General features: G+C 65.8%; 94 protein-coding genes and 3 tRNA genes (1 of these 97 running past the window's edge). 51 read left to right on the top strand and 46 right to left on the bottom strand.

The window, feature by feature from the left end; genetic code table 11:
- The first annotated feature begins 321 nt into the window (after positions 1 to 321).
- From dnaA to GUY30_RS00065, 13 genes are all read left to right on the top strand, one after another.
- Positions 322 to 2,019 (top strand): chromosomal replication initiator protein DnaA, encoded by a 1,698-nt coding sequence (gene dnaA / locus GUY30_RS00005; protein ID WP_167193018.1) that lies wholly within the window; start codon positions 322 to 324, stop codon positions 2,017 to 2,019.
- 547 nt (positions 2,020 to 2,566) lie between these two features.
- On the top strand, positions 2,567 to 3,706 hold the full coding sequence (gene dnaN, locus GUY30_RS00010) for a DNA polymerase III subunit beta (protein ID WP_172173149.1): 1,140 nt from the start codon (positions 2,567 to 2,569) through the stop codon (positions 3,704 to 3,706).
- Complete coding sequence (recF, locus tag GUY30_RS00015; protein WP_167193019.1) at positions 3,707 to 4,843, top strand: DNA replication/repair protein RecF; 1,137 nt, start codon at positions 3,707 to 3,709, stop codon at positions 4,841 to 4,843.
- A complete protein-coding gene (locus GUY30_RS00020; RefSeq protein WP_167193021.1) occupies positions 4,840 to 5,352 on the top strand; it encodes a DciA family protein in 513 nt (170 codons plus the stop codon). Before recF ends, GUY30_RS00020 begins: the two co-directional genes overlap by 4 nt.
- A 220-nt stretch (positions 5,353 to 5,572) precedes the next feature.
- On the top strand, positions 5,573 to 7,570 hold the full coding sequence (gyrB, locus tag GUY30_RS00025; protein WP_167193023.1) for a DNA topoisomerase (ATP-hydrolyzing) subunit B: 1,998 nt from the start codon (positions 5,573 to 5,575) through the stop codon (positions 7,568 to 7,570).
- A gap of 141 nt (positions 7,571 to 7,711) precedes the next feature.
- Positions 7,712 to 10,279 carry a DNA gyrase subunit A gene (gene gyrA, locus GUY30_RS00030; protein WP_167193026.1) on the top strand — a complete coding sequence of 856 codons (2,568 nt, stop codon included), beginning with the start codon at positions 7,712 to 7,714 and terminating at the stop codon, positions 10,277 to 10,279.
- The gene (locus tag GUY30_RS17825) at positions 10,276 to 11,130 is read left to right on the top strand and encodes a DUF3566 domain-containing protein (RefSeq protein ID WP_228281532.1); all 855 of its coding nucleotides are present in this window, start codon (positions 10,276 to 10,278) and stop codon (positions 11,128 to 11,130) included. The genes gyrA and GUY30_RS17825 overlap by 4 nt, the downstream gene beginning before the upstream one ends.
- A gap of 161 nt (positions 11,131 to 11,291) precedes the next feature.
- Positions 11,292 to 11,365: transfer RNA gene (locus tag GUY30_RS00040), tRNA-Ile, on the top strand.
- Positions 11,366 to 11,536: 171 nt separating this feature from the next.
- Positions 11,537 to 11,609: transfer RNA gene (locus GUY30_RS00045), tRNA-Ala, on the top strand.
- A gap of 382 nt (positions 11,610 to 11,991) precedes the next feature.
- Complete coding sequence (locus GUY30_RS00050) at positions 11,992 to 13,440, top strand: MDR family MFS transporter (RefSeq protein ID WP_167200528.1); 1,449 nt, start codon at positions 11,992 to 11,994, stop codon at positions 13,438 to 13,440.
- Positions 13,441 to 13,562: 122 nt separating this feature from the next.
- Entirely contained in the window at positions 13,563 to 16,184 is a 2,622-nt protein-coding gene (locus tag GUY30_RS00055) for an excinuclease ABC subunit UvrA (RefSeq protein ID WP_167193028.1), read from the top strand.
- A gap of 140 nt (positions 16,185 to 16,324) precedes the next feature.
- Positions 16,325 to 17,632 carry a calcium:cation antiporter family protein gene (locus GUY30_RS00060; RefSeq protein ID WP_167193030.1) on the top strand — a complete coding sequence of 436 codons (1,308 nt, stop codon included), beginning with the start codon at positions 16,325 to 16,327 and terminating at the stop codon, positions 17,630 to 17,632.
- Positions 17,633 to 17,642: 10 nt separating this feature from the next.
- Entirely contained in the window at positions 17,643 to 18,317 is a 675-nt protein-coding gene (locus GUY30_RS00065) for a metal-dependent transcriptional regulator (protein ID WP_167193032.1), read from the top strand.
- Between the two features lie 195 nt (positions 18,318 to 18,512).
- Here the strand turns inward: GUY30_RS00065 and GUY30_RS00070 are convergent, their stop codons facing one another.
- Positions 18,513 to 19,886: an aldehyde dehydrogenase family protein gene (locus GUY30_RS00070; protein WP_167193034.1), complete on the bottom strand. Its 1,374-nt coding sequence runs from the start codon at positions 19,884 to 19,886 to the stop codon at positions 18,513 to 18,515.
- A gap of 114 nt (positions 19,887 to 20,000) precedes the next feature.
- Between GUY30_RS00070 and GUY30_RS00075 the strand changes: the two genes are divergently transcribed.
- Positions 20,001 to 20,378, top strand: coding sequence for a VOC family protein (locus GUY30_RS00075; protein WP_167193036.1), 378 nt, complete (start codon positions 20,001 to 20,003; stop codon positions 20,376 to 20,378).
- Positions 20,379 to 20,441: 63 nt separating this feature from the next.
- On the opposite strand, the gene GUY30_RS00080 is transcribed toward GUY30_RS00075, so the two are convergent.
- Complete coding sequence (locus tag GUY30_RS00080; RefSeq protein WP_167193038.1) at positions 20,442 to 21,767, bottom strand: MFS transporter; 1,326 nt, start codon at positions 21,765 to 21,767, stop codon at positions 20,442 to 20,444.
- Positions 21,768 to 21,843: 76 nt separating this feature from the next.
- Here GUY30_RS00080 and GUY30_RS00085 point away from each other — a divergent pair, with 76 nt between their 5' ends.
- A complete protein-coding gene (locus GUY30_RS00085) occupies positions 21,844 to 22,338 on the top strand; it encodes a winged helix-turn-helix transcriptional regulator (protein WP_167193040.1) in 495 nt (164 codons plus the stop codon).
- 57 nt (positions 22,339 to 22,395) lie between these two features.
- Here the strand turns inward: GUY30_RS00085 and GUY30_RS00090 are convergent, their stop codons facing one another.
- The 4 genes from GUY30_RS00090 to GUY30_RS00105 form a co-directional block, all read right to left on the bottom strand.
- Positions 22,396 to 23,685 carry an MFS transporter gene (locus GUY30_RS00090; RefSeq protein WP_167193042.1) on the bottom strand — a complete coding sequence of 430 codons (1,290 nt, stop codon included), beginning with the start codon at positions 23,683 to 23,685 and terminating at the stop codon, positions 22,396 to 22,398.
- Complete coding sequence (locus tag GUY30_RS00095) at positions 23,682 to 24,341, bottom strand: TetR/AcrR family transcriptional regulator (RefSeq protein ID WP_167193044.1); 660 nt, start codon at positions 24,339 to 24,341, stop codon at positions 23,682 to 23,684. Before GUY30_RS00095 ends, GUY30_RS00090 begins: the two co-directional genes overlap by 4 nt.
- A gap of 79 nt (positions 24,342 to 24,420) precedes the next feature.
- Entirely contained in the window at positions 24,421 to 24,939 is a 519-nt protein-coding gene (locus tag GUY30_RS00100) for a DinB family protein (protein ID WP_167193046.1), read from the bottom strand.
- Positions 24,936 to 25,406: a DUF488 domain-containing protein gene (locus GUY30_RS00105; RefSeq protein WP_167193048.1), complete on the bottom strand. Its 471-nt coding sequence runs from the start codon at positions 25,404 to 25,406 to the stop codon at positions 24,936 to 24,938. The genes GUY30_RS00100 and GUY30_RS00105 overlap by 4 nt, the downstream gene beginning before the upstream one ends.
- A gap of 472 nt (positions 25,407 to 25,878) precedes the next feature.
- Between GUY30_RS00105 and GUY30_RS00110 the strand changes: the two genes are divergently transcribed.
- On the top strand, positions 25,879 to 26,484 hold the full coding sequence (locus GUY30_RS00110; protein ID WP_228281538.1) for a hypothetical protein: 606 nt from the start codon (positions 25,879 to 25,881) through the stop codon (positions 26,482 to 26,484).
- Positions 26,485 to 26,653: 169 nt separating this feature from the next.
- On the opposite strand, the gene GUY30_RS00115 is transcribed toward GUY30_RS00110, so the two are convergent.
- Positions 26,654 to 29,998, bottom strand: a complete 3,345-nt coding sequence (locus GUY30_RS00115) for a S41 family peptidase (protein ID WP_228281539.1) — start codon at positions 29,996 to 29,998, stop codon at positions 26,654 to 26,656.
- Positions 29,999 to 30,085: 87 nt separating this feature from the next.
- Here GUY30_RS00115 and argS point away from each other — a divergent pair, with 87 nt between their 5' ends.
- A complete protein-coding gene (argS, locus tag GUY30_RS00120; RefSeq protein WP_167193052.1) occupies positions 30,086 to 31,825 on the top strand; it encodes an arginine--tRNA ligase in 1,740 nt (579 codons plus the stop codon).
- A gap of 29 nt (positions 31,826 to 31,854) precedes the next feature.
- On the top strand, positions 31,855 to 33,105 hold the full coding sequence (locus tag GUY30_RS00125; RefSeq protein WP_167193055.1) for an MFS transporter: 1,251 nt from the start codon (positions 31,855 to 31,857) through the stop codon (positions 33,103 to 33,105).
- 147 nt (positions 33,106 to 33,252) lie between these two features.
- On the opposite strand, the gene GUY30_RS00130 is transcribed toward GUY30_RS00125, so the two are convergent.
- On the bottom strand, positions 33,253 to 33,993 hold the full coding sequence (locus GUY30_RS00130; protein ID WP_167193057.1) for a hypothetical protein: 741 nt from the start codon (positions 33,991 to 33,993) through the stop codon (positions 33,253 to 33,255).
- 176 nt (positions 33,994 to 34,169) lie between these two features.
- Here GUY30_RS00130 and GUY30_RS00135 point away from each other — a divergent pair, with 176 nt between their 5' ends.
- Together GUY30_RS00135 and GUY30_RS00140 are read left to right on the top strand one after the other, a co-directional pair.
- A complete protein-coding gene (locus tag GUY30_RS00135; RefSeq protein ID WP_167193059.1) occupies positions 34,170 to 34,712 on the top strand; it encodes a peptidylprolyl isomerase in 543 nt (180 codons plus the stop codon).
- Between the two features lie 37 nt (positions 34,713 to 34,749).
- Entirely contained in the window at positions 34,750 to 35,445 is a 696-nt protein-coding gene (locus GUY30_RS00140) for a rhomboid family intramembrane serine protease (protein WP_167193062.1), read from the top strand.
- A 375-nt stretch (positions 35,446 to 35,820) separates the two neighbouring features.
- Here the strand turns inward: GUY30_RS00140 and GUY30_RS00145 are convergent, their stop codons facing one another.
- On the bottom strand, positions 35,821 to 36,570 hold the full coding sequence (locus GUY30_RS00145) for a cell division protein CrgA (RefSeq protein WP_167193064.1): 750 nt from the start codon (positions 36,568 to 36,570) through the stop codon (positions 35,821 to 35,823).
- Between the two features lie 264 nt (positions 36,571 to 36,834).
- On the opposite strand from GUY30_RS00145, the gene GUY30_RS00150 reads away from it, so the two are divergent.
- The 4 genes from GUY30_RS00150 (at position 36,835) to GUY30_RS00165 (ending at position 39,558) form a co-directional block, all read left to right on the top strand.
- The gene (locus GUY30_RS00150; RefSeq protein WP_228281541.1) at positions 36,835 to 38,073 is read left to right on the top strand and encodes a class E sortase; all 1,239 of its coding nucleotides are present in this window, start codon (positions 36,835 to 36,837) and stop codon (positions 38,071 to 38,073) included.
- A gap of 1 nt (position 38,074) precedes the next feature.
- On the top strand, positions 38,075 to 38,245 hold the full coding sequence (locus GUY30_RS00155; protein WP_167193066.1) for a hypothetical protein: 171 nt from the start codon (positions 38,075 to 38,077) through the stop codon (positions 38,243 to 38,245).
- Positions 38,242 to 38,886 (top strand): anthranilate synthase component II, encoded by a 645-nt coding sequence (locus tag GUY30_RS00160; protein WP_167193068.1) that lies wholly within the window; start codon positions 38,242 to 38,244, stop codon positions 38,884 to 38,886. The genes GUY30_RS00155 and GUY30_RS00160 overlap by 4 nt, the downstream gene beginning before the upstream one ends.
- A 156-nt stretch (positions 38,887 to 39,042) precedes the next feature.
- On the top strand, positions 39,043 to 39,558 hold the full coding sequence (locus tag GUY30_RS00165) for a GyrI-like domain-containing protein (RefSeq protein WP_228281543.1): 516 nt from the start codon (positions 39,043 to 39,045) through the stop codon (positions 39,556 to 39,558).
- A gap of 63 nt (positions 39,559 to 39,621) precedes the next feature.
- Here GUY30_RS00165 and pknB read toward each other — a convergent pair whose 3' ends face one another.
- From pknB to GUY30_RS00200, 7 genes are all read right to left on the bottom strand, one after another.
- Positions 39,622 to 41,514, bottom strand: coding sequence for a Stk1 family PASTA domain-containing Ser/Thr kinase (pknB, locus tag GUY30_RS00170; protein ID WP_167193070.1), 1,893 nt, complete (start codon positions 41,512 to 41,514; stop codon positions 39,622 to 39,624).
- A gap of 116 nt (positions 41,515 to 41,630) precedes the next feature.
- Positions 41,631 to 43,475 carry a protein kinase domain-containing protein gene (locus tag GUY30_RS00175; RefSeq protein WP_167193072.1) on the bottom strand — a complete coding sequence of 615 codons (1,845 nt, stop codon included), beginning with the start codon at positions 43,473 to 43,475 and terminating at the stop codon, positions 41,631 to 41,633.
- A complete protein-coding gene (locus GUY30_RS00180) occupies positions 43,472 to 44,941 on the bottom strand; it encodes a peptidoglycan D,D-transpeptidase FtsI family protein (protein WP_167193074.1) in 1,470 nt (489 codons plus the stop codon). The genes GUY30_RS00175 and GUY30_RS00180 overlap by 4 nt, the downstream gene beginning before the upstream one ends.
- On the bottom strand, positions 44,938 to 46,578 hold the full coding sequence (locus tag GUY30_RS00185) for an FtsW/RodA/SpoVE family cell cycle protein (protein WP_167193076.1): 1,641 nt from the start codon (positions 46,576 to 46,578) through the stop codon (positions 44,938 to 44,940). Before GUY30_RS00185 ends, GUY30_RS00180 begins: the two co-directional genes overlap by 4 nt.
- Complete coding sequence (locus GUY30_RS00190) at positions 46,578 to 47,945, bottom strand: PP2C family protein-serine/threonine phosphatase (RefSeq protein WP_228281546.1); 1,368 nt, start codon at positions 47,943 to 47,945, stop codon at positions 46,578 to 46,580. The genes GUY30_RS00185 and GUY30_RS00190 overlap by 1 nt, the downstream gene beginning before the upstream one ends.
- Before the next feature lie 53 nt (positions 47,946 to 47,998).
- Entirely contained in the window at positions 47,999 to 48,508 is a 510-nt protein-coding gene (locus GUY30_RS00195) for an FHA domain-containing protein FhaB/FipA (protein WP_167193080.1), read from the bottom strand.
- Positions 48,505 to 49,371 (bottom strand): DUF3662 and FHA domain-containing protein, encoded by an 867-nt coding sequence (locus tag GUY30_RS00200; RefSeq protein WP_167193082.1) that lies wholly within the window; start codon positions 49,369 to 49,371, stop codon positions 48,505 to 48,507. The genes GUY30_RS00195 and GUY30_RS00200 overlap by 4 nt, the downstream gene beginning before the upstream one ends.
- A gap of 431 nt (positions 49,372 to 49,802) precedes the next feature.
- Here GUY30_RS00200 and GUY30_RS00205 point away from each other — a divergent pair.
- Positions 49,803 to 49,886, top strand: a tRNA-Leu gene (locus GUY30_RS00205).
- A 433-nt stretch (positions 49,887 to 50,319) separates the two neighbouring features.
- On the opposite strand, the gene GUY30_RS00210 is transcribed toward GUY30_RS00205, so the two are convergent.
- The 9 genes from GUY30_RS00210 to GUY30_RS00250 all read right to left on the bottom strand — a co-directional run bounded on the left by GUY30_RS00210 (position 50,320) and on the right by GUY30_RS00250 (position 60,299).
- Positions 50,320 to 51,546 (bottom strand): hydroxymethylglutaryl-CoA synthase, encoded by a 1,227-nt coding sequence (locus tag GUY30_RS00210; protein WP_167193084.1) that lies wholly within the window; start codon positions 51,544 to 51,546, stop codon positions 50,320 to 50,322.
- Positions 51,543 to 52,646, bottom strand: coding sequence for a hydroxymethylglutaryl-coenzyme A reductase family protein (locus GUY30_RS00215; RefSeq protein WP_167193086.1), 1,104 nt, complete (start codon positions 52,644 to 52,646; stop codon positions 51,543 to 51,545). Before GUY30_RS00215 ends, GUY30_RS00210 begins: the two co-directional genes overlap by 4 nt.
- Positions 52,643 to 53,821 (bottom strand): type 2 isopentenyl-diphosphate Delta-isomerase, encoded by a 1,179-nt coding sequence (fni, locus tag GUY30_RS00220; protein WP_167193088.1) that lies wholly within the window; start codon positions 53,819 to 53,821, stop codon positions 52,643 to 52,645. Before fni ends, GUY30_RS00215 begins: the two co-directional genes overlap by 4 nt.
- Positions 53,811 to 54,983 (bottom strand): phosphomevalonate kinase, encoded by a 1,173-nt coding sequence (locus GUY30_RS00225; RefSeq protein ID WP_167193090.1) that lies wholly within the window; start codon positions 54,981 to 54,983, stop codon positions 53,811 to 53,813. The genes fni and GUY30_RS00225 overlap by 11 nt, the downstream gene beginning before the upstream one ends.
- Positions 54,980 to 55,996, bottom strand: coding sequence for a diphosphomevalonate decarboxylase (mvaD, locus tag GUY30_RS00230; RefSeq protein WP_167193092.1), 1,017 nt, complete (start codon positions 55,994 to 55,996; stop codon positions 54,980 to 54,982). The genes GUY30_RS00225 and mvaD overlap by 4 nt, the downstream gene beginning before the upstream one ends.
- A complete protein-coding gene (gene mvk, locus GUY30_RS00235; RefSeq protein ID WP_167193094.1) occupies positions 55,993 to 56,964 on the bottom strand; it encodes a mevalonate kinase in 972 nt (323 codons plus the stop codon). The genes mvaD and mvk overlap by 4 nt, the downstream gene beginning before the upstream one ends.
- An 84-nt stretch (positions 56,965 to 57,048) precedes the next feature.
- The gene (locus GUY30_RS00240; protein WP_228281547.1) at positions 57,049 to 58,386 is read right to left on the bottom strand and encodes an RNA polymerase sigma factor; all 1,338 of its coding nucleotides are present in this window, start codon (positions 58,384 to 58,386) and stop codon (positions 57,049 to 57,051) included.
- Positions 58,383 to 58,763, bottom strand: a complete 381-nt coding sequence (locus tag GUY30_RS00245) for a YciI family protein (RefSeq protein WP_167193096.1) — start codon at positions 58,761 to 58,763, stop codon at positions 58,383 to 58,385. Before GUY30_RS00245 ends, GUY30_RS00240 begins: the two co-directional genes overlap by 4 nt.
- A gap of 162 nt (positions 58,764 to 58,925) precedes the next feature.
- The gene (locus GUY30_RS00250; RefSeq protein WP_167193098.1) at positions 58,926 to 60,299 is read right to left on the bottom strand and encodes an FAD-binding oxidoreductase; all 1,374 of its coding nucleotides are present in this window, start codon (positions 60,297 to 60,299) and stop codon (positions 58,926 to 58,928) included.
- A 148-nt stretch (positions 60,300 to 60,447) separates the two neighbouring features.
- Here GUY30_RS00250 and GUY30_RS00255 point away from each other — a divergent pair, with 148 nt between their 5' ends.
- From GUY30_RS00255 to GUY30_RS00265, 3 genes are all read left to right on the top strand, one after another.
- Positions 60,448 to 62,229, top strand: a complete 1,782-nt coding sequence (locus GUY30_RS00255) for a bifunctional 3'-5' exonuclease/DNA polymerase (RefSeq protein ID WP_167193100.1) — start codon at positions 60,448 to 60,450, stop codon at positions 62,227 to 62,229.
- Positions 62,230 to 62,311: 82 nt separating this feature from the next.
- Positions 62,312 to 63,394 (top strand): NAD(P)-dependent alcohol dehydrogenase, encoded by a 1,083-nt coding sequence (locus tag GUY30_RS00260; RefSeq protein ID WP_167193102.1) that lies wholly within the window; start codon positions 62,312 to 62,314, stop codon positions 63,392 to 63,394.
- Between the two features lie 16 nt (positions 63,395 to 63,410).
- Entirely contained in the window at positions 63,411 to 63,878 is a 468-nt protein-coding gene (locus tag GUY30_RS00265; protein ID WP_228281548.1) for a VanZ family protein, read from the top strand.
- A 36-nt stretch (positions 63,879 to 63,914) separates the two neighbouring features.
- Here the strand turns inward: GUY30_RS00265 and GUY30_RS00270 are convergent, their stop codons facing one another.
- Positions 63,915 to 64,388, bottom strand: a complete 474-nt coding sequence (locus GUY30_RS00270) for a MarR family winged helix-turn-helix transcriptional regulator (RefSeq protein ID WP_167193104.1) — start codon at positions 64,386 to 64,388, stop codon at positions 63,915 to 63,917.
- Positions 64,389 to 64,486: 98 nt separating this feature from the next.
- On the opposite strand from GUY30_RS00270, the gene GUY30_RS00275 reads away from it, so the two are divergent.
- The gene (locus GUY30_RS00275) at positions 64,487 to 64,861 is read left to right on the top strand and encodes a VOC family protein (RefSeq protein ID WP_167193106.1); all 375 of its coding nucleotides are present in this window, start codon (positions 64,487 to 64,489) and stop codon (positions 64,859 to 64,861) included.
- Here GUY30_RS00275 and GUY30_RS00280 read toward each other — a convergent pair whose 3' ends face one another.
- The 3 genes from GUY30_RS00280 to GUY30_RS00290 form a co-directional block, all read right to left on the bottom strand.
- Positions 64,862 to 65,293: a YdeI/OmpD-associated family protein gene (locus GUY30_RS00280; protein WP_167193108.1), complete on the bottom strand. Its 432-nt coding sequence runs from the start codon at positions 65,291 to 65,293 to the stop codon at positions 64,862 to 64,864.
- Positions 65,294 to 65,338: 45 nt separating this feature from the next.
- Positions 65,339 to 65,629, bottom strand: a complete 291-nt coding sequence (locus GUY30_RS18085) for a methyltransferase family protein (protein WP_323127765.1) — start codon at positions 65,627 to 65,629, stop codon at positions 65,339 to 65,341.
- A 675-nt stretch (positions 65,630 to 66,304) separates the two neighbouring features.
- Positions 66,305 to 67,210, bottom strand: coding sequence for a PhzF family phenazine biosynthesis protein (locus GUY30_RS00290; RefSeq protein WP_167193110.1), 906 nt, complete (start codon positions 67,208 to 67,210; stop codon positions 66,305 to 66,307).
- A 178-nt stretch (positions 67,211 to 67,388) separates the two neighbouring features.
- Here GUY30_RS00290 and GUY30_RS00295 point away from each other — a divergent pair, with 178 nt between their 5' ends.
- From GUY30_RS00295 to GUY30_RS00310, 4 genes are all read left to right on the top strand, one after another.
- On the top strand, positions 67,389 to 68,495 hold the full coding sequence (locus GUY30_RS00295) for a Gfo/Idh/MocA family protein (protein ID WP_228281550.1): 1,107 nt from the start codon (positions 67,389 to 67,391) through the stop codon (positions 68,493 to 68,495).
- A gap of 145 nt (positions 68,496 to 68,640) precedes the next feature.
- On the top strand, positions 68,641 to 69,390 hold the full coding sequence (locus tag GUY30_RS00300; RefSeq protein WP_167193112.1) for a M50 family metallopeptidase: 750 nt from the start codon (positions 68,641 to 68,643) through the stop codon (positions 69,388 to 69,390).
- 113 nt (positions 69,391 to 69,503) lie between these two features.
- Positions 69,504 to 70,181, top strand: coding sequence for an HAD family hydrolase (locus GUY30_RS00305; protein ID WP_167193113.1), 678 nt, complete (start codon positions 69,504 to 69,506; stop codon positions 70,179 to 70,181).
- 399 nt (positions 70,182 to 70,580) lie between these two features.
- Positions 70,581 to 72,704, top strand: a complete 2,124-nt coding sequence (locus tag GUY30_RS00310) for an HNH endonuclease signature motif containing protein (protein WP_167193115.1) — start codon at positions 70,581 to 70,583, stop codon at positions 72,702 to 72,704.
- Between the two features lie 200 nt (positions 72,705 to 72,904).
- Here GUY30_RS00310 and GUY30_RS00315 read toward each other — a convergent pair whose 3' ends face one another.
- On the bottom strand, positions 72,905 to 74,515 hold the full coding sequence (locus GUY30_RS00315) for a nucleobase:cation symporter-2 family protein (RefSeq protein ID WP_167193117.1): 1,611 nt from the start codon (positions 74,513 to 74,515) through the stop codon (positions 72,905 to 72,907).
- 449 nt (positions 74,516 to 74,964) lie between these two features.
- On the opposite strand from GUY30_RS00315, the gene GUY30_RS00320 reads away from it, so the two are divergent.
- On the top strand, positions 74,965 to 76,545 hold the full coding sequence (locus GUY30_RS00320; RefSeq protein WP_167193119.1) for an 8-oxoguanine deaminase: 1,581 nt from the start codon (positions 74,965 to 74,967) through the stop codon (positions 76,543 to 76,545).
- 78 nt (positions 76,546 to 76,623) lie between these two features.
- Here the strand turns inward: GUY30_RS00320 and GUY30_RS00325 are convergent, their stop codons facing one another.
- Positions 76,624 to 77,109: a hypothetical protein gene (locus tag GUY30_RS00325; RefSeq protein ID WP_167193121.1), complete on the bottom strand. Its 486-nt coding sequence runs from the start codon at positions 77,107 to 77,109 to the stop codon at positions 76,624 to 76,626.
- Between the two features lie 145 nt (positions 77,110 to 77,254).
- Between GUY30_RS00325 and GUY30_RS00330 the strand changes: the two genes are divergently transcribed.
- Positions 77,255 to 77,707 carry a DUF2871 domain-containing protein gene (locus GUY30_RS00330; protein WP_167193123.1) on the top strand — a complete coding sequence of 151 codons (453 nt, stop codon included), beginning with the start codon at positions 77,255 to 77,257 and terminating at the stop codon, positions 77,705 to 77,707.
- Positions 77,708 to 77,806: 99 nt separating this feature from the next.
- Here the strand turns inward: GUY30_RS00330 and GUY30_RS00335 are convergent, their stop codons facing one another.
- A complete protein-coding gene (locus tag GUY30_RS00335) occupies positions 77,807 to 78,619 on the bottom strand; it encodes a MerR family transcriptional regulator (RefSeq protein ID WP_167193125.1) in 813 nt (270 codons plus the stop codon).
- Between the two features lie 90 nt (positions 78,620 to 78,709).
- Between GUY30_RS00335 and GUY30_RS00340 the strand changes: the two genes are divergently transcribed.
- Complete coding sequence (locus GUY30_RS00340) at positions 78,710 to 79,516, top strand: type 1 glutamine amidotransferase (protein WP_228281551.1); 807 nt, start codon at positions 78,710 to 78,712, stop codon at positions 79,514 to 79,516.
- A 151-nt stretch (positions 79,517 to 79,667) separates the two neighbouring features.
- On the top strand, positions 79,668 to 81,320 hold the full coding sequence (locus GUY30_RS00345) for an alanine/glycine:cation symporter family protein (protein WP_167193127.1): 1,653 nt from the start codon (positions 79,668 to 79,670) through the stop codon (positions 81,318 to 81,320).
- A 73-nt stretch (positions 81,321 to 81,393) separates the two neighbouring features.
- On the opposite strand, the gene GUY30_RS00350 is transcribed toward GUY30_RS00345, so the two are convergent.
- The 8 genes from GUY30_RS00350 to GUY30_RS00385 form a co-directional block, all read right to left on the bottom strand.
- Positions 81,394 to 82,233, bottom strand: a complete 840-nt coding sequence (locus GUY30_RS00350) for a hypothetical protein (protein ID WP_167193129.1) — start codon at positions 82,231 to 82,233, stop codon at positions 81,394 to 81,396.
- Positions 82,230 to 82,844 carry a DUF6114 domain-containing protein gene (locus GUY30_RS17720; protein ID WP_208091455.1) on the bottom strand — a complete coding sequence of 205 codons (615 nt, stop codon included), beginning with the start codon at positions 82,842 to 82,844 and terminating at the stop codon, positions 82,230 to 82,232. Before GUY30_RS17720 ends, GUY30_RS00350 begins: the two co-directional genes overlap by 4 nt.
- Positions 82,844 to 83,458: a DUF6230 family protein gene (locus GUY30_RS00360; RefSeq protein WP_039211616.1), complete on the bottom strand. Its 615-nt coding sequence runs from the start codon at positions 83,456 to 83,458 to the stop codon at positions 82,844 to 82,846. Before GUY30_RS00360 ends, GUY30_RS17720 begins: the two co-directional genes overlap by 1 nt.
- Positions 83,459 to 83,961: 503 nt before the next feature.
- The gene (locus tag GUY30_RS00365) at positions 83,962 to 85,506 is read right to left on the bottom strand and encodes an AbgT family transporter (RefSeq protein ID WP_167193131.1); all 1,545 of its coding nucleotides are present in this window, start codon (positions 85,504 to 85,506) and stop codon (positions 83,962 to 83,964) included.
- Positions 85,507 to 85,634: 128 nt separating this feature from the next.
- A complete protein-coding gene (locus GUY30_RS00370; RefSeq protein WP_167193133.1) occupies positions 85,635 to 86,456 on the bottom strand; it encodes a creatininase family protein in 822 nt (273 codons plus the stop codon).
- A complete protein-coding gene (locus GUY30_RS00375) occupies positions 86,456 to 87,148 on the bottom strand; it encodes a FadR/GntR family transcriptional regulator (RefSeq protein WP_167193135.1) in 693 nt (230 codons plus the stop codon). The genes GUY30_RS00370 and GUY30_RS00375 overlap by 1 nt, the downstream gene beginning before the upstream one ends.
- Positions 87,149 to 87,206: 58 nt before the next feature.
- Positions 87,207 to 88,268 (bottom strand): CE1 family esterase, encoded by a 1,062-nt coding sequence (locus GUY30_RS00380; RefSeq protein WP_167193137.1) that lies wholly within the window; start codon positions 88,266 to 88,268, stop codon positions 87,207 to 87,209.
- Positions 88,269 to 88,420: 152 nt separating this feature from the next.
- On the bottom strand, positions 88,421 to 89,080 hold the full coding sequence (locus tag GUY30_RS00385) for a GntR family transcriptional regulator (RefSeq protein WP_167193138.1): 660 nt from the start codon (positions 89,078 to 89,080) through the stop codon (positions 88,421 to 88,423).
- 177 nt (positions 89,081 to 89,257) lie between these two features.
- Between GUY30_RS00385 and GUY30_RS00390 the strand changes: the two genes are divergently transcribed.
- The 6 genes from GUY30_RS00390 to GUY30_RS00415 all read left to right on the top strand — a co-directional run bounded on the left by GUY30_RS00390 (position 89,258) and on the right by GUY30_RS00415 (position 99,013).
- Positions 89,258 to 90,274: a 1-aminocyclopropane-1-carboxylate deaminase gene (locus tag GUY30_RS00390; RefSeq protein WP_167193140.1), complete on the top strand. Its 1,017-nt coding sequence runs from the start codon at positions 89,258 to 89,260 to the stop codon at positions 90,272 to 90,274.
- Between the two features lie 2 nt (positions 90,275 to 90,276).
- Complete coding sequence (locus GUY30_RS00395) at positions 90,277 to 92,700, top strand: thiamine pyrophosphate-binding protein (RefSeq protein ID WP_228281553.1); 2,424 nt, start codon at positions 90,277 to 90,279, stop codon at positions 92,698 to 92,700.
- 343 nt (positions 92,701 to 93,043) lie between these two features.
- Complete coding sequence (locus GUY30_RS00400) at positions 93,044 to 94,438, top strand: NAD-dependent succinate-semialdehyde dehydrogenase (protein ID WP_167193142.1); 1,395 nt, start codon at positions 93,044 to 93,046, stop codon at positions 94,436 to 94,438.
- 347 nt (positions 94,439 to 94,785) lie between these two features.
- Entirely contained in the window at positions 94,786 to 96,426 is a 1,641-nt protein-coding gene (locus GUY30_RS00405) for a class I adenylate-forming enzyme family protein (RefSeq protein ID WP_167193144.1), read from the top strand.
- Positions 96,427 to 96,461: 35 nt separating this feature from the next.
- The gene (locus GUY30_RS00410) at positions 96,462 to 97,811 is read left to right on the top strand and encodes a beta-ketoacyl-[acyl-carrier-protein] synthase family protein (RefSeq protein ID WP_228281554.1); all 1,350 of its coding nucleotides are present in this window, start codon (positions 96,462 to 96,464) and stop codon (positions 97,809 to 97,811) included.
- A complete protein-coding gene (locus tag GUY30_RS00415) occupies positions 97,808 to 99,013 on the top strand; it encodes an acyl-CoA dehydrogenase family protein (RefSeq protein ID WP_167193148.1) in 1,206 nt (401 codons plus the stop codon). The genes GUY30_RS00410 and GUY30_RS00415 overlap by 4 nt, the downstream gene beginning before the upstream one ends.
- Positions 99,014 to 99,102: 89 nt before the next feature.
- Here GUY30_RS00415 and GUY30_RS00420 read toward each other — a convergent pair whose 3' ends face one another.
- A complete protein-coding gene (locus tag GUY30_RS00420) occupies positions 99,103 to 100,617 on the bottom strand; it encodes a sodium:solute symporter family protein (protein ID WP_167193150.1) in 1,515 nt (504 codons plus the stop codon).
- Positions 100,614 to 100,985 (bottom strand): DUF3311 domain-containing protein, encoded by a 372-nt coding sequence (locus GUY30_RS00425; RefSeq protein WP_228281556.1) that lies wholly within the window; start codon positions 100,983 to 100,985, stop codon positions 100,614 to 100,616. Before GUY30_RS00425 ends, GUY30_RS00420 begins: the two co-directional genes overlap by 4 nt.
- A gap of 117 nt (positions 100,986 to 101,102) precedes the next feature.
- On the opposite strand from GUY30_RS00425, the gene GUY30_RS00430 reads away from it, so the two are divergent.
- The 3 genes from GUY30_RS00430 to GUY30_RS00440 all read left to right on the top strand — a co-directional run bounded on the left by GUY30_RS00430 (position 101,103) and on the right by GUY30_RS00440 (position 103,670).
- Positions 101,103 to 101,426 (top strand): type II toxin-antitoxin system RelE/ParE family toxin, encoded by a 324-nt coding sequence (locus GUY30_RS00430; protein ID WP_009884978.1) that lies wholly within the window; start codon positions 101,103 to 101,105, stop codon positions 101,424 to 101,426.
- Entirely contained in the window at positions 101,419 to 101,727 is a 309-nt protein-coding gene (locus GUY30_RS00435; protein ID WP_009884979.1) for an addiction module antidote protein, read from the top strand. The genes GUY30_RS00430 and GUY30_RS00435 overlap by 8 nt, the downstream gene beginning before the upstream one ends.
- A 269-nt stretch (positions 101,728 to 101,996) precedes the next feature.
- Positions 101,997 to 103,670, top strand: coding sequence for an ATP-binding cassette domain-containing protein (locus GUY30_RS00440; RefSeq protein WP_167193154.1), 1,674 nt, complete (start codon positions 101,997 to 101,999; stop codon positions 103,668 to 103,670).
- 87 nt (positions 103,671 to 103,757) lie between these two features.
- Here GUY30_RS00440 and GUY30_RS00445 read toward each other — a convergent pair whose 3' ends face one another.
- Genes GUY30_RS00445 through pdhA form a run of 3 tightly spaced genes read right to left on the bottom strand, consistent with a single transcriptional unit; the run spans position 103,758 to position 107,529 of the window.
- A complete protein-coding gene (locus GUY30_RS00445; protein WP_228281558.1) occupies positions 103,758 to 105,308 on the bottom strand; it encodes a dihydrolipoamide acetyltransferase family protein in 1,551 nt (516 codons plus the stop codon).
- Complete coding sequence (locus GUY30_RS00450) at positions 105,308 to 106,426, bottom strand: alpha-ketoacid dehydrogenase subunit beta (RefSeq protein ID WP_407645292.1); 1,119 nt, start codon at positions 106,424 to 106,426, stop codon at positions 105,308 to 105,310. Before GUY30_RS00450 ends, GUY30_RS00445 begins: the two co-directional genes overlap by 1 nt.
- Positions 106,423 to 107,529, bottom strand: a complete 1,107-nt coding sequence (gene pdhA / locus GUY30_RS00455) for a pyruvate dehydrogenase (acetyl-transferring) E1 component subunit alpha (RefSeq protein WP_167193156.1) — start codon at positions 107,527 to 107,529, stop codon at positions 106,423 to 106,425. The genes GUY30_RS00450 and pdhA overlap by 4 nt, the downstream gene beginning before the upstream one ends.
- Positions 107,530 to 107,793: 264 nt before the next feature.
- On the opposite strand from pdhA, the gene GUY30_RS00460 reads away from it, so the two are divergent.
- Positions 107,794 to 109,743 (top strand): hypothetical protein, encoded by a 1,950-nt coding sequence (locus GUY30_RS00460; protein WP_167193158.1) that lies wholly within the window; start codon positions 107,794 to 107,796, stop codon positions 109,741 to 109,743.
- A gap of 243 nt (positions 109,744 to 109,986) precedes the next feature.
- Here GUY30_RS00460 and GUY30_RS00465 read toward each other — a convergent pair whose 3' ends face one another.
- Complete coding sequence (locus tag GUY30_RS00465) at positions 109,987 to 110,442, bottom strand: Lrp/AsnC family transcriptional regulator (RefSeq protein WP_167193160.1); 456 nt, start codon at positions 110,440 to 110,442, stop codon at positions 109,987 to 109,989.
- A 418-nt stretch (positions 110,443 to 110,860) separates the two neighbouring features.
- Here GUY30_RS00465 and GUY30_RS00470 point away from each other — a divergent pair, with 418 nt between their 5' ends.
- From GUY30_RS00470 to GUY30_RS00485, 4 genes are all read left to right on the top strand, one after another.
- The gene (locus GUY30_RS00470) at positions 110,861 to 111,637 is read left to right on the top strand and encodes an electron transfer flavoprotein subunit beta/FixA family protein (protein ID WP_139467716.1); all 777 of its coding nucleotides are present in this window, start codon (positions 110,861 to 110,863) and stop codon (positions 111,635 to 111,637) included.
- A gap of 12 nt (positions 111,638 to 111,649) precedes the next feature.
- On the top strand, positions 111,650 to 112,627 hold the full coding sequence (locus GUY30_RS00475; RefSeq protein ID WP_167193162.1) for an electron transfer flavoprotein subunit alpha/FixB family protein: 978 nt from the start codon (positions 111,650 to 111,652) through the stop codon (positions 112,625 to 112,627).
- 1 nt (position 112,628) lies between these two features.
- The gene (locus GUY30_RS00480; protein ID WP_167193164.1) at positions 112,629 to 115,085 is read left to right on the top strand and encodes a cytochrome b/b6 domain-containing protein; all 2,457 of its coding nucleotides are present in this window, start codon (positions 112,629 to 112,631) and stop codon (positions 115,083 to 115,085) included.
- A gap of 256 nt (positions 115,086 to 115,341) precedes the next feature.
- On the top strand, positions 115,342 to 115,343 hold a 2-nt sliver of the coding sequence (locus GUY30_RS00485) for an MFS transporter (protein ID WP_167193166.1). It continues 1,348 nt past the right edge of the window; just 2 of its 1,350 coding nucleotides fall inside the window; its start codon straddles the right edge of the window (only 2 of its three bases are visible, at positions 115,342 to 115,343); the stop codon falls past the right edge of the window.

The following is a 115,343-nucleotide window of genomic DNA, read 5'->3' on the forward strand; positions in this document are numbered from 1 at the left end:
AGAGCCAAAAGATAATCAGGATAATCGGATGAAGCCCGGTACACAGGACACTCCATCTTAGCGAGGCTCTGTCCGAGCGGTCAAACGGGATCCGCATGTTTCACGTCACGCTCGCCCGAAATTCATCACCGTTCGCGTTTCCGTCACCAACGCCCGTCCACAAGTCACACCCATGTAGTTTTCCACAAGCTTATCCACGAGTGTGGAGATTCACTGGCCTGAGTCGGCACTGATCCACATTCTGTGGAAAACTATGTGGAAGTCATGCACAGGTGTGGATCACGCCAGAACGATTTTTTTGAAAGCTGAGGAAATGTGACGGTGTCGAATTCCAAGAACGAGCTCATCAGCCGCTGGCGCACGGTGGTCTCAACCCTGGATCAGGACCCGGAACTCACGGCCCACCAGAAGGGATTCCTCTCCCTGGCTGTGCCCAAAGCCCTCGTCGACAATGCTCTCGTCCTTCTCGCCGTGCGCGACGAACACACCCGCCGCACCATCGAGACCCGACTGCTCGGCCCCCTGACCAGGGAGTTCTCCAAGGTCCTCGGGTTCGAGGTGACTTTCGGCTTCGTCGTCGATCCCGAACTCGACGTGCCGATCCGCTTCGAAGATCTCATCGGAGAACCCACCCCGGGAACTCAGTTTCCCATCGATCCGGTCACCTCCACCTCGGCGACGGGATCGCCGGAACCCACCCGCACCGAGGCGGCCGAACCGGTGCGCCCTGCCCCAGCCGATCATTCGACCCCCGGATTCGCCCAGCCGAACCAGGGCCAACCGGGTCAGGGCCAGCCCGCCGCGCAGACTCCGAACACTCAGATGCCGCCGCAGGCGCAGACATCGGCACCGCAGACGCCCACCCAGCAGCCGCCTCGTGTACCGGCCGATTCGGGGATGACCGACCGTGAGATGAAGATCGCCGAGGCGACCGCCGCCCCGATGGGCCCGCCCGTCGATGCTCCCGGCGTCGCCCAGCTCAACCCGAAGTACACCTTCGACACCTTCGTCATCGGCGCATCCAACCGTTTCGCCCACGCCGCGGCGTTCGCCGTCGCCGAGGCACCGGCCAAGGCCTACAACCCTCTGTTCATCTACGGGGACTCGGGATTGGGCAAAACCCACCTGCTCCATGCGATCGGCTACTACGCCACTCAGCTGTTCCCCGAGATCCGCGTGAAGTACGTCTCCAGCGAAGAGTTCGTCAACGACTTCATCAACACGATCGGTTCGTCGAAGACCTCGAACGCCCTGCGTCCGGCCTTCCAGCGCCGCTACCGTGAGGTCGACATCCTCATGATCGACGACATCCAGTTCCTGCAGGGCAAGGATGCGACCGTCGAGGAGTTCTTCCATACCTTCAATGCGCTGCACAACGAGGCCAAGCAGGTCGTCATCACCTCCGATCAGCCGCCGAAGATGCTCAAGGGCTTCGAAGAGCGGCTGCGCTCCCGCTTCGAATGGGGTCTGCTCACGGACGTGCAGCCGCCGGATATGGAGACCCGGTTCGCGATTCTGCGCCGCAAGGCAGCAGCCGAACAGCTCGACGTCCCCGATGATGTCCTCGAATACATCGCCTCCCGGGTGTCCTCGAACATCCGCGAGCTCGAAGGCGCCCTCATCCGGGTAACGGCTTTCGCCAACCTCAACGATCAGCAGATCGACGTCTCCTTGGCCGAGACCGTCCTCAAGGACTTCATCACCCCCGATGACACCCCTGCAGTCACGGCCGCGGACATCATGGGTCAGACCGCTGCCTACTTCAGCCTCACCCTCGATGACCTGTGCGGAACCTCCCGGTCCCGGACGCTGACCACGGCAAGACAGATCGCCATGTATCTGTGCCGTGAGCTCACCGACCTCTCCCTGCCCAAGATCGGACAGGCGTTCGGTGGACGCGATCACACGACCGTTATGCATGCGAACAAGAAGATTCGAACTCAGATGGCCGAAAGACGGGCCGTCTACACACAGGTCACCGAACTCACAAACCGCATTAAACAACAGCACCGCCTATAGAAGACGTCATACACATCTGTGGATAACCCTGGGGACAATTGCTCACAGCTGGGGACAGAACGGTGGACAGAAGCGCTCCGCGGGTGGAAAGATGTGAACTACATGCTTGTGTTTACCCAAGCGCCCACCGACGCCCTCGTCGCGGTGCACATGGCATCCACAAGCCCATAATCGGTCAGAACCCTTGATTACTCTGGGGTAAGAGGCACTTATCCACAATCTCCACAAGTGCTGATACTTCTACCAAGTGAATTCAACTCCTAAGAGGGCGACCGCCACCGACTGCTGCGGTGGGTGAGCATCGAGCTCACAACCTCGAGCTCGTCTCGGTTGCTGAGCTCCGCAATATTCGAACACAGGATCTCGGACGATTCTCGAATGCGAGATTCACTCTCCTCGGACCCTCTTTCGGTCGGCACTCCTGAGGTGGGCACAAATCGGATAGGCTGTGTAAAGTTTTCCGAGCAGTATCGAGCCTGTGACTCGCAACCCGGAATCTTGTGCCAGATGCCCAGTGCAGGTCGGGTGGCCACCCCGAAGGAGTAAAGTGAACGCGGAAGCATCCCCCTTGAAGTTCAAAGTCAATCGCGACGTTCTCGCTGACGCTGTTGCCTGGGCAACCAAGACTCTGCCCAACCGTCCTTCCGCTCCGGTCCTCACCGGCATCCTCATCACCGCCGAAGCCGGCGGCACAGTGCGCCTGGCCGTCTTCGACTACGAAGTCTCTTCCCGTGTCGAGATCGTCGCCGATGTCGCCTCCGCAGGAACGGTCCTCGTCTCCGGCCGTCTGCTCGCCGACATCTCCAAGGCGCTGCCGAACCAAGAGGTCACGCTCGAACAGATCGATGCGAAGGTCGACGTCACCTGCGGATCCTCCCGCTTCTCGCTGATGACGATGCCCGTGGCCGAATACCCGGCACTGCCGCAGATTCCCGACGACTCCGGCACCGTTTCGGCCGGAGAGTTCCAGAACGCCGTCTCACAAGTCACGATCGCGACCTCGAAGGACGACACCCTGCCGATCCTCACCAGCGTTCGCGTCGAGATCGAGGGCGAGAAGGTCACCATGCTCGCCACCGACCGCTACCGTCTGGCCGTGCGCGAATTCACCTGGAACCCGGGACGTCCAGACGTCTCGGCCGTGGCCCTGCTGCGCGGACGCACACTCTCCGATGTCTCGAAGTCCCTCGGCGGAGATGTCACCATCGGTCTGAGCACCGACGCCGGCAAGGACCTCATCTCCTTCACCTCGGCGGGCCGAGTCACCACCTCGCTGCTCATCGAAGGCGAATACCCCAAGGTCAGGTCGCTGTTCCCGGATTCGGTTCCGATCCACGCCATCGTCGAGACCGCCGTGCTGCGTGAAGCCGTGCGCCGTGTCTCGCTCGTGGCCGAACGCAACACCCCGCTGCGCTTCGAGGTCACCGACGGAATGCTCACCCTCCACGCCGGCACCGGTGACGACGCTCAGGCTTCCGAAGCCGTCGAAGCCACACTTCAGGGCGACGAGATCACCGTCGGCTTCAACCCTCACTACATCGCCGAAGGTCTCGCCGCTGTCGAGAGTCCGTACGTGAACTTCTCCTTCACCCAGCCGATGAAGCCGGTCATCATCTCCGGGCAGAAGGAACTCGACGGTCCTGCCGACGAGTCCTATCGCTATCTGCTCATGCCCACGCGCATCTGAATGTGGATATCCCGACTCTCCCTGCGTGACTATCGGTCGTATCCGGAGCTCGACCTCGAGTTCTCACCCGGAGTCACGACATTCGTGGCTGACAACGGGACCGGGAAGACCAATATCGTCGAGGCGATCGGGTACCTCGCTCATCAGCGCTCCCACCGGGTCGCGTTCGACGCTCCTCTCGTCCACGAGGGCAGACCGGCGGCGACAGTGTCGGCACTGGTCAACCGGGATCAGCGCCACGCCACCGTCGAGGTGACCATCCAGGCCAAAGGAGCCAATCGAGCCCGGGTCAACCGCAATGCGGTGAAGCTCAAAGACATCCTCGGCCTCGTCTCCTGCGTCGTCTTCGCCCCCGAGGATCTCAGCCTGGTGCGGGGCGAACCGGCCGAACGCCGCTCCTGGATCGACACCCTCGTCGTGGCGCGCAACCCGCGCTTCGCCTCGATCATCACGGACTTCGAACGGGCACTCAAACAGCGCAATGCTCTGCTCAAACGGCTCCGCGAGGACCGCGATCCCGGCCTCGAGGCGACCCTCGACATCTGGAACATGGCCTACGCGGACTCCGCGGCCGAGCTCGTCTTCGGTCGGCAGCGGATCCTCGCCGACATCGTCGAGCCGCTGCAGACGAACTTCGCCTATATCGCCGCCGACGCCCGACTGGAGCGGCAAGGTGCCCATATCGCCTACGGTTCGCGCATCGACTACTCGCAGGCCGAGTCCGCGGCCGACTGCAAGGAGCTGCTGCTCGCAGCCCTCGACCGTCGCCGGACGACGGAGATCGAGCGCGGACTGACCCTGCACGGACCCGGCCGCGATGATCTGTCGCTGACGATCGGAACGCATCCGGCCAAGGGGTACGCCTCTCACGGGGAGACGTGGTCTCTGGCGCTGGCGATGCAGCTGGCGGGCTGGGATCTGCTCTCCGCCGATGCCGGAAGTGCCGCCGAACAGCCGATCCTCGTCCTCGACGACGTCTTCGCCGAACTCGACACCGGTCGACGGCAGCGTCTGGCCTCCAGAGTGACCTCGGCCGAACAGGTCTTCATCACCTCGGCCGTCGACTCCGATCTGCCCGATGGCCTCGAGGGAGTCCGGATCGACCAGTCCCGCCTCCTGCAGAGCAGCGCAACATGAGCGGCATCGAACGGGACTACTCCACTCCCGTCGCCGCCCTCGAAGCCCTCGACCGAGTACGGCGGATGGAGGTCACCGAAGCGAAGTTCGTCCGCAGCCGTCGACGTTCACGTCTCCGCGGCGAAGTCGTCTACTCCGGATCGGGCCGAGACGGCCGTGACCCGAAATCGGTGTCCTCCGTGCTCGGCTCTCTCATCTCCGACCGCGGTTGGTCGTCCTCACTCGACATCGGCAAGGTGCTCGGCCGGTGGCCCGACCTCGTCGGGTCCCAAGTGGCCCAGCACGCGACTCCCGTCGACTTCTCTCCTCCGCTGCTGGTCATCGCGGCGGACTCGACGACCTGGGCGACCCAGCTGCGAGTGCTCAAACCGACGATCCTGCGCAAGCTCGAGGAAGGCCTGGGCTCGGCGACGATCACCGAGATCGAGATCAAGGGGCCACAGGGGCGCACCTTCAAACGCGGCCGACGATCGGTGGCCGGCCGCGGACCCAGGGACACATTCGGCTGAGATGGGGCGGCTGCCTCGGCGAAATTCCGGGAAGAGTCCCTGCATTTATGAGAAGAACACAGAAGGCCTTAAACGGCCATAGCCGCTCCCTCACCTGTCCGGGGGTACATCTGCGGCACGAAAATTCGGGAAATACGCCTTCACAGGCCGCTTACGGGCATTTCAGCGTGCGGCGCGGTAGAATGGGGAGCTGATAGCGACCATCCGAACAAGGAGTCATATGACGACCGAGGATCAGCCTCATTATGATGCCGGCGACATCACTGTGCTCGAGGGTCTCGAGGCAGTCCGGAAACGACCCGGCATGTACATCGGTTCGACCTCGGAACGCGGTCTCCACCACCTCGTTCAGGAGATCGTCGACAACTCGGTCGACGAGGCGATGGCCGGCTATTGCGACCATATCGAGGTCACCATCCTCGCCGACGGCGGCGTCCGCGTATCCGACGACGGCCGTGGAATGCCGGTGGCCATGCACCCGACGGAGGGCAAGCCGACCGTCGAGGTGATCCTCACGATCCTCCATGCCGGCGGCAAGTTCGGCGGCGGCGGTTATGCCGTGGCCGGCGGTCTCCATGGTGTGGGTTCGACCGTCGTCAACGCGCTGTCCGAACGACTCGAAGTCGAGGTCAAGCGCGACGGCTATGTGTGGAACATGGACTTCGTCCGCGGTGTGCCCACCGGCGAACTGCAGCGCGGCGAGGCGACCGATGCGACCGGCACGACCGTGACCTTCTGGCCGGATGGCTCGATCTTCGAGACCACGGACTTCTCCTACGAATACCTGCGTGCGCGCTTCCAACAGATGGCCTTCCTCAACAAGGGCCTGAAGATCAGCCTCACCGATGAGCGCCACAACGAGGTCGATGACGAGGATGTCCAGATCGACGAGGACGAGGCGAACGAGTGGAAGCCGCGCACCGTCACCTACGAATACGCGAACGGCCTGCTCGACTATGTCGAGTACCTCAACTCGACGAAGAAGGCCGATCTCGTCCACCCCGATGTCATCGTCTTCGAAGCCGAAGAGGGCGAACAGACTCTGGCGCTCGAGATCGCGATGCAGTGGACGACGTCGTACAACGAGTCCGTTCACACCTACGCGAACGTCATCAACACCCATGAGGGCGGTACTCACGAAGAGGGCTTCCGCACGGCACTGACCTCGCTGGTCAACGCGTATGCGAAGGATCAGAAGCTGCTGCGCGACAAGGATCCCAACCTCACCGGCGACGATATCCGCGAGGGACTCACCGCCGTCATCTCCGTCAAGCTCGGCGACCCCCAGTTCGAAGGTCAGACGAAGACGAAGCTCGGCAACTCCGAGGTCAAGGGCTTCGTCCAGCGCGTGGTCCGCGACGAACTCGGACACTGGTTCGAGTCGAACCCGGCCCAGGCCAAGGACGTGGTGCGCAAGGCGCTGCAGGCCTCCCAGGCCCGGCTAGCCGCACGTAAAGCCCGTGAGGCCACCCGCCGCAAGGGACTGCTCGAGTCCTCGGGCATGCCCGGCAAGCTCAAGGACTGCCAGTCGAAGGACCCTTCCGTATCCGAAGTCTTCATCGTCGAGGGTGACTCGGCCGGCGGCTCGGCGACTCAGGGCCGCAACCCGAACACCCAGGCGATCCTGCCGCTGCGCGGAAAGATCCTCAACGTGGAAAAGGCTCGCCTCGACCGAGCGCTGGGCAACAACGAAGTCCAGGCGATGATCACGGCCTTCGGCACCGGCATCGGTGAGGAGTTCGACCTCGAGAAGCTGCGGTACCACAAGATCGTCCTCATGGCCGACGCCGATGTCGACGGACAGCACATCACGACCCTGCTGCTGACGCTGATCTTCCGGTACATGAAGCCGCTCATCGAGCACGGCTACGTCTACCTCGCCACCCCGCCGCTCTACCGCATCAAGTGGTCGAACGCACCGCACCAGTTCGCGTACACGGACAAGGAGCGCGACGGACTCCTCGAGACCGGGCGGGCCGCAGGCAAGCGACTGCCCAAGGACCTCGCGATCCAGCGCTACAAGGGTCTGGGCGAGATGAACTACGAGGAGCTGTGGGAGACGACGATGGATCCCGACCACCGGCTGCTGAAGCAGGTGTCGCTGGACGACGCGATCGTCGCCGATGAGATCTTCACCGTCCTCATGGGCGATGACGTGGATTCGCGTCGCCGCTTCATCCAGGAGAACGCGAAGGACGTCCGCTTCCTCGACATCTGAGCGTCCGTCCTCACCGGGGCAGCCGCCTCGGTGAGGGTGGGAGTCCGGATGCCCCGCCCCCATTCTTTGCACGCACCAATCGCCGCCGCACACGGCTGAGATCCAGCCGGACACGGTTCGAATACAAGGGAAGAGCCCACATTGGCCGACGAGAACGATATCGGAACAGAAATCAACCGGATCGAACAGGTTGATCTCAACCTCGAGATGCAGAGGTCGTACCTCGATTACGCGATGAGCGTGATCGTCGGACGTGCCCTGCCCGACGTCCGCGACGGACTCAAGCCCGTCCACCGCCGCGTGCTCTACGCGATGTTCGACGGCGGCTACCGGCCGGACCGCAACTTCTCCAAGTGCTCCCGCGTCGTCGGCGACGTCATGGGCCAGTACCACCCGCACGGTGACACGGCGATCTACGATGCCATGGTCCGTCTCGTGCAGCCGTGGACGATGCGCTATCCGCTCGTGGCAGGACAGGGCAACTTCGGATCCCCGGGCGACGACGGAGCGGCCGCACCGCGTTATACCGAGTGCAAGATGGCGCCCCTGGCCATGGAGATGGTCCGGGACATCGAAGAAGGCACCGTCGACTTCCAGGACAACTACGACGGTCGCAACCAGGAACCCATGGTTCTGCCCTCCAGGTTCCCGAACCTGCTGGTCAACGGCTCGGCCGGCATCGCCGTGGGTATGGCCACGAACATTCCTCCGCACAACCTGCGGGAAGTTGCCCAGGGCGCACAGTGGTTGCTGTCCCACCCGGAGGCGAGCAAAGAAGAGGCACTCGAAGCCCTCCTCGGCATCGTCAAGGGACCCGACTTCCCGATGGGCGCGACGGTCCTCGGCCGCAAGGGCATCGAGGACACCTACCGCACCGGTCGCGGATCGATCACTCAGCGAGCCGTCGTCGAGGTCGAAGAGATCCAGGGCCGCACCTGCCTCGTCGTCACCCAGCTGCCGTACATGGTCAACCCGGACACCCTGGCCGCGAAGATCGCCTCCTACGTCAAGGACGGCAAGGTCGCCGGCATCGCCGATCTGCGCGACGAGTCCTCGGGCCGCACCGGTCAGCGCTTGGTCATCGTGCTCAAGCGCGATGCCGTGGCCAAGGTCGTGCTCAACAACCTGTACAAGCACACCTCGCTGCAGGAGAACTTCTCCGCGAACATGCTGGCCCTCGTCGACAGCGTGCCGCGCACACTGAGCATCGACTCGTTCCTGCGGCTGTGGGTCAAGCACCAGATCGAAGTCATCGTCCGTCGTACGCAGTTCCGGCTGCGCAAGGCCGAAGAGCGCGCTCATATCCTGCGCGGCTACCTCAAGGCCCTCGACGCCCTCGACGAAGTCATCGCCCTGATCCGCCGCTCCCCGTCCTCGGACGAGGCGCGGACCGGTCTGATGGAGCTGCTCGAGGTCGACGAACTTCAGGCCAATGCGATCCTCGACCTGCAGCTGCGCCGTCTGGCCGCACTGGAGCGTCTGAAGATCCAGGAAGAGGCCGAGAAGATCGAGCAGCAGATCGCCGAGTACAACCACATCCTGGCAACCCCGGCTCGCCAGCGTGAGATCGTGTCCGAGGAACTCGACGAGATCGTCGAACGCTACGGTGATGATCGCCGCACGAAGATCCTCGCCGGATTCGACGGAGATGTGTCCATGGAGGACCTCATCCCCGAGGAAGAGGTCGTCGTCACGATCACCCGCGGCGGCTACGCGAAGCGGACCCAGACTCACCTCTACCGTGCTCAGCACCGCGGCGGCAAGGGCATCAAGGGCGCGGCGCTGCGCGGCGACGACGTCGTCGAACAGTTCTTCGTCACCTCGACCCACAACTGGCTGCTGTTCTTCACGAACACCGGTCGCGTGTACCGGGCGAAGGCCTATGAGCTGCCCGAGGGCTCACGGGACGCCAAGGGCCAGCACGTGGCGAACCTGCTCGCCCTCCAGCCGGGTGAGACGATCGCACAGGTGCTGTCGATCCGGGACTACGAGGTAGCCGACTTCCTCATCCTCGCCACCCGGTCCGGTGTGGTGAAGAAGACCCGCCTGAGCGAGTACGACTCGAACCGCACCGGCGGTGTCATCGCCATCAACCTGCGCGAATACAAGGGTCAGCCCGATGAGCTGGTCTCGGCCCGCATCGTCGGTGCCGAGGATCACCTGCTGCTGATCTCGCGGAAGGGCATGTCGATCCGCTTCGCCGCCGATGACGAGTCGATCCGTCCCCTGGGCCGAGTCACCGGTGGCGTCACCGGTATGAAGTTCAAAGACGACGACGAGCTGCTGACGATGGACGTCGTTCGGCCGGACACCCACGTCTTCGTCGTCACTGAAGCCGGGTTCGCCAAGCGCACCCCGGTCGACGAGTACCGCCTGCAGGGGCGCGGCGGTCTGGGAATCCGGGTTGCGAAGATCACCGAACAGCGCGGAGACTTGGTGGGCGGACTCATCGTCGAAGACGGTGAGGAGGTCCTCGTGGTCATGGAGCGAGGTAAGATCGTTCGGTCGAGCATCGATGAAGTTCCGGCGAAGGGACGCAACACCATGGGTGTGGTGTTCGCGAAACCGGATAAGAAAGATCGTATTATCGCAGTGACCCGTGGTCCCGAAGCCGAGGTCGAAGACGAGATCGAAAGCGAAGACGATGCCGAAGTCCCGGAAGGTGAGGTCGCAGAGCCTCAGACCGGCAACGAGGATGTGGAAGAGTGAGCGATAGCAAACAGCCAGGCTCAGGCAAGATCATACGCACGTCGAGCGGCTCGACCCGTCTGACGGCCGGATCGTCGAAGTCGGACGAGAAGTCGGCTGCAACATCCGGATCGGGTTCGAAGTCCGGGTCCGGCGCGAATCAGGGATCCGGGTCCGGTCGCGGCTCCTCGGGTCAGAACAGCCAGAACGCCACCGTCGTCGCACCTCCCGCACCGAAGGCTTCGCCGAAGCCCAACCGCGCGCCCTCGGCCGGATCGACGCCATCGGCCCACACCGGATCTCAAGGATCGGGTGCCCAGACCGGTTCCCAGGGGGTCGGAGCACCGGCCTCCGGATCGCAGGGATCAGGCTCCCAGGGATCGAGCGGCGGCAACCGCGGCGCCACCTCGGTGATGGGAAATGCCGCGAACACCGTCCGCGCGAGCTCCGGCAGCGTGAAGATGGGTGTGAAGAACATGGTCGAGGGCGGAAAGGGCAAGAAGAAAAAGGGCCCCCGCACCGTCCGCCTCACCGTCTCCGCGGTCGACCCGTGGTCGGTCATGAAGATGTCGTTCCTCATGTCCGTGGCGATCGGCATCGCCACCATCGTCGCGTTCATCGTGCTGTGGGTCGTGCTGCAGGCGACCGGTGTGATGAGCGGCCTCGAGTCGACCATGAGTGAGCTTGCCGGCGCGGAGTCGGCCGAGCGGATCATCGGCATCTTCGGCTTCGGCCGAGTCGTCGCTGCCGGCTTCATCATCGCGGTCATCAACATCGTGCTGATGACGGCGCTGTCGACCCTGGCGGCTTTCATCTACAACATCGGCTCCCTCATCGCCGGCGGATTCAGCCTCACCCTCACCGACGACTGACCCCTCCCCTAATTGCTACCTGACGGCGGCCCAGCAACCTCGCGCGAGGTTGCTGGGCCGCCGTCAGGTAGTTCTGGGAGGGTGTGAGGGGTGTCACTGGGTGCCGATTTGTATTTGTCTGGCCTGGATGGGTATTGTTTTACTTCGGGTTCACCCGATAAGGGCCTATAGCTCAGGCGGTTAGAGCGCTTCGCTGATAACGAAGAGGTCCCTGGTTCAAGTCCAGGTAGGCCCACGTCCTGTCACAACAGGATTTCCTTTCGAGGAGGATCATGAGAAGATGGATTCTCAGCGGTCTCACGTTAGTGGGACTGGGAGTGTTCTTCGGGTGGCGGCACCAGAACCAGAGTGCCCAGGCCGAATGGTCCGAACACACCGACTCGGTGTGAGGGTGTGAACCCGTTTCGGGGGTATGGCGCAATTGGTAGCGCATCTGCTTTGCAAGCAGAGGGTTAGGGGTTCGAGTCCCCTTACCTCCACTCGAGTAGTTTTGAGACAGCACTCGTAGAACGAAGGCTCCGAACCGATTGCGGTTCGGAGCCTTCGTCGTTCGCTGAGGCCGGACCCGACGTCACGGGGAGTTGTCACCGGACGCCACCCACGTCTGTTCTCCCTGCAACACTCGGCAGTGACGAAGGTCGCTGCGGTTTCGGGTTCTCCCCACTGTCGGCGGGAATCGGGAATACGTTAGTCTGAGTTGCTGTTAAGACAATCGTCTGCGCGTCGATTCGGCATCTGCGTGCGACCTCCGCCCACATCCCGGGCACCACAGACACATCCGAACGGAGCACCGTCTTGTCCAGCGACAGCTCACCCGCACACGCTCAGACTCATCAGCCCGAGACCATCGACCCCGCAGGCATGAAGGTTATCTGGCTGCTGCTGGTGGCTGCCTTCGTGGCGATTCTCAATGAGACGACGATGGCCATCGCCATCCCCGAACTCAACAAGTCCCTCGGCATCCCTCCGGAGCAGGGCCAGTGGCTGACCAGCGCCTTCATGCTCACCATGGCCGTCGTCATTCCGACGACCGGATTCCTCCTCCAGCGATTCACCACGCGCCAGATCTTCCTGGCCGCGATGATTCTGTTCTCGACAGGCACGCTCATCTGCCTCGTCTCGCAGGGATTCATCCTGCTCCTCATCGGACGGATCGTCCAAGCCGCAGGCACCGGCATCATGATGCCTCTGCTGATGACCACGATGATGAATGTGGTCCCTGCGCATTCGCGCGGACGGATGATGGGTCGAGTCGGTCTCGTCATCTCGCTGGCCCCGGCCATCGGACCGACGATGTCGGGCATCGTGCTCGATTCGCTGGGCTGGCGCTGGCTCTTCGGCATCATCCTGCCGATCGCGCTCATCGCTCTGTCACTCGGCGCGAAGTGGATGACCAATCTCGGTGAGTCGACGCACGCCCCGATCGACGTCATCTCCATCATCCTGTCCGTGTTCGCCTTCGGCGGCATCGTCTACGGCCTCAGCCAGTTCGGCGGCGGTCACGGCGGTGAGTCCGGCGGTGGGTCCACAACCGCACTGGCATGGGCGACGATCGGCGGCGGACTGGTCTTCCTCGCCCTCTTCGTGTGGCGCCAGCTCGTCCTGCAGAAGGACGATCGCGCCCTGCTCGACCTCCGTGTGTTCAATTCGCGCAACTACGTCTTCTCGGTCATCATCATGGCGGTCGTCGCCCTGTCGATGTTCGGGACGTTCTCCCTGCTGCCGCTGTACCTGCAGAGCGTCGTCGGACTCGGCGCCACCCAGTCCGGCCTCGTCCTCCTGCCGGGTTCGGTGCTCATGGGCCTGCTCGGACCGGTGATGGGTCGAATCTACGACGCCCGAGGCCCCAAGACGCTGCTCGTACCGGGCACGATCATGATCGCTTCCTCGATGTTCGCGTATTCGACGGCCGGCGTGGGAACGCCGATCTGGCTGCTCATCATCGTCCAGATCGTCATGTCGCTGGGCCTGGCCGCATCGTTCACTCCGCTGTTCTCCGCCTCTCTGGGATCGCTGGAGCGCCACCTGTACTCGCATGGTTCGGCCGCGCTGAACACCCTGCAGCAGGTAGCAGGTGCAGCCGGAACCGCACTGCTCATCTCGATCTACTCCGCGGCCCTGCACACCGGCCAGGCGGAGGGCAAGTCGATCCCCGAGGCGGGCGCTCCCGGTGGCCACGCCGCGTTCCTGCTGGCGACGGTCATCGCGATCGTCCCCATCGTCCTCGCATTCTTCATCCGCAAGCCCGAGGACCAGGAGGACTACCCCGCCGAGGTGGTCGAACCGACCGACGCCAGCCCCGCCGAATGATGACCGCTCCATAACAGCGGCACAATGGTGCGCACCGAACCCCTCGTTCCGATTCGTGGAACGAGGGGTTCTGCGTTCGGCCGTCCCGGTGCTCCGAGGTCCGTCCTTGGTACCATGACCTCATGATCTCCTCTGCGTCCTCGGGCCCGATGTCCTCGACCGAGATCCAACCGGATGTGCGAGTCCGAGGGGCCAGGGAACACAACCTGCGCAATGTCGATCTCACCATGCCTCGGGATGCACTCGTCGTATTCACCGGAGTGTCCGGGTCGGGCAAGTCCACCTTGGCATTCGGCACTCTCTACGCCGAATCCCAACGCCGCTACCTCGAATCCGTCGCCCCCTACGCCCGCAGGCTCATCGACCAGGCCGGAGTCCCTGACGTCGATTCAATCACGGGGATGCCGCCGGCCGTGGCCCTGCAGCAGCAGCGCGGCGGGCGCAGCGCCCGCTCGAGCGTCGGCAGCATCACGACGGTGTCCAGCCTCGTGCGCATGCTCTTCTCCCGTGCCGGCCACTACCCCGATGATCAGCCGATGCTGCTGGCCGAGGTGTTCTCCACGAATACAGTCGAAGGAGCCTGCCCCGAATGCCATGGAATCGGCCGCGTCTACGAGGTGCCCGAGGAGAAGATGGTCCCGGATCCGACGCTGACGATCCGGGAGCACGCAATTGCCTCCTGGCCGAAGGCCTGGCACGGCCACCAGCTGCGGGACGTGCTCGTCGCCCTCGGCTATGACGTCGATGTTCCGTGGCAGGATCTGCCGCGAGAGCACCGCGACTGGATCCTCTACACCGAGGAGACCCCGCACCTTCCCGTCCACTCCCGGCTGACATTGGCCGAGGCGCGCGAAGCGATCGCAGCAGGTGCCGAACCGACCTATTCGGGAACCTTCGTCGGAGCCCGCAAATACGTGCTCGATACGTTTGCGAACACGAAGAGTGCTGCGATGAAGCGGCGGGTCTCCGAGTTCCTCACCGTTGCGCCCTGCCCGATCTGCCAGGGAAAGAAGCTCAGACCCGAGGCACTGTCAGTGACGATCGCCGGTCTCGATATTGCCGAATTCTCCGCCCTGCCGCTGCATGAACTTATGCAGATCCTCAGCGATGCCGTCGCGGAGTCGAGAACATCCATGGACGCGGGCGATCACGCGCCGTCGTCATCTGGGCGCCAGTCTGCCGCCGAGGATCACTCCTCCGTTGACGATCATCCCTCGGCGGAGAAGCTCGCCGCGTTCGTCCGCCTCGGCGAGGGCCTCATCGACCGATTGAAGCCCATCAGCGATCTCGGGCTCGGGTACCTCTCGCTCGATCGGACCACGCCGACGCTCTCCGGTGGAGAGCTGCAGCGACTGCGGCTGGCCACACAGCTGACCTCCGACCTCTTCGGGGTCGTCTATGTGCTCGACGAACCCTCGGCCGGTCTCCACCCGCAGGACGTCGATGCACTCATGGGCATCCTCGACGGACTGAAGGCGCGCGGCAACAGTCTCTTCGTCGTCGAACATTCGGTCGACATCATGCGCCATGCCGACTGGCTCGTCGACATCGGACCCGGAGCCGGCGAACGCGGCGGGCACGTCCTCTACAGCGGCCCCGCTGCCGGTCTTGCCGAGGTCGACGAATCGGTGACCCGCGGCTATGTATTCGGCAACCGCGGACTCGAACCCCACGAACCACGTCAGCCCCACGGGTGGATGCGGCTGGAGAACATCCGCCGCAACAACCTCCACGATGTCAGCCTCGACCTGCCTCTCGGCGCGCTGACCGCCGTGACCGGAGTATCGGGGTCGGGCAAGTCCAGCCTCGTCAGCCAGGCGCTGCCGGCAATCGTCGGCGACCGGTTGGGAACGTCCACCTCCACTGATGACCCCGCTCCCGAAGGCGATGATCTGCTGCTCGTCGACGATACCGAAGAGCTGCGCGGAACCGTCACCGGAGACCTCACGGGATTCCGTCGGGTCGTGAGCATCGACCAGAACCCCATCGGCCGGACGCCCCGGTCCAATGTGGCGACCTACACCGGTCTGTTCGACCATGTCCGCCGCCGCTTCGCCGAGACTCCCGAGGCGAAAGAACGCGGATACAAACCCGGACGGTTCTCCTTCAACGTCTCCGGCGGACGGTGCCCGACCTGCGAAGGAGAAGGCTCCGTCATGGTCGAGCTGCTCTTCCTTCCGTCGGTCTATACCGAGTGCCCGGACTGCCACGGCACCCGCTTCCAGTCGAGCACGCTCGAGATCCTGTGGCGCGGACGCAACATCGCCGAGATCTTAGGGATGAGCGTCGAAGAGGCCCACGACTTCTTCACCGGCGAGTTCGACATCATCCGTTCGCTGACTGCGCTCATCGACGTCGGCCTCGGCTATCTGCGTCTCGGCCAGCCCGCCACCGAACTCTCCGGCGGCGAAGCACAGCGGGTCAAGCTCGCGAGCGAACTGCAGCGCTCCGAGCGCGGCGACACCCTCTACGTGCTCGATGAACCCACGTCAGGACTGCACTGCGCCGATGCCGACCGCCTCGTCGCCCACCTGCAGTCACTCGTCGATGCCGGCAACACCGTCGTCATGGTCGAACTCGATATGCGCGTGGTGGCCGTCGCCGATCACGTCATCGAACTCGGCCCAGGTGCCGGTGACGCCGGCGGACGGCTCGTCGCTGCAGGCGCACCCGCTGACGTTGCCGCGGCAGGTGCGGGTCCTTCGGCGAAATACCTCACCGCAGCACTGTCCGAACACGGGTGATCTGAGGCACACGCCCTGATCTCGGCAGGCTGCGAGATCCGCAGAAACATGCCGATCCCGGGACCTGCCGGAATTGTTGGAGACGTCTAAGTCTCAGTTGTCCGTAGACACACCCGATCTGCGGTGGGAAGTCTTGAGACATGCCCACAGCAATTCTTCGCCGCATCGCGATCTGCCTGCTCATCGCCGCACCCGCAGTGGTGCTTCGCGTCACCGGCGTCGAACTCGCCCCGGTCCTCGAGCTCCTCACCTACGGCGCCGCAATCGTCGCTGCCGCCTTCCTGCTGGCCTGGGCAGCCGAGGCGGCGCAGAAGGACATCTCGGGCGCGCTCGCGATCGCCCTGCTGGCCCTCATCGCTGTCCTCCCCGAGTACGCTGTGGACCTCTACTACGCCTTCCGATCCGGATCCGATCCCGACTATCTGCACTTCGCGGCGGCGAACATGACCGGATCCAACCGACTGCTGCTCGGCTTCGGCTGGCCGCTCGTCGTCATCATCGCGCTCCTCGTCGCCCGTCGCATGGCCAAGCGAACGAAGTCCCCCGTCCAGCACTCCCTGCGCCTCGACTCGGGCAGCCGGATGGACATCGGCTTCCTCGTCATCCTCGGCGTGATCGCCTTTGCCATACCGCTGCTGGGCAGTATCCCCATCTGGTTCGGCTCGGCACTCATCCTCATCTTCGCCGCCTACCTCTGGCGGGCCGGACAGTCCGCCGGAGACGAAGAAGAGGAGTTCGTCGGCGCCGCAGCCCTCATCGTCGCCATGCCACAGAAGGCCCGTCGGATCACCGTGATCTTGATGTTCGTCGTCTCCGCTGCGATCATCCTCACCTCAGCCGAACCGTTCGCCGATGCGCTCGTGGCCTCGGGTGAGAGCCTCGGCATCGACAGCTACTTCCTCGTCCAGTGGCTCGCCCCGTTGGCCTCCGAGGCGCCCGAGTTCATCATCGCCGCGATGTTCGCCCTGCGCGGCATGGGCGGAGCGGCCATCGGCACGCTCATCGCCTCGAAGGTCAACCAATGGAGCCTGCTTGTCGGCTCCCTGCCGATCGCCCACTTCGCCGGTGGCGGCGGCCTCGGGCTGCCCCTGGACGGCCGCCAGATCGAGGAGTTCGCACTCACGGCCACGCAGACCATCCTCGGCGTTGCGATCATCCTGGCCCTGCGCTTCCACTGGGCACCTGCGCTGGGACTGGCCGCGCTCTTCGGACTGCAGTTCTTGGTCACGGACACGTCTGGCCGCTGCATCCTCTCCGCGATCCAGGCGGTGCTGGCGATCGTCTTCCTCATCCTCCACCGGGCTGACATCCTCCCCACCCTCGCGGCCCCGTTCCGCAGGCCTCAGGCCGATTTCGGTGGGTCGGACATCACCGAGGCGGCCGAACCCAACCGCGAATCGATCGCCACGGCGTCCTCCGACCCGAATTCGCCCGGTGCCCGCGCGTAGAATGACGATCATGCCGCGCCCCGCTGTCACTCGCATGGTCGAGGACTACGTCACTCTCATCTGGAAAGCCTACGAATGGCCGGGCGGTCGCCCCGCCACCACCGAGATGGCCGAGCAGCTGGGAGTCACCGCCTCGACCGTTTCGGCGAATCTCAAGAAGCTCGCCCGCGACGGCTACATCGACTACGAACCCTACGGACAGATCGTGCTCACGGATGTGGGCCGGCAGATCGCCGTCGAGATCGTCAGGCGCCACCGCATCGTCGAGTCCTACCTCGTCGAGGCTCTGGGCCTGACCTGGGACCAGGTCCACGATGAGGCGGACCGGCTCGAACATGCGGTTTCCGACCTGGTGCTCGAGCGGATGAACGCGGCGCTGGGGAATCCGGAGCGAGACCCGCACGGTGACCCGATCCCCGATGTCGACGGGCATACGGCTGAATTCCCGAGCAGGCGGCTGCAGGAGACCGTCCCGGGCGTCGAGGTCGAAGTCGTGCGCGTCTCCGACCGTTCGCCCGAGCTGCTGCGGTACCTCACCGAACGCGGAATCGTCATCGGTACGAAGCTGCAGGTGAGATCGATCAGCTCGGCCGCCTCGGCGATCGCGGTCAGCATCGGCGACGAGAGCATCGAGCTCGCCCTCGACGCCGCCGACGCGATCCGCGTCGGACCCCGACCCAGCTGAGGGCTGGAGGACCGCCTGTCAGACGCCTGCAGATCGGCATCAGTGCGGACATCGGGGCGAGAGTCTCCCCGCCTCGTCCGCTTACGACAGATACGACAACTGCGACAGATACGACAACGCCCGGTCGGCTGCGAATGACTTGCAGCAGACCGGGCGTCGACTATTGCGCGGGGCTCAGGCCCGGCAACGAACAGATCAGGCGTGGACGCGGATGAGGTGTTCGTTGGTGAACGCCTGGAACGCCCACTGAGCGTTCTCGCGGCCGTAGCCGGAGCGGTTGATGCCACCGAAGGGGTATTCCGGTCCGGACTCCATGTGGCTGTTGATCAGCGTCATTCCGGCGTTGATCTTCTTGCCGAACTCCTGACCCTTCTCCAGATCGTCGGTCCACACCGAGGACATGAGGCCGTATTCGGTGTCGTTGGCCAGACGCAGAGCATCCTCTTCGTCCTTGGCACGGTAGATCATCACGGCCGGGCCGAAGAGCTCGTTGCAGCCGAGGTCCGAACGCGGGTCGATGTCGGTGAGCACGGCCGGGGACATGAACCAGCCCGGGCGGTCGAGCTTCTTGCCGCCGGTGAGCAGGGTCGCACCATCGGCGACGGCTTTCTCGATCATGCCGATGATCTCGTCGCGAGCACCTTCGGACGACACCGGTCCCATGCCGGCCTCGGGGTCGTCGAAGTCCGAAACCTTCGTAGCCTCGGCGGCCTTGACGGCCTCCGCCACGAACTCGTCGTAGAGGTCATCGACGACGATCATGCGCTTCGGCGAGGTGCAGACCTGGCCGGCGTTCGCCAGACGAATCCCGACGAGCTTCTGCGCGAGCGAGGCGACGTCCTTCGAGTCGAGGACGACGGCCGGGTCGTTTCCGCCGAGCTCGAGGACCGCGCGCTTGTAGTACTTCGCGGCGATCGCGGCCACCGAGGCGCCGGCACCCTCGGAACCGGTGAGCGAGAAGCCCTTGACGCGGAAGTCCTTGAGGACCTCCTCGGCGTGGGAGGAGTCGAGGTAGATGTTCTGGTACACGCCCTTCGGCAGCCCCGCCTCGGTGAGGAGGTCCTCGAAGTACTGGGAGGACTTCGGGCAGATCGACGCCTGCTTCATCATGATCGTGTTGCCGACCATGAGGTTGGGCAGCACGAAGCGGGCGATCTGGTTGTACGGGAAGTTCCACGGCATGATGCCCAGCAGCACGCCAAGCGGCTGGTGCTCGACATAGCTGCTGGCGGCGCCGGCGGCGGCCAGGTGGGTCGTGGACAGGTGAGTGGCGGCGTTGTCGGCCATCCAGCGGGCGGTGCGGGCGACCTTGTCGACCTCGCCGAGTCCCTGCTTCTTGATCTTGCCCATCTCGCGTCCGATGATGTCGGTCATCTCATCGGCGTTCTCATCGACGAGATCGGCGAATTTCCGCAGGATCGCCGCGCGCTCATGCAACGGCGTCTCCTTCCATGCCAGGTGCGCCTCATGGGCACGATCGATGTAGGCGGGAATCTCATCGACGGGTACGGAGGCGAACTCCTCCTCGACTTCGCCGGTGTTGGCATTGGTGACAGCGAACTTGCTCATGGAACGTCCTTTCACGGGTTGACGATCTGTGCCCTGTAACAAACTACAGTCTCCCGACATTCCGCGACACTTGAGTCCATCCCTGGGATTGGGAATCGGGAATAGGATTCGGGCATGGAGAGAGTGACTGGAATCGGCGGATATTTCCTGCGGGCCTCCGACCCCGAGGCGATGACGACGTGGTACCGAGATGTCTTCGGTGTCGACTTCGGCGATCACGGGCTGTGGCAGCAGCCGGAGGGACCGACCGTGATCGGGTTCTTCGAAGCCGACACCGACTACTTCGGGACGCGGCCGGAAGGCCAGGATCGGCAGCAGACGATGCTGAATTTCCGTGTCGCCGACCTCGACGCGATGATCGCGCAGCTCCGCGTTGCCGGCGCCGAGGTGGACGACCAGACCCAGCAGATGGACGGAATCGGACGCTTCGGCTGGGTGACCGATCCCGAAGGGAATCGGATCGAGCTGTGGGAGCCGGAAGAGCAGGGGTGACCGTCCGGTGAGCCCGTCCGCGGGCGGATTGAACTGGGGGATCTGGACGTCGGGTGGGTGGGTCTAGGCGGCCGCCTCGGCGGTGGCGGGTTCCCGGCGATCATCGACGAGGCGGCGCTTGATCGCGAACGACAGGACCGCGGCGATGACGCACATGGCTGCTCCGCCCCACCAGGCATAGGTGTACTCACCGAAGGCGTCACGGACGACACCCGCGCCGAACGCCGCGCCGGCGGCCCCGATCTGATGGGCGGCGAAGACCCAGCCGAAGACGATGGTGCCGTTGTCACCGAAGATCTCCCGACACAGCGCGGCCGTCGGTGGGACCGTCGCCACCCAGTCGAGTCCGTAGACGACGATGAAGAGGATCATGCTCGGGTGAACCGTGTCCGAGAGCAGCCAGGGCAGGAGCAGCAGGCCGACTCCACGGAAGGTGTAGTACGCGACGAGGAGGATCCGGGGATCGAACTTGTCGGTCAGCCACCCGGAGAACATCGTCCCGACGATGTCGAAGATTCCGACGACGGCGAGGAGACCGGCCGCCGTTGATGCAGGCATTCCGTGATCGTGAGCCGACGGGATGAAGTGGATGCCGATGAGGCCGTTCGTCGTGGCTCCGCAGATCGCGAAGGCGATGGCCAGAGCCCAGAATGATCGGTGTCGGGCGGCGAAGAAGAGTCCTTCGAAAGCCCGTCTGGTGGCCCCGGTGCCGCGGCGCTTGGCGGGGGCGCCGTCGGTGGCTGTCGAAGCGTCGGTGTCGACGGCTCCGTAGGGCAGGACGCCCAGGTCAGAGGGGTGATCGCGGAGGACGAACCAGACCAGCGGCACGGCGGCCATCGCCGCGATGCCGATGAGGAGGGACGCGGGCCTCCAGCCGGTGGACTCGGCGATCGTGGCGACCGGAGGCAGGAAGATCAGCTGGCCAGTGGCCGATCCTGCCGTGAGGATGCCCATGACCAGCCCACGGCGGGCGAGGAACCAGCGATCGGCGATCGTGGCAGCGAAGACGAGGGCCATCGAACCGGTGCCCAGCCCGATGAGCACTCCCCAGAAGATGAGCAGCTGCCAGGACGCGGTCATGAGCACGCTCCCGCCCGCGCCGAGGGCGACCAGCGCCAGCGCTGCAGCGACGACCTGGCGGATGCCGAAGCGGTCCATAAGCGCCGCGGCGAAAGGTGCGGTGAGCCCGTAGAGCAGCAGGTTCACGCTCACAGCCAGGGACATGCTGCTCATCGACCACCCGAAGTCCGCATGGAGCGGGACCATGAGGGCACCGGGAGCGGCACGGAACCCGGCGGCGGCGAGCAGGGCGATGAAGGCGACGGCAGCGACCCACCAGGCGGGGTGGATCCGGCGGTGCCTCCGCTGTACGGGTGGAGTGGTCGACATCGATCCCTCGGGCTTTCTTCAAAGAAGTTATACTGGAGACAGTTTAAACAGACTTCGCTGGAGAAAGGTAGCCGAGATGGCATTGCGTTCGGACTGGTCGCAGGAGTTCTGCCCGGTGAAGCGGTCGCTCGATGTGCTCGGCGATCCGTGGGTGCTGCTCATCGCCCGCGACGTCCTCCACGGAAAGGGACGATTCGATCAGCTGCGCGAGAATCTCGGAATCTCCGAGGCCGTCCTCAGCCGGCGGCTGTCAGGAATGCTCGAAGCCGGGCTCTTGACGAAGGTCGACTACGCCGATGGGGCCCGGATCCGCCAAGGCTACGCGGCCACCGAGGCAGCCGCGGATCTGCTTCCGATCCTCCAGCAGCTGTCGCTGTGGGCTGAGAAGCACACCGAACTGCCTGCCGGCGGAAGCCATATGGGACTCATCCACGAAGCCTGCGGGCAGGAGACGACTCAGGGCGAGGTGTGCAGCGCCTGCGGCGAGACTCTGGTTCCCGAACAGATGACCTGGGTCAAACCGTGGATCGACAGAAGGGAGCGGCTGCAGGCGCCAGGGACTCTCAACTGACCCTTGCCCGGACTGGGTGAAGCGGACGTTCTGCTGGGACTGTACGGTTCGCTGGGACTAGCAGGCCGCCTCGGCGAGGGTGGATACTGATTGCGGTGTCCACGAGCGTTCGACGCGGATCGCCACGGCCACCACGACGAGCGCAGCGAGTGCGAGGACGATGGCGGCGACAACCGTGGCGGGGAAGCCGAAGCCGGCGGCGATGACCCAGGCACCGACGGCAGGTCCCACCGCATTGCCGACGTTGAAGGCCGAGGTGTTGACGCTCGCGGCCAGGGTCGGCGCCTGAGTCGCGATCTGGAAGACGCGGGCGTTGAGCGCCCCGGCGATGGAGAAACCGCTGGCGCCCACGAGGACGATCATGATGACGGCAAGGATCGCATGGTCGGCTACCAGCCACAGGGCGCCGAGGCTGAGTGCCAGGGCCGTGAGGCTGCCGACGATATTGCCGAAGATGTTCCTGTCGGCCAAGCGCCCGCCGACGACGACACCGACGAAGGCACCGACGCCGAAGGCCGCGAGGACTGCGGGAACGAGGTCCGCGGACAGGCCGGCCACCCGAGTGAGCAGCGGGGAGAAGTAAGAGAAGGACGCGAACACCGAAGCCTGGAACAGCGCCGTCGTGCCCAGGGCCAACCAGATTCGGGGTCCCTTGAACGCCGCGATCTCGGCACTCAGCAGCGTACGCAGGCTGGGGGCCGCCTCCGCGGGAGCGGGCGATTCTGCTTCGTCTGGGTCGGCGGACTTCGCTGGGTCGGCGGACTTCGCGCTCGACCGGGTGGTCACGGCGATGAGAACGGCGGCCAGCGCGGTGACGAGGGCGACCGCCCAGAACGTCGAACGCCACCCGAACTGGGTGCCGATCCACGTTCCCATCGGCACGCCGACGAGATTGGCCACGGTGAGCCCGCCGACGAGGCTGGCGAGTGCTCGGCCCTGCACCGCGGCGGGAGCGATGGCCGAGGTGTGAACTGCGGCGACGGCCCAGAATCCGCCGCAGGCGAAGGCGGACAGCACCCGGGAGACCATGAGCAGCCCGTAGCTCGGCGACAGTGCCGCAAGGATGTGAAGGGCGGAGAAGCCGATGATCATGACGATCATCGTCGCCCGCCTGGGCAGGGTCAGCGTCAACAGCGTCATGGCCGGTGCCCCGACGATCATGCCGACGGCGAAACCGGTGATGAGCAGGCCTGCCTGTGGGATGGTCACGCCCAGATCCGCACTCAGCGGCTCGAGGATTCCGGCGATCATGAACTCGCTGGTGCCGAGGCAGAAGATCACGGCGGCCAGAAGGTAGACCTGAGCGGGGACGCGGGGTCTGAGGGAAGGCGGTGCTGAGGTGTTCATCGAGTGGAGCCGCCTTTCGTCGAGGAACCTGCCCTCACGGGGGTACCTCCGGTCTCGAGGGTGGCCTTTCCGGCCGGAGTGCACAGTCCTGCGACGAAGGCTCTGGCCTGGGCGAGGACGTGGTCTTCGGGCATGACCCGGGCGGCGATCCGCAGGCCGGCGAGCACGCTGTGGATGAGTTGGGCATGGATGCGGGGGTCGAGGTCATCGAGGACATGGTCGGCGCTCTGACCTCGTTCGATGATGCCTGAGTAGGTGTCGAGCCACGCGTCGCGATCGGGGTCGAGGATGGAGCACACGGCATCGACTTCGCGGCCGAGTTCGGCGGCCGTATTCGCCGACAGGCATCCGGTCCGGTTCTCGTCTTCGCACTGCTGCTCAAGGGCGCCGCCGAGGCGGTGCATGAGCAGGACGGGTGCGGGCTCGGCGCTGTGGTCGAGTTCCTCCCTCAGTGGGATGCCCGTGGCCGTATAGTCGCGCAGGGCGCGGAGGAAGACGGCGTCGAGGCTGTCGAAGGCGTTGTAGAAGCTCGAGCGGCCGATGTTCGCGCGTTCGCAGACCAGCCCCACATCGGTTCCCGCGTAGCCGTGTTCGCTGAACACGGCTATGGCTGCGTCGATGACGGAATGCTCGTCGAAGCTCTTCTTCCTGCCCATGCGACGAGCCTAAAGAATTTTGGACACGCGTGTCCAATAAATTCTGATCTAGGTTGGTCCGATCGATTCGGTGGTGTCCTCAGGACCCGACGTCGCCGAGGTGGTGCCGGACTTCGTGGAGTCCGTAGAGCGCAAGTGAGGCGACGGTGAAGGCATGGCCATCGGAGCGGAAGCCGCGACGATCCCATTCCTCCCCGCTGACCCGGGACAGGAGGCCGGCATAGGACTCGGCGGCCGCACTCAGGGCGGGGGACACCTCGGCGGGATCGGCGTGGGCATAATCGGATTCGATGGCGACCGCATCGCCGTCGAAGTTGTCCAAGGTTGGGTCGGATGCGGTAAGCATGCGCTCGGTGCGCCGGCGGAATTCGTCGAGGACATCGCGCATATGGGAGGCGTATTCGACATCCGACCACCGGCCCGGTGAGCGCCGCTCGGTGGCGTCATCCCTGGTCAGGACCGTCTGCCAGGTGGCGGCCGCCTCGGCGAGGGTGGCGGGGACTCCGGTCGGATCCTCGGTGCCGGTGAAGCCGCATTCGGAGCAGCCCCCGGTGAGGACATCGGTCCAGTCACGCGTATCCGGAATGATCTCGCTCATTTGCTGTCCTTGCTGCTCGACTTGCTGTTCGACTTACTGGCGCTCTGCTTGGTGCTCGATTTCTCGGCGTTCGACTGCTTGCCGTCATTGAGGATCTCGGCGAGCACCGTGGCCTGGCTGATGTCATCGCGTTTGGACGCGGTGAGCAGGGTCAGAGTCCCCTTCTGCGCGAGTTCGCGCAGCTCATCAAGCGCCTGCGCGGCATCGTCGCTCTGCAACTCCTCGCGGAAGCGGCGGGCGAACTCGTCGAACTTCTCCGGGTCGTGGGAATACCATTTGCGCAGCTCGGTCGAGGGCGCGACGTCCTTGACCCATTCGTCGAGCTGGGCCTTGTCTTTGCTCACCCCGCGCGGCCAGACGCGATCGACGAGGATCCGGGTCCCATCGGACTTCTGCGCATCGTTGTAGATGCGGCGGACCCGGACCTCGTGTGCGCTGCTCTTGGCGGAGCTCTTCTTCTCGGACATCGGCAGATGCTCCTTTCGCTCGCTTCCCTTCGAGTGTACGACGCGAACACATCTGCAGTGCCCTCTTCCTCTGCCGCTCTTGTCGACAGCTGTTCCTGACGACAGCTGCACTTGACGGCTGTCGGTATGAACACCTTGGCCGATCGCGCCCGCTGAAGCGTAGACGTCCGAGACGTAGGTCGCCTTGGTGTCACTGCGTAGGTCTCTTCCACGACGTAGAGGATGTCGTCGAAATCCGTGGGTGCGGCATGCTGAGTCGGGCTGATGGATGTTGGCATCGTTGCCTCCTCGAACGAAGAATGAATCTAGGTTCACACCTGGTGAACATCAGTTCATGAATGCGGTCAAGAATCGCGTTGCCGGAAGATTCTTGTGAGTTCGCCGAGTTTCGTCAGTCCGCATCGGAGCGCCGGTGCACCGGTGGAAGAATGTTGCCGGCTAGGGTGCCGATGACGACGAGAGGCGGACGACGATGACCGCGGTAGAACCTGGGCCGAACAGCTCGATGTCACCGACGGGCAGGCAGACAGGCGCCGGTGCGGAGATCGGGGCGCTCATCGGCGCCGGCTTCGGGCTGCTGTTCCTCATCATCAACACCGTCCAGTTCTCGATCCTGGGGCGCACACTCGTCATCGCGGTCGGCGTCATCGTGTTCGTCGTCATCGCGGTCCTCGCGGTTCGCGGACTGCTGCGGAAACGTGGTGGTGGCGGCCGCCTCGGCGAATCTGGGGAACGCAGTCGTCGGGAACCGCCGTTCGGTCGCGCCTACTGGATCATCGTGCTCATCGAGGCGGTCCTGTTGTTCGCCGGAACCCGCCTGTTGGCGAGCCTCGGCCATCCGGAGCTCGGAGTGGCATGGGTGGCGGTGGTCGTCGGCACTCATTTCTTCGCGCTCGGCTGGGTGTTCGGGCTCGACCGCTTCCATGTGCTCGCCACCGTCGTCACCCTCTGCGGAATCGGTGGGTTCATCGCCTTCTTCGCGGCGGCTCCGGCGTTCATCCCGGTCATCAGCGGCGTCATCTCGGGCTTCGTGCTGCTCGCCTTCGCCATGTGGGCCCTGATCCCGACCGAGCGGTAGAGCCCGGCACGCATCGAGTTTGGTTCGGTTCGTCATCGGGTTCTGATCCAGTCATCGAGTTTTCTCCCGATGACTGGATCAGAATCCGATGACTCCCCACGAGGTGGCCGCACCGGGAGGCCCCTCACGTCGCTTCGCGTGCGCTGGTGGCCACTCGGCGGGGCGTGGGTCAGTCCTCGGCGGGGGCTTCGGGGACCCCGGTGCCGTCCTTCTTCAGCTGCTGCACGCGCGGGGGTGGGAACTCCGGAGCCTGGGCGGCGGGACGGGCCTCCAGCCCAGCGAACACCTCGGCGATGGCGCGGTCGAGCTGCGGATCGTCGGCGGCGAAGAGCTGACCGGGATCGTGTTCGACCTCGATATCGGGGTCGACGCCGTAGTTCTCCACACTCCAGCCCTTGCCCTCGATCCAGAAGGCATAGCGCGGCTGCGTCACTCCGGTGCCGTCGACGAGGTCGTAGCGACCGTCGATGCCGACGACACCGCCCCACGTGCGCACGCCGATCACCGGGCCGATGCCCTTGGCCTGCACGCGCGCGTTGATGATGTCGCCGTCGGAGCCGGAGAACTCATTGGCCACGAAGACCACCGGGCCGCGCGGAGCATCCTCGGGGTCCCGGTCCATCTGGTCATAGCTGCGAGCCGCACCCCAGGCAACCACCTGGTCGGCGAAGCGTTCGGCCACGAGCGCGCTTGTGTGCCCGCCGCGGTTGAAACGCACATCGGCGATGACACCCTCGCAGCCCATGGCCTGTCGCAGATCCCGGTGCAGCTGCGCCCAACCGTAGGAGGTCATGTCCGGGACATGGACGTAGCCGATGCGGCCGGCGGACTTCTCGGCCACATACTCCCGGCGCGAGCGCACCCAATCCTGATACCGCAGCTTCTCCTCACTGGCCAGCGGAATGACCGCGACCGTGCGGTCCTTGCGACCGCGGCGCAGAGTGAGCTCGACGATCGTGTCTGCTGCTCCCTGCAGATGAGCGGCGGGACCGGCCGCCTCGTCGACGGCCTGACCATTCACGGCGACGATGACATCGCCGGGCTGGGCCCCGACGCCGGCCTGCCGCAGCGGCGACCTGGCATCCGGTTCACTGCTCTCACCGGGAAGGATGCGCTCAATCGTCCATCCATCCGCCATCTTGGCCAGATCCGCACCGAGGAAGCCGAGCTTCTTCGACCCATCGCCGAGCGCCGACGGCGTGACATAAGCATGCGAGGTGTTGAGCTCGCCCACGGTCTCCCACAGCACGTCGACGAGGTCGTCGTGAGTCAGCGCCTTCGCGGCCACGGAACGCCAACGCAGAGTGACCGACTCCCAATCCACCCCGTTCATGTCCTCGCGCCAATAGTGGTCGCGCATGATCCGCGAGTTCTCCTCGAACATCTGCAGCCATTCGGCTCGGCGGTCGAGTTCGAACCGCAGACGCGACACGTCGACGGAGATGAACTCATCATCGTCGGCCTCGACCTTCCGGTTCGCCGGAACGACGCTGATCGCATCGTTGCTGCGCACGACGAGCAGCTTGCCGTCTCCGGAGACCTCGTACTCGTCGGCCTTGTCGACGACGGTGGTGACCTTCCGCTTGACGAAGTCGAAGTACTGGACCACTTCGGCGGGTTTGTCACCGGTATCCCCGGCCCGCTGTGTGCCCAGCTCGCCGGCCTCGACATCGCCGGTGCGCAGCCAGACGAGGCCGCCCTCGGCGGATTCGAGATCACGGAAGACCCCCGAGGCGACGGGGAACGGCACGATGCGCTCCTCCGCACCCTCGAGTTCGACCTCGACGGTGGCGACGGACTTGTCCCCGCGACCACGCTCGGCCTTGGCATCCTCGGTGGCCTCATTGATCGCCCACCCGCCGGCGCTCGGGCCGAACGGTGCGGGCTCATCGGCGGCCAAAGGCAGCAGCCACGGCCGGGTGACGCCGTTGAACGACAGATCGAAGGAATGCTGGTTGTACGAGGGATCGAAAGTGCGATCGGAGAGGAACGCGACGAATTTTCCGTCGCGGGTGAAGGTCGGTGAGAAGTCGTTGAACTTGCCCGTCGTCAGCGGCTGGGCCTGACGATCCGACTTCACCTCGGCGATCATCAGCTGCGCGAGCAGCTCCTCACCCTGCGTCGGCTGTGACCACACGAGGTACTTCCCATCGGGTGAGAACCGCGGATCGCGCGCCTCGCCATGGCCCGAATGTCCGACCATCCGCGTCCGCCCGTTGCCCACCTCGACGGTCCGAATCGACCCGTCGTGGGAGATCGTGGCGAGCATCTTCCCCGCCGGATCCGCCTGCAGGTGAAGGACCCGTCCCAGGGCTCCGGCCCCGATGCGCCGAGGCGGCTTGTCCCCGGTCACGGACGCGACCTCGATCGCATCCTCCCCTTCGACATCCGTGATGTATGCGGCGTAACCCGTGTCCCCGAGGACGAGGGGTTCGCGGGCGCGGATCGACGAATCCGCGCACAGTGCACGGGCCGGGCCTTCGCGGTGGGCGAGCCAGAAGGTCTTGCCGCGCCATTCCACAACCGAGGCATTGCCTGCCTGGTCAGGGCTGATGCTGTTGAGCCCGGTCTTCGGATCGAGGCTCATCGGCTGCACCTGAGTGCCCGGCAGAGTCACTGCAAGAGTGCGGACGGCCGCATCGAGGCTGTCGAGGATCTTGATCTGCCCGTGGGAGTGCCAGACGATGCGGGTGCCATCGGTCGTGGCGTCACGGACATAGCCGTCTGCCTCGGTCTGGTGAGTGAGCTGGCGCGGTTCGACCGCGGCGCCCGGGTTCGTCGAGGCGGCCCCACTCGCATTCGCCGAGGTGGCCAGACCGTCGATGATCCACAGGTTCGCCTGCTCATCGGCATGGTGAGGGAAGGTCGCGGCCCGGTCCGAGGCGAAGACGAGCGAATCGCCGACCCACAGCGGATCCGTCAGCGAGGCCTCGTCCTCGCGCAGCAGGCGCTGCCACCGGGCCCCGGATCCATCGCCGATGCCGTCGGCATTCGAGCCTCCGACCCGATCGAGCCACAGCCTCGGCGCGGTGCCTCCGCGGTAGCGCTTCCAGTGTGCCGGCGGACGGGAGAACGGGGTCGACAGCGCCGTCACTCCCGTATGGTGCCGGGCCAGACCCGAAGCGCGACCGAACGACAGCCGATCGACGTCACCGTTCAGGCTCACTGACTTCACGACATGGTTGCGGACCTCGAACTCCCCGGCATTCGCACCGACGAGGACATGGGTCACATCGGCCCAGCCGAGCATCGTCATCGCCGTCGAACCCATCCAGGTGAGCCGGCGCAGGGCCCCGGTGGCCACCTCGGCGACCATGAGCTCCGGCTGGCCGGTGCGGAAGGACACGAACGAGACATGCGCTCCGTCGGGCGAGATCCTCGGTGATCGGACCGGCGCATGATCGGAGGTCAGCCGCCAGGCGCGGCCGCCGGCGGAGGGCACGAGCCAGACATCGTCGTCGGCGGTGAAGGTGATGAGATCGGACTGGATATGGGGATAGCGAAGATAAGTCACGTGACCCACATTACAAGCTCGACTGTGCGGCGACCGAGGGCCGGAACCGATGTCCAGGCAACTTGCACCCGGCAATAGAATGGCCATATGCCATCTCTGACTTCTGTGCTCACGGACCGTTTCGCCGCCGCCCTCATCCAGGCCTTCGGTGAGGACTTCGCCAGGCGCGATCCCGTCATCCGCAGCAGCCAGTTCGCAGACTTCCAGGCCAATGTGGCGCTGCCCCTGGCCAAGGAACTGAAGTCGAAGCCGCGCGATATCGCCGCACAGATCGTTCAGAACCTCGACCTCGAGGGCGTCTGCGAGACCCCGGAGATCTCGGGACCCGGGTTCATCAACCTCACATTCACCCCCGAATTCCTCGCCTCCACCCTGACCGCAGGCGGAGTCGCCGCCGCCCCGGAGAACACCGATCCGCAGACCATCGCCATCGACTATTCGGCCCCGAATGTGGCCAAGGAGATGCACGTCGGCCACCTGCGCACCACCGTCGTCGGTGACGCCCTGGCCCGCACCCACGAATTCCTCGGCAACACGGTCATCCGCCAGAACCACATCGGCGACTGGGGCACACCGTTCGGCATGCTCATCGAGCACCTCCTCGACGTCGGCGTCGACTCGACCGAGGCCTCCGAGGTGTCCGAGAACCCGAACGCCTTCTACCAGGCGGCCCGGGCGAAGTTCGATTCCGACGAGGCCTTCGCCACCCGCTCGCGGGCCCGCGTCGTCAAGCTCCAGGGCGGCGACGAAGAGACCCTGGGTCTGTGGACGACGCTCGTCGGCTACTCCCGCGAGTACTTCAATCGCATCTACTCGCTCCTCGATGTCACCCTCACCGACGACGACCTCGCCGGCGAGTCCACCTACAACGACGTGCTGGCCGAGGTCTGCGACGAACTCGAGGCCAAGGGCCTGGCGACGATCTCCGATGGTGCGCTGTGCGTGTTCCCCGAAGGCTTCACCGGCCGTGAGGGCGAACCTCTGCCGCTCATCATCCGCAAATCCGACGGCGGCTACGGCTACGCCACGACGGACCTCGCCGCCGTGCGCAACCGGGCGGTCAACCTCGGCGTGAACCGTGCCCTCTACGTCGTCGGCACCCCGCAGGCCATGCACTTCGATATGGTCTTCACCGTCGCCCGCGCTGCCGGCTGGCTGCCGGAGACCTTCAGTCCCGAACACGTGAAGATCGGCAATGTGCTCGGTTCCGACGGCAAGATCCTGCGCACCCGCTCCGGCGCACCGCTGCGCCTGGCCGAGCTCCTCGAAGAGGCCGTGACCCGGGCGAAGGCGACACTGGCGGAGTCGAGCGTGGACTTCGAGCCTGCGGAGGCCGACGAGGTCGCACGCATCGTCGGCATCGGTGCGGTGAAGTACGCCGATCTGTCCGTCGCGCACGACACCTCCTACACCTTCGACCTCGACCGGATGCTCGCCCCCATCGGCAACACCGCCCCGTACCTCCAGTACGCCGGCGCCCGCATCCGCTCCATCGGCCGCAAGGCCGAAGCCGAAGGCGTCGACGCCTCCCAGGTCGCGAACGCCGCGATCAGCCTCGGCGAGGCTGCCGAACGTGAGCTCGCGCTGTCGATCCTCGGCTTCGCCGATGTGGTCACCGAGGTGGCCGCCGGGTCGACGCCCCACCGACTGTGCACCTACCTGTTCGATCTCGCCCAGGCATTCACCTCGTTCTACGAGCAGTGCCCGGTGCTCATCGCCGAGACCCCCGAGCTGCGCGACTCCCGCCTCCGGCTCTCGGCGATCGTGCTCGAGGTCCTCCAGGCCGGTCTCGGGGTGCTCGGCATCCGCGTGCCCGAGCGGATGTGAGTTCGCCTCAGCGGCCGACCGCAAAGAGGATGCTGCCCTGGATCGTTCTGGGCATCGTCATCCTCGCCCTCAACCTGCGCACCCCGATCATCGCGCCGACCGCGATCCTGCCCGACATCCAGGAGGGCACGGGGTTCAGCGCGGCCGGACTCGGTCTCCTCACGGGCCTGCCGGTTCTGCTGTTCGCCTTGGCCACGCCGCTGGCGGGGAAGTTCATCACCCGCCTCGGCGCCGAAGCCACGGTTCTCGCGTGTCTGTCGGGTGTCCTGCTGGGCACCGTTCTGCGTTCGGTCGGCCCGTCCTGGCTGGTGCTCGCGGGCACCGGCATCATCGGCCTGGCGATCACCTTGGGCAATATCGTCGTCCCCGTCATCATCCGCCGCGAGGTGCCGTGGGAAAAGGTATCGCTGGTCACCGGCCTGTATTCGGCGATGATGAACGTCGGGTCGATGGCCACCCTCATCGGCACCGGCCCCCTGGCCGAAGCCTTCGGCTGGCGCTGGGCGCTGGCCGCCTGGGGCGGTCTCGCCTTCTTGGGCCTCGGTTTCTGGATGGTGCTCATCCGCGTGCGCGTGCGACGCGAGGGTGAGGCTGCCCGCGCTGCCGCGGCCGAATCCGCCGACGATCCTTCCCTCACCGAGGCGGCCGCCCCCGTCGTGAAGCCCTCGTGGGCCGAGGCTCCCGCTTCCTTCCGGCTGATCATCGCCCTGCTCATCGTCACGTTCTCCGGACAGTCGACCGCTTACTACGTGACGACTACCTGGCTGCCGAGCTACCTCAGCGACACGATCGGGCTCGCCCCGACCGCCGCCGGAGGCACGGCGTCCCTGTTCCAGATCGCTGCGATCCTCGGTGCCTTCGGAGTGCCGCTGCTGGCGGTGAAGACGAAGCCTTGGGTGCCTGTGGCGATCGTCGCCGTGCTCTGGTTGTCCCTGCCCGTGGGACTGTTGGCGGCCCCCGGCGCCTACTGGTTGTGGGCGACCACCGGCGGCATCGCCCAGGGTGGCGGGTTCACGGCGATCTTCTCGATAATCGCCCGCACCGCCGGAAGCGATGCGCAGACCGCGTCCGCTTCGGCGCGTGTGCAGTTCGGCGGCTACCTCGCAGCGACCCTGGCCCCGCCGTTCGCCGGTTGGCTCAACACCGCCACCGCCGGGTGGACGGCACCGCTGCTGCTCATCCTCGCCGCTACCCTCGCGTTCACGATCACCGGTCTCTTGGCCGCCCGCCGAGCCGGCGGCTTCCCCCGCGGCGGGCGCGAGGTCCTCGACCCCGACTAACCTCCCCTTCTTGCTACCTGACGGCGGCCCAGCAACCTCGCGCCAGGTTGCTGGGCCGCCGTCAGGTAGCAAGAAGGGAACAATACGTACAGAAGCACCGAGGCGGCCCACCATGAGGTGGGCCGCCTCGGTGACGGAGTGAGTGACTCAGTGCTTGGCGTCGTTGCTCTCGGCGGGCTTGACGGCCGGCTTCGGAGCGGGGACCTCGTCGGCGGCATCGGCCTTGGTCGACGGCACAGCGGTCTGCGAGACCTCGGTGGGTGCGGCCTGGCGCGAAGCCGGGGTCGAACCGACCGGACGGGCGTCGGCGGGACGATTGTTCGGCAGCGGGGTCGACCAGGGATCCTCGACCGGCTGGGCCTTCTTCCACACGTAGTAGCCGATTCCGGCGGCCGAACCGATGACGAGGGTCCACACGAGTGCGGCCTTTCCGCCACCGGACTTGCGAGCGGTGTCCTTCTCGATGCGCTTGCCGGCATTGGCGAGAGCCTTGCGGGCCTTCTTCATGGCCTTCTTGTCGCCGGTGAGGCGGACAGCCAGGTCATCGATGAGCTTCGGGGTCTCGGCAGCGGACAGCGAAGTCGCGGCGTTCGATGCGAACTTGCCGGCGCGTTCGGTGGCTTCTGGTCGGTAGGCCTCGAGCCTGTCGGCCCAGTCGTGGACTCGATCATTGGCCTTGTCGGCGAGAGCCTCGACCTGCGGACGCGCCTTCTCAGCGAACTCTTCGGCCTTGCCGGCAAGCGCCTCGACCTGGGGGCGAGCCCTGTCTGCGGCCTCACGCAGCTTCGGGGCTGCGGTCTCGCTGGCATCTGCCAGGACTCGGAGTGACGTCTGCTTCGCGGAATCGAGCTTCGAGGTGAGCTGATCTCGAGCGGGCTTATTCGACATAAACTGTTCCCAATCCTTAGATGTCGGAGGTCAAGTTGATCATTGACTAGTCTACGGCCTAGGGGCAAACCTGTGGACAGCGGATGTCATCGAATTGTCTGCGGATCGCCTGACAGGTTGGGCAATGGACCTGGTGCGAAACTGCATTCGCCGCCTCGGCGTGGAAGAATGAAGTCATGACTACAGCTTCTACGCATACCGCAGTCCTGCACACCAACCACGGTGACATCACCATCAACCTCTTCGGCAATCATGCTCCGAAGACCGTGGCCAACTTCGTCGAACTCGCCCAGGGGGAGCGTGAGTTCACCGATCCCTCGACCGGCGAGCCGACCAAGCGCCCCTTCTACGACGGCCTCGGCTTCCACCGCATCATCTCGAACTTCATGATCCAGGGCGGCTGCCCGCTGGGCACAGGCACCGGCGGACCCGGCTACACCTTCGACGATGAGATCCACCCCGAACTGCAGTTCGACCGCAAGTACCTGCTGGCCATGGCCAACGCCGGCAAGCAGATGGGACGCGGCACCAACGGCTCGCAGTTCTTCATCACCACCGCCGAGACCCCGTGGCTCAACGGCAAGCACACCATCTTCGGCGAGGTTGCCGATGAAGCCAGCCAGAAGGTCGTCGACGAGATCGAGGGTGTGCGCACCGCTGCGATGGACAAGCCGGTCGAGCCGGTCGTCATGGAGAAGGTCGACATCACTGCGAAGTGAGTCACCGTCCGCAGAGGACACTGAGTACCATGGTGTGATGGACACACCTGAGGAGGGCTCGGCACGGGAAACCGGCCGGGCCCTCTCTGCATCCCCGCCGCTGATCACCCGCACGCTCCTCATCGTCACCATCGTGGCCTTCCTCGCGGAGCTCATTCCCGGCCTCGACCTGCTGCGGAGGCTGAGCTTCGTTCCCGCACTCACCCTCGAACAGCCGTGGCGGGTGCTCTCGGTCGCCCTCGTCCATGAGGAGCCGTCACCGTTCCACCTGCTGGCGAACATGATCGGGCTGTTCTTCTTCGGATCCTTCGTCGAGAGAGCCCTGGGGCACTGGAAGTTCCTGGCCGTATACGTCATCGGCACCGCCGGTGGTTCGGCCATGGTGCTCCTGGTGGCAGACCCCTTCGACGTTGACTGGGTGACGAACCACATCGGCGCTTCGGGTGCGGTGTTCGCGATCGTCGGCGTCCTCTTGGCCCCGACACACCGCCTCGACCGGAACATCACCGGGGTTCTCGTATTCGTCGCGCTCAACTTCGGCTACGGATTCCTCGTCGCGGGGGTGTCCTGGGAGTCCCACCTCGGCGGTCTGATCACCGGATTCGTGCTCGGCTGTGCTGGGCTGCTGGGTCCGCAGCGATCGCGGACGCTGGTGTTCACGGTGACCTCGGTCGGTCTGGTGGTGCTGATTGCGGCCTGCGGGGCGTGGAAGATGGCCGGACTCGGACTCTGAACCAGGCTCCGGCCTCGGACTCTGACGGATCGGCCGTTGCGGGTGCATCCTCGGCGCTGTCAGGCTTTTACCAGACAAAAGCCGATCTGTGTGCACTCTTCGGTGGAAAATTCTTTGTCCACAAGCTCTATCCACAACGTGGATAACTTACACGTGTGTGTTTAGCCTGGTCAGAGAGCCAAAATAAGTTTTCCACAAGCGACGCACCCGGCTTGGGTATAACTCGGCGCTTGTGGATTGTTGATACAGGGCAGCGGCTGGCGGGGTGCGCGAAAGTCCTGGTGAATGCAGAATGTCTGGTCGATCCGCGGTGTTCTGAGCGTGAGAATCACCGCGGATCGACCAGACAATCGAAGCGATTGCGGCCGGGACCGGCTACCGCCAGCGTGTGGACATGATGAGACCCGCCACGAAGAAGGCGAAGCCGATGAGGATGTTCCAGTTGCCCCACGCTTCGACGGGGAAAGCACCCTGAGTGATGTAGAAGGTGACGAGCCAGATGAGGCCGACGAGCAGCAGTCCGATGAGGACCGGCAGGAACCAGCTCGGGTTCGGCTTGATCGTCTGTTGCCCCGAGGTCGAGGTGTAGCTCGCGGTCTTGCGTCCCTGCGGCCGCTTAGCAGGATTGCCCGAACGGGAGGTGCGCTTGGCGGCCGCACCCTTCGAGCCGGATGTCTTGGAAGACGATGCCTTGGAATCGGAAGCCTTCGAGGACTTCGACGACTTCGCGTCCTTGGTCGAGTCGGACTTCTTGGTCGACTTCGACGACTTCTCGTCCTTGGACTTCTTCGCGGCAGCCGTGGCCTGTGAGTCTTTCTCGGAGGCCTCGTCGTCGGCGTCCTCGTCCGCGGAATTGCCCTTCAGATCGTCTGCAGCAGCCTCGGTCGCATCCGAATCGTCGTCCGTAACGTCGGCGACGTCAGTGTCGGCAGCCTCGGCGACGTCAGTGTCGGCAGCCTCGGCGACGTCAGTGTCGGCAGCCTCGGCGACATCGGTGTCGAGCGATTCGGTCTCGAGTTCCTCGACCTCGGCCGTCTCGACAGCTTCAGCGGATTCGGCCTGCTTCGCCTTGGCCGCCGACGAAGTGCGAGAAGTGCGCTGGGGGCGTCCTTTGGACTTGGCCACAAGTACTCCTTTGTCGGTCGACCGTCGCGGGGTCGCCGAATGAATGGTTGGGGACGATCGCAGACCAGTCTACTCGGGGCGGGGGTCACAGTGAAAAACTCCGACTACCCTGAAAGCGCCCCGAGCGCGCTCCGAACGTTGATTCTCATAGGATAAAGTGCATAAGGGTGTCCCCGCCTGTCTTCTTCGACGGCCCCCAGACAATGCAGTGACAGTCACGGAGCAGAAGTGGTGAATAGTTCCTCCTCGGGTAACGAGCCGGGCGTGAATCCGCCCTCGCGACCCACTATCCGTCCTGCTCAGAGACGGCAGGCTCCATCTGACTCCGGCGACCAGCGCCACGGTCACGCCGCCGGCGGTTCCGGCGATCAGCCGTTGCCCAGCCGACGCGAGATGCGGCGCAGGGAAGCCGAAGCCGCCGCAGCCCAGGGCGAACCGACTGCGGTCTACTCCGACGCCCCGCCCGTCTATCAGCAGCCCCAGCAGCCTCAACAACCCCACCAACCCCCACAGGCCGCAGCTGGCCAGCAGCGTGGCCAGGCCACTCAGGCGATGCCCGCCGTCCCACAGAACGCTCCGGCAACGGCACAGCAGGCCCCAGCCGCGGCCGGTACCGGATACGCGGCCGGGAACGCATACGCGGGCGCACCCCAGCAGGGCGGACAGACTGCACACGGACAAGCCACGCACGGCCACCTCGGCGAGGATCAGCCTCAGAGCCGTCGCCAGACCCGACGCCAGCGCGGACGTCAGCCCGTGGAGAAGGAACCGCTCGGCCCGATCCGCGGGACCGTGCGCACTTTCGGCGAACTGTGCATCACGGCCGGCCTCGTCCTCATCCTCTTCGTCGTCTGGCAGCTGTGGTGGACGGACATCCAGGCCAACCGCGACAACGAAGTGCTCGCCGACGAACTCACTCAGGACTGGGCGAACCAGGACCCGAACGAACTGCCCGACGATCCGGACGAACCCGTGGTCGCCGAACCCGCGGGCAAGAACGAGGCCTTCGGCATCTTCTACATCCCGCGCTTCGGCGGCGACTACTACCGCACCGTCGCCGAGGGCGTCGACCTCGAACCCGTGCTCAACCGAATGGGCGTGGGCCGCTATCCGAACTCGGCGATGCCCGGCGAGGTCGGCAACTTCTCCATCGCCGGCCACCGCGTGACCTACGGCAAGCCGCTCAACCAGATCGCGAACCTGCGCCCTGGCGACGAGATCATCGTCCAGACGAAGGACGGCTTCTACACCTACACCTTCCGCAACTTCGACATCATCCTCCCCGATGCCGTCGAAGTGCTCTCACCCGTGCCGGACGCACCCGAGTTCAAGGGCAAGGACCGGATCCTGACGATGACGGCATGCAACCCGATGTTCTCCGCCAGGGAACGCTACGTCGCCTATGCCGAACTCACGGACTGGACGCCGGCCACCGACGGAGCACCGGACAATATCAAGGACTCGAAGGCCTACGACAAGGTCAGCAAGAACGGCGGTGCCTGATATGTACGCATTCATCTGGCGGATCCTCCCGGGCAACTGGGTCGTCAAACTCATCTTCGCCCTCATCCTCATCGCGGCGGTCGTGTTTCTGCTCATGCAGTACGTCTTCCCCGTGATCGCCCCGTACATGCCCTTCAACAACGCCACCGTGACGGAGACCGGACAACAATGACCTCAATCCTCGTCATCGACAACTACGACAGCTTCGTCTATACGCTCGTGTCCTATCTGCGTGAGCTCGGCGCAGACGTCGATGTCGTCCGCAACGACGACATCCCGGCGACAGAGATCGCGGAGATGGTCGGCAGCTATGACGGCCTTCTCCTGTCCCCGGGTCCCGGCGTGCCCGCCGAATCCGGGGTCTGCCCGCCCCTGCTGTCCTGGGCGGAGACATCCGGCATGCCCGTGTTCGGCGTCTGCCTGGGCCATCAGGCCCTCGGCGAGGTGTTCGGCGCCGAGGTGACCCACTCGCCCGTGCTCATGCACGGCAAGACCTCGACCATCACACACGACGGCGAAGGCATCTTCTTCGGCTGCCCGAGCCCGCTGACGGTCACCCGCTACCACTCGCTGGCGATCGTCGACGAGACCCTCGACCTCGAGAAGTTCACGGTCACCGCCCGCACCGACGACGGCATCGTCATGGCCATCGAACATCGCGAGCAGCCCCTGTTCGGCGTCCAGTTCCACCCCGAATCCGTGCTCACCGAATGCGGATACCTCATGCTCGGCAATTGGCTCGAGGTGTGCGGCCTCGAGGGTGCCGCCCAGGCCGCGGCGGGTATGTCGCCGTTGGCGACCGCGATCGCCTGAGAAATCCCGCCGATCCCTGATCGCAGGGTTCTCGCCGAGGCGGCCGATCGTTATGATCGTGACCACAGTGATCCCTGTGCACAGTCGATCCGAATCCGCGCCGGGATCCGTGCACGCACACAGTGGTCGTGCACGAGCGACGAACAGGAGACAGCGATGATGTCAGAACCGACCTATCTGCGCGAAGAACCGTTCACCGAACTCACCGTCATCGAGGTCCCGGCCACTCCGGCGGCGGTCGTCGAAGGCCGCGAAGTGCCCATGTCGGACCTGCCGGAACTCTTCGATTCCACGTTCAACGGGCTCTTCCCCGTGCTCTCCGAGGCGGGAATCGAACCCGCAGGACCGGCCTTCGCCCTCTACACCCGGCAGCCGAGCGAAACGGTGGATCTGCAGGTGGGGATCTCCACCTCGGCGGGCCTGACGAATGCACAGCCGATCGCCGGCGGTCGTATCGTCATCCCGGCGGAGCTTCCCGGCGGTTCCATGGCCGTGCGCAGCCACCTCGGCGGATATGACGGGCTCGGGGAAGCCTGGGCGCAGCTGGTCAAGGACGCGATGGCGGCCGGGCATGGTCCGGGACTGCCGTTCATCGAGCTCTATGTCACCGAACCAAGCCCCGAGGCGGATCCCGCCGATATGCGCACCGACCTGTTCCTCACCCTGGAGTGAGAGACAGCGGCCGGGTCAGTCGATGACTGACCCGGCCGCTGTGCGCTGCGAGGACCGAGAGCTTCAGTTGCCGATGACTTCGGACCAGTTGTCGAAGAGCCCTCCGCCCATCGAATCCTTGTCCTTGTCCTTGTTCTTGTCTTCGTCATCTCCGCCGCCGTCATCTCCGCCGTCGTCGTCGCCGGGAACGGTCGGAATGCCGCCGGGGACCGAGGGAATCGAAGGCGAGGGCTCCGGCGGCTTCTTGGCCACCTTCACGGTGACCTCCGAGCCCTGCTTGACCTCGCTGCCGCCGGTCGCGGACTGTTCGAAGACCTTCTTTTCGGCGTGGTCGGCGGTCTCGACCTCTTCGGTCTTGCAGGTGAGCTGGTACTCATCGCCCTCGAGGGTCTGGCAGGCCTCCTCGGCGGTCTGACCGGTGACATCGGGGACCTCGACCATGCCCGAGGAGACGACGAGGTCGACATTCGAATCGACGTCGACTTCCTGACCGGTACCGGGCTTGGTCTCGATGACGACGCCCTTCTCCACATCCGGGGAATTCTGCGAGATATGGGTGCCGGCCTGCAGCTTCGCGTCGTTGATGACCTGCCGCGCCTCCTCCTCGGTCTTGCCGGAGACATCGGGGACCTTCACGGACTCGGGGCCCGACGAGATGATCAGCTTGACCACGCTGTCCTTCTCCACCCGCTGACCGCCGGGAGGATCGGTCTCGATCGCCTTGCCCTCGTCGACCTCGGCGCTGTACTTCTCGTCGCGGTCGACGCGCAGTCCCTGTTGGATGAGGGCTGCCTCTGCCTCGTCGGCGTCCATATCGGCCACATCCGTGACCTGGACCTGAATGACCTCGGGGGGTTTGTTGATCTCGTACACCCACAGGGCCACGGCGGCCAGGGCCAGGAGGACGAAGATGCTGCCGATCCAGACCCAGGCGCGCGACCGCTTCTGCGGCGGCCGCTCCTCCTGGTTGGTCATGATCGTCGAGACCGGCCCGGTCTCGGGAGCGGCCTCGGCGTCGTTGGCATGAGCCATCGGAGCGGTCATCGGCGGGGCCATCAACGGATACGCCTGCGTGGCGTCGACGTCGTCCTCGAAGCTCATGGGGCGGCCGTCGCGGGCGGCGAGTACGTCCTCACGGAAGGTGTAGGCGTCCTGATAGCGGGAGTCGCGATCCTTGAGCAGAGCGTGCAGCAGGAGCCGGTCGACGGCCGGTGGGATGTTCGGGTTAAAGAAGCTCGGCGGCTGCGGGGTCTCCCCGACGTGCTGGTAGGCCACGGCCAGCTGGGAGTCGCCGACGAACGGGGGACGGCCGGCCAGCAGCTCATAGAGGAGGCAGGCGGTCGAGTACAGGTCGGAGCGGGCGTCGACGACCTCGCCGCGAGCCTGCTCGGGGGAGAGGTACTGGGCGGTGCCGACCACCGACTGGGTCTGCGTCAGACCCGAATTGTCCTTGAGCGCTCGGGCGATCCCGAAGTCCATGACCTTGATGTCGCCCTCGGGGGTGAGCATGACGTTCGCAGGCTTGATGTCGCGGTGGACGATGCCGTTGCGGTGGGAGTACTCGAGTGGAGCCAGCACCCCGGCGATGACATTGAGGGCCTCGTCGACGGTGAGTGTGCCGTGCTCGTTGAGGACTTCGCGCAGGGTCTGACCCTCGACGTATTCCATGACGATGAACGGCACGGACACGGACGAGCCGCCGGATTCGACGAATTCCTCTTCTCCCGAATCGTAGACGGAGACGATTCCGGGATGATTGAGACCGGCAGCGGACTGGGCCTCGCGCTTGAGCCGGGTGTGGAACGACGGATCACGGGCGAGATCGGAACGCAGAAGTTTGATGGCCACGCGACGTCCGAGACGGTTGTCGACGCCCTCATGCACTTCTGCCATGCCCCCACGGCCGAGGAGCGCACGAACTTCGTAACGCCCCGACAGCACCTTGGGTTCACTCATGTATGTCCTCCGCTTGTCTCACCCGGTCTCACGGTTCATTCTCACCTGAACCGGGTCGAGTTTCAGTATCTCAAACTCTTCGCTTCTCGTAATCGCTGGTCAGTATCGCTCAATGTCTATTCATCGCCGGGGTTTCCGATCGGGTCGCCGAGGGCATCCGAGCTGCTCAGCCCGCCCGGATTGTCGCCTGCCCCGTCATTGCCGCTGTTCGGGTTCGAGCCGCCGTTGCTATCGGACGAAGCCGAATCTTCGGAACTCGACGAGTCCGAGCTGCTTGAGCTGTCCGACGAACTCGAGGAATCCGATTCGCTCGAGCTCCCGGAGTCCGACGAGGAATTCGATGAGGAGTTCGACGAACTCGAGGAGTCCGAACCGGTGTCGCTGTTCGCCGAGTCGGATCCGGAGTCCGAACCCTGGTCCTGCGAATCGGACGAGGAACCGGAGTCCGAGCTCGACTCGGAGTCATTGCCCAGCCCCGAATCGGATCCGGAGTCAGAGGCCGGTTCCTCGGGCTGTTCGGCGGGTCCGGCAGAGATGTAGAGAGTCACGGTGTCGCCTTCTTCGAAGGTGTATCCGTTGTCGCCTTCGCCGACGTCCGCGACGGTGCCGGCTGCCCGATCCGAGTTGATATCGGTGGTTTCGACCTCGAGTCCCTTGTTCTCGAGGTTCTGCGTCGCCGAGGATTCCGTGAGTCCGATGTAATCGTTCTTATCGATCTCGATCGTCTTCGCCGCCTCCGAGGTGGGAGCCGAGGTGGACGGTTCCGGTTCGGGTTCGGCATTGCCTCCGCCGAGGAAGAACCACAGCAGGGAGCCGACGGCGATGAGGGCGATGATCGCGAGGATCCAGATGAGGATGCGGCCCTTGTTCGACTGCTTGTCCTTCTCCAGATCCTGGTTCTGCGGATCGTTGGGGTCGATCTGTCCCGTGTTTGCGGCGGCTGCACCCGCTCCTGCGGCACCCGCGCCGGCGATTCCGGCTGCGGCACCGTTCGGGTACACCTGAGTGGCGTCGTTCGACGAGGTGACGGGCAGGGTCTTCGTCGTGGCTGCCGGCTCCGGGTTGTTGAAGACCTGGGTGAGCGCTTCGGACGCGGCGGCACCGTGACGCATCTGCGGCACGAGCTCCTCGGCTCCGGCGATGTCACCGGCGGAGAGCGCCTCGGCGGCCTTAGCGACCTTGAAGGCATCCGAGGGACGACGTTCGGGCTTCTTCTCCAGCAGGCAGTCGACGAAGCGGCGCAGCGGTTCGGAGACCGTGTCCGGCAGCGGCGGATGTTGCTGATTGACCTGGGCGATGGCGATGGCCACCTGCGAATCCCCGGTGAAGGGACGCTGACCGGCCAGGGCCTCATAGGCGATGATGCCCAGGGCGTAGAGATCGGATCCGGGTCCCGATCCCTTGCCGGTGGCCTGCTCGGGAGCGAGGTACTGGGCGGTGCCCATGACCTGCCCGGTCTTCGTCAGCGGGGCCTGGTCGGTGACTCGGGCGATGCCGAAGTCGGTGATCTTGACGCGGAAGTCCGGCGTCATGAGGATATTGCCGGGCTTGATATCACGGTGGATCACGCCCACCTTGTGCGCGGCGCCGAGGGCCTGAGCGGCCTGGGTGACGATCGAGAGCGTATCGGTCTCGGACAGGGGCGCGCTGCGTTCGATGATCGCCGACAGTGCTTCACCGGGCACGTATTCCATGACGAGGTAGGGCGAACCCTGCTCGTCGCCGTAGTCGTAGACACCGGCGATTCCCGGGTCGGAGACACGACCCATGTTCTGGGCCTCGGCACGGAACCGGGCGAGGAAGGTCGATTCGGAGAGGTACTCGTCCTTGAGGATCTTCGCCGCGACCTCACGGCCGAGGACGGAATCCACACCCTTCCAGACCTCACCCATGCCGCCGACGGCGATGCGGGAGGTGAGTTTGTAACGGTTGCCCAACAGGGTGCCTTCGACGGGTCTCATTTCTCGACCACCGCTTCCATCATGTTCTTCGCGATCGGTCCTGCGACCGTCGCACCATAAGCTTCATTGCCCGCGTTTCCGCCGTTCTCGACGACGACCGCGACCGCGACCTGAGGGTCATCGGCCGGGGCGAAAGAGATGAACCAGGCATGGGGTGCCGCGCCCGTGGCGTGCTGGGCGGTGCCGGTCTTCGCTGCGACCTTCGTGTCGCCCATCTTCGCCACCGAGGCGGTGCCGTCGTCGACGACACCGGTCATCATCTCGGTGAGCTTGTCGGCCGTATCTCCGGACACGGCGCGCGACATCTGACTCGGACGGGTCTCGGAGATCGGTTCGAGGGTGTTCGCATTGAGCACCCTGTCGACGAGCTGAGGCTTCATCATCTTTCCGCCGTTGGCGATTCCCGCAGTCATCATCGCCATCTGCAGCGGAGTCGACCGGACCTCGTACTGACCGAGCGAGGACTGAGCCAGCTGCGGCGGATTGAGGTCGGACGGGAATGAGGACGGGGTGACATTGAGAGGGATGTCGAGATCCTCGCCGAAGCCGAACTTCTCGGCCTGCTTCGCGATCGCGTCCTCTCCGAGGTCCATCCCGAGGGAGGCGAACGAGGTGTTGCAGGATTCGGCGAGCGAATCGGCCAGGGTCGGCTTGCCGCCGTTGCGGCACGCACCGGGATGCGAGTTGCCGATCGTCGCCGTCGTCTGCGGCAGATCGAGCGTTGCCGGTCCGTTGAGCTGCGAATCGGGATCGTAGTCACCTGATTCCAGAGCGGCCGCTGCAACGAGGACCTTGAATGTCGATCCGGGCGGGTACAGGTTGCCGCCGATCGCGCGGTTGTAGGCGGGCTTGCCGTCGGCAGCTTCGAGGTTCTTGTAGGCCTCGCTGGCTTCGGTCGAGTCGTGGCTGGCCAGGGCGTTGGGGTCCCAGCCCGGGGTCGAGGCCATGGCCAGGATCTTCCCGGTCTTCGGGTCGAGGGCCACGGCCGCACCGTTCTGGTTGCCCAGCCCGTCCCATGCGGCCTGCTGCACCTTCGGGTCGATGGTCAGCTCGACCGCTGCGCCGCGTGGCTGCTCACCGGTGAAGAAGCTGCCGACCTTGTCGTAGAACAGGGCGTCGGAATCGCCGGAGAGGTAGTCGCCGGCGGCGCGTTCCATGCCCGAGGCTCCGGACACGACGGAGTAGTAGCCGGTCAGCGAGGCGTAGGCGCGCGGATCGAGGTTCTCAGAGCCGTATTTGCGCTGGTACTTGTACTTGTCGTCGACAGGCTCCGAGTACGCGATCGGGGTGCCGTCGACGAGGATCGGACCGCGATCACGGGCCAGCTGGTCGAGGATCCGTCGGTTGTTCAGCGGATTGTTGTTCAGCGAATCCGCGGTCACGTACTGCACCCAGCTCGTCGACCCGAAGAGGAGCGCGAACATGACGAATCCGACGACGGCGATATGCGTCAATGGCTTCTTCATCGTTCACCTCCGGTTGGTCGTTGGTCGGTGGGATCGGTGTCGTTGGGTGTCCCGCCGCGCTTGAGTGCGCGGTCATCCGCGGGCGGCAGGTTCGTCGTCGGGGCTTCGCCGTCGAACTCACGGGAATCGGCCGGCGGCAGATTCGTCGTGGGAGCATCCTCGTCGACGGTGCGCGCCGAGGCGGCCCTGCCCTGTGCCGGGACGGCTCCTTCTGCATCCGCTGAGTCCACCTCCGCGGCGGGGGCGCCCGCGGGAACGGGCTCGGGATCCTCGGTGATGGTGAGCACGCCGGTGTGGAACTCCTCCACGGGGCGCCTGGCGTTGTCCGAGATCCGCAGCAGCAGGGCGATGATCATCCAGTTCGCGATGAGCGAGGATCCGCCTTGGGCGAGGAACGGCGTGGTCAGACCCGTCAGCGGGATGAGGCGCGTGACGCCGCCGACGACGACGAAGACCTGCAGGGCGATCGTGAACGACAGGCCCGTTGCCAGCAGGGTTCCGAAGCCGTCCCGCAGCTGCTGAGCGGTGCGGATTCCGCGCTGGAAGATGAAGAGGTAGCAGAGCAGGATGACGAAGAGTCCGGCCAGGCCGATCTCCTCACCGAAGCTGGCGTAGATGAAGTCGGATTCGGCGTAGGGGACCATATTCGGTCGGCCCTCGCCGAAGCCGGTGCCGATGAGTCCGCCGTTGGACATGCCGAACAGACCCTGCACGAGCTGGTAGGAGCCACCGGGGGTCTTGTTGTACTCTTCGGCGGTCAGCGCATTGAGCCAACCGGACACACGCTGGCCCACATGGGAGAAGAGGAATGTGGCGGCAACCGCGCCGGCGGAGAAGAATCCGAGGCCGAGGATGATCCATGAGACCTTCGAGGTGGCCACGTAGAGCATGGCGACGAAGAGACCGAAGAAGAGCAGCGAGGTGCCGAGGTCACGTTCGAAGACGAGGACGCCGACGCTGGCGACCCAGGCGACGACGATGGGGCCGAAGTCGCGCAGACGGGGGAAGCGGATGCCGAGGATCTTCGGGCCGGCGGCGACGAGCTGGTCCTTGTAGGTGACGAGGTAGCCGGCGAAGAAGATGGCCAGCAGGATCTTCGCGATCTCACCGGGCTGGAACGACAGCGGACCGACGCCGATCCAGATACGGGCGCCGTTGATGGTCTTGCCGATGCCCGGGATGAGCGGAAGCAGAAGGAAGACCAGAGCGGCGAAGCCCGAGACATAGGTGTAGCGGCGCAGCCAGCGGTGGTCGCGGACGACGAAGATCACGACGATGGCCAGACCCACGCCGAGGCTCATCCACACCAGCTGGGTCATCGCCGAACCGAGGTATTCGTCGCGGCCGAGGTCGACACGGTAGATCATGGCCAGGCCGAGCCCGTTGAGCAGCACCGCGATCGGCACGAGCACGGGATCGGCGTACTTCGCCTTGATCCACACGATGATGTGGAGGATGACGCCGAGAGCCGCCAGCCATGCGGCATAGCCGTAGACATTGGCCGGGATGGTGTCTTCGACGCCGAGGCCGACCAGAGCATAGGCGCTGGTTGCGACGGCGATAGCCAGGATCAGGAGACCGAGCTCCGCCAGACGGTAGGTTCTGGGGCGCGCGGTCTGCGAGGGAGCCTGGTTCATCACTGCGACTCCCGGGTGATGGCGTCACTGGGGTCCGCGGACTTCGAATCCGGAGGTGATGGCGCCGGGTCGCTCGGACTCGTCGAGTCCTGCACGTCGCCGGACATGCCGGAGGAGCGATCGGATTCCTTGCGGAGATTGTCGATGATGCGATCGGCCTCATCGCGTGAGCCGGCGGGAATAGATCCGCGGAGGCGGTCCTGGGAGTAGCTGTTGAGGCTGCCGACCTCGATGTCCGTGGTGTCGACGAGGCGGCTGAGTTCGATGGGCCCGAGCGTCGTGTCGAGGCCGCGGTAGAGGGAGACCTTGCCGTCGTCGTTGGCGACGTAGTACTGGTGGCTGACGTAGTTATAGGCGAAGAATCCGCCGACGGCCAGCGCGACGATCACGATGGCGGTGATGATCCACCCGAGGTAGGACCTTTTCTCGACCTCTTCGTCGAGGTCGGCCTCCTCGTCTGCAGCGGTGTTGGTCCGCAGCTGCTGAGTAGTGCCGTCCCGAGCTTCGACGTCCTCGCCGTCTACGGTCTGGATCGGTGCCGTGTCGGCGGATACGTCGTTGTCGGCGAAGGTTTCGTGGGCTTCGGTGTCAACGGCCGCCTCGGCGTCGGGGTTCGCACCGATCGCGGCGTAGCGGGGGTTGAGGTGGACGGAGCCGACGGACACGCCTTCGGCGGTCTCGACCTCGCCTTCGAGGACATCGCCGACGACGACGGTGACGTTGTCGGCTCCGCCGCCGGCCAGGGCCAGGTCGATGAGCTGACGGCAGGCCTCGTCGGGGTCGGCGACCTCTTTGAGCACGCGGGTGATGTCGTCGATGTCGGCGAATCCGGTCAGACCGTCCGAGCACAGCATCCAACGGTCACCGACCTGGGCCTCGCGCAGGGACAGGTCGAGGTCGGGGGAGGCCCCGACGTCGCCGAGGACCTTCATCACGACCGAGCGCTGCGGGTGGGTCTCGGCCTCCTCGGGGGTGATCCGGCCTTCGTCGACGAGCATCTGTACGAAGGTGTGGTCGTGGGTGATCGGCTGGAGCTTGTCGTCGCGCAGCACATAGCCGCGGGAGTCGCCGATATGGGCGAGAGCGAAGCGGTTGCCGGGAGCACGCAGGACGGCGGTGACGGTGGTGCCCATTCCGGCGAGTTCGGGCTGTTCGCCGACGCCGCGGCAGATGCGGTCGTTGGCTTCGAGGATCGAGGTGCGCAGGATTTCGAGGGCGTCCTCGCCTCCGGGCTCGTGGTCGAGCTCGGCCAGGCGGGAGACGGTGATCGCCGAGGCGACGTCTCCGCCTGCGTGACCGCCCATTCCGTCGGCGATGAGCAGGAGATTGGGTCCCGCGTAGCCGGAGTCCTGGTTGTTCTTACGCACCAGCCCGGTGTGAGACCGGGCTGCCGAACGGAGAGTGATGGTACCGCCGGTCGTCACGATTGGGTCTCCAGGGTCGTATGTCCGATGGTGATCCGGGTGCCGATGGCCAGTTGGATGGGTCCGGTCATGCGTGAGCCGTCGACGATGGTGCCGTTGGTCGATCCGAGGTCTTCGAGCATCCATGCGCCGTTCTTCGCGGAGATCCGAGCATGATGGCTGGAGGCGAAGTCGTCATTGATGATGATCGTATTGTCGGGGGCTCGACCGAAGGTCACAGGTGCTCCCGAGAGCATGAGCGTCTGCCCGGCCAAGGGGCCGTCGGTGATGCGGATGGTGCCCGGATGGGCGTGGGCGACCGGGGCCGCCGCCGGACGCGGTGCGGGAGCCGGACAGGACGGTGCCGGCGGGGCGGACTTGGAGCCGCCTCGGCGGGATTTCCTTCCGGCACGGGTCTTCCGGGGGCCGAAGATGTCGCGCCGGAGGACTCCGGCGACTCCGAGGACGAAGAGCCAGAGGATGATGAAGAATGCCAACCGGAAGACGGTGACGGTGAATTCGCTCACTGGGCGTCCCGCTCGTTGTAGTGGACCTCGGCCTCGCCGGCGAGGAGGATGTCGCCGTCGGAGAGGGTCGCCGATGTCAGTTTGCGTCCGTGCAACAGTGTGCCGTTCGTCGATCCGAGGTCATTGGCCACGGCGCGGTCGCCCTCGACGACGATCTCGAAGTGACGGCGTGAGACGCCGGGATCGTCGATGACGAAGTCGGAGCTCGACGAGGAACGGCCGAAGGTGTTCGTGCCCTGTCGCAGCATCTGCGTGCGACCGTCGATGGTCACGCTGGCTTCGATGGTGCGAGCGGGTGCGGGTGCCGGGGCGGGGCGCGCGGCGGGGTTCGCCCGCGGTGGCGTAGCCGGGGCCGAACGCGCGGGTTCGGGAGTGCGGCGCGGGGTCACGGGGCGGGAACCGGAGTTCGGGGATTCGCCGACGATCGGATTCGCCCGCGAGATCGGGTCGTAGCCGCCGCGGTTGCCCGGCTGGGCGGCAGGAGATCCGTCGGGACGTTGGGTCGAGGACACGACGCGGTACATGCCCGTGTCGAGGTCGTCGGCGAGAGCGAATTCGACGGAGACGGGACCGACGAAGCTGTAGGCCTGTTCGACGGCGTGGTCGCCGACGATCTGGCGTAGATCGGAGCGCAGCTCGGACTCGAGGCCGGAGAGCCGGTCATGGTCGGTCTGCGAGAGCTCGATGACGTAGTGGTTGGCCGTCAGAGTGCGACCGCGGGAGACCACGGCGGCCTTGTTGTCGGCCTCACGGCGCAGTGCTCCGGCGAGTTCGACGGGTTCGACCTGGGATCGGAAAGCCTTGGCGAAGGCGCCGTTGACGACGTTCTCCAGCCCCTTCTCGAAGCGATCGAGTAACCCCATGGCACCTCCTCATCAGGTGTTGCCGTTGCCGGACGAACTCTTCGCCAAGCGTCTTTGAGTGCTCTGACCAGGTGGTCCTGATCACGTGCACTCTGGGCACATCAACACCCAATCCTAACGCGGTGAAGCTCTCAACTCACGTTACGCGAGTTCGCGGGGCGAAGCTGTGCCGGGATTCCCTGCGCGCGTCCAGGGAAGTTCGAGGGAATGCAGACGGTGCGGGCGGGTGGCTGTGCGGGGCCGGCGCGCGTGAAGCGGAGGGGGAGTGTGCGGGTGCGGCGAGGGGCTGTGCGGGATGTGCGCGGTTCGCGCAGGTGAACGAGTGTGGGCGGCTGTGCGGAGCGAAAATGTGAAGGTGGACACGTTTGAGCCGATTCGGCATTCTCGGTTTTAAGTTTCGCCTCCTCCGATGCTAGAGTCGTCTCTTGTTCGCGCGAGTGGCGGAATTGGTAGACGCGCTGGCTTCAGGTGCCAGTGGCCGCAAGGTCGTGGGGGTTCAAGTCCCCCCTCGCGCACAGCGAATGCGAAGCCCCTCACCAGGATCTGCAGAAGGTCCGGTGAGGGGCGTCTTCGCGTCCGCGCGGGTGGTCGCCGCAAACGGCCCAGTTTGAGGTGAGCAGCACGTGTTTGAACATGGGCTGCTCACCTTAAACAGTGCTGATTCCAAACTGAGTCGAAGGCACCTGGGCGAGGGGCGCTGGGTGCACCCGGGTGGCAGCGCAGCCCCGCAGTCGGCAGTCCGCACTCGGCAGAATGCGAAATGGTGCTGTTTCCTCTGAAATGCACACAGAAGAACGTGAGCAGTTCAGAGAAGACAGCACCAATTACGACCTGAGGCCCACGTGAGGCCTACATGAGGGCCGCACGAGGGCCGAGTGAGCCCTGGGGCTGCGAAAAGCCCGGCGTGAGGACCGAAGTGAGGCCTGCGTCGGGAGCCGGGGAGCAGGCTCAGGCGCGCTCGTAGAGGCGGGCGCGGCCCTTGACGCCGGCGAAGCGGAACGGTCCCGCGGTCACCTTCGGCGTTGAGGCGTCCTCGGCGCTGGAGAGCTCGGCGGCGTGAAGTGCGCGATAAGCGTCGATTGACAGCGGCACTCGGGCGTCTAGTGCCTCCGTGACGGCCTGTCGGCGCGACTGCTGCTCGTAGCCGGGGACGACGCGGGCGGTGAAGAACTCGCCGACGCTGCCCGAGCCGTAGCTGAAGAGTCCGATGCGCTTGCCCGCGAGATCCGCATCGTGGTCGAGCAGCGAACACAGTCCCGCATAGAGAGAAGCGGTATAGGAGTTGCCGAGACGGCGGTTGTACAAGGTGCTCGTGGCCAGTCCGGTATCGCGCGGCCCGGTGGAAGCTGAGCCACCCGCAGTCCCCGCGACGATCTCCGTGTCGAGATCCTCACCGGTGAGTCCGGCGAGGTGGACCTGCGCCTTCTTCGCCATCTTCGTGAACGGCTGGTGGTAGAGCACGCGGTCGATCTCGGCCATCGCCGGTCCGCCCTGCGCGGCGAGATCGGTCCAGGCTCCGGTGAGCGCATCGAGGTAGGCGGTCACGGACAGGGCTCCGTCGACGATCGCGGTCGTCGAATCGTTCGGGCGCCAGAAGTCATCGACGTCGGCCGAGTTGAGACCCGAGACCGGTTCGATCTCGAGCAGCTTCGGATCCGCGGAGACGAGCATCGCCACGGCACCGGCGCCCTGAGTGGGCTCACCGGAGGTGTCGAGCTCGTAGCGGGCGACATCCGAGGCGATGACGAGCACCCGCTGTCCGGGAGACCGGGTGACGATGCCGACGGCGGCCTGCAGGGCGGCCGTCGCCGAGTAGCAGGCTTCTTTGACCTCGACGACCCGCATCTGCGACGGCAGGTCGAGCAGCGAGTGCACGGCCATGCCGGCGGCCTTCGACTGGTCGATGCCCGATTCGGTGGCGAACAGCATGGTGCGGATGCCCTCGGTCCCGCTGCGCTCGATGATCGGCGCAGCGGCCGCGGCGGCCATGGTGACGACGTCCTCATCGGGAGCCGGGAAGCTGAACTCGTCCTGGCCGAGGCCGAGGTGGAACTTCGCAGGATCGGTGCCGTTCGCCTCGGCGAAGTCATCGAGCCTGACGACATGGTGGCTGGTGGCCAGTTCGATGTCGTCGATGCCGATTGGTGCAGTGCCCGCAGCAGTGTGTGATGTCATGCGGCCTCGCCGTCCTCTCGCTGAGTCTCGGCAGCGCGCTGCTCGTCAGCCTTGCGTTCCATCTGACGGTGAGTGTCCATCAGCTCACCCGGGTTCGTCTGCGCGGCGAGCAGGGACAGCTCACCGCAGAGCACGGTGGCGGCCATGAGTGCCGCCAGGCGACGCGAATTCGCTCCCGGCTCGCGATCCTCGCGGCAGCCGAGGCGCTCCAGTGCCTCATCGACATGAGGCAGATCCTTGCCGTTGCCGACGGTGCCGACGATGAGGTGCGGCAGAGTCGTCGAGAAGTACAGGCCCTCGGGGCGGTTCTCCGCATAGGTGATGCCCTGTGAGCCCTCGACGATGTTCGCGGCATCCTGACCCGTGGCCAGGTAGAACGCGAGCAGCATATTCGCATAGTGGGCGTTCGCCGAGCGCAGGGCGCCCGCGATCGTCGACCCGACGAGGTCCTTGCGGATGACGATCTCCGTCATCTTCTCCGCGGTCGTGCGCAGGCGGCGCTCGACGACCTCGTGGGGCAGGAGGATCTCGGCGACGACATTGCGTCCGCGTCCGAGGATCCCGTTGACCGCGGTGGCCTTCTTGTCCGAGCAGTAGTTGCCGGACACCGACCCGTAGTCGAGGCCGAGGTGCCACGACAGGATGCGCTCCATGAGCGAGTCCGAGGCCTGGGTGACCATATTGTGGCCCGAGGCGTCATTCGTGCGGAAGGCGAAGCGGACGAAGAGCAGATTGCCGACGATCTCCGGATGGATCTCGATGAGCCGGCAGTGATTGGAACCGGCCTCGACGACCGATTCGAGTTCGGGAGTCCGGTGGCGGATGGCCCGCGCGGCCGCCTCGGCGCCGATCGCGGATTCGGCCACGAACAGCACGGACCGGGTCATCCGCTCATCGACGATGACGGTGCGGATCCCGCCCTCGATCTCACGCGAGATCGAGGCCCCGCGGCCGACGGAGGGCCACAGCGGGGTCTCATACGTTGCCAGGGGCACGGCGACCTCGGTGTGGGTGCCGTTCGGAGCCAGCGCTTCGCCGCTGACCCGCAGGGGACCGACCCACGTGGTGGGGATCCCGGTGATCGTGGTCTGCTGATTCACAGCTGATTCCTCCTCGAAAGAGCGTCGGTGCGGTGCGAGAGCGCGGTGGCGTCGATTCCGCGCAGACGGACGAACTCGCCGAGGCGACCCCGAGTGAGCAGGTCCGTGCCCGTGAGATCCGTGGATCGTTCGGCCCCGAGCAGTGCGAACAGAGCCGAGGTCTGAGTCTGCCAGGTGCGCACGAGGTCGACGAGTCCGTCCGGACCGTGGTCGAGCACTGTCTGCAGGAACGTGCCGGCGACGCCGACGGCGCGAGCACCGCAGGCCAGTGCCTTCACGACATCATAGGGGTTGCGCACTCCGCCGGAGGCCAGGAGCACACGGTTCGAGATTCCGTCGTCCATCAACGTTTCGGTCGTCCACTCAGGTGGGGCGTCGAGCAGGCAGGCCAGTGCCGACTGGCCGAACCCGGTGAGCATGGAGAAGTCTTCGGCCGGTGAGCGATCGTTCTCGATGCGCAGGAAGTCCGTGCCTCCGGCGCCGGAGACATCGGCGAACTGGACCCCGATCTCGGCGAGCAGCGTCAGCGTGCGGCGGCTGAGTCCGAATCCGACCTCTTTGACGACGACGGGCACGGGGCAGGCGGCGACGATGTCCTCGAGGCCGGACAGCCAGGTGGAGAAGTCGCGGGTGCCTTCGGGCATCGCGGTCTCCTGCACGGGGTTGATGTGCAGCTGGAGGGCATCGGCGCGCAGCAGTTCGACGGCGCGGCGGGCATCATCGGCGCTGCGACCGGCACCGAGGTTGCCCATGACGAAGCCGTCCGGGTTCTCCTCGCGGATGACGGTGAAGCCCTTGGCGGCCTCGGCGTCGTCGAGAGCCACGCTCATCGATCCGCAGGCCATGGGCAGACCGGTCTCGGCGGCGGCGATGGCCAGATCCCGATTGATCTTCGCCGTGGTCTCGGTGCCGCCGGTCATGCCGTTGACGTAGAAGGGCGTCGGCCAGGTCCACTCGCCCAGCTCGACGCTGAGGTCGACGCGTTCGGGGCTCGTGCCCGAGAGCGCATGGTGGACGAATTCGAGGTCGTCGAAGTCGGTGCGGCGGGGACCTTCGGTCTGCTGCGCCGAGGCGAGGCGAACGTGGTCGTCCTTGCGGGAGGCCCGTGAGGCCTTGGTCTCCGGAGACTCTACTGATGCCGCTGTTTCAACGGATGCCGGGGTCTCAGAACTCATCGATCTCGCCTTCCTCTCGGTGGGCACCGAGGTCCAGGGGTCGGATTCCGGCGGCTTCCCAGCCGCTGAGAATGGTCTGTGCTTCGGTGTGCGAGTGGGCGAGGGCGATTCCGCAGTCGCCGCCGCCGGCGCCGGAGGGCTTTGCGGCGGCACCGTGGGTTTCGGCGATCTCGCACAGATCGTGCAGGGCTTCGGTCTCGATGAGGCTGCCCGTGGAAACGCTCAGCCGTCGCAGCAGAGCGCGCACGGCGCGGATCGTGGTCAGGCTGGCCTCGGCGTCGTCGGCATCGAAGGCCGCCACGAGATCGTCGACGAGGATCTGGGACTCGGCGGCGAAGGAGACGAGCGGGCGGGTCTTCGCTGGAGGTGAGGCAACGGCCCCGACCGGGGTCGACTCGGCGGAGGTGTCGTCTGCCCGTTCGCTCGCGGTGTCGTCCGCCCGTTCGTTCGGGGTGTGGACGCGTGTGACGAGGTGTTCGGTCGACGCCGGTGATCCGGTCCAGCCGACGAGGAGGTCGAGCGAGCTCGGTGGGGTGACCCGTCTGGCCGAGCAGCCGGCCCATTCCGAGCAGCTCAGAGCGGAGACGACCCCGTGGGCCTCGCGGTGAGCGTGCAGGGCCGCACGGTCGGGGGAGGAGTAGCGGATCCAGCCGCCGAAGGTGCTGGCGGCAAGATCCCCGCCGGAGGCCTTCGTGGAGATCGCGATGGTCGCGAGGACGGCGAGTTTGAAGCGTTCGGTCAGGGTGAGGCCGAGCCCATAGAACTCGTCGAGAGCGGCGATCGTCGCCACGGTCACCGCCGCCGATGAACCGAGGCCGAACTTCCGGCCGTCGGCGTCATTGAGTTCGCTGGAGATCTCGAGATCGAAGTAGCGGGGGCTGGCACCGCGGCCGGAGCGCAGCTCTTCGACGGTGGAGATCGCCGAGAGCACATAGTCGAAGGGACGCTCGTCGACGATGATGTGCTCACCATCGTCTTCGCGCCTCCAGATGACGGGGGCCTGACCGTATTCGCTCGAATGGATGCGGCCGGCGCCTTCGCTCTCGGTCAGACGCACGGTGATGCACCGGTCGACGGCGATGAGCACGGCGGGCTGTCCGGGTTCGACGACGGCGTACTCGCCGGCGACGAACAGCTTGCCGGGCGCCCGGGTCTCGATCATGCCCGGCTGCCTTCACCCGCAGCCGTGGTTGCTGCGTCTGCGGGCGGTACTTCGTCTGCGTCTGTGAGCAGGTGGGCTCCCGGTCCGGGGCCCACGACTCGGACGTCGCCGAAGCCGGAGAGCTTCTCGGCCAGCGCCTCGGCGTCATGGGGGCGGACGATGACGGCGACGTTCGGGCCGGCATCGGCGGTCGAATAGGCTTCGATCCCGTTCTCGCGGGCTTCGGCCACGGCGTCGACGATCGCGTGGCTGGTCGGGTTGAGGAACCGGATCGGCGGCACCGTCGACTGGATGAGGCCGTGCATGCGCAGTGCGTGGGATTCGGTGATCTCACCGATGCGAGTGAAGTCCCCGGCGGCGCAGGCGGCGACCATCTGCTCCAGATAGTCCTCGGTCGAGGACACCCAGCCGGAGTAGAAGGGAGAGGTGGCGGCGGTCAGGCGCATGGCCTCGCGGGAGGACACGGCCTTCCGGGCCCGGTTGACGGTGACGATGATCATCCGCATATCAGGGGCGGACACGGTCTCGGCGAAGGACGATTCGTCGTCGCCGGCATGCCAGACGGCGATGCCGTCGGGAATCGAGCGGCAGGCCGACCCCGAGCCGCGGCGGGCCAGACGGCTGAGATCCTTGGGCCCGAGATCGAGGTCGAATGCCGCGGCGGCCGCTGTGGCCAGGGCCGCGAACCCCGACGCCGAGGAGGCCAGACCGGCACCCGTGGGCACTGAGTTGCGGGACCGGACGAGGACCCGGTCGTCCCGTCCGGCCAGGGCGCGGACGTGGTCGAGGAAGGTGGAGATCCGGTCCGTCTGACCGGGATCGGCGAGTGCGCCGTCGAGTTCGAGGACATCGGAGTCGGCGTTCGGGGCGGGCACCACGGTGGTCGTGGTCTGGAAGTGGTCGAGGGTCAGCGACAGACTGCCCGCGGCGGGCAGGATGAGCTCCTCATCGGCCTTGCCCCAGTACTTGACCAGGGCGATGTTCGGGTAGGCCCGCGCCGTCGTCGTCTTCATGTCGGTCTGACCTCCGTCGTCCAGGTGCGGGGTGCTCCCGCCTTGCGCAGGGCCTCGGCGAGCTCCTCGGCCGAATCATCGTCATCGGCCAGGGCCAGCACGCAGCCGCCGAGTCCGCCGCCGGTGAGCTTGGCTCCCCGGGCTCCCGCCACGGTGGCGGCATCCACAAGAGAATCGAGGGTCGGGGTCGAGACCCCGATATCGCCGAGGAGGCCGTGCGCTTCGATCATGCGTGCACCCATGGTCGCCCGATCACCGGAGCGGATGTCGTCGACGGCGGCGTCGGTGAGCGCGGCCAGACGGTCGATCATCCCGCCGATGCGGGTCGGATCGGCGTCACGGCGGGCGCGGACCCCTCCGACCGCCTCGGCGGTGGACCCGTGATGACCGGAGTCCGCGAGGACGAAGACGAGACGCTGACCGACGTCGATGGTCTGCGCGCACCCGCTCTGGAAGCGGATGGGGGCGGGTTTGGCCACGGCCCAGGCGTCGATTCCGCTGGGTCGGCCATGAGCGACGGTCTCGGCGGCCTGCACGATCTCGTGGAGGGTGTTCTCCTCGAAGACCGTCGCATGCAGGTTCGCGACGGCGCGGGCCACGGAGGTGGCCACGGCGGCGCTCGAGCCCAAGCCGCGGCTGTGGGGGATCGCCGAACGGATGAGCAGCTCCACCTCGGCGTCGGGATCGTCCACGGCCTTGAGAGCGGCCTTCAGGCCGGCGACGACGGGGCCCATCGGCTCCGGAGCGGTCTGCGCGGTGCCGGAGAACAGCTGGCTCTCGATCCGGGTCTCCTGATGCGGGGACCGGCGGATATCGGCCTGGACCCCGAGGCCGTGCAGCGGCACGGCGACGGCAGGGGAGCCGTAGACGACCGCGTGTTCGCCGAAGAGGATCGCCTTCGCATGGGCGAAGCCCTGAGACGTGCCCTGGGGCGCCGGCGACGGTTCGGTCTGAGAGGAATTGTGCATGCAGAAGGGTTTCGGAGTCTGTGGATTGATTTCACCATCATATGCCGTACCCCGGCTCATCCCGAAGACGAGGTGACGTCCGTCTCAGGTGAGTCCTACCGAGAGGTAGGCGCGTTCGGCGGGGTCGGTCGTCAGGTCGAGGGCGCGGCGACGGGCGCCGGCCGCCTCGTCTGTGCGGCCGAGGCGGGTGAGCAGATGAGCCCGCAGCACCCAGGCAGGTTGGAACGCGGAGAGGCGCTTATCGTCTTGGCCGTCCGGGTCGAAGCCCAGCGCGTCGAGTGCTGTCAGTCCCGCCGCGGGGCCGTCGACCTCGGCGAGGACGGCGGCCCGGGAGACGGATCCGCCCAGGCTCGGTGCGATGCGCTCGAGGTCGTCGTGGAGGCGCAGCAGCATCGGCCAGTCCGTCGTCCCGTCCCGGATCCCGGCCATATGGAGGAGCTGGATCGCGGCTTCGAGTCCGAAGCGGCCGACGTGTCCGCAGCGATGGACCTCGACGAGGTGGCCCTGACCGGCGTCGGTGAGTGATCGGTCCCAGCGGTCCGGGTCCTGGTCGGACAGGGGCACGAACCGTCCGGCGGCGTCCCGGCGGGCGGGAAAGCGGGCGGCCGAGAGGTGGATGAGGGCGGCCAGTCCGTGGGCTTCGCCGTCACCCGGACACAGCTCGGCCAACAGTGAAGACAAGTAGACGGCCTCGCCGATCATGCCCTCACGCGGTTCGGCCGCCGCGTGCGCCCATTCGATCGCGAAGGCTCCGTAGATGGCCTCCTGCACATCCGGCAGGCGGGACTCGAGGTCGAGGCGATCGGGTTCGCCGAAGCCGATGCCGAGCGCTGCGACCCGTTTCTTCGCCCTGGTCAGACGGGCAGAGACCGTGGCGGCGGGCAGAGCCATCGCAGCAGCGATCTGCTTCGCCGTCATCCCCATCACGGCCGAGAGCATGAGCATCGGACGTGCGGCCGCGTCGATGTCGGGATGCGCGCAGGCGGCGAGGAGTTCGAGGCGCTGATCGGGCAGGGCATCGAGGTCGAAATCGGCAGGGTCGGAGCTCTCGGGATCAATCTGTGTGGGATCAGTGCGCGCGGGATCGATGCTCGAACGATGGGCGCCGTGGCGGTCCGTCGGCCGGTCGAGGACGTCGTCGTCGAGGGCGGCGGCTGTCCGGGTCGCCGCGGACTTCCACACGTCCCTGCGGGCGTTGAGCGCCACCCGGTGGAGCCAGCCCTCGGGATTGCCGGGTGGGCCCTGGGCTCGCCACGCTGTGACGGCCCGTTCGAGCGCGGTGGCCAGGGCATCCTCGGCGCCGGCGATGTCACCGTCGGCCGCGGCGATGAGCGCGATGATCCTGCCCCAGCCGTCCTGGGACAGGATCATCGCGCGATCGGCCGGAGCGGGATCTGCCACGGATTCGGCCGGGTCGGTCACGGGCGGGTCCAGGCCCCATCGACGAACGACGTCGCGGCGGGACGGACCTCGATGGTCCCGTAGCTCGTGCCGGGGAACTTCTCGGCCCAGGCCAGGGCGGCCTCTGCATCGGGGACGTCGATGACGACGACTCCGGCCAGGTCCTCCTTCGCGGCGGCGAAGGGTCCGTCCTCGATGACGACCTCTCCCGTCCGGCGGGTCACGGTCTTCGTCTCTGTGTGGGGTGCGAGCATCTCCCAGGCGACGAAGACTCCGCCCGAGGTCAGGGCCTGACCGAAGTCGTCCATGAGACGCATCATCTCCTGGAAGTCCTCCGCGGAGGGGGCGGGGCCGTCGGCACCGGGTTCGGGGGCGTGGAAGATGAGTGAGTAGCGCATTGCCTGTCTCCGTTCCTTCTGTGCGGCCGTATTTCGGTCGCTCACAGAGAAGACGATCGAATCAACGTCGATTCAACCCCTGGGCAGAATTCTTCCACGAAATCCCATCGCCGAGGCGGTCCCGACCCCGCCGAGGCGGTCATCCCAGGCCGGGAGTCGTCCTCACACCATCCCGGTGTAGACCGATCCGGGGTTGAAGATGTTGTCCGGATCGAGGGCCTGTTTGATCCGGTGGTTGAGCTCCATGACGTCCTCGCCGAGGTAGGGCGCGAGCCACGGTGCCTTGAGTCGGCCGACGCCGTGCTCACCGGTGATCGTCCCGCCCAGCCCTGTGGCCAGATCCATGACCTCGCCGTAGGCGATCTGCGCGCGCTTCTGCTGTTCCTCATCCTTGGGATCGAGGACGAGCAGCGGATGCGTGTTGCCGTCGCCGGCGTGCGCGATGACGGCGATCGTCACATCGCGGTCGGCCGCGATCTTCTCGATGCCGAGGACCAGGTCGCCGAGCTTCGGCAGCGGAACGCCGACGTCCTCGAGCAGCAGCGCACCCTTCTTCTCCACGGCCGGGATCGCGATCCGGCGAGCCGTGACGAAGGCTTCGCTCTCCTCGGGGTCGGTCGTGAGGTAGCACTCGGAGGCCGCGTTGCTGTTGCAGATCTCCTCGATGATCGCCGCCTGAGCGCTCGCGTGCTCTCCGGGTTCGTCGGACTGGATGACGAGCATGCCCTCGGCCTCACGGTCGAGACCCATCTTCAGCTCGTCCTCGACAGCGTTGATCGAGGGCTTGTCCATGAACTCGAGCATCGAGGGCCGCATCGCCTTCGCAATGTCGAGGACGGCGTTCGTGGCGTCGGCGAGCTTCGGGAACATCGCAACGACGGTCGTCGGGGGCAGCTGGGCGGGGATGAGGCGCAGGGTCACCTCGGTGATCACGCCCAGGGTCCCCTCCGAGCCGACGAACAGCTTCGTCAGCGGCAGGCCGGCAACGTCCTTGAGCCGGGGTCCGCCGAGCTTCACGGCCCGACCGTCGGCGAGGACGACGGTCATCCCGAGGACGTAGTCCGTGGTCACGCCGTACTTCACGCAGCACAGTCCGCCGGCGTTCGTGGCGATGTTTCCGCCGATGGAGCAGAACTCGAAGGACGAGGGGTCCGGCGGGTACCAGAGGCCGTGCTCGGCCGCGGCGGCTTTGACCTCGGCGTTGAAGGCGCCCGGCTGGACGGTGGCCATGCGGGTGACCGGGTCGATGCTGATCTCGCGCATCCTGTCCAGGGACAGCACGATTCCGCCGTCGATCGCGGAGCTGCCTCCCGACAGGCCGGAGCCGGCGCCGCGGGGCACGATCGGGACCTTCGCCTCGGCGGCGATGCGCACCACCGTCTGCACCTCCTCGGTGGAGGTCACCCGGACCACGGCGGCGGGCACCCCGGCGTCGGGATCGTTCGCGCGGTCCCAGCGGTAGGCATCCATCGATTCGGGATCGGTTATGACTGCCGCGGCCGGCAGGGCGGAGGTGAGCGAGGAGACAACGTCCATGTTGCGTATCTGCCTTTCGAGCGGAGTTCGGCACCCGGAATTCGCTCTTGACGTTACCAGGAACACGTTCGCCGCGTACGGCCAGGGTCAGGGTGCGGACGGGCGCTCGGAAGGTCGTCCGCGAGCACCCGCGGCGTAGGCTGGATCCATGACCTCCGCCCCCGATCAGCCGCCCGCCGCCTGCGTGCTCGGCACGCTGCCCGGCACGGGGTTCGAGGGCCGCCGGATCGGGATCGTCGACCTCGATCGCGACGGTCGGGAGATCGATCGGATCGACCTCGCCGAGGAGGCCTTGCCCGACCATGTCCGTGACCGTGAGAACGGGGCCCGGGGAGGGCAGAACGGCTCCCGCCCGCGCTGGATCTTCAGCGACACCCCGAAATGGTATCCGCCTTTGTTGGCCGCCGGAGTGAGCATCGAACGCTGCCACGATCTGCGCTTGGCTCATGCGATCCTCGCCCGCTCCGAACTCGTCACCGCACCCGAGGCGGTGCGCGCTGCCGCCGACTGGGACGCCGCACCCGCCGATGCCGCCGCACCCGAACAGGCGGCCGCTCTCTTCGACATCGATGCCGGGCGCGGATTCATCCCCCAGGTTCCGCACGACCTCGAGACGACTCTGGCCGAATATGCGCGGCAGACCGCGGCGATCGAAACCGCGAGCGACCCGGGACGGCTGCGGCTGCTGCTCGCCGCGGAATCGGCGGGAGGACTCGTCGCCGCGGAGATGCGCGCGGCAGGTGTGCCCTGGGATGAGGCCGAACATGATCGGATCCTCACCGAATTGCTCGGGCCCCGGCCGATCCGCGACGGGAAGCCGGAGAAGATGCTCGCCAAGGCCGAGGAGGTCCGGGCCGCTCTCGACGATCCGCGGGTCAACCTCGATTCGCCGAACCGACTGCTCGCGGCACTGCGCAATGCGGGAATCAACGTCGCCTCGACCTCGAAATGGGAGCTGCAGACGAGCGAGCATCCCGCGATCGAACCCTTGCTCGAGTACAAGAAGATGGCCCGGCTGCTCTCCGCCAACGGCTGGCACTGGCTCGACGAGTGGGTCGATGAGGGCCGCTACCGGCCGGTCTATGTGCCCGGCGGGGTCGTCACCGGACGGTGGGCGGCCAGTGGGGGAGGGGCCCTGCAGATTCCACGGCAGCTGCGGCCGGCGCTGCGCGCCGACGAGGGGTGGCGGCTCGTCTCCGCCGACGTCGCCCAGCTCGAACCCCGCGCGCTCGCCGCAATGTCGGGCGACCGGGCGATGGCTGCAGCCGGCTACGGCCGCGACCTCTACTCCGGGCTCGTCGACGCCGGCGTCGTGGCCACCCGGCAGGAGGCGAAGATCGCCGTCCTCGGCGCGATGTACGGATCGACGACCGGGGAGGCCGGGGCCCTGGTGCCGCGGCTGCGGCAGAATTTCCCCGCCGCGATGCACCTCGTCGATTCCGCCGCCGAGGCGGGACGACAGGGCGGAGTCGTGTCCACCTGGCTGGGTCGGACCTCCCCACCTCCGGGCGAGGGTTGGCAGCGACTGCAGAGGGCGGCGAACCGCTTCGACGCCACCGGCGCCGATGAGCAGAGAGCGCGGCGGGCCGCCGGTGACCAGGGACGATTCACCCGCAACTTCGTCGTCCAGGGCACCGCTGCCGAATGGGCGCTGGCCTGGTTGGCCGACCTGCGGCTGCGCCTGGACCGACTGCCGGAGGTCGACGGCACCTACCCGGCGACCGCCTCGGGGCCGGTGTTCGCCCGCCGAGCCCACCTCGTCTTCTTCCTCCATGACGAGGTCATCGTCCATGCCCCGGCCGAACAGGCCGATCAGGCGGCGGAGGCGATCAGGGCGGCGGCCGCCTCGGCGGGTCGATTGCTGTTCGGGGATGCCCCCGTCGATTTCCCGCTCGACCTCAGCATCGGTGAGCGGGCGATCAAAGAATAAGTCCATGTGCATGGAATAGACTGCGAGCCGCAGGCGCTGGACGATGTGGCCCAGCAACGGACACGGAATCCAAGGAGAGCACATGAGCATCAGCGTCAAGGCACTGCAGAAGACCGGACCGGACCAGCCGTTCCGCGTGGCCACGATCGAACGCCGGGATCCCCGACCCGATGACGTCGTCATCGACATCAAGGCCGCAGGCATCTGCCACAGCGACATCCACACCATCCGCAACGAATGGGGCGAGGCGCACTTCCCGCTCACCGTCGGCCACGAGATCGCCGGCGTCGTCGAGGCAGTCGGTTCCGATGTCACTGATTGGAAGGTCGGCGACCGCGTGGGCGTGGGCTGCATGGTCAACTCGTGCGGCGAATGTGAGGAATGCCGGGCCGGTCAGGAGCAGAACTGCCTGAACGGCAGCGTCGGCACGTACAACGTCGAAGACGTCGACGGCACGATCACCCAGGGCGGATACGCGCAGAAGGTCGTCGTCAACGAACGCTTCGTCTGCCGGATCCCCGATGCGCTCGACTTCGACGTCGCCGCCCCGCTGCTGTGCGCGGGCATCACCACCTATGCACCGCTCAACCGCTGGGGTGCCGCTGAGTTGAAGAACGGTGCTCCCAAGCAGGTCGCCGTGCTCGGACTCGGCGGACTCGGCCACATGGGTGTCCAGATCGCCGCGGCCATGGGCGCGCAAGTCACCGTGCTCTCGCGCACGCTGAAGAAGGAAGCCGCGGCACTGGAACTCGGTGCGCAGCGGATGCTCGCCACCACCGACGAGAACTTCTTCTCCGACCACGCCGGCGAGTTCGACCTCATCCTCAACACCATCAGCGCCGACATCCCCGTCAACCGCTACCTGCGACTGCTCAAGCCGCGCGGGGTCATGGCCGTCGTCGGGCTGCCGCCGGAGAAGCAGGAGTTCTCCTTCGGTGCCGTCATCGGCGGGGCCAAGGCGATCGCCGGATCGAACATCGGCGGCATCGCCGAGACACAGGAGATGCTCGACTTCTGCGCCGAGCACGGCATCGCCGCGAAGATCGAGACGATCCCCGTCACCGAGGCGGACGCCGCCTATGATCGAGTCGTGGCCGGAGATGTGGTCTTCCGCGTCGTCATCGACACGGCGAGCTTCGACGACGTCGAGGCCGTCGCCGTCTAGTCGGTCAGGGCAAGCGATGACGGGTGCGAGGCGACAGCTGCGGACGGTGCCGTTGGCGCTGCTCATCCTCTACACGGTCTGCATCGGCTTCGTCACGCTCACGCCCAACCAGATGGACACGGGTCCCGGCTCGTTCATCGCGGGCCTGCTCGAGTTCCTCGCCTCCCACCGGGTGACCGCGTGGATCGACTACGACATCCTCGAGAAGCTCGCCAATGTCGGAATGTTCATCCCCTTCGGTCTGCTCGTGGCTCTCCAGTGCGGCCGAAGCCGCTGGTGGGTCGGCTGGGTCGCGGGCATCGCGTTCACGTGCCTCATCGAGGGCGCTCAGGCGACCCTGCTCTCACCCACGCGCTTCGCCACGGTCAGCGATCTCGTCACGAACAGCCTCGGCGCGGGAATCGGAGCGGTGGTCGGCCTCATCGTCATGACGATCTGGCCGCCGAGGATGGACCGGGTTCCCGTCGATCACGAGGTCCGGTGAGGCCGGGTCCCGGTGACGGCCGTGTGCCGCCGGCCCTCAGCCGCCCTCCGACTCCTCGAGCGCTGCGATGCACTGGCCGAGCGCCTCGGTGACCATCGTCCGAGTCTCTTCATCGAGCGGTGAGACCATGCGAGCCGTGACCACCTCGACGCGGGAGACGGCCTGATCGAGCGCCTCAACGCCTGCCGGGGTGAGGCGAGTGGGCAGGATGCGACCGGAGTCCGCCTTGGCCGGTCTCGTGATCAGCCCCCGTTCCTGGAGTCCGCGCAGAAGCGTATTCATCGTCTGCCGGGTGACGAAGGCGCCGCGGGCGAGCTCGGAATTCGACGCTCCCGGCCGTCGCCGCAGCTGCTCGAGGCAGTTGTACTGCGGCGTGGTCAGCTCCAACGGTCGGAGCGTCTCATCCATTCGGGACCGCAGCGCCGACTGCAGATGTTTGAGCTGATAGCCGAGCAGCGACTCGAGCCTGTCCTCTCCGACGGCTTCTCCAGCTTTAGTCTCTTGACTCATGTAAGCATTCTGACATACATGTCTGATGTCAGGTTACTGACATAAGACGAGAGCGGGTCCTGCCATGCGGCGGGATGCCGAAAGAGAAGGAGAACACCATGAATGCGTCAGTGAGCGGTCCGGACTTCATCGCCTTGCAGGTGCGCGACGTGGAAGCGGCCGCACAGTTCTACGAATCGCAGCTCGGGCTGACCCGAGCCCCGGCCGCCCCGCCCGGAGCGGTCGTGTTCACGACCTCGCCGATCCCCTTTGCCGTGCGCGAACCGCTGCCCGGCGTCGACCTCGACTCCGGCGATCGCCCGGGAAACGGAGTGGCGCTGTGGCTGAGGTGCGATGATGCGCAGACACTGCATGATTCCCTCGCCGAGGCGGGGGTGGAGATCCTCCGTGCGCCCGCACCCAGCCCCTTCGGGCTGACCTTCACGTTCACCGATCCCGACGGCTATGCGGTGACCCTGCACGACGCAGGGTGATCAGCGCAGCGAATCGACGATCTTTGCGATCCGGCGATCTCGGGTCTCCTCGGCCTTCGCCGAGGTCACCTGTCGCACATGCTCTTTGCGCTTCGACGGAGCGAGCGCATCGAAAGCCGCGCGGACATCCGCGGCGGCGAGAGCCTCGGCGAGGGAATCGGGAACCGGGGTCTCCCGGTTCGAGGTGTCGTGAGTCAGCGTCACCTCGTGGGTCTCACTGCCGGCGACCCCGATCTTCTCCCGGTGTTCCTTGGCCAGCGGGAGCAGGTACTTTCCGCCCATCACCGCGGTCGTCGAGGGATAGGAATAGCCTTCGATCGTGACGATGACCGGGACCCGCTTGCCCACGCCGAAGCCGAGGACGATGTCCTCGGGAACCTCGATGCCGACATTGTTGCCCAGAGCGAGAAGTTCGGTGGTGAACGTGACCATGGGGCCTCCTCGGTGAGTGGTCGTTCTCAGCCGAGCGTAGGCCGATCAGTCCTCGTCGACAAGGTCGGGAGACGATTCGGCGGTCGAGAATGTCGGCCACCAGCAGCGCACCCGCTTGGCGTAGTCGCGGTATTCGTCACCGAAGCGTTCGATGAGGTCGGCCTCCTCGTGGGGGCGGATGAGCCAGTTCCACAGCAGCGAGCCGATGAGTGCGTACACGACGACGAGCCACGAACCGATGAGCAGACCCATCGACACGCCCTGGACGATGCCCGCAATGGCCATCGGGTTGCGGACGAACGCATAGGGTCCGCGATTGACCAGGTGATGGGCCATCTGGGAGGGCAGCGGGGTGCCGGAGCCGAAGTTCGCGATCGCTCGGGCCCGACCAGACGCCGACGCTGGAGAGGGCGAGCAGGGCGAAGCCGACGACGACGAGGAGGATCGGGAACTTGTAGGCCAGATTCCACCGGTCTTCGAAGGCTTTGATGATGACGGGGATGATGACGAGGAAGATGCCCCAGAAGACGACGATCTGAATCGTCGTGTGCACGAGCACGCGAGAACGCACTCGAGTATGGGAGCTGTGGAATGCGAAGGGTCCGACCAGGAGCTTCTCGGTGGGGATGCGGCCGAGGAGCATGAGCACACCGGCGAAGACGCTGCCGATCGCGGCGAAGATCATGAGGACGGCACCGAGCCCCGCCTCGGTGGTGGCAGTGGCATAGATGACCATGACCAGGGCCACGAGCACGGTCCAGCCGGTGGCGATCCACACGGCCCAGCGGAAGTTGAGCGCGGCCAGGGCGGAGCCGATGACGAAGAGGGGGATGTCGACGATCGCGATGAGCAGCGGATTGATCCCGCCGAGCGTCGCGTCCGCCACGGTCGGCATCAACGCGGTGGCCAGCCACCACGCCGCACCGGCCAGTGCCTGGAGGGCGAAGTACATGCGGCCGTGGAAGATGCGCAGCCGCTTCTTCGGCTTGTTCGCTTCGGTGAGATGTCGATTCATGTGTGCACCGTCCCGCGGACGCAGATGGACGTGGCTCCGCCGACCCAGATCTCGTCAGCTTCGGCCGTGATGGAGATGACTCCGGAGCGGCCGAGCGCGGTCCCCTGAGTCGCGGTGTAGCTGTTCGGGGCCAGGTTCTCGCTGATGAGCCATTGGGCGACGGAGGCGTTGAGGCTGCCAGTCACCGGATCCTCGGCGACGCCGACTCCGGGCACGAAGGCGCGGATCTCGTATTCGTGGTCCGCGCCGTCCGGGTGGGCGCCGAGAACGCCGAGCTTCGCATCGGGGATCGCCGAGAAGTCGGGGTTGAGAGCGAGAACCTGTTCGGCGCTGGCCAGCCGCACGGCCGCCCAGCCGGGTCCGTTGTCGGCCCACTGGTGATCGAGGATCTCGGCGCGATCGACGCCGAGGGCGGTCGCGATCTGGTCGACGTAGGTTTCGTCGAGCGGACCCGAGCGCAGGCGATCGGGGGCGGCGAAGGCGAGGGTCTCGGAGAGTTCGACGGTCGGGTCGGTCTGGTTGGTCAGGTCGGTTGTTTGGGTCGGGCCGCCTCGGCGAGGGGATCTGCGGATGTCGACGAGGCCGGCACCGCATTCCTGGACGATGCGGTCCTCGTGCTTCGGGGCGCCGCCGGCGTCGAGCCAGGCCGCGGCCGAGCCGAGCGTGGGGTGGCCGGCGAAGGGCAGCTCCCGGTGCGGGGTGAAGATGCGCAGGCGGTAGTCGGCCCCGGGATCGTCGGGTGGGAGGACGAAGGTGGTCTCGGACAGGTTCGTCCAGTTCGCAATGCGGGCCATCTGCGTCTCATCGAGGCCATCGGCGTCGACGATGACCGCGACGGGGTTGCCCTGGAAGGGCACGGCAGAGAAGACATCGACCTGGGCGAAACGACGGTGCTGTGACAATGACACTCCTTCGCATGATGCGGACCACGCTGCGAGCGGGGGACTGCGCGGGCGCTTCTCACAGTGTAAAGGCCCAGGCCGGAGCGTCGGTGGATTGGCCCCTGTTGGCGCGGGGGTGTCAGCTGCGGAGGGCGGCGGTTCGGTCGACTCGGTGCGACCGGTGATTGCATAATGAGGCATGCACTCAGGTGACACTGCGCGGGGACGAGGTCCTCGCATCGGAATGCTCGGCGGCGGGTTCATGGGCCGCGTCCACAGTCGAGCCGCACGTTCGGCCGGAGCCGTGCTCGACTCGGTCGCATCGTCGCGGCCGGAGAGATCGGCACAAGCGGCGGCGAATCTCGGCTTCGAGAATTCGACTGCGCCCGACGAACTGCTCGGCCGCACCTTCGACGCAATCCACATCTGCACGCCCAACGACGTCCACGCGGCACAGTCCCTGCAGGCGCTGGACGCGGGGTCGAACATCATCTGCGAGAAGCCCTTGGCCACTGATTCGGCCGCCGCGCGTGCCGTGTTGGCCCGCGCCGACGAGGCGGGTCTGCTTGGGACCGTTCCGTTCGTCTATCGCTACCACCCGATGGTGCGCGAGGCCCGCGCCCGATTCCGCGAGGGGCAAGCCGGGACGCTGCTGACCGTCGACGCCGGATACCTCCAGGACTGGCTGCTCGGCTCGGGCGACGAGAACTGGCGAGTCGACTCCGAACGCGGCGGCCCCTCGCGGGCCTTCGCCGATATCGGCTCCCACCTCGTCGACCTCATCGAGTTCATCGTCGACGACCGGATATCGTCCCTGGTGGCGACCATGAGAACCGTTCACCCTCGCCGAGGCGGCACCACGGTGACCACGGAGGACACCGTGGCTGCAACCGTCGAGTTCTCCGGCGGCGCCATCGGTTCGCTGCTGGTGTCCCAGCTGGCTCCCGGACGCAAGAACGGACTGACCGTGGAGATCGCCGGCACCGAAGCGAGCATGCGCTTCGAGCAGGAGCAGCCCGAGCAGCTGTGGTTCGGCAAGCGCGCTGACAGCCGCCCCCTCGTCCGCGATCCCGACTCTCTGTCCGCCGATGCCGCGCGTCTGTGTATGGTCCCGGCCGGCCATCCGCAGGGATACCAGGATGCGTTCAATGGCTTCGTCGCCGACTCCTATGCCTACTTCGCCGGCGAGCGACCCGAAGGTCTGCCGACTCTGCGAGACGGGGTGCGAGCCGTGCTCGTGACGGAGGCCGTGCTGCGGTCGGTACACGAACGTTCTTGGGTCGATGTCGAGTCGCTGGCCGTCTAAGCGCCGTGACCTCCGGCACCATGGGCACCCCGACTGCCCGAACCATGGGCACCGTGACCTCCTGAGTCATCGGAGCCCCGACCTCCTGAATCGCTGAGGAGGTCCTGAGGGTCCCGCTCAGGAGCGGTTCGTACACTGGGCCGCTATGGACTTCAAGCAGGCAACGGCGACGTGGTGGGACGCTATCACCTCGGGCTTCGGGCGACAGGACGGACTCGAGCTCGACGTCCTCGGGCTCGTGCTCGTCATCGGAATTCCCCTGGTCGTGACCGTGACTCCGGGGATCTGGAGGTTCTTCGGACTGTTCGTGACCTTCGTCCACGAGCTCGGTCACGCTTTCGCCGCCCTGATGACGGGGCGCGTGGTCAAAGGGATCTCGCTGAACTTCGACCATTCGGGGCAGATGAACTCCTTCGGCCGAGTCGGCTTCTCAGCCACCTGGGCGGGTTTCTGGGGATATCCGGCACCGGGCGTGCTCGGACTCGTTCTGGCCACCTCGGCGGTCTTCGGTTGGGCCCCCTTGGCCCTGTCGGTGGGTGCGCTGATCCTGTTGGTCGCACTCATCTTCATCCGGAACCTCGCCGGTGCGATCATCGCCGTGATCACGGCGATCGCGGCGCAGCTCGTCGTCGTGTTCCTGCCGTTGGAATGGATCTCGGTCTTCGTCGCAGCACTCGGCACGGCGCTGACGATCGGATCGCTCAAGGACCTCGTCAAGGTCATCCGCGTCCACACCCGCAGACGCCATGTGCAGCAGTCCGATGCCTATATCCTCGCCCAGGGCTCGTCGTTGCCCGCCGGTGGCTGGCTGACGCTGTTCGCGCTGGTCATCATCGTCTGCGCGCTCGCCACAGCGCGGGTGCTGTACACGGCGGTGTCGGTCGGCGCGGTGTGATCGCGGGGTTCCCGGGGATTATTGGGTTCCCGGGGTCCTGAGCTGGTGGGGCGAAGGAACCGTGAACCGGCGGGCCGTGATTCCGTGTCAGTGGCGGATGGCAGAATCGGAGCATGGCCCCACATCCGAAATTCTCCGCTGTCCTCTTCGATTGTGACGGGGTCCTCGTCGACTCCGAAAGCATCACGAACGGCGTGCTCCACCAGATGCTGCAGGAACTCGGCTGGCAGCTGACCGCCGAGGAGTGCATTGCGCGATTCGTCGGCAAGATGCTCCGCGACGAGGCCGACGTCATCGAGGAACACACCGGCTTCCGCATCGACATGGAGTGGATGAACGAGTTCCGCCGACGGCGCAATGCCCAGCTCGAGGCTTCCCTCAAGGCGATTCCGGGCGTCGTCGACGCGGTTCACCGCATCGCCGGGATCTACCCGGGCAGAATCGCCTGCGCCTCGGGAGCCGACCGTCCGAAGATCGAGCTGCAGCTGCGCAAGATCGGCCTCTTCGATGCCTTCGACGGCCGGATCTTCTCCGGCCTGGAACAGCCGAATTCGAAGCCCGCCCCCGACGTCTACTTGGCTGCCGCCGAATCGTTGCAGATCAACCCCGCCGAGGCGGCCGTGGTCGAAGATTCCCCGACCGGCGTGATCGCTGGTGCCGCGGCCCGATCCCATGTGCTCGGGTTCTGCCCGGATTCTCCCGTGCATCAGAGCGCGGAGACGCTGTTGGCTGCGGGAGCTGCCGAGACCTTCAGCGCGATGGCGCAGCTGCCTGCGCTGTTGACCGACTAGCTGTCTGGTCCGGAGGGATGCCATTTCAGGCGCCAAGAGGACCGAGTGCTTGATTCACGACGGGGAACCGAACCGTTTCAACAAACTGCATCAAACATAAGTGAAAATGAGTGACGATCGGTTTGTTATCGAACTGTAACATTCATTTCTACTTTTTGATAGTAGAATAGAACTAAGGCATTCACATCGACGTGAAAGGCGGTGAGACCGATGAAGGATCCTCAGGATCCAGGCGACAGCGGTCTCGAGCCTGCCTCGAATGAATCCGTTTCGGGTTCCCCCGCGTCTTCAACGGAACCCGCTTCCACGCCGCAGGTGTCTCTGATCGGCCCCGACTCGCCCCGTCGTCTCGACGTCGATCCTGATTCGCCTATGGCCGTTGTCGTCAGCCTGGCTCACTTGAGCACGGGCGTTCGTCTCGCCGAGTTCCAGGCCGTCGCCGGTCTGTTTCTGTCCGATGCGATCGAGAAGCTCCGCTACGCCGCGGGTGACAAGATCTACTACCACGCCACGTTCACCCAGACGGCCAATCGTTTCCTCACGGCACGCGACGGCCTGCTCCCCGAAAAGGACGATTTCGTGGATCCCTGGGAGTGCACTGGCTTCGTTTTCGATGACAGCGCCCTCGATGAATCTGACGACGCCGACCCAATCGCTGACGATTCCGCTGAAGCGGGAGCCGAAACAGACGACGCCGATGCCGCAGCTGTCCCTTCGGCATCAGCTGAGGTTGTTGCCGACGAAGACGGCAATGATGTTGCCGAAACTGGCGGTGCTGCTGACACGAGCACCGATGGCGGCGCCGACGATGACACCAGTGCTGATGCAAGTGCGGACTCCGGCGCCGCGGATAGCGCCGCTGAGCAGTCGCCGGCTCCGACGGTGAGATCGCTTCCGAATTTCCCCAAGTTCGGGCTGCACAAGTCCTTCAACAGCTGGGTCCATGACCTTGCCACGCGTGAAGAGATCGCCGAACTGACCACGGTCCTCGGCTCGACGAGCGACGGCGCCTACAGCGAGATCGCGAACGCCGTCACGCTGTCATTCGGACTGCCGAAGTTCCTGCAGCGCTGCCTCGCCGGTGAGTTCACGCTCGAACATGTGCTTGCCGCGACCCGGGCCATCAAAGACGTCGCCTTCGAGTACCTGCCTCGCCTCGATTCCTACCTGGGTGACCGCCGTGCTGATATCACGCTCGAGACCTTCAGGAAGTCGCTCAATCTCAAGATTGCGGCGCTCGTGCCCGTCGATGACCGGGCCGAACTGGCAGCCAAGCGCCGCCGGGTCGACATCATGACCTATCCCGATGGCACCGCCTCGGTGACTCTGTCCGGACCCGCCGTGGAACTCAACGCCTTCTACCTGCGCATCGAGGCTTTTGCACGAGCGATCCGCAACGGCAACATCTCGGCGCTCACCGACGAGAACACCGCTGGCTTCGAGGTTGCCGATCAGAACAGCATCGCCGCCCTCATGTTTGATATCGCCACGCGGGCAACACCTCAGATGGCCATTGCCGTGACGACGCACGACACGTCGACCGGTGAGACGACAACCAAGGAAATCGCCCTCGAAGCTGCAGACGACCCGACAGTTCCGATCACTGCGGCCGAGGTCGATCGCACCGCGCAGGCTGCGCAGCGTGAAGCCGAAGCGGCCGCCGGCACCGGCCTCGACGTGAAGACCACCATCAAGCTCGTCATGCCCACCCACGGACAGTGGGTGCGAGAACAGGCGAAGATGATGGTGACGGTTCCGTATCTCACTGCGGTGGGAAAGTCGGAGCTGCCGGGAACGTTCTCAGACGGCACTCCGGTGCCGCCGGATGCAGCTCGGGCCCTCGCGGGTGAGTGCCCCACTTGGCACCGGATACTCACTGATCCCGCTACCGGGACACCGATCGATGCTCGTTCACGCAGCTACTACATTCCAGCAGACGTGCGTGCGCCCTTGACCGGAAAATGGCAGTCCTGCACTGCTCCGGGGTGCAACCGACGGGCAGAGACCTCGGAAGTTGACCACATCATCCCCTTCGACCACGCAGATCCGGCCCGGGGCGGTCAGACGACGTTCGAGAATCTCCACCCACTGTGCAAACCCGACCACCAGGCAAAGACCGACCGCAAGTTCTCGATCCGAATGACCGAGGACGGGACGGTGGAGTATTCCTTCACCCGTGGGGTTGTCGCACGAATGTATCCGCCGGACAATCCGATCAACTCCGAGCACGCTCGGCAGGTGGAGAACTATGCCCAACTGCCGAATCTGCTTGGCGAGCGGATCGCCGACGACGTTGAGCGGAGCTCCGACGACGTTGAAGTGACTTCCGACGACGCTTTCGGCTGCTTTGCGGTCGATGACTCGTGCCGGCCCGAGAGTGACGGGCAGCTGAACCCGGCTGGTCATCGTGAGGTCGCAGATCCATCACCCAGTCCCGAACGAGGGGACCAGTGTGCCCCGACGGACAGCCGGAAGCCGCCGTGGAACGACTATTGGGACTCCGGAGACCCGCCCCCGTTCTGACGGCGGGCCTGATCTGACACTGGGCCCGATCTGACGGCGCCCCCGTTCTGAACGCGGGCTCGATCTGACAGCGGGTCCGACCTGACGACCCGGCCCGACCTGACGGCAACTCTGAAACACACGAGGCCCCGGACGCGCGCCTCCGCAGGCGGCGGCCGGGGCCCAAGCGGTGTAACCGAGCCTAATTGGCGTATCCGGTTTTAGGTCCCGTCCTCGGCGATGAGGCGGCGGACGTCTTCCTGGGTGCGCACCTCACCCTTCTGGGCGGCGTCGACGACCTTCTCATGCTGCTCCTCGGTGACGACGGGAACTTCTTCACCGTTGCAATCGACGATCTTGCCGTCCTTGACGGTATCGCCTTCATAGAGGATGGCTTCGTTGTCGATGAGGCGCTGCAGCTCTTCCTTGCGGATGACCCGTCCGGTGCCGGCCACGAAGACCGATCGGTCGGAGCGATCCTTCGTCTTCACACCGATGTGGTTGAAGATGAGGTTGAGCAGCACGGCCATGAGAGTGGCCGAGGAGATGCCCGAGTGCAGGATGATGCCGACCCAATCCGGGAAGGCGTTGTAGAAGTCGGGCTCGACGACCGGGATGATGCCGAAAGCCAGCGAGACCGCCACGATGATCATATTGAGGTTACCCTCGTACTCGACCTTCGACAGCGTGCGGATGCCCGACGCGGCGACCGTGCCGAACAGGACGATGCCCGCGCCGCCGAGAACCGGAGTCGGCACTGCGGCAATCAACCCGCCCATCACCGGCAGCAGACCGAGCACCACGAGGATCGCACCGCCGGCAGTGACGACGAAGCGCGACTTCACTCCCGTGATAGCGACCAGACCGACGTTCTGCGCAAAAGCCGACTGCGTGAAGGAGTTGAAGATCGGCGAGACCGCCGAGGACAGCATGTCAGCGCGCAGACCCGAAGCGATGCGCTTGGAGTCGACCTTCGTATCGACGATCTCTCCGACGGCGATGATGTCCGCAGTCGTCTCGGCGAAGGTGACGATGATGACGATGAACATCGAGATGATCGCCGCGGCCGAGAATGTCGGCATACCGAAGGCGAACGGCTCGGGGAACGCGAAGATGCCGCGATCGAGTACATGGGAGAAATCGGCCCAGCCGAAGATGAGGCAGCCGATGGTGCCGATGATGATGGCCAGCAGAATCGACAGCTGGGAGATCATCGCGACGGGAATCCGGCTGAGGATGAGCACGATCGCCAGGGTGACCACGGCGATGAGGATATTGCGCGCGCTGCCATAGTCGGCGGCCTCGGCGTCCCCGCCCATGGCCCAGCCTGCGGCCACGGGCATGAGTGACAGACCGATCGTGGTGATGACCGTTCCGGTGACCACCGGCGGGAAGAACTTCACGATGAGTGCGAACCCCGGAGCGACGATCAGACCGATCACCGAGGCGACCAGCACCGATCCGAAGACCGCAGGCAGACCGTCGCCGCCGGCCAGAATGGACGTCATTGTGGCGACACCGGCGAACGAGACGCCCTGGACCAGCGGCAGCTGCGAGCCGAAGAACGGCACACCGACCGACTGCAGAATCGTTGCGAGACCACCGACGAACAGACAGGAGGCGATGAGGAGGCTGATGCCGTTGCCGTCGAGACCGGCGGCATTGCCGATGATGAGGGGAACGGCGATGATTCCGCCGTACATGGTGAGTACGTGTTGCAGACCGTAGGCGAACGAGCTGCCGACGGAAAGCCGTTCGTCCTCCGGACGGGCCGGCTTGCTCGCGGCCGCGGACTTGCGGTCGTTGCTGGGTGACTGATGGGATACCGACATCTATCTCTCCATTGAGTGCGTCCTCGGGCGAAGACCTCACGGTGACTGACCGACCTCAGTGGCCGGTGTAGCGTGCGAGCGGGCATCAGATCGACCGAGGGATCGGTTGCATAATTCCGTTATGCGAAAGGAAATTTCCTTATCGCAAAACTCTAAAGGAATACCATTTGCGCCGCAAGCCATTTTAGTGACCCGCCGCACATGTTAGAGTTCACGGCAGTCGTGTACCCATCCCTCGACAATCTACTGATCGTTCGCTCAGTTCGATGGTTGTGCATCATCGTACCGTCTCGCCGACCAGTGGGTACAGTCGGGGATCCCGGATGGGATACCGACCGGCGGAGCAGCAGACGCCGGAAAACCTGAGCTGGTGGCGTCGGCCCCAGTTCTGTCGCCACTGACCAATAGTGCGCGCTCGTCGCGCACGGTTCAAGAGGAAAGGCGACACGATGACCGACATCAACAAAACCGGCACACCGTCAGCAGGAAGTTTCTCGGCTCCAGGGAGCTTCTCGGCACCGGGAAGCTCCCTGACTACGGGAGACCGCGCATCGAGGAACTCCCAACTGTCAGGGAACTCCCCGCGGCCGGGGGACCCTCCGGCGTCCGCGAACTCATCGACAGCGCGACTGTGGCTGCGCGATCCGCTGGCAGTCCACCTCGGTGTCGGTGTCGATCCGAACCGGGCGGCGCGGGGAATCGTCATCGATCGGACAACAGGGACCATCGTCGAACTCGTCCCGGCCGGTGGTGAACCCACCTCCTGCGGAGCCGAAGGGACCGCGGCCTCCGGGGAGAATCTCGAAGTCATCGACGCCTCAGCGCATGTCATCACGCCCGGGCTGATCAATACGCATCATCACTTCTACCAGACGCTGACCCGTGCATGGGCGCCCGTCGCCGACCTGCCCCTGTTCGGGTGGCTGCAGAACCTCTACCCGGTCTGGGCCAGGCTGACCCCGCGGGCGCTCGAACTCGCCACGACCGTGGCGATGGCCGAACTCCTCGAATCCGGATGCACGACCGCCGCCGACCACCACTATCTGTTCCCCACCGGCATGGACGAGGCCATCGACATCCAGGTCGACGTCGTCCGGAGACTCGGCATGCGCGCCATGCTCACCCACGGGTCGATGTCCCTGGGCGAGGACGACGGCGGACTGCCCCCGCAGCAGACCGTCCAGGACTCGGCAGTCATCCTCGACGATTCCCGTCGCCTCGTCGAGACCTACCATCAGCGAGGGCCCGGCGCTCAGATCCAGATCGGCTTCGCCCCGTGCTCCCCGTTCTCCGTGACCACCGAGCTCATGCGCGAGTCCGCCGCGCTCGCCGCGGAACTCGATGTCCGTCTCCACACCCACCTGGCCGAGACCATCGACGAAGAGGACTTCTGCCGTGAGACCTTCGGCCTGCGCACCGTCGACTATCTCGAGTCCGTCGGCTGGCTGGGGGAGCGGACCTGGTTGGCGCACGGTGTGCACTTCGACGATTCGGAGATCGGCCGCCTCGGCGCCGCCGGGGTCTCCGTCGCCCACTGCCCGACCTCGAACATGCGGCTGGCCTCGGGCATCGCCCGCGCCGTCGAACTCGAGGACGCCGGTGTCAACGTCGGACTCGGCGTCGACGGATCCGCGTCGAATGACGCCTCGAACCTCATCCGCGAGGTCCGGCAGGCCCTCTACATCCAACGTCTGCGCTACGGCGCCGAGGTGGTCACCTGCGACCGCGCCCTCGACTGGGCGACCAAGGGATCGGCGGCGGCACTCGGCCGCGACGATCTCGGCACCATCGAGGTCGGAAAGCAGGCCGACCTCGCGATGTTCCGCCTCGACGGCCTCGCATTCTCCGGATCGCACGACCCGATCCCCGCGCTCGTCCTCTGCGGTGCGGAGAAGGCCGACCGGGTGATGGTCGGCGGTCAGTGGCGGGTCGTCGACGGCCACGCCATCGGCGCGGACGGATACGAAATCGACAAGGAAGCGCTCATCGCCGCACATCAGGAGGAGGCGCGCCGCCTCGTGGCGGGATGAGGGCTGGGGCGGCGGTCGCCTCGGCGAACCTGATTTGAGGGCCGGTCGGGCCTTGGGCACAGATGGGCGACCGGCCGCTCAGTCCTCGGGCTTGCGGAACACCTCGCGCAGGTGGTCGCCGGTCAGGAAGTCGCCGACGCCGATCATGACCAGGCTGAACACGATCTGCTCGGTGATCATCCAGACCGGGTAGAGGCCGGGGATCGCGGCCATGACGAGGGTGATGACGGGGAAGATCTGCGTGAACAGGCGCAGACGCTGGTATCCCCAGTAGAAGCCCTTCGTTGCGCGCCAGAAGAAGTAGAAGAGTGTCACGGTCATGCCGAGGACGACGATCGTGCGCATCCACACGGCGAATGGCACGGGCTCGCCGGCTCTGGCGATGAGCACTGCGTAGACCACGGCTCCGAAGCCGAGCACGAGTTCGAACACGAGCAGCCAGGTGATCCAAGCGAAGGCGCGTTTCGTCTTCGGGTGTTCGAGGCCGTCCGAGGGCACGACGATTCCGGCTTTCCTGCCGCCGGCGAGGCGGTCGATCTTCGTGAGCAGGTTCTCCATGGCCATGCCACCAGGCTAGCGGGATTGCCGGCTCCGGAACCGATTTTCCGGGCCTCAGGCGCCTGTGTGATGGAACATCATTCGAAAGTTGGGGATGGAGTTCAATCCTGTGGGTCAGGAAACCGCGCCCGCGCGCTGATGAAGTGGAAGCATGAAGAAGTTATTCAACGCAGCTTTCACGTACATGATCATCGGCGTCCTCTCAGGACTGTTCTACCGCGAGTTCACCAAGGCCAACGGCTTCCCGTCCGGTGAGTTCACACAGCTCGGCCTCGTGCACACTCACCTGCTCACGCTCGGTTTCATCGTCCTCCTCATCGTCCTTGCGCTCGACAAGGTGTTCGGACTCTCCGGCACGAAGCTGTTCTCGTGGTTCTTCTGGCTCTACAACTCAGGCGTGATCCTCACCGCGTCGATGATGGTCTGGCACGGTTCCCTCACCGTCCTCGGCGAGGAGCCGAATGCCATGATCGCCGGAATCGCCGGCCTCGGGCACATCGCCCTGTCCGTCAGCCTCGTCCTGTTCTTCCTCGCCCTGCGCAAGAAGGTCGTGGCCGGCAAGGCCGTCACCGGTGGTGCGGAGGCGACTTCGCTGGCGCGCTGACCGGCACACCTTCGCCGAGGCGCGGCTGGGGCCCGCACCCAACGACGTCACCGTCGTGGTGCGGGCCTTCTGCCGTCTGCTTCGGCTGCGCCGAGGATGTCACACGATGATCGGCTGCTGGAGTTCGACGATCCATCCCGCTTGGACGGAGGTGTCGGAGGCGGCGTTGTCCCCCGTTTCGAGATAGATCTCGCGGCACGGGCCGGTCAGGGAATATCCCTGACTGATGCACCACTCGGAAAGGTGCTGCCAGCTGGCGCCTATGCGGGTCATCGACCCCTCGTGGATGAGAGGCGCCGCCGTGCACGACTTCAGCTCTGTGACCTGCAGATCCGCAATCCCCTGGGTTGCTTCCGTGCGATACCCGCAGGTGACCTCGGTTCCGTGTCCGGCGTCCGAGTAGATGCCGACACCGGCCGAGTGTCGAACGCCCGCCTCAGCCAGACGGTCGGCAACGCTGCCGAACAGAGGTCCGATCTCGGAGGTATCGAACGGCGGTTCGCCGAGAACGACCGTCTGTCCGAGGACTCTCTCCGGAGGCAGTTCCTTGATGATGCAGTCTGGATGGCTCATGTCTGTCCCTTCGATGAGTGCCAGCCGAAATTCGACTTCGGCCAGCTTCGCGGCTGCTGCCGACTGTTCGGCTCGTAGTTGATGACGTCGCAGATTGAGCATGCCGGTCAGCTCGGTCGTGCTGAGGTCGGCATCAAGAAGTTCGGCGATTTTCCGCAGCGGGATCCCTAGGGCGTTGAGCGCCATGATTCTGTTGAGCCGCGGCAGCTGCGCCACTGTGTAGCTGCGGTGTCCGGTGAACGGGTCGACCGAATCCGGTGTCAGCAGATCCATCGACTCATAGTGGCGGAGCATGCGCACCGACACTTGCCCCAGCTGCGCGAATTCACCGATCTTCATGTGCTCTCCTCGTCGTCATCGACAGTCCACCACCTGACATGGTGTCAGGTTCAAGGACAGCTCTCCGACTCATGGAATTCCGCCCGTTGGGTGAGCAGTGATTCCCAGCGCCGCGTGCGCATCCTCGCAATCGAACACGAACGTGGCACCGGAACGCAGCGGTTCGGCGAATGGCTGGTCGAAGCCGGCGCCGAGGTGGTGGTGACCCGTCCGTACCTCGGTGACCTGATCCCGGCGCTGGGGTCGGCCGATCGTTCGGAGTCCGAGGGGACGGTTGCCGAGGCGACGGTTGCCGAGGCGACGGGTACCGACGACAACAGCCCGTTCGATGCGCTTATCGTCCTCGGCGGGTCCGCGGGGCCCCTCGATGACGCAGAGAATCCCTGGTTCCCCGAGGTCAGGGATCTGCTTCGTCGGTCGATCGACGGGGAGTTCCCCAGCCTCAGCATCTGCCTCGGCGGGGAGATGCTCGCCCTCGCAGGCGATGCCGCGATCTCCCGGAGGGCGCACCCGCAGATCGGGGTCTACGAACTGAGTGCCACCTCGGAGGGGGAGTCCGACCCTGTGTTCGGGTCGCTGGCTGGAACGAGGCTGCCGTCCGTGCTCTTCCATCAGGAGGAGATGGCGCTGCCGACCGACGCCGAACTCCTCATCACCGGCTCCGATGCCCCGGTGCAGGCCTTCCGCCTCGGCGAATTCGCGTGGGGCACTCAGTTCCACCCGGAAACCGATGTCACGCAGATCTCGCGTTGGCTGGACGGCAACGACCTGGCCCTGCCAGCCGGCAAAACCGAGGATTCGATCATCGCCGAGGTGGAAGCTGACGATTCCGTACTCGTCGACAACGGTCGGCGATTGGCTCGGTCCTTCGTCGAGTTTCTCGAAAGCCGGCGCTAGGCAGGCTGCGCCCTTCAACGTGTGAGAAGCATGTGAACAAGGGGCTTTATCTGAGCGACCGCTGAAAACCAGCGTGGCGATTGTTACGTTGATCACGGGTGCCGGTCCCGGACCAACCCTCCGGACGAAAAGCAACTACGCGCCCGCAGATATGACTCCAATAACTGAACATCTCGCCCATTCCGCCACCGAGACGGATGTCGTCGCCGCCGGAGTCGACGAGGCCATCGAATCCTTCCTCGGACCCGCGGCACAGACCTTCAGCAATATCGTCTTCTTCGAGCTGCAAGTCGGCTCGCTCGGCATTCCGCTCATCGTCGTGTGGCTCATGGCCGCCGCCGTCTTCCTCACCGTCTACCTCCGCTTCCAGCCGATCACCGGAATCCGATACTCCATCGGCATCATCCGCGGCCGCTTCACCCGCAAGACCGACCCGGGTCAGGTCTCGAGCTTCCAGGCGCTCGCCACAGAGCTCTCCGGCACTGTCGGGTTGGGCAATATCGCCGGTGTGGCCGTGGCGATCACGATCGGTGGACCCGGGGCCGCCCTGTGGATCATCATCTTCGGCTTCTTCGCCATGACCGTGAAGATGGCCGAGGCGACCCTCGGCGTGAAATACCGACAGATCAATGCCGACGGCAGCGTCTCCGGCGGACCCATGTACTACCTGCGTGCGGGACTGGCCGAGATCGGACGGCCCAAGCTCGGCAAATTCCTCGCCGGCTTCTATGCACTCACCGCCGTACTCGGCGTCATCGGTGCCGGCAACCTGTTCCAGGCGAACCAGGCGGCCGCGATCATCGTTCAGGCCACCGGCAGCGAATCGAGCTTCTTCGCCGACAAACTCTGGCTCATCGGCGCGATCATCGCCGCACTCACCGCTCTGGTCATCCTCGGCGGGATCAAGAAGATCGGTCAGTGGACGTCGAAGCTGACTCCGCTCATGGCGATCCTCTATTTCCTTTCGATCGCCGTCATCCTCATCCTCAATGCCGGGCAGATCCCGCATGCCTTCGTGCTCATGTTCACCGGTGCCTTCAGCCCCGGCGGCGTCGCCGGAGGTGCCGTGGGCGTGGCGATCGTCGGCATCCAACGTGCGCTGTTCTCCAACGCCGCCGGAATCGGCTCGGCGGGCATGGCCCATGCCGCTTCGAAGACGACGAAGCCGGCCACCGAAGGCTTCGTGGCGATGTGGGAGCCGCTCATCGACTCCGTCATCATCTGCACCCTGACCTCGTTGGCGATCATCACCACCGGGCTCTACTCCGAGAGCACCGAGGACGGCATCGGCCTGACGGCGCAGGCGTTCGCCACCGTATCCGGCTGGTTCCCGATCCTGCTCACCATCGCCGTGGTGCTCTTCGCCTTCTCGACGATCCTCGCCTACGGCTACTACGGACAGCAGGCGCTGGGCTATCTGACGAAGAACTCGAAGGCCGCTGACAAGGCCTACCAGATCTTCTGGATCCTCGGCGTCGTCGTCGGCGCCTCGATGTCGCTGGAATCGGTCATCGCCTTCTCCGACGCGATCTTCTTCCTCATGGCCTTCCCGAACCTGCTCGGCATCTACTTCCTGGCCCGCATCCTGCGCCTCGAGATCCTGCGCCTGCGCACGAGGATCGACGTCGGTGTGATGCAGGAGATCACCCCTGTGGAACTCCAGGTCGGTATGGGTGACCACGAACCCACCCAGGAGCAGATCAAGGCCGCCGAGGCGGGGCGGAAGCGCAAACGCGACAAGCTGCGCGAGGTCCGCGATAATCTGCGCCGGAAGAAGCAGGAACGGCAGAAGGCCGCGGACTGAGTCCGCGGCCTTCGGGCCTTTCTGTTTCGAAGGTCGGCGCCGCCTCGGTGAGGGGTTCCGCCTCAGCTCAAGGTCAGTCTTCGGCCTTCTTGAGCTTCTGATCGGTGTTGGAGTAGGAGATCGAATCAGCGGTGGAGCCGACGAGCCCCATCGTGACTCGCAGAAGTCCGGGTTCGACGTCGTCCATGGGCGGAGGGGTCTCCGGCCCGATGGTCAGCGACTTCCCGTCCTTCGTCTGGGCTGTGATCGAACCGATGTAAGTAGTGACATTGCCACTGAGCGTCATCGTGTCGGCCGTGGTCACCAATCCCTCGTGCTCCTCGGGCGGCTTCACCGTCAGCGAGAATTCCTCGATCGTGATCTCGTCGGCCTGGATCTTCAGCACCACTATGGACCCGCCGTCAGCGGTGGGCACCGAGACGAACGAAATCCCCTTGAGGCCCTTGAACGACAGGGATTCGGATCCCATCGCAGCCGGAGTCTCCGTGAAGGTCGGCGCGTTCTCATCCATCTGTGCTTCGGATGGGAACTCTCCGTTGCCTTCTTCCTCCGAGTCCTCGTCCTCGGTCGGGTCGTCACTGGGCTCATCGAGTCCCAGGCCTCCTCCCGGGTCCGTGGGTTCTTCGGAAGGCTCCTCCGTCGGCTCCTCGCTCGGTTCATCCGTGGGGCCCGGTGCGGGCAGCGAGGGGTCGGACGTCGGTGGATCACTGGGCTTCACCGGCATGCCGGGAGACAGGTCATCCGCAGGTGCGGGGTCCTGGGTGTTTGCGGAATCCTTGTCATCGCAGGTGCCCGCGAGTGAGCACAGCGGTGACGATTGGGCGGCTGCAACCGAACCCGCCCCGAGAGTCGTCGGGAGGATCAGGACAGCTGCCGCCAGGATTGAGGCCGTGCGGCGGCTGGGTGCCCTCATGCAGTCTCCCCCTCAGCGGCTTCGGACTCCTTCGGCCCGCGCGGTCCCATCCAGGCGACGATGAGGATCGCGCCGATGGAGGACAGCAGCATGCCGATGATGAACCCGCCGAGGTTCACTCCGATGAGTGAATAGACTGCGAGGACGAGGGCGATGATCCCGTAGAACACGTGATGCGTGGGGCGGAAGATCGACAGCAGAGCGAGGACGACGATGGCGATCGGCAGGACCGTCGCCTGCAGTCCCTCGATGCCGAACTGGATCTGCATGTTGCCGAGGTCCAACTGTCCGGAGAAGAACAGCTCGATTCCTCCGAGGACGGCAAGCACTCCTCCGATGAAGGGGCGCTGCCGACGCCAGTGCTTGAACCCCTGGCGTTTCTCGGCGCGTTCGCTCATCTCGGCTCCCTCGCTGCTGTCGGCATCCTCGGCCTCCGGCGCCGGGACGGCGAACTCCGCCGTCTCGACGCCGGATTCGGAAGAGTCGCTCTGCTCATCGGCGCGTCGACTCCGCCGGGACAGCGCAAGCAGGCTCGTCTTCTGCACGGTTGCCTCCTGATCGGCGGCCTCCCGTTCATCGGTCGGCTGCCCGTTGGCTGCTGAGTCCCTCATCAGTCGCACTGCTCAGATCCGTCGGTGAGCTTCAGCGACATGTCCTTGAGCGTGAAGACCGAGGCCGTGGTCGACCAGGAATCCTGCTTGAGGTCCTTGATGTTGACGGTATCGGCGTCCTGCGAGAAGTCGCCCTTGCTGCCCTTTTCCTTCGTGTTGACGTCGGAGGCATCGACGCCGATCCGGATGTTCTTGAACGACGCATCGCCCTCGAGTCCGGTCATGCCGATCTGCAGGTCCTTCGCCGTGGCTGGTTCGCCCTTGCCGCCAGCCTTGATGAGGATTCCGACCTTGCCCAGGGGAGTTTCCTGCACGGCCGACTGGCAGAGGTTCTCCAGGCTCGCGTTCTTGATGTTTGCGGTGACGACGGCGTGCTCGGCGCCTTCTGCGTCCTTGGCGACTCCGCTGTACTGGGAGAAGCCGGTTCCATCGAGCTCCGTCGAGGAGATCTTGAACTGAGTGCCGGAGATGGCGAACGAGACCGGCACCGCACCCTGGGCTACCCCGCCCATGAGCATGGCTGAGACGACGCCGGTGGGAATCGCGACCATGGCGATGCGACCGGCATGAGACGAGACGAGCCTGCGGATGAGGCTGGGGTTGCGGAACTTCATTGATCCTCCTTGACCACCGAAGGCTCGGTGGGCATCAGCGTGTGACGTAAGTTACTACGGGGTGTTACCCGACAGTATCGCGGCTGAAGTTTGAGCGTCAACATCTTTTGTTGCCGGTGCTCTCAAGGGGGAGAGTTCGGGCGGCCGTATGACCGCGTGGAAAGCCTACCTGCCAGATCGGGCGTGGCGACATCATTCCAGATCAGATGCTGTATTCGTGGTCTTCGAATCGAGGGTCGGGCCCGCTTCCAAGGGCCCGGAGGTTCGGACTCGGTCACGAGGAGCGGGCCGGGAAGAGCCGTGAACAAAACTTTCAAAACTCAGCTTTCAGAACTCGTTTCAGAAGTCAGTCACCCTTGCCGCGCACATCGTCCTGGTGAGCATGGAATCGGCCCTGCCCGGCGCGGCGTCGACCCGGCGTCGACCCGGCGTTGACCAGGCATCGGCTGCGGCGAATACCGGAGCGGGCGCGGTCACCGCACTTCAGCGCACCTCAGCGCACCTCAGCGCACCGGGGCATCGGGACCGAGCGGAATGCCCAGACCCCACCACAGGAAGAACAGCAGGCTCCAGCTGATCGTCATGCACACGGCCAGTGGCAGGGTGTGCGAGGCGAGGGTGCCGATGCCGGCGTTCTTCTGATACTTCTGCATGAAGCCGAGCGCGAGGATGAAGTACGGGCTCATCGGGGTGATCGCCGTCGAGCCGGAATCGGCGATGCGGAAGATCGCCTGCGAGGTCTCCGGTGGCACCTCGAGCAGCATGAGCAGCGGCACGATGACCGGGGCCATGATCGCCCACATCGCCGAGCCGGAGGTGATGAGCACGTTGACGACGGAGAGCACGAGCAGGACGAGGATGAACACCACCCACGTCGGCAGGCCGAGTCCGGTGAAGAGTTCGGACACGGAGACCGAGACGAGCATGCCGATGTTCGTCCACTCGAAGTACTCGAGGAACTGGGCGATGGCGAAGAAGAGGACGAGGACCCCGGAGATCGACGCCAGTCCCTGACCCATGAGCTTCGGAACATCGGACCAGGTCTCGATCGTGCCTTCGCGGAAGCCGTAGACGATGCCTCCGATGCCGAAGAGCATAGCGATGAGGAAGGCGATTCCAGTGAGGAACGGGGACTCTCCGAAAGGTCCGTCGCCGCGCAGAGGTGCGCCTTCGGGGACGACGAGCACGACGATGGCGATGATCGCGGCGATGACGGCGAACATCGCGTAGCGCAGTGCCTTGCGCTCCGTGTCGGTGATGACGAGGTCTTCGTGCTCGGCATCCTCGTCGGCTTCGAGGTTGTCGCGCTTCATGAGCACGAGCTCGGTGACGATCGTGATGACGATGGCCAGGAGGAAGGAGCTGGCGATGTTGAAGTACCAGTTGCCGATCGGGGTGACGATGTAGTCGGGGTCGATGATGTTCGCTGCGGCGGTCGTGATGCCCGCGAAGATCGCGTCGTTCGGCGTCGGGATCGGGCTGGCGTCGTAGCCGGAGGCGATCGAGGTGTAGGCGACGATGACGCCGAGGACTGGGGAGCGGCCCACGGCCTTGAACACCATCCCGCCGAGCGGCACGAGGATGACATAGGCCGCCGCCGAGGCGACGTGGGAGACCGTGCCCATGAACGCGACCGTGAAGACGATGAGTCCGGCCGGGACGCGGGCGATCGAGACCTTCATCGCCGTCGACAGCAGACCGGTGCGTTCGGCCAGGGCCACGCCCATGATGACGACCATGATCGTGATGAGCGGGGGGAAGGTCTCATAGGCGTCGAGTGCGGTGCTCACGGCCATGGCGATGCCGTCGCCGCTGAGGAGGTTGTTCACCGGGGTCCAGTCCCCGGTGCCGGGATCCTCGACTCCCGCGCCGGCGAGGGAGAGGACGAGGCTGAATACGGCGAGGATCGCCGCGAGGATCCAGAACAGCCAGAAGGGGTTCGGCAGCTTGTTGCCGACGACTTCGATGACGTTGAGGGCGCGGATGACCAGCGGCAGCTTCTCCTGCTCGTCGGTCTGCACGGTATCGGTGGTCTGGGTCGGTTTCATTGTGAGCTCCTGAGAGTCCAGGCGGAGTTTTCGGGCAGGGTCCACCAGGGCACGGTGATTACGGCACTGGAATCGGGTGATCGGTGGTGGGGTGCTCGGCCGGGCGGCCGGTCAGTGAGAAGCGGGTGTCACAGTCTCTGCAGCTCCTGACAGTAGGCGACGAGTCGGTCGACGACCTCGCCGAGGATGTCCTCCCCGGCCGCGGCCGTGGCGGTCCGTGGATCGCCGAGGACGCCGTTGTCGGCGTAGCGATCGAACGTCACCGCTGTTGACGGTGATTTCGTTCGCGAGAGTCGGGCGCGCGGGTCGAGATCGTCGAGCCGGGTGGCGCCGGGGTTGAGATGGCCAGAATCGACGAGGGATTCGTCTATGGCGAGCATCTGCGAGGTCTCGGACTCTCCGCAGTGGCCGCTGACCTCGGTACGGGGAAGGGCGGCAGTCGCCTCGGTGGCCAAGCCGGAGACCGGGGCGTAGGCGAAGACGAAGTCGGGGTGGGTGGCGAGCAGGGCCTGCTGGACCACGCCGAGGGCTGAGAGGTTGCCGCCGTGTCCGGTGATGACGAGGAGCCGGTCGAATCCGGCATCGGCGAGCTGGCCCACGATCGAGGTGACGAGGTCGATGAACAGCTGGGGGCCGATGTTGATCGTGCCGGGCAGGAAGCGGTGGTGCGGGGAGACGCCGTAGTCGATGCCGGGCAGGACGAAGGCACTGTTCTGATCTCCACCGGCGCGTTCATCGAGGACAGACAGTCTGTCGACGACGGCGCGGGCGACATGGGCGGCACGGATGTTGTCGGTGCCCAGCGGAAGTCCGTCGCCGTGCTGTTCGCAGGCGCCGACGGGAAGGACGAGCAGGCTAGCCCGGTCCTTCGCGAGCTCGACCTCGAGAGAGGTGAGTTCGGCGTAGCTGCGGATGTGAGGGCGGATCTCCGTGATCGTGGGGCGGGTCATTACTGGGTTCCTTGCGCGGAGTCGGGTTCGTCGGTCCAATCGGCGAGGACGGCCGCCTTGATCGCTTCGAGGTGCTTGCGAGTGCGGTGGGAGGCTTCGAATCCGTCGCCGCGGCGGATCGCGTCGAGGATGTCCGCGTGCTCGTCGTGATCGCGCAGTCGGTCGTAGCTCGTGCGTGCCGCCTGTTGGGTGCGGGAGTGGATGGCCAGCAGAGACACGAGCATCTCGTGCAGCGCACGGTTGCCCGAAGCGCGAGCGAGTTCGACGTGGAAGTGACCGGCCGGGACCGCGGTCTCGACCTGGAGGGCATTGTCGAGCGCGGATTCCATGGAGGCCACGGCATCGGCTTCCTGCACGGTCGCCGCGAGCTCGGCGATGCCGGGCTCGATGGCGATGCGGGCGTCGAGGAGTTCGATGGCCGCGGCGAGGTCGACGGGCACATAGTGCGGATTGTCGAGGATGCGGCGGTTGATCGCTTCGCGGACGTAGGTGCCCGAGCCGTGCTTGAGCTCGACCGAACCCGTGGCCTCGAGGCGGCGCAGAGCCTCCCGGACGGTGGGTACGGTGACCTCGAAGCGGGTGGCGAGGACCTTGGCCGAGGGCAGGGTCTGACCGGGCTGAAGGTTATCGGTGCGGATGGTGTCGACGATTTCGCGAGTGAGGCGTTCGACGAGTCCGACGGTGGACGTCATGGTGCTCTCCTTCAAGTGTTTAAGTCATCTAATCACTTTGGGGTGGACGTGTCAACGGTCACTTCTGGGTCGGGCCTTTGGTGGCGCCCGGGTGGTTGAGGAAGAAGTCCCAGATCGTGTCCGTGGCCGAGAAATCCTCAGTGACATATCCGCCGCCGCTGTAGACGACCTCACCTGGCCAGACGTGGCCGCCGTCGGCGACGGAGTAGAGCTCGACGGCGGCAGATCCGCCGGGCTTGCCGGGTGAGCGGCCGCCTTCTTTTCCTTCGCTGCACTGTGCCCACCGGGTGCGCACGACATCTTCGCCCTTGCGGCCGACCTGGCGGTCAGCGGACTTCGTGCAGCCGGAGGCCCCCGCCCAGGGCTGGATCCATTCGCGCACACCGGGGTAGTCCTCGCCTTGGCGGTGACCTCCCTCGTAGTGCATCGTGGCGTCACCCGTGCCGTGGATCGCGAGCATCGGCGTGGGTGTCGAGTAGTCGCAGCCCTCTGTCGACTGCGGATAGTAGGCGCCGGCGACGGGAGCGAACGCGGAGAAGCGATCGCGCAGGTGACAGGCGAGGACGGAGACCATGCCGCCGCCGTTCGACTTGCCGGTGGCATAGACCCGATTGAGGTCGATGCAGTGCTCGGACTCGATCGAATCGAGCAGCTCGGCGACGAACGCGACGTCATCGGCACCGCTGGCGTAAGGAGCACCCTGCCAGGAACGTTTGCCGTCGCTTTCGTCGCCGTCGGGGAAGACGGTGATCGCGGGCAGGGTCGGCAGTCCCGTGTAGTTCTGGAATTCGGCACCGTCGGACCCGTTGCCGTGGAACCCGAGGACGAGCGGCAGGGGAGTCTCAAGCTCGTAGTCGCGCGGGATGTTGATGCGGTAGCTGCGCTCGCCGTCTTCCGTAGGTATCGTCTTCTCATCATTGCCGGGCTTCTGCTCGGTGCCGCAGCCGGCCGACGGGGCGGCCGGTATCGTCGATGCCTTCTTGCCGGTGGTGTGAGCGGCGGCAGAATGCGCGGGTGCGGTCTGTGCGGTGGCGGCCATTCCTGGGGCCGCAGCTGTACCGGTCAGAAGAGCAGCGCTCGCGGCGGTCGCGAGCAGGGTGGTCGTGATGCGTTTCGTCATTGATGACATCGTCAGTCCTTTGATCGTCGGTGATCGTGGTGAGGACTCTAGCAAAAGTCATCAGAGGACTAAATGAATTGGCTATGACGGTGGCGTCGTCGAGGAGGCAGTGGTGTTGCCGATTCGGAATCCGCGGTCGGAAGGTGTTCGACTCAGGCCGTCTGCGGCGAATCCCCTTCGATGGTTGACCAGTTCACCTTCGTCAGTGCGACGGTATGCGCATGTTCACCGGCACGGACGGCGGCGATGATCTCGGTGTGCTGCTCCGGTGAGGCCGATCCCTCCACCGATTCGAAGTGCAGGAACTCCGCTCGGCGCAGAGTGGCGGTGACGACCTCGAGGTGATCGGGAATGAGGGGATTGCCGGATCGAGTGAGGGCCACCTCGTGGAAGTCGTCATCGGCCGCAGTCGCCGCCTCGGCATCGCCGGCCGCGAGGGCCGCGCTCAATCGGCCGTTCGCCTGCTCCATCTCAGCCAGCGCCGCTTCGTCGAGGGCGGGGAAGGCGAGGTCGATCGCCAGACCGTGGAGTTCGGCGGCGATCTGCCGGGCAGCGAGGATGAGTTCCGGATCCTCTGGGGCCACGCGCGTCATCCGGCCCGGCTCCGCCACGACGAGTCCGGCCTGCGCCAACCGTTGGAGTGCCTCGCGCACGGGCGTTCTGGACACCTGGAGCCAGGCGCCGAGCTCCTGATCGCGCAGCTGTTCCCCTGGGGCGAGCTGGCCGCGGACGATGGCGTCGCGGATCGACCGATAGACGTCATCGCGCAGCAGGCTGCGCTGCGGGGCGGGGGAATCCGTGGGGATCGGCACGCTCGGTCACCTTGTCTCTGAGTTGGTGGTCTCGTCCCGCGGGATGGGACTCGAACTCTGACCCATTGTAACCACCAGCAGAATGCAATATATTGCATCTCACTGGATGCGATCCAGGACACATCGCGCGAGAGAGCGATCGCCCCGAAGCGAACGCTTCTGAGAACAGAGGACATCATGGCCATCACCGAGTTCGAACGCTACCCACTCACCTTCGGGCCGAGCCCCGTGCACGAGCTCCCGCGACTGAGCGACCACCTCGGCGGGGCCCGTGTCTGGGCCAAACGGGAGGACATCAACTCAGGACTCGCCTTCGGCGGCAACAAGACCCGCAAGCTCGAGTACATCGTTCCCGACGTCCTCGCCTCGGGCGCGGACACGCTCGTGTCCATCGGCGGCTACCAGTCCAACCACACCCGCCAGGTCGCCGCGGTCGCTGCCCACCTGGGACTGAAGGCGCGCCTCGTGCAGGAACGCTGGGTCGACTGGGAGGACCCGGTCAACGACAAGGTCGGCAATATCGAGCTCTCGCGCATCTTGGGAGCCGACGTCCGCCTCGACTCGGCCGGATTCGACATCGGCATCCGCTCGAGCTGGGAGAACGCCCTGGCCGAGGTCGAAGAATCAGGCGGCAAGCCCTACCCGATCCCGGCCGGCGCCTCCGAGCACAAGTTCGGCGGACTGGGCTTTGCGAACTGGGCGTATGAGGTCGCCCAACAGGAGAAGGAGCTCGGCGTCTTCTTCGACACCATCGTCGTGTGCACCGTGACCGGTTCGACGCATGCCGGAATGATCGCCGGCTTCGCCGCCCTCGAAGCCGACGGCGGACCGAAGCGCAAGGTCATCGGCATCGACGCATCGGCCACGATCGAGAAGACCCGCGATCAGGTGAAGAGGATCGCGAACACCACTGCCGAACTCATCGGCCTCGGGCGTGAGATCACCGACGACGACGTCGATATCCGCACCGGCTGGGAAGGCCCGGCCTACGGCATCCCCGACGAGACGACCGTGAACGCGATCCGCACCACCGCCCAACTCGAAGGCGTCATCCTCGACCCCGTCTACGAGGGCAAGTCGATGGCAGGGCTCCTCGACCTCGTCGGAGACGGCACGATCGACCAGGATTCCACCGTCCTCTACGCCCACCTCGGCGGACAGCTCGCACTCAACGCCTACTCCTCGATCTTCTGACGATGAGCACCGCACAGGAACCGAGCGCACAGGACATGGACCGCCACCAATTCGAGACCTCCTTGCAGGTCAGCCCGCCCGGGACGAACGACCGTCCGCTGCGGGCTTCGACCTCGGGAGACGATGAGATCCTCGACGAGATCGCCCAGCGGGTGCTGTGGCTGGCGACCTCGATCATCGACCGCGCCAACCGCGGCCGAGTCAACCCGGACGGGGTCAAGGTCGGCGGCCATCAGTCCTCGTCGGCCTCGATGACCGGGATCATGACGGCGCTGTGGTTCACCCGACTGCGCGCGATCGACCGCGTCTCGGTCAAACCCCATGCCTCGCCGGTCCTCCATGCGATCAACTATCTGCTCGGAGACCTCGGCGAGGAATTCCTCGACACCCTGCGCAGCCGCGGGGGACTCCAGCCCTACCCGTCGCGGACGAAGGACCCGGACACGGTGGACTTCTCCACCGGATCCGTGGGCATCGGCGCGACCGCTCCCATCTGGGCGGCCCTGTCCCACCGCTACGTCTCCGACCGCTTCCCCGAGACCCCCGAAGCCGGCCGGTTCTACTCCCTGCTCGGCGACGCAGAGATGGACGAAGGGGCGGTGTGGGAGGCGATCATCGATCCGGAGGTGCGCAGCCTCGGTGAGATCGTGTGGATCGTCGATCTCAACCGGCAGTCGCTCGACAGGGTCATTCCCGATGTCCAGATCCGCCGTCTGCAGGGCATGTTCGATGCCGCCGGGTGGCAGGTGCTCACCTGTCCGTGGGGGCGCCGACTCGAAGCCGTGTTCGCGGCCCCCGGCGGTGAGGCGCTCAAGAATCGGCTCGTGCAGATGCCCAATCCCGAATACCAGCGGCTGCTGCGCGCCCATCCGTCCGAGATCCACGACCGGCTGCTCGCGGGTCTCACCGACACCGAGGCGGCCGCCCTGTCCGCGGTCATCGACGGCTTCGACGCGGACGGTCTCGCTTCCCTCATCCGTGACCTGGGCGGACATGACCTCGGCCAACTCGTGTCGACGTTCGACGCCATCGACGACGACCGGCCGACGGTCGTCTTCGCCTACACGATCAAGGGCAAGGGGCTGGCCACGGAAGGCCATCCCGGCAACCATGCCGCGCAGCTGACCGAAGCGCAGATGCGCGAACTCGCTGCCGCCTCGGGGATGGACCTCGATGACCCATGGGTCGCCTTCGCTCCGGACACCCCGGCCGGCCGATTCTGTGCCGAGACCGCGCAGCGGCTGCGGCGAGAGCCGGTGACCGGCCATGCCGTGGCCGAGGTGCCCGCCGAACTGGGCTTCACCCCGCGTCCGCAGATCTCCACCCAGGCGGCGCTGGGGCGGTTCCTCTCCGACCTCAAGCACGTCGCCCCCGAGGTGGCCCAGCGCGTTGTGACCCTGTCGCCGGACGTCGCGACGTCGACGAACCTCGGCGGATGGATCAACAAGACTGGGATCTGGTCCCCGGCTGGCCGGCATGACTGGTTCTCCGATGACCGGGAACGGGTGCTGCGCTGGCAGGAGGGCACGAGCGGACAGCACATCGAACTCGGCATCGCCGAGGTCAATCTCGTCTCCCTGGCCGGAGAGCTCGGGTCCACCGGGCAGCGCTGGGGACAGCCGCTGCTGCCGATCGCCACGATCTACGATCCCTTCATCAACCGGGCCCTGGAGCCGTGGACCTTCAGCCTCTACGCGGGTGGGCGTTCGATCATGGTCGGCACTCCCTCGGGTGTGTCGCTCGCGCCGGAAGGTGGGGCGCACCAGTCGTTCAACACACCCTCGGTGACTCTGGAGATCCCGGGCCTGACGAGCTGGGAGCCGGCCTTCGCCCAGGACCTCGAGTGGACCCTGCTCGAAGCGCTGCGCGAACTCGCCGACCCGGACGGCGACTCCGCCTACTTCCGACTGACGACGAGGCCCGTGGCCCAGGAGCTCGCGAGCGTGCCCGAGGATCCGCTGCTGCGGGAACGCCGCCGTGACCAGGTCATCGCCGGCGGCTACCGGCTTTCGGCCAGACCGGCTGCCGAGGACGAGGTCACCCTCGTCGGCGCCGGGGCCATCATGACCGAAGTGATCGCGGCGGCGGCCCGACTGGAATCCCTGGGTGTGCGGGCCGGAGTCGTCTGCCTCAGCTCACCGTCGAAGGTGTTCCGGTCGGTGCAGGATCGGTCTCGGGTCCGCTCGAGTGTCCGCTCGGCCATCGCCGACGAACTCTTCCCCGCAGAGCAGCCGGCACCGCTGGTCACCGTCCTCGACGGGCACCCGCACACTCTCGCGTTCCTCTCTGGAGTGCGCGGGGACCGCACACGGAACCTCGGCGTCACCGACTTCGGTCAGGCCTCCTCGGTGGGGGAGGCCCACGAGATGCACGGGATCGACACGGACTCCATCGTGCGCGCCGGACTCGACCTCGTGGGGCGGTGAGTTCCCCCCCCGCGTGGTGAACCGTTTCGGTCCTCTGGTTCGATGAACTGGGACCGGGGCGGACCCCTCGCCGAGGTGGGAGGTCCCCGATCGAGGCCGGCGTTCTCTCCTCGCGAGCGCGGTTCGGATTTCGTCGTCACCGATTCGGAATCCGCACCGCCTCGGCGAGAGGACCATGGGCGATCGGGGACAGAGGATTCCCCCAGGTTTCGGCACTTGTTGCGCGGGTCACGTATTGATAGCGTGGGTGGCAGGCATACGCATTCCGTCGATTCGGGCGGCAAACAGGTATGCAATTGCTTCAGCGGCGCCAACAGGCGCGCACAAGTCAAAGGAGTCTGGAATGAGCAACGTAGGCAGTGCTGCAGGCGGCTACCGTGTCGAGAACCCGGCCACTGGTGAAGTCGTCGAGAAGTTCGACAATGCCACCGACGAAGAGGTCCAGCAGGTCCTCGAATCCGCACACAAGGGCTACCTGAGCTGGCGCGAGAAGACGATCGAGGAACGCGCCGCGATTGTCAACAAGGTCGCCGCTCTCTTCGGCGAGCACAAGGAAGAGCTCGCGAAGATCATCGCCGAGGAGATGGGCAAGCCCACCGCCGAGGGAGAGGAAGAGGCCGAGTTCTGCGAGGCGATCTTCAACTACTACGCCGACAACGGACCGAAGTTCGCCGCCGATGAGCCGATCGAATCGATGTCGGGTGGCAAGGCCTTCATCCAGCGCCGTCCAGTCGGCACGCTGCTGGGCATCATGCCCTGGAACTTTCCCTACTACCAGGTCGCTCGCTTCGCCGCACCGAACCTCGTGCTCGGCAACACGATCATCCTCAAGCACGCGGAGATCTGCCCCCGCTCCTCGGCGAAGATCGCCGAGATCATGAAGGAAGCCGGCATCCCCGAGGGCGTGTACAACAACATCTACGCCACCCACGACCAGATCGAGACGATCATCGCCGACGACCGCGTCGAAGGCGTGTCCCTGACCGGTTCCGAGCGTGCCGGATCCGCAGTGGCCGCGACCGCGGGCAAGTACCTGAAGAAGGCCGTGCTCGAGCTCGGCGGTTCCGACCCCTACATCGTCCTCGACACCGATGACATGAACGAGGCCGTCGACACCGCGTGGGGCACCCGCCTGTACAACACCGGTCAGGTCTGCAACGCGAACAAGCGGATGATCGTCATGGACGACATCTACGACGACTTCGTGTCCGGACTGACCGAGCGTGCCCAGTCCTGGGAGAAGGGCACCCCCGCCGAGGCGGGCGACGGCAAGTACTCGCCCCTGTCCTCGCGTTCGGCCGCCGAGAATCTGCGCAAGCAGCTCGACCGCGCCGTCGAGCAGGGTGCGACTCTCGTCGGCGGCGAACTCGCCACCGACGGTTCGGCCTATGTCTCGCCGGCCGTGCTCACCGGAGTCACCTCGGAGATGGACGCCTACCGCGAAGAGCTCTTCGGCCCTGTGGCCACCGTCTACAAGGTCACCAGCGATGACGAAGCCCTGGCCCTGGCCAATGATTCGCGCTTCGGCCTCGGCGGTGCCGTGTTCGCGAAAGATCCCGAGCGCGCCGCGAAGCTCGCTCAGCGCCTCGATGTCGGTATGTCGAACGTCAACACCCCGGCCGGTGAGGGCGCGGAGATCCCGTTCGGCGGCACCAAGCGCTCGGGCTTCGGCCGCGAGCTCGGCCCCTACGGCATGGACGAATTCGTCAACAAGCGCATGTACTACGTGGCTGACTGACTCGAGGTTGGCCTCAGCCTTCGTCGAGAAACGGGATGGGTGTCGAGAAACGCGTGTGCGCATGCGTTTCTCGGCACCCAGCCCGTTCTTCGCTGTGCTGGACCTCGGCTAGCCGATTCCAGTGTGCTGGGGTGCTCCCTGCGGGTGGATCTACCTCGAACTCTGCGCGGATGTCGCGGCGAAGCCATTCGCAGGAGGCACGTCGGCGGAGGACAACCCTGACCCACGGGCCGATCGAGCCGCTCCTATACTGAGGATCTGTGCCCGGGGCAGGCTGACGCCGGCTGAGGAATGGGCACGTGCTGGCCGGAACGGGCCCGCGAGGAACGAGTTCGAGGAGGACGGAATTGCCCATCACGTCGAGGATCCTCGAGATTGCGGCCGTCGATCCGGACCAGTTGGCCATCGTCGGCGGCCACTCTGGCAGCCCTGCCCCCGATGAGAGCGCCGACCCTGCTGAAGGCTCACGAGCCCCACGTTCCCTCACCTATGCTCAGCTCGTCCGGGATTCGGCCACGATGTTCGCCGCCGTCGACGCCCTCCACAGTGCCCAGACCGACCCGCCGAATCCTGCTCCCGAAACCCACGGCACCCCGATCACGGCAGTGAGCCTCACCTCGGCGTTCGAGACCTCCCGCATCATCGCCGGCCTCGCCGGCTTCCGCGCAGTCTCGGCCACGATCGACCCCCGCTGGCCGCTCGACCATCAGGTCGGAGTCATCACGACCACCGGAATCGGCCTCGTCATCAGCGACTCGACCCGTCTCGCCGAGGCGCTCGCCGCCGCCGGATGGACCGGAACCGTCATCACCGCGACCGACTTCCGCGCCCGTGAAACCGCCATCGACCCCGCCGATACCGCACCGCCGACCGTCCGTGCGGCGTCCGAGCCGTTCCTCATGCTCTTCTCCTCCGGCACGACGAGCAACCCGAAGGCGTTCATCAAGACCCGCCAGCAGTACCGCGACAACGTGGCTGTGTCCTCGGCCCACCTCGAACCCTTCGCCGGAGTAGCCAGCCTGGCCCCAGGCCCCGTGTCCTACAGCCTCACCCTCTACGCCGTCGTCGAAAGCCTCGCCACCGGCGGCAGCGTCCACGTCGCCGACGACTTCGACCCGTTCACCATGGGGTCGCGCATCACCGACGAAGCCATCACCCGCGTCGTCGCCGTGCCCGCCGTCGTCAAGGCCCTCGCCGAGGCGGCCCGCCGAACACCTGAGAGCTTCCACGGTCTCGACCTCGTCGTCACCGGAGGAGCGAACCTGCCCGCTTCCATCCGCTCGGCACTCGCCGACGTCCTCCCTGACACCAGGCTGATCAGCTATTACGGTGCCGCCGAGATCGGATTCATCGGCGACAGCCGCGACGGCGACGGCACCTGGATCTCGATCTACGACACCATCGGCGTCGAGGTCCGCGACGAATCCGGTGCCCGGCTGCCCGACGGAGAGATCGGCACGGTCTGGATCAGGGCCGCCGCCTGCTCCGACGGCTATGTCACCGGCACCACCGACGCTCAGCTGCGACGCCCCGACGGCTGGGCCACGGTCGGTGACCAGGGACGGATCGAAAACGGACTCCTCCAACTCGCCGGACGGGCCGGTGACATCGCGATCACCGGAGGGCACAAAGTGTCCCTGCCCGAGGTGGAACGCGCCTTCGAGGAATACGACCGCGAGGATCCGCGGTCGGGGCCGGGCCGCCTCGGCGAGGTCTGCGCGATCGCCTTGCCCGACGACGGTCTCGGCAGCATCGTCGCCCTCGTCATCGAATCAGGCGCCCTGGGTTCCGGGAGCCATGCCGGGGATGGCGAATCGACTGCGCCCGACAAAGCAGCACTGCTCGACCACGCCCGGGCGGAACTGGCCCCGCAGTTCGTGCCAAGACGGTTCTATTCACTCGACCGGCTTCCGCGGACCGTCGGCGGGAAGATTCGACGCCACGAAACCGTTGACCTGGTCATGAGCGGAAAGGCACAGCGGTTGTGAACGCATCCCGGAGCAATCGGCACCGGACAGACGGCGTGCGCGAGGTCGTCCTCACCGGACTCGGAGCCATCACCCCGAGCGGCCAGAACCCCGAAACCCTCTGGCAGTCTGTGCGCAGCGGCACCAGCGCCATCGACGTCCTCGCAGGTGAGCAGTTCGACGACCTCGCCGTGCGAATCGGCGGGCAGATCAAGGACTTCGACGCCGAGGCGGTTCTGCCCCGGGCGCTCGCCCGCCGACTCAGCCCCGTCCAACATTGGGCCATCGCCGCGGCCGACCAGGCGATGCGCGCAGGCGGAATCGAATCCGCGGCCGACGATCTGCCTTGGGACCGTGACCGCACGGCAGTCATCGCGGCCACCGGCTCCGGACCCGTCGACGCCATGCAGGAGGCGACGCGTCGCCTCGACGCCGACGGCCCCAGGTCCGTTCCGCTGACCCTGTCCATCCACGGAGCACCGGACTCCGCGGCGGCGCTCATCAGCCAGCGCTTCGACCTGCGCGGTCCCGGCCAGGGAGTCTCGGCGACGTGCGCCTCCGGGGCGATCGGACTCGGCGAGGCGATGCGCCGCATCCGCCACGGCTACGCCGACGCCGTGCTCGTCGTCGGCATGGAGGACTGCCTCGGTCCGGTGAATCTCGCCTCGAATGCGAATATGCGCGCGCTCGCCGCCGGATTCGAAGACGACCCGACCGCCGCCAGCCGCCCCTTCGACCAGGCCCGCAACGGCTTCGTCATGAGCCAGGGTGCGGCTGCGATCCTCCTCGAATCCGCTGACTCGGCGGCCTCACGTGGGACGATGCCGCTGGCCGAGCTCGCCGGTTTCGGCGCCGCCAGCGATGCCCACCACCCGACGAACCCGCATCCGCAGGGACGGGGAGCCGCCTCGGCGGTGGTCCAGGCTTTGCACGATGCCGGGCTGGAACCCGGCGATATCGACCACATCAACGCCCACGCGACGGGCACACCGGCCGGCGACCGGGCCGAACTCGCCGCCTTCGACGCGGCCTTGGGGGAGGCTGGACGAACGATCCCGATCTCCGCCACGAAATCGATGACGGGACACCTCCTCGGCGCATCGGGAGTCGTCGAGGCGATCATCGCGACCCTGACGATGCGTGACCAGACGCTGCCCCCGACGCTCAACCTCGACGACAATGAATTCCCCGACTGGGACATCGTCGCCGGTCACGCCCGTGAGATGGGTGGTGGGCAGGACCTCGCCGCGGCGGCCGTGGACACCGTCCTGTCAACGTCGTTCGGCTTCGGCGGGCACAACGGCGCGATCATCCTGCGCCGCATCGCGCAGACCGCGACACCCTCGACAGACGCGACCGACCCCTCGACGGACGCAGACGACCCCTCGACGAAGGAGAGCCGATGACCGACCGTGAGACACGCGTGAGCGAGCTCGCCGCGCGGTACCTGCCCGATGATGTGCTCGAACGATTCCGCGAACGAGCCGACGTCTATGACCGGGAGAACCGATTCTTCGACGAAGACCTCGCCGAACTGGGGGACCTCGGCTATCTTCAGCTGTTCGTCCCGCAGTCGCATGGCGGGCCAGGGCTGAGCCTGTTCGAGGTCTCCCGACTTCAGCAACGGCTGGCATCGGCAGCCCCGGGAACGGCGCTGGCCATCAACATGCACCTCATGACCACCGGCGTGGTCAAGGCATTGAACGACCGCGGGGACGACAGCTTGAACTGGGTGTTCGACGAAGTCATGGCCGGTGAGATCTTCGCCTTCGGCATCTCCGAGCCGTCGAACGACTGGGTCCTGCAGGGCTCGAACACCGAGGCGGTGTCGACGGCCGACGGCGGATACGAACTGACCGGGGTGAAGATCTTCACCTCGCTGTCTCCCGTGTGGACCAGGCTCATCGTCCACGGTGCCGTGGCCTCCGACGACGACGGGATCGCCGGTCCCGATGCGGACGAGCCGGCCGAAGGTCAGCTCGTCTACGGATTCATCGAACGCGATGCACCCGGCATCACGGTCTCCGACGAATGGGATGTGCTGGGAATGCGGGCCTCGCAGTCGCGGGCGACGATCCTCGACCACGTGCCGATGAAACCCGAACGGGTCTCACGCGTCATCCCCGCCGGCAAGCACCCCGATCTGCTCACCTTCGCGATCACGAGCAACTTCCAGCTGCTCATCGCCGCCGTCTATGCCGGAGTCGCGGCACGGGCGCTCGAGCTGGGTGCCGCCGGTCTGCACAAGCGGAAGTCCGCGAAGGCCGGCGTCACCTTCGCCGAAGTGCCCGAAGCCCGGACCCGCCTGGCCGATGCGCACCTTGACTTCATGCCGGTGACTGCGATGATCGACGCCTACGCTCGGGACTTCGACGACCTCATCGACCACGGCGCCGGCTGGCCGCTGCGCCTGGTGGGGGCCAGGATCAAATCGGCCGAGGCGGCCCGCCGCAACGCCGAAGTCGCCCTCATGTGCACGAGCGGCAGCGGGTTCGGCAACAAGCACGAACTCTCCCGCCTCTTCCGCGATGCCACGGCCGGACTCTTCCACCCGCCGAGCGCGGATGCGGCACGTCCGATGTACGCGGCAGCGCTGCTCGACGGGTGAGCTCGCTTCCGCTCAGTCAACGCGAAACTCGAAAAAGTCGTCGCGAGTGACGACTTTTTCGAGCTTCGAGTTGATCGAGGGGCTCGCACCTACAACGCCGCCGCCTCGGTGCGCGCCTGACGCTGGGCTTTCGGTACCCACCGTGGGTCTGGCTTGACCAGCGTGACCATGACGACCACGATGAGGTTCGCCGCGACAGCCCAGAGACCGCCGTTGATCCCGAGCAGCGGGTCGAGTCCCGTGTAGTGGAGGGCGACCATGACGACGGAGCCGACGAAGAGACCCGCAGCTGCTGCCTGCTTGCTCATGCGCGGCCAGTACAGGGACAGCAGCGCGGCCGGCACGACCTGTGCCAGGCCCTCGTAGCTGAGCACGGAGAGCTCGACGAGCGCATCCGGCATGAGCAGGCTCATGATCAGGGCGATGATGCCGACGGCCAGGCACACCCACTGGGACAGTGTCTTCTGCCGCAGGCCACGTGCGTTCAGCTGCTCAGGCGTCATCGAGGCGGCGTTCTTCGGTCCGGCCAAGCCGCCGCCCAAGACAGTCCGTCCCCACATCGAACCGATCGAGAGCATGTACACGCTCATCGGCACGATCGCCGAGAGCGCGCCTGCGACGCCGATGATCGCGACGATCGGCGCGGGCAGGGATTCGATGACCACGGAGAACAGGGCCAGGTCGGCGTCTCTGAGGGCAGGGACGACGAAGAGTGCAGCCACACCGACCATCATCGGCACGAGGAGCAGCAGCTGATACCACGGCAGAATGATCGAGTTGCGTCGCAGAGCATTCGCCGAGGTGCCCGACAGGTAGCCGGCTATCGACGTGGGGAACACGGTGATCGTGATCCCGTTGAGGATGATCGTCGAGATGAACCAGGCACCCCCGTAGATGCCATCGCCTGCACCGGGGAAGGTCAGCCACTGAGATTTCTCACTCACGACGCGGTCAAGCAGGGGAGCCAGGCCGTCGAAATAGTGCAGCGGTACGTAGATCGCAAGGAACGCGACAGCGAGGATGACCAGTCCGTCCTTGAGGACGCTGACCCAGGCGGAACCGCGCAGTCCGGAGAAGAGGATGAACGCCTCGGCGACGATGAAGGAGACGATGGCGGCGACCTTGAGGTCGATCGCGCCGTAGCTCATGGCGTTGACGACTGCACCCATGCCCTGAATCTGCAGCTCGATGTAGGGGACGACGAAGATCGTCGCGAGGACAGCCACGAGGATCGCCAACCCACGCGAGCGGAACCGGTGTTCGACGATGTCGGAGAGACTGACGAGCTTGTGCCGGGCGGCATAGGTCCAGAACAGAGGGCCGACGAGGTAGGCGACGACGAGACCGATGCTCAGGTACCCGATGAGGTAGAGGATCGGCACACCGTAGGAGTAGGACCAACCGGCCGTGCCGAGGAACGAAAAGCTCGTATACGTTTCGCCTGCCATGAGCAGCAGGATGAAGACGAAGCCGAGCCCCCGCCCGGACACCGACCATTCGTCCAGCGACTTCTCCCGGCCGCGGCCGGACCAGATGCCGATGCCGATGGTCGCGAGCATTGCGAGGCCGAAGATGATGCAGGCGATGATCGCGGGGGTGCTCATTTCCCGGCCTCCTCGATCTCGTGGTCCTCACCGAATGCGACATCGGAGGGGATGTGCTCGGGCAGATCGTGCCGGTAGTACCGGTCGCCGCGAGCGGTCATCCACACGAAGAGCCAGGTGAGGATCGTGACCGCGATCGTATAGGTGAGGATGAACGGCAATCCGGCGACGCGCGGCTCGACCGAGTTCGCCACGACCGGGGTGAGGACGTAGAGGATGACGGGAACGATGAGGAGGACCAGCGAATACCGCCGCCGAGGTGGCCCTGACGTTGGGGCCGAATCGTCAGATTGCGATATGAGCGACCTTCTTTCACTCGACACCGGCAGCCGGTCGGCAGCCTCGGCAAGGCTAGTGCCGTGAGTCACAGACGAAATGGCCGTCCGAAGTGTGGAATCGGAGAGCTATGCTGACGGAGATGACCGAGCAGTCAGCTGACAATGTGGATCCTGGCGCAGCGCAAAAGTGTCAGATATAATCGACACGTGGCTGTTGTTCGAACTACCCGAACATTTGATCGTTGGCTCAAGGGCCTCAAGGATGAGAAAGCTCGTGTCCGCATTCTGCTTCGACTGGATCGTCTTGCGCACGGGAATCCTGGCCAGGTGGCACCGATCGGAAACGGGTTGTCTGAACTCAAGATCAATTCCGGTCCCGGTTACAGGATCTATTTCCTTCAGAGCGGGTCTGAGTTGATCGTGCTGCTCTGCGGTGGTGACAAATCGACGCAGGGTAAGGACATAGCCGCTGCGAAGAAGCTTGCTGATACTTGGAAGCTGGACCAGAGGAAGGAGGGTGGACATGACTGACGACGTGAAGTATCCGATCTTCGACGCCGCTGATCACATTGCCACTGCCGATGATGCCGCGATCTTGCTGGAGACGGCCCTTGAAGATGCCGCGGATGACCCAGGTGCCCTTCCGGCGGCGCTCGGGATCATCGCTCGATCAGGAAATATGAGCGACCTGGCTCGCCGAGTCGGCATGAGCCGCGACGGCCTCTACAGGGCGTTGTCGGAGGATGGAAATCCGACCTGGTCAACAGTCCTGCAAGTGACCAAGGCGCTGAACCTGCGGGTTGAGATCCATCCGGAGCCGCGCTCGGCCTGATCGTCTGGACCTGGAATGGCTGGAACTTCGACCACACCGCTCGCCCTGTCGTTTGGGACGACTCCGCCAGTGGCTCGCTGTCCCCGGGACTAATACACAAATATCTCGCTGTTAGAATTGGTGCCATGAATTTCGGTATGCCCTCCAGAAGGCTCCGCAGCCGCCGCTGACGGCGGCGGGACCCTTCACATCACTCTCGTGCGCCGTCCTGGCCCTCGCCGGACGGTGGCTTCATGCTGTCCGGCTCCACGACGAGCTGAAAGACCACGATGCCGAAATCAACATCTTCATCCCCCGAACTCGACCTGTCCGCAGGATCTGCCGCACACATCCGCGCCGAAGGCATTCACATCATGCGCGGCGACCGCGAGATCCTCACTGGTCTCTACCTGACGGTCTCTGTCGGTACGCGACTGGCTGTCGTCGGCGAGAACGGCAGCGGCAAGACGACCTTGCTCCACGTCCTCGCCGGTACGCTTCCTCCCGACCAAGGAGTGCTGAGGCGGTCAGGTACCGTCACCCTGCTCGAACAGGCCCTTGACGCCGATGACAACCGCACAGTCGGCGACCTCATCAATGAATCCCTGAGCCAGGAGAAGGCCGCATTGGCCGCTCTCGACGCAGCCGGCGAGGCGATGGCACGAGACGAACCCGGGGCAGACGAGGCCTTCACCCACGCCCTTGAATGGGCGACCCGCCTCGACGCATGGGACGGTGAGCGTCGCATCGACACGGCACTGTCGGGGCTGTCCGCGTGCTCGGACCGGACGCGGAGCCTCGCGAGCCTCTCGGTGGGCCAGCGGTACCGGGTGCGTCTGGCCGTCGTCCTCGGCTCGAGCACGGACATCCTGCTTCTCGACGAACCGACGAACCACCTCGACGCCCAGTCACTGGCGTTCCTCACCGAGCGACTGCGCACCCGACACGGCGGATTCGCCCTGGTCAGCCATGACAGGGCGCTGCTTCACGATGTCGCCGACGAATTCCTCGATCTCGATCCGAGTCGCGACGGACGCCACCGGAACTACTCCGGCGGCTACCGCGGATGGGTGGCGGGGAAACGTCGGGACCGTGAGAAGTGGGAGCAGGACTACCTCGCCGAGGTGGCCGAGCACGCCCGACTGTCCGAAGCCGCCGATGACGCCCGATCCCGATTGAGCACGGGGTGGCGTCCGCCGAAGGGAACCGGCAAGCACACTCGCGCGACGAGGACCGCCGGCGTCGTGCAGGCCTTCAACCGTCGCGTCGAAGACCTCGAACGGCACGCCGTGGAAGTGCCCGAGCCGCCTCTGCGTCTGCAGTGCCCGGACGTATCGGAATCCGAGGACGAGCGGTGGGAAGCGGAAGGCGGCTCACTGCTGGCAGCGGAATCGGTCACCGTTGAAGGGCGGATGAGGCAGACGGTGTCTCTGAGCATCGCTCCCGGCGACCGCCTGCTCATCACCGGCGCGAACGGCACCGGCAAGTCGACGCTTCTCGACGTCCTCACCGGCCGTCTCGATCCGAGTTCCGGAGAGGTGCACAGACATCCGCAGGCACGGGTCGAGCTGCTCAGTCAGGAGGTGCCCGAATGGAACGCCGCCGACACCGCCGCCCGTGTGTTCGAGGACTATGCACTACGGTCGTCACTGTCCGGCGACCTTACCCTGCAGGACCTCGGGCTGCTTTCGGCGGATGACTCGACGATACCGGTTCACCGACTTTCGCAGGGTCAGCAGCGCAGACTCCAGCTGGCGATGTGTCTGGCGGTCGAACCCGACGTGCTCATCCTCGATGAACCGACGAACCACCTGTCCGCCTCGCTGGTCGACGAACTCACGGAGTCCTTCGGGACCGCCTCGGCGGCGCTCATCGTCGTCACCCACGACCGGCAGATGTTGGCGGATCTCGCGGACTGGCCGCGTCTCGACATCGGAAGAGCAGCAGCGCCGCTCGGTGCTTGAGTTCGTCCCCGCTCAGTCAACGCGAAACTCGAAAAAGTCGTCGCGAGTGACGACTTTTTCGAGCTTCGAGTTGATCGAGAGCGCTCGTCAGAGTTCGGGCAGCAGCGAGATCGGGTTCTCGATGCAGTCGGCCACGAAGGTGAGGAACTCGCTCGGCTCCTGACCGTCGCACGCCCGGTGGTCGAAGACGAACGACAGGTACATCACCTTGCGCACGGTCAGCTCACCGTCGACGACCCACGGGCGGTCCTTGATCCGGCCGAGGCCGAGCATGGCCACCTCGGGGAGATTGATGATCGGGGCCGAGCCGTCCACGCCGAACGCCCCGTAGTTGTTCAAGGTGAACGTGCCGCCGGAGAGTTCCGCGGGATCGAACCTGCCCGAGGCGGCCTTCCCGACGGTCTCGGACACGGAGTCGCGCAGCTGCCGCAGGCTCATCTCGCCGGCCCCGTGGACGACGGGGACCATAAGTCCGCGCGGGGTCTGCGCGGCCAAGCCGAGGTTGATGTCGCCGTGGGTGACGATCTCGCCGGCAGTCGTATCGATCGACGAGTTGATGATCGGATACTTCTTCAATCCGGCCACGACGAAGCGGGCGACGAGCGACAGCAGCGAATATCTCTCACCGGTGCGCGCCTCGAGCGAGCGCTTCGTGCCCAGCAGTTCGGTGGCATCGACATCGAGCCAGATGGTCGCCTCGGGGATCTCCTGCCGCGACTTCGTGAGGCGTTCGGATACGACCTTCCGCAGCCCCGTGATCGGGGTGCGGGTATCGCGGTCGGCGTGGGGGATGGAGGCAGGCACGCTCGCCGAGGCGGCCGTACCGGATACAGGCACGCTCGCCGAGCCGGCTGTGCCTTCCGTTCCCACGTGCGGTTGGGCGACCGGGGACGTCCCCGCGGGGACGCGTGTGGCGGCTGCGCCCGCCCCAGATTCGATGGCGGCAAGCACGTCGGACCTGGTCACGACCCCGCCGGGGCCGGTGCCGGGCAGATGCTTGGCACTGATTCCGTGGTCCTTCGCAAGCTTGCGCACGAGGGGTGAGGACACGGGGGAGACGCGGTCGGTCGCAACGGTCGAAGAGTCGCCGGCAGGGGCTGGCGTTTCGGTCGGCGGCTGCGGAGGAGCAGCTGGGATGACGGTCGGAACCGCGGGAGCCACAGTCGGTGCGGCGGTGGATGTCGCGACCGGTGCGGCCGCGTGTTTGCCGCCGAACGAGCGCTTCTTCGTCGAGCGGGTCTTCGGTTCGGAGGTGCCGTAGCCGATGAGGTTCGCACCGCTCGACTCGGGATGTCCACCATCTGCGCTCGCCGTCGCGTTTACAGCCTCGCCACCATCCGACGCCGGCGCATCGGCCCCAGCCCCCGCCTCGGCGACGGAGAGCAGCGCCTGACCTGCACTGACGGTGTCTCCGGCGTTCGCGTGAAGGCTGACGATCCGCCCGGCGTACGGGCAGGGGAGTTCGACGACGGACTTCGCGGACTCGACCTCGACGACCATCTGATCGACGTGGACCTCGTCCCCGATCTCGACCTTCCAGGAGATCAGCTCCGCCTCGGTGAGGCCTTCGCCGAGGTCGGGAAGGATGAACTCGCGCGTGCCCGTGTCGCGCATACCTGCACTCAGATCAGCACTCATCACAGCTCCCAATCCCAGGACTCGAGCGCATCGAGCACGCGTTCGATGGTGGGCAAGTAGAACTCCTCGAGCTTCGGCGACGGATACGGCACGTCGAACCCGGTGACCCGCAGGATCGGGGCCGACAGATAGGTGAAGTTGCGTTCGGTGAGGCGGGCGGCCACCTCGGCGCCGTATCCGCCGAACTGGGCGGCCTCGTGGATGATCGCCGCGCGCGAGGTCTTGCGCACAGACTGAGACACCGTCTCGTCGTCGAACGGCGAGAGCGTGCGCAGGTCGATGACCTCGATGGACAGTCCGTGCTCGGCTCCCGCCTCGGCGGAATCCAGCGCCGTCCGCACGGTCGGTCCATAGGCGAGCAGGGTGGCGTCGGTGCCCTCGCGGATGACCTGAGCGCGGTTCATCGGTGCCGTGGACACGGGCAGGCTCAGCGTCTCCTTCATCCAGTACCGCGACTTCGGCTCCATGAACACGACCGGATCGTCGGAGGCGATCGACTCCCGCAGCAGCGAATACGCATCGGCCGGATTCGACGGCGTGACGACGGTCAGACCCGGCGTCGACGTCCAATAGGCCTCGGACGAATCCGAGTGATGCTCGACCCCGCCGATGTCGCCGGCATAGGGAATCCGGATCGTGATCGGCAGGCTGACCCGGCCTTTCGTCCGGTTCCGCATCTTCGCCACATGGGACACGATCTGCTCGAACGCCGGATAGGCGTAGGCGTCGAACTGCATCTCGACGACCGGGCGCATCCCGTTCATCGCCATGCCGATTGCGGTGCCGATGATGCCGGACTCCGCAAGTGGGGAATCCCAAACGCGGTTCGACCCGAATTCGGCCCGCAGTCCTTCGGTGACCCGGAAGACCCCGCCGAGGCGGCCGACGTCCTCACCGAAGATGAGCACAGTGTCGTCGTCGGCCAGGGAATCGCGCAGCGCGTGGTTGAGGGCCTTCGTCATCGTCACCGATGACGGGGCGGGGCCGGCTTCGGGGGCCCGCGCAGTGCCGGGTGCGGTGTCGCCCTTCGCCGAGGCGGCCGTGGCTGTTTCGTCGTTCACCGCGGTCGGATCGGTGGTGGGGTCGGTGGTCGGTTCGGTTCCCGCTTCGACGCTCATGCGCAGCCTGCCGCGGCGAGTTCGGTTTCGAGGACCTGCTGCTGTTCGGCAAGGGCCGTGCGCGGGGTCGAATATACGTGGGCGAAGAGCTCGCGCGGGTCGACCTCGGCCTCTTGGTTCATCGCATCGCGCACGGACGCGGCCAGGGTCTCGGCTGCCTCGGCGATCTCTGCGACTGTCGCATCGTCGAGGGCACCGGTCGTTCGCAGATACTTCTCGAGACGGTCGATGGGATCGAACTGCTTCCAGTGCTCGACCTCTTCGGTGTCACGGTACTTCGTCGGATCGTCGGAGTTCGTGTGCGACTCCATCCGGTAGGTGAGGCACTCGATGAGGGTCGGACCGTCCCCGTTCCGACCGCGCGCCAGCGCCGCCGAGACGGCGGCGAACACGGCGGCGACATCATTGCCGTCGACGCGCAGGCCCGGCATTCCGTAGCCGGCGGCCCGGTCGGCGAGCATCGTCGCGTTCGTCTGCTCCCGCAGGGGAGTGGAGATCGCGTACTGGTTGTTCTGCAGCACGAAGACCGTCGGGGTCTGCCACACGGAGGCGAAGTTGAATGCCTCGTGGGTGTCGCCTTCGCTGCTGGCGCCGTCGCCGAGGAAGGTCAGGGTCGCTGCGTCCTCGCCCTTGAGCTTCGCGGCCATCGCGAATCCCGTGGCATGAAGGGTCTGCGTCGCCAGCGGCGTCGCCGCAGGTGAGGTGTGATATTCGTGCGGGTCGAAACCGCAGTGCCAGTCCCCGCGGAAGGCGGCGAGGATCTCGGCCACGGGCACACCGCGGGTCAGCAGCGCTGCCGAGTCGCGGTAGGTGGGGAAGAGCCAATCGTTCGGGGCCAGCGCGGTGGTGGCCCCCACCTCGGCGGCTTCCTGACCCGCCGCGGACGGGTAGGTCGCGAGCCGACCCTGCCGGGTCAGATGCGTGACCTGTGCTTCGAACCGGCGGACGAGGACCATCTGCCGGTAGAGACCGGTGAGGGTGGCATCGCTGGGGATCCGCAGCCCTTCGGTCGGAGTGTCGGTGAGCCGGCCATCTGCGCCGATGAAGCTGATCGGCTGCAGCTGGGGCAGTGAGCGGCCTGTGGTGGGAACGTCAATGGTCATGGCCCCATGGTGGCGTGAGCCGAGTCACGATTCCATGGCTTAGGTGCAGGTGAGGACGGGCGGCCAAACGTGTCGCTAACTCGGGACGAAGGGGCCGGTTCCGGCAGGCCGAGTGGACGTTTGGCTGGACGGTGAAGAAAGGTTGGCGCCGGCCCGGAATGTGATCTCGGTGAAGCCGCGGGGCCATGCCGGGGCAGTTGTGCGGCCGACGAGGTCTGACTTGTTACCGTTATTGCTTCAGTTCATCCTCGGCAGGAGCAATGCGTGTCTACTTTCTTCGACGGTCCCGAATTCCACGGAATGGCAGCGGGCGGCAAAATCAGCCACAGCCCCGGCATGGGCGATCGGATGATGCGGGAGCTGGTGCCGTTCCTCAAGGCCGAAGGCATTGACGTCGATGATCCGAATGCGGACTTCACCGAGGCCGAATTCCACGCAGCCATGGAGAAGGCGCAGGAGGAATACAACCGCCGCCTGTTCACCCCGGTCGGTGCCCACCGCGGACTGGCTCTGGGGAAGCTGCGGTCGTTCTCCGTGGCCTCTGCCGAAGGCGACATCAAAACCGCCGAGGCTGTTGTGGCCTCCCTGCCCTCTGACCCCCAGGACTTCAACCCGAGCGTCGCGCAGGTGACCGGGGCAGCGATGGACCTCCTCGACGAATGGTTCACCGACGACGTGCACGGACCGAAGCTCGGCGGAGTGATGGCACCGAAGTGGTCGGCGAAGAAGTCCCGCGCCGTGGCCCGCGACATCCTGGCCCTGGCGCATAAAGGGCGCGTCGTCGACAGCCTCGACCGCCTCATCACCAACAACAGCGGACGCCCCGTCCTCGAAGGGGCCATGCTCGCCGTAGCCGCCGCGGTCGTGCGGTTGACCAAGCGAAACAAGGTCTCGGGGCAGGAAGTCGTCGACGAGCTCATGCCGCTCGACGGTTATCCGGAGCCGGTGGCCGGCACCTACGGCTCCACCGACCGAGTGTTCCAGGACGACCAGGACGTCCAGGACGGCCCTGCCGCAGACCAGGACCTGCCTGAGTGGCTCGGCGGATCGAGCGCCGAGGCGAGCGGACAGGCGACTCCCAACGCTGATCCGCAGGGCGTCGACGAACGAATGGACGAGGTCGAGAAGACGGTCTACGAGATGCCGCTCTACCAGCGCTTCCGCGACTGGCTGGCCGAGACCTACGACGACGTCGACGAGGACTCAGAGGTCTTCGACATCGCCCACCTCCTGTTCTGCATCGCCGTGTCCTCCCGCGCAGATATCAACGAACCGGAGGGAACCGACGACCTCCTCGACGTCCTTGAAAGCTTCGCAGTCGACGGACAGGAGGAGGCCGAGAAGACCGATGGCGAATCGCCGTCGACGGTGATCTTCCTCGACAGCCTCGAAGCTCTCGACAACTATCTCCGCTTCCGCATGGACACCGACGAGAACCCCGAACGCTGGAACGCCGCCCGCGCCCGAGCCGAGGCCGCGAGCATGCGCACCGACCCGCTGCCCTCGGCCCTGATGGCCGCAGTCGAAGCCAATGCCCTGAGTGAGGAGCAGCTCGCGCAGCCCATGCCGCACAATCGCCTCGTCGCCGGTGTAGCCGGCATTCTCGAATGGATCGGCGACTCCCGCCCGTTGACCGGTACGGGACGGGTGAAGCGGGCCGATATCGCCGAGGCGGCCGAAAAGTTCGGCATCAAAGCCGTCGGAGTTGCGTCGAACGCCCGGTACGAAGACGGCGTGAACTATGCGCGCAGCGCCGATGAGGTGCCCGTCCTCGAAGCAATGTGGGCCGTGATGCAGAGTGCTGAGATCACCGAGATCACCGGCACCAAGGTCCGCCCGGGAAGCGCCGCCGACGAGTGGAAGAAGGGTGAGGTGAGCGCGGATACCGCACTGCCGGTCATCGGCGCCTTCATCTACGAGCGGCTGCTCGACGTGATCAACCTCGTTCCCGGAGAGGACTACGGCGCCCCGGCGATCACGATCGCCCAACGCCTCATCGAGATCCTCACTCCTGACTCGGCACCCGAACGCCCCGACCTCGACCTCGGCGAGGTGCGCGCCGAGCGACTCTCCACGCTCTTGGCAGACGAGCTGCAGGAGCTCACCGAGCTCGGACTCCTCAAAGCCGACGGTGAAACCTTCTCCGTCGAGCCGGTGTACCGGCGCATCGTCGCCGGTGCCGGTCTCATGCTGCTTGCGGGACCGGCCGAATAAAGGGCCCAGCGAAAAAGTCGGCATCAACCTGTTGTGTCCTCCCGGGCCCCGGGTTAGGATAGCCTATGAGAATTACGCAACGCGGGTCTTTCCAAAGGCAGTTGACACGCTAGCTTGAAGTGTTGGATACGGCGTGCGCGGTTCTCTCTGTTTCACGTCATGAAGCCCTCGGCGCAAATTCCGGCGCCGGGGGCTTCGTTCTGTCAGAACTGAGTGCCCTATCGGGCGGAAGTGCCGCGTTCCTCATCCGGCGCCGGGACGGCGGCCCTCGGCCTCATCGAGGATGAGGAGTGAGCGGGAGGACACGACGCCCGGGACCTCGTGGATGCGGCGCAGGATCACCTGCGACAGCGCAGTGTTATCCGGGGCATTGACCGTCACCAAGGCGTCGATATCCCCGCTGACGGCTTGGACCTTCTCGACGAATGGAAGGGCTGCCAGGTCGTCACGGACCTGCGGCCAGGGGCGCTCGCCGATCTTGACGACGACGACCGCGGTCACGGTCATGCCGAGGGCCTCGCGGTCCACCTCGGCGGTGAATTTTCTGATCGCACCCGATTCGATGAGGGTGGTGAAGCGCTTATGTGCGGCGGAGCGGGAGATGTGGACACGTTCGGCCAGCTGGCGCACGCTCAGGCGCGAGTCCTCGACGAGGGCGGCGATGATGCTGCGGTCGATGTCGTCGAGGTCGAATGCCACGGGGCGCTCCTTCACCGTTGATGTCTGCGTCTTGCCTGCGACCTCTGCGTTCAACCTGCCCTGATGCACTCGCGCGGAGAGGCGGCGATGGGCACCGGGAGGAATGGTCGGTCTCCTTCCCATTCTAGGGCCCCGCCTCGGCGAGGAGATGGCTCCGCGTCGAGGTCCCGTCGTCGACGACAGGGAACCGCCTCGGCGAGGAAAGTCCGCATGGTTGCGGAGTCCGACGCACTGGACAAATTCTGTCGATCGTTCGTACAGTAACGGAGATATCTGTGGTGCCTACCACGTACCATGGGTGATGGACATGATCGGTTCTAACCCGGACCCGGTCAACGGACGGAAATCAGCCACCTGTAGATTATGAGACGAAAGTCTCACGCAGCTGGAACTGCTTCACGAACCTAAGGAGTCATCCTTGAAGATCGCGGTGTTGGTCAAAGAGGTCCCGGATACGTACGGCGACCGCAAGTTGAACTTGGAAACCGGGCTCGCCGATCGCGGCGCCTCGGAAGCCGTCCTCGATGAGATCGGTGAGCGTGCCCTCGAGGTCGCCCTGACGCAGAAGGACTCCGATGGCGACACCGAGGTGACCGTCATCTCGATGGCTCCCGATACCGCGACCGCGACGATCCGCAAGGGTCTGGCCATGGGCGCCGACAATGCCGTGCACGTGGCCGATGAAGGTTTGGCCGGTGCGGATCTGGGCCTGACCGCCGAGGTGCTCGCCGCGGCTCTGCGCCGCGGTGAGTTCGACCTCGTCGTCACCGGCAACGTCTCCACCGACGGCAATGGCGGAATGATGCCGGCGATGCTCGCCGAGCACCTCGACTACCCGCACGTGACCGGCCTGACGACCGTCGAACTGACCGACGGCAAGGTCTCCGGCACCCGCGCGGTCGAAGGCGGCAAGCAGCAGGTCTCGGCCGAACTGCCCGCCGTCATCTCCATCACCGAGGCGCTTCCCGAAGCCCGATTCCCGAACTTCAAGGGCATCATGGCAGCGAAGAAGAAGCCCTTCGAGGTCATCAGCCTGTCCGATCTCGACATCGATGCCGAGGACCAGTCCGTGGCTCGCTCGATCATGGTCACCGTCGCCGAGAAGCCGCCGCGCGAAGCCGGCGAGAAGGTCGTCGACGAAGGCAATGGCGGAGTCGAACTCGCCGAATACCTCACCAAGAACCGTCTGGCCTAAGGAGAATCGCACATGTCAGAATTCCCGCAGGACTCCATTCTCGTCGTCCTCACCGCCGATGCCGAAGGCCAGCTGGAGAAGCCGGCCGCCGAACTGCTCGGGGGAGCTGCTGAGATCGGCTCGCCCGTCGCCCTCGTGCTCGCCGCCGGCAGCGCTGACGCCGCTGCCGAGAAGGCCGCCGAACTCGGCGCCGTGGCGACCCTGACCGCCGCAGCCACCGAGGGCAACCTCGGCACCGCGGCCGTCGACGCCGTGGCCGCAGCTGCGGAGCTCACCGCTCCCGACGCCGTTCTCGTGCCCAATACTCTCGACGGTCGCGACATCGCCGGTCGCTACGCTGTGCGCAGCGGATCGGCTGTGTCCGTCGACGCCACCGGACTCGAACGCGACTCCGAGGGCATTGTGGCCAACCACTCCGTCTACGGCGGCGGCTACACCGCCTCCTCGGCCCCGACTTTCGGTGCCCCCATCGTCACCGTGCGCCTGGGCTCGATCGAGGCTCGCGCCGAAGCGCAATCCGCGAACATGCATGCCCTCGAGGTCGCCGATTCCGGTAAGCGCTCGGCGGCGATCGATTCGTTCGAAGCCGTCGTCGAAACCTCCTCGCGTCCCGAGCTGCGCGGTGCGCAGAAGGTCGTCTCCGGTGGTCGCGGCGTCGGTTCGGAGGAGTCCTTTGAGCTCGTCGGCGAATTCGCCGACACCCTCGGTGCAGCCGTCGGTGCCTCCCGTGCGGCCGTCGACGCCGGCTACATCGCCCAGTCGCACCAGGTCGGCCAGACCGGTGTGTCGGTGTCCCCGCAGCTCTACGTGGCTCTCGGCATCTCCGGCGCGATCCAGCACAAGGCCGGCATGCAGACGTCGAAGACCATCGTCGCAGTCAACAAGGACGCCGAAGCCCCGATCTTCGATATCGCCGATTTCGGCGTCGTCGGCGACCTGTTCAAGGTCGTTCCCCAGGCCATCGAATCACTGAACGAGAATAAGTCCTGATATGGCAACCTATTCCAGTTCGCTGCGCTCGGGTCTGCCCCGGGTCGAAGGCGGAGACCCCTGGCCCCCGGAGGGCACCATCGGTGAACCCTTGGAAGAGGGCGCTTCATGGCTGCCGGAGACTGCCGAGACGGAGGAACTGGATGAAGGTTCCCCCGCCGAGGCGGCCGAGTCCGATGTGACCGAAGCCGAGGAATCGACGGGGACCGAGGCTTCCGGTGAAGCCGAGGAGCCCGTTGAGGATTCGGTCGAGGAGCCTGCTGAGGCAGTTACGTCTGCCGAAGTGCCTCTGCGCCGCGGCCTGCCGCGCGTCGAGGGTGGAGAGCCCTGGCCGCCGGAAGGTCTTGCTCCTGCCGGAGTGAAGGCCACCGGTGCTTCTGCTGCTCCTGTTGCGTCCGCTGAATCGTCGGCTCCGGAAGAGCCTGCAGTTGAAGAGGATGTTCCTGTCGAGGATTCGACCGAGGACACGGCGTCCGCTGAATCGGACGAACAGTCTTCGGCTGCCCCGGTTGCCGCTGCCGCGACGGCTGGTGCCGGAGTGGCTGCCGGCGCCGGCGTCGCCGCTTCCGGTTCGGACGATGAGTCGGCTGCGGCAGAACCTGCCGCCGCCGATGCTGCCGCTGCGGAATCGGCTCCTGCCGCCGAGGTTCCCCTGCGTCGCGGTCTGCCGCGTGTTGCCGGTGGAGATCCTTGGCCGCCGGAAGGCTTCGCGCCCGCCGGTGCCAAGGCCGCAGGCACTGCTGCTCCGGCCGCGGATGCATCCGCTCGGGCCGAGAGCACTGCGGAGGAATCCGCTGCTCAGGCAGACTCTGCCGAAACCGCTTCGGCGGATACGTCAGCCGATTCCACGTCTGAAACCTCGTCGGCTGCTCCTGCAGCCGCCGTAGCTGGCGCGGGTGCTGCCGGTGCCGGTGTGGCTGCGGCAGCCGCGAGCGGTGCGGGCTCCGGAGAGCTCTCCGATGTGCCGCTGCGCCGCGGCCTTCCCCGCACCGCCGGGGGAGACCCCTGGCCGCCGGAAGGCTTTGCTCCATCACGCGCTGTCAAACCTGCCGCAGGCTCGGCCGCCGCTTCGGCTCCGGCTGAAGAGAAGGCCGCTGACGCTAAGTCGACCGATGCTGCATCTGCCGAGGCAGACAAGTCGGCCGAGGTGAAGCAGGATGCGAAGCCGGCTGCAGCTGAGGAATCCGTTGAGAAGAAGCCCCAGGGGCGGCGCACCGGAATCGGCGGCGTCGGTGCCGGTGCGGCAGCCGCAGGTGCGGGAGCCGCCGCCGGTGCAGGTGCCGCCGCAGCGGGAGCCGCCTCGGCGTCGGAGAAGAAATCTGACGAAGCCGAGAAGAAACCCGCTCAGCGCAAGCCGATGGCGAAGCCTGCGGTCAAGACCGCGGACAAGCCCGCTCAGCGCAAACCGATGGCGAAGCCCGCCGCGAAGGCCGACGACAAGGCTGCCGCACGCACCGCGGACAAGCCGGTCGCGAAGTCGGCCCCGGCTGCGAAGGCCACGTCGTCGGGCTCGGGCAGCACCGCCTCGGCGAAGCCTGCAGCGAAGAAGGAACCGGTCATGATCGGTTCGAAGTCGCTGGGACAGTGGTCCAAGCTCGTCGGACTGGGACTCGGCGGACTCATCGTCGTGGCCGGGATCCTCATCCTCGCCGCGCGCGGTGTCACGACCCTGCCGGGCGTGCCGGAGTTCCTCGAACGCTACCCGGGCGAATACCACATCCCGGACTTCGTCGATCCCGGCTTCCCGGGCTGGGTGCGGTGGACGCACTTCCTCAACATTTTCTTCATGGTGCTCATCATCCGGTCGGGTCTGCAGGTGCGTCACCAGCAGAAACCGCCGGCGTTCTACACGCCGAAGAACGGTGGGAAGAAGATCAGCATCAACCTCTGGCTGCACACGAGCCTCGATCTGCTGTGGCTGGCCAATGGTGTGGTCTTCGTCGTGCTGCTCTTCGTCTCCGGACACTGGGCACGCATCGTGCCGACCAGTTGGGAAGTCTTCCCGAACGCTCTGTCGGCGGCGCTGCAGTACGCCACGATGGAATGGCCGATGGAAGATGCGTGGGTCAACTACAACGCTCTCCAGCAGCTGATGTACTTCATAGTCGTGTTCATCGCCGCTCCGCTGGCCGCGATCACCGGTGTGCGGATGAGCGAATGGTGGCCGAAGGACGCCTCGACGCTGAACAAGATCTACCCGGCGCCGCTGGCTCGGGCGATCCACTTCCCGACGATGCTGTTCTTCGTGTTCTTCATCCTCGTCCACGTGTTCCTCGTGTTCACGACCGGACTTCGACAGAACCTCGGGTACATGTTCGCCGGCACGGACGTGGTCGGATGGGCCGGTCTCATCTGGTTCCTCATCGCGATGGTCGTGGTCGTGGCCGGTTGGTTCGCCGCCAGGCCGCTGCTGCTCGCCCCGATCGCGAATCTCTTCGGACGCGTGTCGAGCAGGTAGGCGACACCGCCCGCATCAGCGAAGCCCCGCACGATCGAAAGGTCGTGCGGGGCTTCGCTGTGTCGGGGCGAGTTCAGTTCCAAGGCCCTGTCGGACATGCAGTCCGGCGGGTCCTTTCGCCTGCCGCTTTCTGATTGCGCGCAGTTCTGAGCAGAAATCTCTTGACCGGGTGACCGGGACACAATAACCTTAAATGCAACGCAGTTGTAAAGAATGCAACACCGCGTTGTCACTGTTCACAACGATGGAGAAGACAAT

The organism is Brevibacterium pigmentatum, from assembly GCF_011617465.1.
GTDB lineage: Bacteria > Actinomycetota > Actinomycetes > Actinomycetales > Brevibacteriaceae > Brevibacterium > Brevibacterium pigmentatum.

Excerpts from the sequence above, each read along its gene's own strand:
- recF (WP_167193019.1), top strand. The coding sequence starts at position 3,707 with ATGTGGATATCCCGACTCTCCCTGCGTGACTATCGGTCGTATCCGGAG.
- GUY30_RS00020 (WP_167193021.1), top strand. The coding sequence starts at position 4,840 with ATGAGCGGCATCGAACGGGACTACTCCACTCCCGTCGCCGCCCTCGAA.
- gyrB (WP_167193023.1), top strand. The coding sequence starts at position 5,573 with ATGACGACCGAGGATCAGCCTCATTATGATGCCGGCGACATCACTGTG.
- GUY30_RS00050 (WP_167200528.1), top strand. The coding sequence starts at position 11,992 with ATGAAGGTTATCTGGCTGCTGCTGGTGGCTGCCTTCGTGGCGATTCTC.
- GUY30_RS00055 (WP_167193028.1), top strand. The coding sequence starts at position 13,563 with ATGATCTCCTCTGCGTCCTCGGGCCCGATGTCCTCGACCGAGATCCAA.
- GUY30_RS00060 (WP_167193030.1), top strand. The coding sequence starts at position 16,325 with ATGCCCACAGCAATTCTTCGCCGCATCGCGATCTGCCTGCTCATCGCC.
- GUY30_RS00065 (WP_167193032.1), top strand. The coding sequence starts at position 17,643 with ATGCCGCGCCCCGCTGTCACTCGCATGGTCGAGGACTACGTCACTCTC.
- GUY30_RS00070 (WP_167193034.1), bottom strand. The coding sequence starts at position 19,886 with ATGAGCAAGTTCGCTGTCACCAATGCCAACACCGGCGAAGTCGAGGAG.
- GUY30_RS00075 (WP_167193036.1), top strand. The coding sequence starts at position 20,001 with ATGGAGAGAGTGACTGGAATCGGCGGATATTTCCTGCGGGCCTCCGAC.
- GUY30_RS00080 (WP_167193038.1), bottom strand. The coding sequence starts at position 21,767 with ATGTCGACCACTCCACCCGTACAGCGGAGGCACCGCCGGATCCACCCC.
- GUY30_RS00085 (WP_167193040.1), top strand. The coding sequence starts at position 21,844 with ATGGCATTGCGTTCGGACTGGTCGCAGGAGTTCTGCCCGGTGAAGCGG.
- GUY30_RS00090 (WP_167193042.1), bottom strand. The coding sequence starts at position 23,685 with ATGAACACCTCAGCACCGCCTTCCCTCAGACCCCGCGTCCCCGCTCAG.
- GUY30_RS00095 (WP_167193044.1), bottom strand. The coding sequence starts at position 24,341 with ATGGGCAGGAAGAAGAGCTTCGACGAGCATTCCGTCATCGACGCAGCC.
- GUY30_RS00100 (WP_167193046.1), bottom strand. The coding sequence starts at position 24,939 with ATGAGCGAGATCATTCCGGATACGCGTGACTGGACCGATGTCCTCACC.
- GUY30_RS00105 (WP_167193048.1), bottom strand. The coding sequence starts at position 25,406 with ATGTCCGAGAAGAAGAGCTCCGCCAAGAGCAGCGCACACGAGGTCCGG.
- GUY30_RS00110 (WP_228281538.1), top strand. The coding sequence starts at position 25,879 with ATGACCGCGGTAGAACCTGGGCCGAACAGCTCGATGTCACCGACGGGC.
- argS (WP_167193052.1), top strand. The coding sequence starts at position 30,086 with ATGCCATCTCTGACTTCTGTGCTCACGGACCGTTTCGCCGCCGCCCTC.
- GUY30_RS00125 (WP_167193055.1), top strand. The coding sequence starts at position 31,855 with ATGCTGCCCTGGATCGTTCTGGGCATCGTCATCCTCGCCCTCAACCTG.
- GUY30_RS00130 (WP_167193057.1), bottom strand. The coding sequence starts at position 33,993 with ATGTCGAATAAGCCCGCTCGAGATCAGCTCACCTCGAAGCTCGATTCC.
- GUY30_RS00135 (WP_167193059.1), top strand. The coding sequence starts at position 34,170 with ATGACTACAGCTTCTACGCATACCGCAGTCCTGCACACCAACCACGGT.
- GUY30_RS00140 (WP_167193062.1), top strand. The coding sequence starts at position 34,750 with ATGGACACACCTGAGGAGGGCTCGGCACGGGAAACCGGCCGGGCCCTC.
- GUY30_RS00155 (WP_167193066.1), top strand. The coding sequence starts at position 38,075 with ATGTACGCATTCATCTGGCGGATCCTCCCGGGCAACTGGGTCGTCAAA.
- GUY30_RS00160 (WP_167193068.1), top strand. The coding sequence starts at position 38,242 with ATGACCTCAATCCTCGTCATCGACAACTACGACAGCTTCGTCTATACG.
- GUY30_RS00165 (WP_228281543.1), top strand. The coding sequence starts at position 39,043 with ATGATGTCAGAACCGACCTATCTGCGCGAAGAACCGTTCACCGAACTC.
- pknB (WP_167193070.1), bottom strand. The coding sequence starts at position 41,514 with ATGAGTGAACCCAAGGTGCTGTCGGGGCGTTACGAAGTTCGTGCGCTC.
- GUY30_RS00175 (WP_167193072.1), bottom strand. The coding sequence starts at position 43,475 with ATGAGACCCGTCGAAGGCACCCTGTTGGGCAACCGTTACAAACTCACC.
- GUY30_RS00180 (WP_167193074.1), bottom strand. The coding sequence starts at position 44,941 with ATGAAGAAGCCATTGACGCATATCGCCGTCGTCGGATTCGTCATGTTC.
- GUY30_RS00185 (WP_167193076.1), bottom strand. The coding sequence starts at position 46,578 with ATGAACCAGGCTCCCTCGCAGACCGCGCGCCCCAGAACCTACCGTCTG.
- GUY30_RS00200 (WP_167193082.1), bottom strand. The coding sequence starts at position 49,371 with ATGGGGTTACTCGATCGCTTCGAGAAGGGGCTGGAGAACGTCGTCAAC.
- GUY30_RS00210 (WP_167193084.1), bottom strand. The coding sequence starts at position 51,546 with ATGACATCACACACTGCTGCGGGCACTGCACCAATCGGCATCGACGAC.
- fni (WP_167193088.1), bottom strand. The coding sequence starts at position 53,821 with ATGAGTTCTGAGACCCCGGCATCCGTTGAAACAGCGGCATCAGTAGAG.
- GUY30_RS00225 (WP_167193090.1), bottom strand. The coding sequence starts at position 54,983 with ATGATCGAGACCCGGGCGCCCGGCAAGCTGTTCGTCGCCGGCGAGTAC.
- mvaD (WP_167193092.1), bottom strand. The coding sequence starts at position 55,996 with ATGAAGACGACGACGGCGCGGGCCTACCCGAACATCGCCCTGGTCAAG.
- mvk (WP_167193094.1), bottom strand. The coding sequence starts at position 56,964 with ATGCACAATTCCTCTCAGACCGAACCGTCGCCGGCGCCCCAGGGCACG.
- GUY30_RS00245 (WP_167193096.1), bottom strand. The coding sequence starts at position 58,763 with ATGCGCTACTCACTCATCTTCCACGCCCCCGAACCCGGTGCCGACGGC.
- GUY30_RS00250 (WP_167193098.1), bottom strand. The coding sequence starts at position 60,299 with ATGGACGTTGTCTCCTCGCTCACCTCCGCCCTGCCGGCCGCGGCAGTC.
- GUY30_RS00255 (WP_167193100.1), top strand. The coding sequence starts at position 60,448 with ATGACCTCCGCCCCCGATCAGCCGCCCGCCGCCTGCGTGCTCGGCACG.
- GUY30_RS00260 (WP_167193102.1), top strand. The coding sequence starts at position 62,312 with ATGAGCATCAGCGTCAAGGCACTGCAGAAGACCGGACCGGACCAGCCG.
- GUY30_RS00265 (WP_228281548.1), top strand. The coding sequence starts at position 63,411 with ATGACGGGTGCGAGGCGACAGCTGCGGACGGTGCCGTTGGCGCTGCTC.
- GUY30_RS00270 (WP_167193104.1), bottom strand. The coding sequence starts at position 64,388 with ATGAGTCAAGAGACTAAAGCTGGAGAAGCCGTCGGAGAGGACAGGCTC.
- GUY30_RS00275 (WP_167193106.1), top strand. The coding sequence starts at position 64,487 with ATGAATGCGTCAGTGAGCGGTCCGGACTTCATCGCCTTGCAGGTGCGC.
- GUY30_RS00280 (WP_167193108.1), bottom strand. The coding sequence starts at position 65,293 with ATGGTCACGTTCACCACCGAACTTCTCGCTCTGGGCAACAATGTCGGC.
- GUY30_RS18085 (WP_323127765.1), bottom strand. The coding sequence starts at position 65,629 with ATGGCCCATCACCTGGTCAATCGCGGACCCTATGCGTTCGTCCGCAAC.
- GUY30_RS00295 (WP_228281550.1), top strand. The coding sequence starts at position 67,389 with ATGCACTCAGGTGACACTGCGCGGGGACGAGGTCCTCGCATCGGAATG.
- GUY30_RS00300 (WP_167193112.1), top strand. The coding sequence starts at position 68,641 with ATGGACTTCAAGCAGGCAACGGCGACGTGGTGGGACGCTATCACCTCG.
- GUY30_RS00305 (WP_167193113.1), top strand. The coding sequence starts at position 69,504 with ATGGCCCCACATCCGAAATTCTCCGCTGTCCTCTTCGATTGTGACGGG.
- GUY30_RS00315 (WP_167193117.1), bottom strand. The coding sequence starts at position 74,515 with ATGTCGGTATCCCATCAGTCACCCAGCAACGACCGCAAGTCCGCGGCC.
- GUY30_RS00320 (WP_167193119.1), top strand. The coding sequence starts at position 74,965 with ATGACCGACATCAACAAAACCGGCACACCGTCAGCAGGAAGTTTCTCG.
- GUY30_RS00325 (WP_167193121.1), bottom strand. The coding sequence starts at position 77,109 with ATGGCCATGGAGAACCTGCTCACGAAGATCGACCGCCTCGCCGGCGGC.
- GUY30_RS00330 (WP_167193123.1), top strand. The coding sequence starts at position 77,255 with ATGAAGAAGTTATTCAACGCAGCTTTCACGTACATGATCATCGGCGTC.
- GUY30_RS00335 (WP_167193125.1), bottom strand. The coding sequence starts at position 78,619 with ATGAAGATCGGTGAATTCGCGCAGCTGGGGCAAGTGTCGGTGCGCATG.
- GUY30_RS00345 (WP_167193127.1), top strand. The coding sequence starts at position 79,668 with ATGACTCCAATAACTGAACATCTCGCCCATTCCGCCACCGAGACGGAT.
- GUY30_RS00350 (WP_167193129.1), bottom strand. The coding sequence starts at position 82,233 with ATGAGGGCACCCAGCCGCCGCACGGCCTCAATCCTGGCGGCAGCTGTC.
- GUY30_RS17720 (WP_208091455.1), bottom strand. The coding sequence starts at position 82,844 with ATGAGGGACTCAGCAGCCAACGGGCAGCCGACCGATGAACGGGAGGCC.
- GUY30_RS00360 (WP_039211616.1), bottom strand. The coding sequence starts at position 83,458 with ATGAAGTTCCGCAACCCCAGCCTCATCCGCAGGCTCGTCTCGTCTCAT.
- GUY30_RS00365 (WP_167193131.1), bottom strand. The coding sequence starts at position 85,506 with ATGAAACCGACCCAGACCACCGATACCGTGCAGACCGACGAGCAGGAG.
- GUY30_RS00370 (WP_167193133.1), bottom strand. The coding sequence starts at position 86,456 with ATGACCCGCCCCACGATCACGGAGATCCGCCCTCACATCCGCAGCTAC.
- GUY30_RS00375 (WP_167193135.1), bottom strand. The coding sequence starts at position 87,148 with ATGACGTCCACCGTCGGACTCGTCGAACGCCTCACTCGCGAAATCGTC.
- GUY30_RS00380 (WP_167193137.1), bottom strand. The coding sequence starts at position 88,268 with ATGACGAAACGCATCACGACCACCCTGCTCGCGACCGCCGCGAGCGCT.
- GUY30_RS00390 (WP_167193140.1), top strand. The coding sequence starts at position 89,258 with ATGGCCATCACCGAGTTCGAACGCTACCCACTCACCTTCGGGCCGAGC.
- GUY30_RS00395 (WP_228281553.1), top strand. The coding sequence starts at position 90,277 with ATGAGCACCGCACAGGAACCGAGCGCACAGGACATGGACCGCCACCAA.
- GUY30_RS00400 (WP_167193142.1), top strand. The coding sequence starts at position 93,044 with ATGAGCAACGTAGGCAGTGCTGCAGGCGGCTACCGTGTCGAGAACCCG.
- GUY30_RS00415 (WP_167193148.1), top strand. The coding sequence starts at position 97,808 with ATGACCGACCGTGAGACACGCGTGAGCGAGCTCGCCGCGCGGTACCTG.
- GUY30_RS00420 (WP_167193150.1), bottom strand. The coding sequence starts at position 100,617 with ATGAGCACCCCCGCGATCATCGCCTGCATCATCTTCGGCCTCGCAATG.
- GUY30_RS00435 (WP_009884979.1), top strand. The coding sequence starts at position 101,419 with ATGACTGACGACGTGAAGTATCCGATCTTCGACGCCGCTGATCACATT.
- GUY30_RS00440 (WP_167193154.1), top strand. The coding sequence starts at position 101,997 with ATGCCGAAATCAACATCTTCATCCCCCGAACTCGACCTGTCCGCAGGA.
- GUY30_RS00445 (WP_228281558.1), bottom strand. The coding sequence starts at position 105,308 with ATGAGTGCTGATCTGAGTGCAGGTATGCGCGACACGGGCACGCGCGAG.
- GUY30_RS00450 (WP_407645292.1), bottom strand. The coding sequence starts at position 106,426 with ATGAGCGTCGAAGCGGGAACCGAACCGACCACCGACCCCACCACCGAT.
- pdhA (WP_167193156.1), bottom strand. The coding sequence starts at position 107,529 with ATGACCATTGACGTTCCCACCACAGGCCGCTCACTGCCCCAGCTGCAG.
- GUY30_RS00475 (WP_167193162.1), top strand. The coding sequence starts at position 111,650 with ATGTCAGAATTCCCGCAGGACTCCATTCTCGTCGTCCTCACCGCCGAT.
- GUY30_RS00480 (WP_167193164.1), top strand. The coding sequence starts at position 112,629 with ATGGCAACCTATTCCAGTTCGCTGCGCTCGGGTCTGCCCCGGGTCGAA.